Here is a 111,829-nt window from a genome sequence, read left to right on the forward strand (position 1 = left end):
AATAACGGGGCCAAAGGTTTCTTCCATCACCAGTTCAGAGCTGTGCGGTACATGATCGACAACAATCGGTGGCAGCAAAGCGCCTTGGCGGCCGGGATTGTAAAGCACCTTGGCACCTTGCTTTTCAGCCATGTAAACACGGTTCTCAAAAACCTCTGCGGCCTGCGCATGAACAACAGTTCCAAGATCGGTGTTGGGGTCCATCGGGTCGCCAAACCTGATTTTCTTGGCACGCTCCAGAACGAGCTCTACAAATTTATCTGCCACGCTTTCCTGACACAGGATACGTTTCACCGCAGTACAGCGCTGACCGGAGTTCTTGGTTGCCCCTGCGACCGCAAGATCAGCCGCCTTGGCCAGATCATCATCACTGAGGTCATTGCAGATTATGAACGGGTCGTTGCCGCCCAGTTCAAGTACCTGACGTTTGTATACGGCCTTACCCGCGATCATCTTGCCAACCGGAACACCACCAGTGAAGGTCACCAGTTCGATGTGTTCGTTGGTGATCATCTCGTCACCAATATCCTGTGGCCAGCCGGTCACGACCGACAGCATCTCTGGTGGCAACCCTGCCTCGTACAGGGCATCCGCGAGCCAGATCGCCGTCAGCGGCGTCAGTTCCGTTGGTTTCACAACCATACAATTGTTCGTCGCAATCGCTGGTGCGATCTTGTGACTGACCATGTTGAGCGGATGGTTGAACGGTGTGATCGCAGAGATCGCACGCAATGGCTCGCGCGTGGTGAATATCTTGCGTGCCTTGCCATGTGGCGTCAAATCGCACGAAAAAATCTCGCCATCATCATGAATGCACATCTGACCGGCCAGCGTGTAAACATCAAAGGCCCGCCCACATTCGTAAAGACTGTCGGAGATCGAAATTCCCAGTTCCGCCGTGATGATCGGCGCAAGCTCTGCCTTGCGTTCATCAATAATTTTGGCGACGTTCAGCAGGATTTTCTGGCGCTCATAGCGTGTGAGTGTCGGCTTGTAATTTGCCGCTATCTCAAACGCTTCGCGCGCATGTTCCGCTGTGCCGGCAGGGACAGAGCCGATCACCTCGTCCGTATAGGGGTAATGCACCTCTACACGGGCTTCGGTGTCAACTTTGCGTCCTGCAATCCGCATGGATTCATGGCGCATCTCGATAGGTGGTTTCCCCATAGTATTCTCCCTGAACCCTGAATTACTGCGCAGCGGCCATTGTGGCATAAAAGAACGCATCAAAATTGCGCAATTCGGGCGCGTTCCCCAGATCGATCTTGCGGTTCACGATGAAGGGAACGGTCTGTTCGTGCAATCCCCCGTGAGAGCGCAGCGGCTCTTTCAGCGCGGCAAGGTCATGACGATGCTCTGATGTGCCAATGGTCACGTTCTCGCCAGAGGTCAGAACAATATCACCGATCCGGTCTGCAGGCAGTTCAAAGCGCGCGCAGGCCTCTTCACGGCCAAGGACCGTTTCGATCCCGTCGATCTTTGCCAGACGGTCGATGATATCCTGACGATCAGCTCCTTCTGGCAGATACGCCGTTGCAAAAGAGCCAAGCGCGCCGTGGTGCACCACATAGGGGTCGGTGATCGGCAAGATCACCCGCGCCGCCGCTTCGCCCAACCATTCGTCAAGCACGTCCTGCACGTAGATCACATTAGGCGAGCCATCTGCATGATGCTTTGGCTTCATGCCGTGATCCCCAGTGATGACGATCGCGGCGCCCAGCGCATCAAGCTGGCCAAGATATTTGTCGAACATTTCGTAAAAATCGTTCGCCTCTTTCACGCCCGGTGCATATTTGTGCTGCACAAAATCAGTGGTGGTCAGATACATGACATCCGGCTTCCATTCTTCCAGAAGCTTCACACCGGCCGCAAAAACGAATTCGGACAGACCTGCAGAGTAAACCTCTGGCACCGACATCCCGAGCCAGGCGCTCGCGTTGTCAATACCGTGTTCTGCTGCTGTTGCGACGTCAGATTTTTCAGCTGAGAAACAGATCGCCCGGTCCTGGTCGAATTCAAGCCCGGCGCCCAATAGCGCACGCAGCTTGTCCTTTGCCGTGACGACCGCCACCTTGGCGCCCGCATCATAAAATTGCTTGAAGACCGTTGGCGCGCGCAGGAAGCGCACGTCGTTCATCATCACCTCTTCCCCGGTTTCCGTGTCATAGAGGAAGTTACCGCAAATCCCGTGCACTGCCGGTGGGCGACCCGTCGCGATCGAAAGGTTGTTCGGGTTTGTGAATGACGGGATCACCGAATGCGCCAGCCGCACCGTTCCGGTTTCCTTGATCCGTGCAAGATGCGGCATCAGCCCCGCCTTGATTGCCTCATCAAGATAGGCCGGTTCACAGCCATCAAGGCAAATTGCAATGGCGCAGGTCTTCGGAGTCGCGTAAACGCGCTCGTTTGCAACAACCGGGGTTTGAATTGTCATTTTTATTTCCTCTTAGAAATTCAGGCGGCCAGCTTGGCGCGTTCAATCAGGGCTATTTCGGGGGGCGAGGCATCTGCCACGCCCATTTCGACAAGGGCTTCTTTCGCAGCGCGTACAACATTTCGCATGACGTGTTCATCCATCTGCCCGATACATCCGATACGAAAGCTGTCAACGACAGTAAGCTTGCCGGGGTAAATGATGAACCCTTTGTCCTTCATCAGTTCATAGAACCGGGTGAATTCAAACCGTTCGTCTGCCGGGCAAAAGAACGTCACGATGATTGGCGACAACCAACGGTCTTTCAGCAGTGTCTCAAAGCCAAGGTCGCGCATACCTGCAACCACAACGTCGCGGTTTCGGGTGTATCTTGCACCGCGTGCAGCAACCCCGCCCTCTTCTTTGTGCGCGCGAAGCGCAACCAGAAAGGCCGCTACAACATGCGTCGGTGGCGTAAAACGCCATTGGCCGGTCTTGTTCATATGCGCCCATTGTGCATGCACATCGAGGCTGAGTGAATGACTGTTGCCTTTCGCAGCCTCAAGCGAATCCTTACAGGCAATGATAAAACCAAAGCCCGGCACACCTTCGATGCATTTGTTTGCCGAGGAAACCATCGCCTCATAGCGCACCTCGTTGATATCAAGGTCAACCGCGCCAAAGGCGCTCATACTGTCGACTAGTAACTTACGACCAGCTGCCTCTACCGCGTCCGAAATCTCTTTGACCGGATTCAGGATGCCAGAGCTTGTTTCACAGTGAATGGCAAGCACATGCGTGATATCCGGGTCAGTTGCGAGAATTGCCGCGACCTCGTCACCGCGTGGCGGCATGTAGTCGCCCTTGTCAACAAAGCTCAATCCACGTTCTAAATACTTAACAGTTTCCGCAGCCCGTTTGCCGTAGGCCCCGTTGGCCAAGACAAGAACCTTTCCGGATTTAGGAACAAATGACCCAATCATCGCCTCAACCGCGAAAGAACCACTGCCCTGCATCGGAACACAGTCCAGAACACCCTCGGTATCGCCTGTAAGCGCCAGCAAGCCCTCGCGCAACTCGACGGTCATAGCGCGGAACTCACCGTCCCAAGACCCCCAGTCGCGCAACATTGCCTCTTTGACAGCATAAGATGTTGTAAGGGGCCCTGGCGTCAGCAAGAATGGTTCGCCCAACCTTGGGGATTCCAGCCTCCCGGCGTTCATTTCATTTTGACTCTGAGGTTTGGACATTGACCAGATCCTTCTCGCATAAACGTCCGCGTTAGCGGCACATTGAAACGAGAGCGTATATTTGTAAAATCGTTATTTTAGATTGTCACATCGATTTTACTTTGAAAGTTTCAAGCCAGAATTGCCAGTTTCCGAAAACAGCAAAATCACCGCATATCAAGTTCGCCAATATAAAATTTCATTGCATACAACCACGATAAAATCGATATATCGAAGAAATGTATTAATTTTTCAAATGTCAGGAAAAGACATGCGGTATGTTCAGCTACGGGCCTTTCACCACGTCGCCATCCACGGCGGGTTCTCCCGCGCGGCGGACGCCCTGTTTCTGACGCAACCGGCTATCTCGGATCAGGTGCGCAAACTGGAAGAGGAATACGACATCCTGCTTTTTAACAGGAAAAAGAAACAAATCACTGTTACCGAACAGGGTGAGCGTCTTCTTGAGATCACGAAAAGGATGTTTGAAAACGAGGCCCAGGCGCGCGAACTTTTGTCAGAAAATAGGGCGTTCAGTTCTGGCACGCTCAGAATAATTGTTGATTCAGCCAGTCACGTCCTCGCAACGATCGCGAAATTCCGGGAAAAATTCCCGCTGATCAAAATCGAAATCAAAACCGGCAATTCGGAAGATGTGATTGAATCGCTCTATGCTTATCAGTCCGACATTGGCGTTTTGGGGGCCGCGCCCAGAAACTCTGAAATCGATGTTGTTTCATTGGGGGAAAGCCGGATCATTGCCTTCACCGCAAATTCCAACCCACTTTCCAGCCATAAATCTTTAACACTCGGCCAACTCTCTGCAATGCCGCTCGTTCTGAGAGAGACCGGATCAAAGACACGCCAAAAGCTGGAAGCTGCCGCATCAAAAAACAGTGTGAAACTTGTTGCCGCGATAGAAGCAGAGGGGCGCGAGGCAGTTCAGGAAATCGTCGCATCGGGCGCCGGCATCGGCTTTGTCTCAGAGAAGGAATTCAGCCATGACGACAGGCTTGTTCCGATCCAGATCAAAGGTAGCCCGATCCTGATGGAAGAATCGGTGGTCTGCCTCAGGGAACGCAATGGCGGCAAGCTGATCAAAGCTTTCACAGCCATGGTCCAACAAACCGCCGCTGACGATGGTATCACGACTTAAGGCTTCAAGTTCCCCAAGATTGTCGGCAACCTCAGCCCCTTCTCGCGGGCACAGTCAATTGCGTCTTCGTACCCTGCATCCGCGTGGCGCCAAACACCGCTGGCCGGATCATTCCACAGGACACGTTCCAGCCGTTTTGCAGCCTCGTCCGTTCCATCCGCACAAATCACCACGCCTGCATGCTGGCTAAAACCCATGCCAACACCTCCCCCGTGGTGCAAGCTGACCCATGTTGCACCTGAAGCGGTATTCACCAAAGCGTTCAGAAGCGGCCAGTCCGAGACAGCGTCAGAGCCATCTTTCATCGATTCCGTTTCGCGGTTGGGTGATGCAACTGATCCGCTGTCCAGATGATCGCGGCCAATAACAACAGGTGCGCTCAACTCTCCGGTCTTTACCATCTCGTTAAATGCCAGACCAAGGCGATGTCTGTCGCCAAGACCAACCCAGCAAATGCGCGCTGGCAAACCCTGAAATGCAATCCGGTCCCGCGCCATATCCAGCCAGTTATGCAAATGCGCGTCATCCGGCATCAGCTCTTTGACTTTTTGATCGGTCTTGTAGATGTCCTCGGGGTCGCCAGACAGGGCCACCCAGCGGAACGGCCCAACGCCCCGGCAAAACAGCGGGCGAATATAGGCAGGCACAAAGCCGGGAAAGGAAAAAGCTGTCTCAAGCCCTTCTTCCAGCGCCATCTGGCGGATGTTGTTACCATAGTCGACCGTTGGCACACCATCATTGTGGAAGCTCACCATCGCTTCGACCTGGACCCGCATGGACGCGCGCGCAGCTTTCTCAACCGCTTTTGGGTCGCTTTCGCGTTTTTCGATCCACTGGCCCATGGTCCAGCCCTGTGGCAGGTAGCCGTTGATCGGGTCATGTGCGCTGGTCTGGTCGGTTACGATGTCGGGCCGAACACCTCTTTTGTAAAGTTCGGGGAACACATCGGCGGCATTGCCAAGTAGGCCAACAGATTTGGCCTCGCCCGCTTTTGTCCAGCGGTCAATCATTTCAAGCGCTTCATCCAGACTATCGGTCTTTTCGTCCACATATTTTGTACGCAGACGAAAATCTATGCTGTCCGGATTACATTCCACAGCCAGACAGCAGGCCCCTGCCATCACGGCGGCCAAGGGCTGTGCTCCGCCCATGCCGCCCAGACCACCCGTCAATATCCATTTGCCCGTCAAATCGCCGCCATAGTGCTGGCGCCCGGCTTCGGCAAAAGTTTCATATGTGCCCTGAACGATGCCTTGCGAGCCGATGTATATCCACGACCCTGCGGTCATCTGGCCGTACATCATAAGGCCCTTTTTATCGAGCTCATTGAAATGATCCCAGTTCGCCCAATGCGGAACGAGGTTCGAGTTCGCAATCAACACACGTGGCGCGTCAGGGTGGGTTTTAACAACGGCGACGGGACGGCCTGATTGAACGACCAAAGTTTCATCGGCTTCCAGATCCTTCAGAGTGGCAATGATCCGGTCGAAATCACCCCAGCTTCGGGCGGCGCGGCCGATGCCACCGTAGACCACGAGTTCATGCGGGTTTTCGGCAACATCCGGGTGCAGGTTGTTCATCAGCATCCGCATCGGTGCCTCGGTCAGCCAGCTTTTTGCGGTGATCTCGGTCCCTGTTGGCGGATAGATGTCACGGGTGTTCTTGCGGTCGAGCATGTTGTTCTCCTTCAAGCGTTCAGTTCGGGCAAATCCAGCCCGGCTGCCACGATGATTGTGCCATCCGCAACGAGGGACGCTGCGATTTCAAGATCAGGGGCAAGGTAGCGATCCTCTGCCAGCGCTGCGCTGTCCTGGCGAAGCCGGTCGATCACTCTCTGCAATGGTGCAGAGGTCTTAAGCGGTGCACGGAACTCAACACCTTGTGCGCCGCAAAGCAGCTCTACCCCCAGGATCGCATTCAGGTTCTTAACCATCCGCATCAAGCGCCGCGCACCATGGGCCGCCATGGAAACATGGTCTTCCTGATTTGCACTGGTCGGCGTGCTGTCTGTTACACAGGGGTTCGCCAGATGTTTATTTTCGCTCATAAGCGCCGCTGTCGTAACCTCGGCAATCATGAAACCGGAATTCAACCCCGGATCGGGCGTCAGGAACGGCGGCAGATCATGACTAAGTGTCGGGTCCACCATCAACGCAATGCGCCTCTGTGCAATTGCACCAATTTCAGAAACCGCCAGCGCAATCATATCTGCCGCAAAACCAACGGGTTCTGCATGGAAGTTGCCACCGGAAACGATCAACCCGGCTTGTGACAGAACAAGGGGGTTGTCCGTCGCTGCATTCGCCTCAATCTCAAGCGTGACAGCGGCCTGACGCAAAACATCCATCGCGGCACCAGTCACCTGTGGCTGACAGCGAATACAGTAAGGGTCCTGCACACGGGTGTCGCCTTCGCGGTGGCTTTCCCGGATTTCAGAGTCGGCCAGCAAGGCGCGCATCGTTTCAGCCGCAATGATCTGGCCCCTGTGCCCACGCAGGGCATGGATTTCAGGCTGCAATGGTGCGGTAGAGCCCATGATCGCATCGGTCGAAATTGACGAGGTGATCAGCGCAGACCCCGCCGCGCGCCATGCCTCAAACAACCCCGACAGCGCAAAAGCTGTTGAAAACTGCGTTCCGTTAATAAAGGCCAAGCCTTCTTTTGGACCAAGTGCAATTGGGCTTAACCCGGCTTTTGCAAGCGCCTTGGCCCCCGGCATCGTTTCGCCCTGATATTCCGCGACACCCTCGCCAATAACGACAGCCGTCATATGAGCAAGTGGGGCTAAATCACCCGATGCCCCGACAGAACCCTGAGCCGGAATAACAGGCGTCACGCCCTTCGCCAGCATGTCCTGCAACAGTTCGATCAGCGACCAGCGCACACCGGACGCGCCGCGCCCAAGTGACATCAGCTTCAAAGCCATCATCAAGCGCGTGTGGCGACGTGAAATCGGCTCTCCCACGCCACAGCAATGGCTGAGGATCAAATTGCGTTGCAGCGTCGCCGTGTCTGCTTTTTCAATTTTCATGCTGGCAAGTTTGCCGAACCCCGTGTTCACGCCATAAACCGGCTCGTCTCCTGCCGCAGCGGCAGCGATCGCATGCGCGGCATGTTCGACGACATCGCGACAGGATGGATCAAGCACGACACTGGCCTCTTGCCAATAAATCGTGCCAAGCTGCGCAAGCGTGACAGCCCCGGGCGTTAACTTAAGCGTCTTCAATTTTTCCTCCGAAAATACGGGTGTGAAGCGGGTTGAACCCGATCCGGTAGGCAAGCTCTGCAGGGTGTATAACATCCCAGACAGCAAAGTCGGCACGCGAGCCCGGCGTAAGTGTGCCCTGTTGATCCAGACCAAGCGCCAAGGCTGCGTTGCGCGTTGCGCCAGCCAGTGCTTCCTCAGGTGTCAGGCGGAACAACGTGCAGGCCATGTTCATCGTCAACAACAACGATGTAAGCGGCGAAGATCCGGGGTTCGCATCCGTCGCCAGCGCCATTGGGATGTTGTGCTTGCGCAATAGATCAATGGGTGGCACTTGCGTTTCCCGCAGGGTGTAAAAAGCGCCTGGCAATATCACCGCGACGGTCCCGGCACTGGCCATGGCGGCAACGCCATCTTGATCCAGATACTCGATATGGTCTGCGGACAGCGCGCCGTAAGACGCCGCCAGCTTTGCGCCACCTAGGTTTGAAAGTTGCTCTGCGTGAAGTTTGACGGGCAATCCCAGTTCTTTAGCCACATCAAAAACCCGCGCAATCTGAGTTGTGTCAAAGGCTATGCCTTCGCAAAACCCATCGACGGCATCAACCAAACCTTGAGCGTGCGCGGCTTTCAGGGCCGGAATGCAGACATCGTCGATGTAGGCGTCTGCCCTGCCCTTGAATTCTGGTGGAACCGCGTGTGCGCCCAGAAATGTCGTATGCACGGACATCGGGCGTTCATCTGCAATGCGGCGTGCAACACGCAACATCTTAAGCTCTGTGTCTTGATCAAGCCCGTAGCCTGACTTGATTTCAATAACCGCAACACCTTCCGCGATAAGCGCATCAACACGCCTTAGGGCATCAGAGAGCAGGTCATCCTCGCTCGTCGTACGCGTCGCCTTAACTGTTGAGACAATTCCGCCACCCGCACGGGCAATTTCCTCGTAGCTTGCCCCTTCCAGACGCATTTCAAATTCACGTGCGCGGTTCCCACCGGACACCAGATGTGTGTGGCAGTCGATCAACGCTGGCGTTACCAGGCGGCCTTCAAGATCATGTGTTTCGGAGAGGCCATATTGCGGTGGCAGGTCGGCGCGCGCACCGACCCAAACGATTTTTTCCTGCTCCATGACAATGGCAGCATCTTCTATCAAGCCATACGGCACATCCGCAGCTATCATCGTTGCGATGGTGGTATTGATCAGCAGTGTCGGACGATCAGTCATGCGATTCTCGAGCGATTCAGGGATTGCTTTTGATTTATGTATACGTCTATATCTTTTATGTCTAGACAAATGGAAAAAGCTATGACTGCAATTTTCGCTCAACGCGCGTATCTTGGACAGGGCTGGGCCCAGAATGTCAGGCTCACGCTGTCCGACCAGTCAATCGAGACGATCGAAAAAGATGCTGTTCAGTCACCGAACGATATTGTCGTCAAAACGTTGCTCCCTGCGCTTGCCAATCTGCACAGTCACAGCTTTCAGCGCGCCATGGCCGGGATGACTGAATTCCGCGCCGCAGGACGGGACAGTTTCTGGACCTGGCGAGACCTGATGTATCGCTTTTTGGATCGGCTGACACCTGATCAGATCGAAGATATCGCAGCGCTTGTATTCATGGAGATGCAAGAGGCGGGATATGCCTCTGTCGGGGAGTTTCACTATGTTCACCACCAACCCGGCGGCACTCCATATGATGATCTTGCAGAGCTTTCGAAGCGCATTTTTACAGCAGCAAACCAAACAGGTATTGGCCTCACCCATCTGCCGGTTTTCTATTCTTACGGTGGCGCTGGGAAAAAACCGCTTTCTGGTGGCCAGCTACGGTTTGGCAATGATGTGGAACGCTTCAATCGTCTCGTAGAAGAGGCCCAACGCGCCCTCGTGGGCCTTCCGGCAGATGCCAGAGTTGGCATTGCCCCGCATTCGCTCCGCGCGACTTCGCCCGAAGACCTGACACAAGTTATTGCGGCCCACAAGGATGGCCCGGTTCATATCCATATTTCCGAACAGCCCAAAGAAGTTGAAGAAATAGAGGGCTGGCTTGGTGCGCGCCCGGTTGAATGGCTTCTGAAAAACGCGCCAGTGGATGATCGCTGGTGCCTGATCCATGCAACCCATATGACTGAAACTGAGACTTCAAACATGGCAAAGTCGGGTGCTGTTGCGGGATTGTGCCCCATCACTGAATCCAACTTGGGCGACGGCCCTTTTAACGGTGTCGCCTACCTGAATGCCGGCGGGGCGTTTGGGCTCGGATCAGACTCAAATGTACGAATTTCACTGACGGAAGAACTACGAACGCTGGAATACTCTCAACGCCTGCGAGATCTTGCGCGGAACGTTCTTGTCGTTGGTGAAGGCAGCGTTGGCGAAACGCTTTATCTTGGCGCTGCACGTGGCGGGGCGCAGGCGCTTGGCCGCAATGCGGGTGTGATTGCAGAGGGGCGATTGGCTGATTTGCTGGCACTAGACAGTGACGCCCCCGCCCTGTGCACCTTGACTGATGCGCAAATTTTTGACGGGCTTGCCTTTGCCGCCAGCGACGCAGTTGTAACCGACCTATGGTCAGCGGGCCGCCACATGGTTCGGCAAGGGCAGCATATCGGCAGAGATGATATCGTATCGCGGTATCGCAAGGCGATTACAGTCTTGCTTGCACAAGGTTAGCTGCGCTTTTGAAGCATCACGAGCAATGCACAGGCGTTTTCGGAAATTATTGCACGGTTTGGATTAGTGTCGAAAAAGGCAGCATCGCCCGGCGCAACGCACTGGCCTTCGATCTGCATTTCACCAGCAATGCAATAGAGTACAAATTGACCACAAGCTTCGAAATCAGATGGAAAGTCATCGCTAGATCGTAGAACAGCAACGGAAATCCTGACCTTAGCTTCATCAAATATAGCATTGAAATTTAATATTTTTTCCCCGATAAGTCGCCCCTCTACCGGCAATGCACCAGAAAACCGCACCGGTGTTAATGGCAAAGCATTGATTGTGCCATCCGCATGGACAAGGTCTAGCCCGGCCCCGTCAATGACCGTCAAAATCCGCGTGAGGCCCGGAAAACTGGAAAACGGCCCATCCGAGGCGACCTCGGCAACGCTCAGCCGCCAGACGAGCCCAAGAGAGTCTTCTTCCTTCTCGATCTCATGAGTGAGACCACCGCCATTCTTCCAGCGCGAGGTACGAAACTGGTCTGAAGAAACGATCCGCATCATCTTGTCATTTCTGTTAACTTTTATTTTGCTGCACATAATGTATATATGCGCATACATAATAAGGAAATAGCGTTTCATGTCATTGAGCGACAAAGTCAGTTTCCGCGATATCAAAGCCCAGATTCTTGCGCGTATCCGTGACCGCGTCTGGGCCCCCGGCGCAATCATGCCGGGCGAAGTTGAACTGTCGCATGAGTTTGGCTGCGCCCGCGCCACAGTAAACCGCGCGATGCGAGAGCTGGCTGACGAAGGCTTCATTGACCGCAGGCGTAAAACCGGAACCCGGGTAAATGCAAACCCCATTCGCCAGGCGAAATTTGAAATTCCTTTGGTACGGGTCGAAATCGAAGCTTCGGGGGCTGCTTACCGTTACGCGCTTGTGAGCTGCGAAAGCCCCCCTACACCTGACTGGCTGCGCGCACGGTTAGGGCTTGGACCCGACGATAAGGTGTTGCACTTGCAATGCATGCACTACGCGGACAACGCCCCCTTTCAGTTTGAAGATCGCTGGATCAATAAAGCAACGGTTCCTGACATTGATTGTTCTGATTTTGAAACCTTAAGCCCGAATGAATGGCTGGTGAACCAAGTTCCCTTTACTGAAGCGGAAATCAGCTTTTCTGCAACAGCAGCAAACGAAAGCAACGCAGATCTGCTGGCCCTACCGGTTGGGGAGCCCGTGTTTACCGCAGAACGCATCACCTGGCTTAAAACCCGCCCTATTACGTTTGCACGTATGTTTTTTGGTCGTGGTTATCGGATGACAACGCGGTTCTAAAGCGCGCGCTTGCCGCTTCCGCGCCTCTGGCTGTGGCAAAAATTCATCACCTGAATATTTGGCGCAAATTTACCGCGACAAGCAGATTGAGACCTGCCACCACTTGGCATACGGCAGCCACGCAATGAGTTGCTCAAAATAAAACCGAGGCAGATACCAGCGCAAAAAATGCTGGGAAAGGTACAGGTCAATGGCACAGGTTCAACCGCCAGAGACGCAATCGAACACCCCCCCAAATTCACCGGAAACAGGATATTCGCCATCAACCCCGGCCAATGTTCCGACTTCCTCGCAAACGCCGCATGAATCAGCGGCTGAGCGAAAAGCGGATACCCCGGTGAAAACCATCCGGATCACGGATTGGGCCAGTATCTGAAACGACGTTGCACCCGGTGTTGGGGCATGTAAGCTCTGCGCTTATGAAAACGCCTGTTTCCAGTATCCGAAACCTTGGCCCCGCCATGGAAACCGCCTGTGCGCGCGCCGGAATCGACTCTGCTGAAATGCTGCGCGCGCTTGGCGCCGATGAAACCTATAGCCGCCTGCTGAAATCCGGAACCCGCCCGCATTTCATTGGCTACTACGTGCTTGTCATGGCGCTTCAGAACCGCCCCTGGAACGACTGTAAGGGACGCGAGAAGGAAGCACTGCGCAAACGTTTTGACAAAATAAAGGCAGAGAGTTTTGACAAGGGGCTGTCAGACCTTGAGACAGCGCTGGATGCGATTGGCGTTGTTGAGCGAAGGTAAAAATAGGACTTGCTCTTACACCATGTCTGCCCATTCCTTAACTGAATCAAGAAGTGAGAAACTGCAACTTCCGATCCGCCTGAATTATTTTAGAAAGATCAATGCTCACGCCCCAATGCCCGTGCCCTCACGGGCGGGCACCGCCCCAACCGGCCCCACGGGGTGGGCGCTTCTCGCCCTTTCCTTGGTTCGGGCTCAGCTACGCTGTAAATCCCAATCTTATAGCGCCTTACGTGGTCGTGACGAGCCGATAACCACAGTCACAATCATCAAGGTCGATCAGTCGTGAGTAACGCTGCTCCCATGCACCGCTTTCCAGATCAGCCTCAAGTCTTCCTAATGCCTCCGAAACGTCGCCCATCGCCCAAAATGGCGACATAGCTGCCCTAACTTTGGGGTCAAGATAGGCTGCGGGCCGCCGCCAATAGGCGCTCAGGAAACCATCTGTACAATCATGCGGAATTGGAACGGGTGAAATCCCTACTGGCCCGAGCGACTGCTCGTATTCAGCCATTCTCGGCATTTGCCCCTCGTCCAGCGTCACGAGTTCCGGGATGTAATCTGCAAGCCAAAACCCACGAAACGAAGGATCAAATGTAAGAATAACGATCTTGCCTCGCGTCACCCGGCGCATTTCCCTAAGGCCCTTCTCTTTGTCCAGCCAATGGTGAACCGTCAGGATCGCCATCGACGCATCAAAGGAATTGTCGTCAAACGGTAGGTCTTCTGCATAGCCCTGAATAACCGTAGCCGCCGAGACGGGACGCTGCCTTATCATTTCCTTCGAAGGCTCGATCGCAGTCACCTGCCTGTCCGCAGGCTCGTATGACCCCGCACCAGCCCCGACATTCAAGATGGTTTTCGCAGGCCCCAAGGCCTTTCCGATCACCTGTTCAATCCGGGTGTCGGGCTTTCGCAGATCAGAGTAGTTCAGGCCGATTTTGTCATAGGTGGCATTCATATCGCCCAGTACCACGCGGAGTCGTTTCTGTCAGGACCCTGTTCGCTTTGGCCGGGCTTCAACCGATCGACGCAACACATGCACAGACCTTCTGCGATTCATGTGCCAGACTTAAACAACCGAGTGCGCCACAGAGGTTGCACTGCGGCCCTGCATCCTGTTTTGATACCGCAACACCCTCGGTTGCGTGTTATATGCGGCTATGAATCTCCGGTTCTTGAAGGAAGCTGGCATGTCGAATGGTCCATTGAACGGGATCCGTATTCTTGAAGTTGAAGCGATCGGACCCGGCCCCTTCGCCGCTATGATGCTCGCGGATCTCGGCGCTGATGTGATTGTCGTGCATCGACCGCGTACCGGGCCATTGCCTGGCCTGAAAGACAAGCCTCTCACCGATCGCGGCAAACGCTCGATCCTGCTCGATCTGAAGTCGGAGGCGGACCGGGAAACCTTCCTGCGCCTTGCGGCGCGCGCCGATGGACTGATCGAGGGTTTTCGACCGGGTGTTATGGAGCGACTGGGCCTTGGCCCTAAAGAGTGCCAAAAGGTCAATCCCCGGCTTGTCTACGGTCGGATGACCGGTTGGGGTCAGGATGGGCCACAAGCCCCCCTCGCCGGGCATGACCTGAATTATTTGGCCCTTGCCGGGGCGCTCTGGTCGGCGGCATTACCACACGAACGCCCGTCTGTTCCGCCAACCCTTCTTGGCGATATCGGCGGTGGGGCACTCTATCTCGTAACCGGCATGCTGGCCGGGTTTCTGGCTGCTGAGCGCAGTGGCAGTGGCACGGTTGTGGATGCCGCGATCTTTGACGGGGCGGCCCATTTGCAAAACCTGTTGCTTTCCGTAGACGGGTCAACTGCAGGCGGGCCTCCTGCCCGATCAAACCCTTTAGTCGGCGCCCACTGGTCACGCACCTATCGCTGCGCCGATGATCGGTTCGTGAGTGTCCAATGTCTCGAACCAAAGTTCTACCTGACTTTTCTGGAGCGGATGGGGCTGGAAGACGACGCGGATTTTCTAGCCAATCAGTTTACTCCAGCGGCGTGGCCCCGGCTGGCTGACCAGCTTTCAGCGCGGTTTGCAGAACACCCTTTGCACTATTGGGAAGCGTTGTTCCAAGAAACAGACGCCTGCGTGGCACCCGTTCTTTCACCTGAAGAATCCTTTTGGACTCCGCACAATCACGCGCGCCAGACATGGCATAAAACTGAGGATGGTTTGCAGGCGGTGGCGGCCCCGCGTTTTTCAGGTTGGCCAGTATCATCACCCCCGCCCGTTCCAGATCGTGGTCAGCACTCCGCTGAAATCATGGCTGAGCTTGCGTCGGAATTCGCAGAGGTCTCGCAGAAGAAATCTTGAGCGTACTCCGCTCACCAACACCACTGATGAACGTTCGTAAAACTCACAGGTCAGACTTGGGACCACGACGTACCGAACGGGTGCTGATATAGGTGTCTAACGTAAGCAAACCCGTGCGCCGCACGGACAGAGCCGAGCCGCCCCCACGAGGCGGCCGGGCTCAAAATAAAAACGGGCCGCCCAATCTGGCGACCCGCTCAATCTTAAGTTCTGAGTTCTATTAGCCGACGAGTTCAAGGCCCGAGAAGAAGTAAGCGATTTCAACAGCCGCGGTTTCCGGCGCGTCCGAGCCGTGGACCGAGTTTTCGCCGATAGACAGCGCGTATTCCTTGCGGATCGTGCCATCAGCCGCTTCTGCCGGGTTTGTTGCGCCCATGACTTCGCGGTTTTTCGCGATTGCGTCTTCGCCTTCGAGAACCTGAACAACGATCGGCTCAGAGCTCATGAATTCGCAAAGTTCATCGTAGAACGGGCGCTCTTTGTGAACTTCATAAAACACGCCAGCCTGCGCTTTGGTCAGGTGGATGCGTTTGGACGCCACGATACGCATGCCTGCGGCCTCGAATTTCGCGGCGATGGCACCGGTCAGGTTGCGTTTGGTTGCATCGGGTTTGATGATCGAAAAGGTGCGTTGGATCGCCATGTCAGTCTCTCTTTGCTTGCTGTCAGCCCGGCCCCTGCCCAGCTGTGAAATTTGCGGCCCTGCTAACACGCGTAGGAACGCTTGAAAAGCTGTGATTGACGCCAAGGCGCGGTTGATGCACACCGCGCGCATGTTGCGTATTACTGATCTGAACTATTCCGTTGAAGGCCGCCCTCTGTTTGAGGGTGCTTTTGCGACGATTCCCACAGGCCACAAGGTTGGCCTGATCGGCCGCAATGGCGCTGGGAAAACCACGCTGTTCAAATTGATCCGCGGTGAAATACCGCTTGAAGGAGGCACAGTCACAATGCCGGCTCGCGCGCGCATAGGCGGTGTTGCGCAAGAGGTACCCTCAAACGAGGTTTCACTGATCGATACGGTGCTGGCTGCTGATACGGAACGCGCCAATCTTTTGGAAGAAGCCGAGACAGCAACTGACCCGTCCCGCATTGCCGAGGTACAGACCCGACTGGCCGATATTGATGCATGGTCGGCCGAGGCGCGTGCAGGCGCCATTTTGCGCGGGCTTGGGTTTGACCACGCAGACCAGCAAAAACCATGTTCCGCCTATTCCGGCGGTTGGCGGATGCGTGTGGCCCTTGCAGCTGTGCTGTTTTCTGCGCCCGACTATCTGCTGCTTGACGAGCCAACCAACTATCTGGACCTTGAAGGCGCGCTTTGGCTTGAAAACTACCTGTCGAAATACCCGCATACTGTTCTGATCATCAGCCACGACCGAGAGTTGCTGAACCGTGCTGTTGGCGCGATCCTGCATCTCGAAAACAAGACACTGACCTATTATTCCGGCCCCTATGACCAGTTTGCCCGCCAGCGCGCCGAGCAACGCGCGGTTCAGGCCGCGCAGGCCAAAAAGCAAGACCTGCGTCGCGCCCATTTGCAAAGCTTCGTTGACCGTTTCAAGGCCAAAGCCTCAAAAGCAAAACAAGCTCAGTCGCGCGTTAAAATGCTCGAGAAAATGCAGCCGATCACAGCGCCTGAAGATCAGGCGCGCACGGTTTTCAGCTTTCCAGAGCCGGAAGAGCTTTCACCACCCATCATTTCGACCGAAGGCGTATCGGTCGGCTATGGCGATACAGTCGTTCTGCGGAACATGGATTTACGCATTGATCAGGACGATCGGATCGCTTTACTTGGTAAGAATGGAGAGGGAAAATCCACTCTTGCCAAGTTGTTATCGAACAGACTTAAACCAATGGGCGGGCGAATGACGACGTCCAACAAGTTGCGCGTCGGCTTTTTCGCGCAACACCAGGTCGAGGAATTATACATCGACGAAACGCCAATTCAGCACCTCGTGCGCGAACGCCCCAATGAAGGGCAGGCAAAGATACGGGCACGCCTTGCAAGTTTTGGATTGGGCGCTGATCAGGCTGAAACACCCGTGGGCCGCTTGTCCGGGGGACAAAAGGCACGGCTGTCACTCTTGCTTGCCACCCTTCCCGCGCCACATCTGCTGATTCTCGATGAGCCGACCAACCACCTTGATATCGAAAGCCGCGAAGCGCTGGTGAACGCGCTGACGGCTTATTCAGGTGCGGTGATCCTCGTCAGTCACGACATGCATCTTCTTAGCCTCGTTGCAGACAGGCTTTGGCTCGTCAAAGGCGGCACAGTCAAACCTTACGATGACGATCTTCCGTCTTATCGCAAGATGCTATTGTCGCGCGACACGCCAACCAAACCCGCAAAAGCAAAGCCCGCACCGGTAAAAGCATCACGCGATACGTTGCAATCCTTGCGCGCCGAGGTGCGTAAATGCGAGGAACGGCTGGAAAAACTAAACGAGATGGGTGAAAAACTGGCAAAGAAACTCGCAGATCCAGCGATCTATGAACCCGAGCGAATCGCTGAATCGGCCGTCTGGCAAAAGAAATACGCAGAGGTGCGGGACGCACAGGAACGCGCCGAAAATTTGTGGCTAAAAGCGCAAAGTAAGCTAGAAAAAGCAGAGACTTAGACGTGGAAGTTGCAGCACTCCTTACGGCTTTCATAACGCTGATTGTGGTGATAGACCCTATTGGTCTTGCTCCTTTGTTTGTTGCATTGACGCAAGGGATGACAACGGCTGAACGCCGTGCCATAGCGTTACGCGCCTGCTTAATCTCTGTCGGTCTATTGACCCTGTTTGGATTGTTTGGCGAAGCGGTTCTTGGATTTGCCGGAATTTCGCTATCTGCTTTCCGGATTGCTGGCGGTATCCTCTTGTTTCTTACCGCCCTTGATATGTTGTTTGAACGGCGCACGCAGCGGCGGCGTGGGCAGGCCTCTCGTGCCAACGACCCATCGGTCTTTCCCCTTGCTACCCCTTTGATCAGTGGCCCTGGCGCAATTGCGTCAATGATTTTGCTGACAGGACAGGCCGGTGGTGAATGGAGCGGTATCCTTGCCATTCATCTGGTAATGATTGCGGTAATCACTGTCGTTTTGATGTTCTTTTTAGCTGCCGGTCTGCTGGAGCGTTTGCTAGGAGAAACCGGCATCAACGTTGTTACACGTTTGTTGGGCATGCTGTTGGCCGCACTTTCGGTACAATTTGTGATCGACGGATTGCGGTCTGTTGGTGTCATTGCGGGCTGAGGTTCCTATATAGGATTTGAAAGGAACCAACATGCCGGGCGATTCACTTGCGCAAATCATTTATCTTGTCCTTCTGGGAACGGCCGTTGTTGGTTGGTTCATAGCGTCAAACCGCAATTCTTTGGGAAAAACAGCCCAGCACGCGACAATCTGGGGGCTGATATTTATCGGTGTCGTCGCAGCAGTAGGTCTTTGGGGCGATATCCGCGACGATATCCTGCCGCAGCAAAGTTACATCAATGAAGGGGCAACTATTGAAGTTCCAAGGTCCCCTGACGGTCACTTTTACCTCACGCTTCAAATCAAGGGGCAGCCGGTTCGATTTACGGTGGACACTGGCGCAACTTACATCGTCTTGTCACCGGATGACGCGCGCCGAATTGGAATCAACCCTGAAACGCTCGCGTATTTGGGGCAAGCCGAAACCGCAAATGGAACGGTACGAACCGCCCGCGTGAAACTGGACAACGTTCTTTTGGGACCGATCATTGAAGATAACATCCCCGCCTACGTGAACGAGGCGGATATGGATAGCTCGCTTCTTGGGATGTCCTATCTCAACCGTTTTGAGCGTATCGAAATTGCCAATGGCAAACTGGTCTTAACCCGCTAGCGTTCTGCCTTTTTCGTCCAGCTACCGTTATCCTGCGCCCAGTACTGGGCGCTGCATCCGGCATCTGTCAGGGTTTTCCACTGTGCCCGAGCCTTATCAACTGCGTCCGTGTCGTTACCGTCGAACAGAATGCAGACCCGTTCCATCGCAGTCACTACCTCTGGCTCTACATCGGCCCCATCGACTGACATGAGACAGCTTGCGCCATTCTGAAAATCATCATTTGTTGTCAACAAGATAGGCTGATCTGCATCGTATGTTCCACCCGCAAGACCATGCGCGAGAAACGCATCGCCCGCGCCAAGCCAGAGACGCTGATCAAGCCAGATCATTCGCTCTGCTGAACACCCAAGAACAGCGCACCGCCAGCCCGCCTGATCTGCCTTGCCCAAGAGCATGGCCAGAGTATGTTCAAGCGGACTTTCGGTTAAGTGGTAAAAGAACGCAGCGCCCATCAGCGCTCAAACATGTCGTGGATCATACGGTCAAGTGACATGACCCCCCAGCCTGTCGCGCCTTTGGGTGCAAAACTGGTTTCCGCCGCAACACTTGCGACCCCTGCAATATCAAGGTGAATCCAGGGCATGTCTTCCTTCACGAACCTTTGCAGGAACTGCGCCGCAGTGATCGAACCCGCAGGCCTCCCGCCAACGTTTTTCATATCGGCAATCCGCGATTTGATCTGTTTGTCATAGGCTTTGCCCAGTGGCATGCGCCATGCGCCTTCGCCTTCAGCTTTAGCTGCTTTCAGAAACGCGTTGCACAGCGCGTCATCATTGGAAAATACACCCGCATTTTCGTGCCCTAGGCCGATGATGATCGCACCCGTCAGTGTTGCAAGATCAATCATCCCTGATGGCTTAAACCGTTCCTGCGCGTACCAGAGGACATCTGCCAGAACCAAACGCCCTTCAGCGTCCGTGTTGATGATTTCAACAGTGTCGCCCTTCATTGACTTCACAACATCGCCGGGGCGTGTTGCTTTGCCGTCGGGCATATTTTCAACCAGCCCGACAAGACCAACGACATTTGCCTTGGCTTTGCGCAGCGCCAAGGTGCGCATCACACCAGACACGACGCCTGCACCGCCCATGTCCATAGTCATGTCTTCCATGCCAGCGCCCGGTTTCAGGGAAATGCCACCAGTATCAAAAACAACGCCCTTCCCGACCAAAGCAAAAGGCGCGTCACCTTTTTTGCCGCCGTTCCATTGCATGACCACAACTTTTGTCGGGCTTTCACTTCCTTGTCCGACAGAAAGCAGGGTGCGCATCCCAAGTTTTTCAAGCGCGTCTTCTTCCAGAATCTCAACGTCGAGCCCCAATTCCTGCATCGCGGCTAGACGCGCTGCAAAATCATCTGTTGTCAGAACGTTAGCGGGTTCATTTACCAGATCACGAGTGAAAAACACACCCTCCGCAACGGCCGCCTTCGGCGCGGACTCTGCTGCAACCTCCTCGGGTTTGGACAGCATGATTGTTATGTCGCCGTTTTTTTCTTCTTCATCCGATTTATGGTCAGAAAAATCGTACCCCCGTAGCGCAAGGCCAAGCGAAAGTTCAGCGGATTTGGCAAGGTTACCCGCCAGAACCAACAAGGGGTTTTTGCCTTTGGATTTGGCAATCGCTGATCCGGCTTTGCGTGCATCCTCGACCGTTGGGCGACGGTCAAGACGCGTTACAATAACAGCTTCTGCAGCTAACCCTGCAGGAAACGCAAGTTCACGATTGTCCCCGGCCTTCATTTTAGCGAAGCCCGGGTTTTCAACCATCCGTTGCAGTGCACCCTTTGTCAGGCGATTCACCCGCCGCGCCGTCTGATCCATGCGACCGTCAGCGCCAAGAAATACCGCAATGCGGCCTTTCCAATCGGAAATTACGTCCAAGTCTACATCTTTAAAATGGATCACAGCAGGGGTTGTCATGTATGGTCTCCGTAAGCAGGGTTTTGCTATACCTAGTCGCTGGTTGCATTATTGACCAGATAGCAGTTTTCCCCGCCAGCCAAATCCGCTAGGTTGCGCTGAAACGGGACTAAGGGGGATGAGATTGGCCAGATTCGACAGATACATGCTGTCGCAATTGATGGTGCTTTTCGGTTTTTTTTCGCTTGTTCTTGTGATGGTCTACTGGATTAACCGCGCCGTTGTTTTGTTTGACCAACTTATTGCTGACGGACAGTCCGCAACGGTGTTTTTAGAGTTCACCGCGCTCACGCTGCCGCGCGTGGTTCGGGTTGTTTTGCCTATTTCCGCTTTTGCTGCCTCGGTCTACGTAACAAACCGCCTTTCGACGGAAAGTGAATTGGTTGTTATGCAATCCTCCGGTTACAGCGGGTATCGCCTCGCGCGTCCTGTGTTGTTCTTCGGTATCGTCGTTGCGCTCATGATGTCTGTTCTCATGCATTTTCTTGTTCCCTCGTCGCTTCGGGCCTTGCACGAAAGACGTGCCGAGATTTCGCAAAACGTCACGGCACGGTTTTTGAAGGAAGGCATGTTTTTGCACCCCGCCGACGGCATCACGTTTTATATCCGTGAGATCAGCCCGGCCGGGGAATTGCGTCACATTTTCCTATCTGATGTCCGCAACGCAGACTCTCCCGTAACCTATACTGCAAAACGCGCCTTGTTGGTGCGTGATCCGTCCGGGCCAAAACTTTTGATGTTTGACGGTCTTGCACAAAATTTCACACCTGACAGCCAGCGTTTAGCAACGACGAGTTTTGCGGATTTCGCATATGACATTGGATCTTTGATTGAGGAAAAATCAACGACATCAAGCAACCCGGAGCTCTTGTCGACGTATCAGCTTTTAAACGCGTCCGACGAATTCCTGGAAAGCATCGGGATAAGACGCGCACATTTTTTATACGAAGCACATTTCAGATTTGCCCAACCTCTTCTTGCGATTGTCACGGCGCTTGTTGGCTTCTCCTGTTTGATGCTTGGTGGCTTTAACCGATTTGGATTTTGGCGACAAATCGTCGGCGCTATCGTATTATTGATCTTTATAAAAACCTTAGACAACGCCTTGAACGAAATCGCGCAAAATAACGAAAACTATTGGTTCTTGGTTTACGTTTCTGTCCTAACCGGAATCTTGATCTCTTATCTAATGCTCTGGATTTCCAGCAAACCGATGCTCTTCAAGCGACGACGCAAGGTGACTGCATGACTTTGCATCTTTATTTTGCGCGGCGTTTTTTAAGTGCTTTTGCCAGCATTTTCGCAATTTTTGCGATCATCATGTTTTTGCTTGATATGGTCGAACAACTTCGGAAATTTGATAGCGAAGTCATCGGATTCACTGAGATCGTTTCACTGTCAGCCCTGAATGTGCCCCAGTCGATCTACCAGATTTTACCGCTAATTGTAATTCTGGCTACTTTGACTCTGTTTCTTGGGTTGGCCCGAAGCAGCGAAATGGTTGTTACACGCGCTGCCGGCAGATCAGCCCTTCGGGCGCTGGTGCCACCAGTTCTGGTGGCCCTTCTGATCGGGGTGCTGGCGGTTGCCGCGCTCAACCCTATCGTTGCCGCGACAACAAAAGAATATGAGGCCCGCGTCAACCGATACACAAACAACGAGGCAGTCCTTTCGATTTCGCAGGAAGGTTTGTGGTTGCGCCAGGGCGGCTCCGAGGGCCAGACGGTGATACGTGCTTCGCATGCGAATCTGGACGGAACGCGGCTGCTGGACACGACCTTCATGACATTCTCGAATGATGGCACAGCAATTCGTCGGATTGAGGCCCGCACGGCCTCGCTTACCTCTGGCGCGTGGGAACTGATCGACGCCAAAGAATGGCGGCTACACAACAGTGACAATCCGGAACGCGACGCAATTTTCCATGAAAACCTGAACCTTCCGTCCGAACTGACACGCGACCAAATTCGCGACAGCTTTGGAACGCCTGACACGATCCCGATCTGGGATTTACCAGCTTTCATAGAAAGCCTTGACCGGGCCGGATTTTCGGCAAGCAGGCACAAGGTTTGGCTCCAAATGGAGCTTGCGCTTCCCCTACTGCTTGTTGCGATGGTCATGGTAGGAGCTTGTTTTACCCTGCGCCACACGCGCTTTGGCCACACGGGGACGATGGTGTTAGGTGCTATCCTGTCTGGGTTTACCTTGTTTTTCATCCGAAACTTCGCCCAGGTTCTGGGTGAAAGCGGACAAATACCCGGAATTGTCGCCGCCTGGAGCCCACCCGTTGCGGCAATATGTTTGTCTCTGGCGCTTTTATTGCATCTGGAGGATGGCTGATGTCGCGCGTTCTCTGTATTTTATTTGCCCTTCTGGTGTTGCCTGTGTCCGCTCGGGCTCAGGACGCAGCGAGCCTTATTGCCGACAACCTGCAAATTCTCGGAAGTTCAACGATCGTCGCGGAAGGCAATGTCGAGATCTTTTTTCGGGGGTCTCACCTTAAGGCACGTCGCATCACCTATGACAGAGCCGGAGAGCATCTTGAAATAGAGGGACCCGTCACGCTGATCGAAGGGGATTCGATTATCGTTCTTGCAGACAGCGCCAGCCTTGACGCTGACTTAAGAAACGGCGTTATGCGCGGTGCGCGAATGGTGCTTGACCAGCAATTGCAACTCGCCGCAGCCGAAATGACCAGAGTGGGCGGGCGCTATACCCAGCTATACAAAACCGTCGCTTCAAGCTGCCAGGTTTGTGCAAACAACCCGGTTCCCCTTTGGCAAATTCGTGCAGAACGCATTATACATGATCAGGAAGAACGGCAGCTCTATTTTGACAATGCGCAATTTCGCGTAATGAACATTCCGGTAATGTATCTACCACGCCTCAGGTTGCCCGATCCGACATTGGAACGTGCCACCGGTTTTCTCACACCGTCGCTCAGATCTACATCACAACTTGGGTTTGGCCTTAAGATCCCTTACTTCATCGCGATAGGCGACGACAAAGATATCACGATAACGCCCTATTTTTCCTCCAGCACTAAAACGCTTGAGTTGCGTTACAGGCAGGCGTTCAGAACCGGAACGATAGACTTTGAAGGGGCTTTTTCGCGGGATGATATTTTGCGCGACCAGGACCGCTGGTATCTATTTGGCGAAGGCAGCTTTAACTTACCGCGTGATTACAAGCTTAATTTTGATATCGAAACCACAAGCGATTCATCTTATCTGCTCGACTATGGCTATTCTGATACGGACCGGCTGGACAGCGCAATAGAACTGTCCCGCACACGGCGGGACCAGTTTTTTAGTGCCGGGCTTGTCTTCTATGAAACGCTGCGAACAACTGAAAGTAACAGTACGATCCCATCTCTGGTATCCGACATATTCTACCAACGCAGGTTTGAACCTGCTTTCATCGGCGGCGATGCTGATCTCAGGTTTCAAACGCATAGCCACAGTCGCCGCTCGAGCATTCCGGGCAATCTTGGGCGGGACGTGACACGCGCCAGTGCTGGCCTAGACTGGCGTAAGGACTGGATTTTGAGAAACGGAATGGTCGCAGCCGTACTAACCGAAGCGAACCTCGATTTCTACGATGTTTCACAGGGTGCGCCCGGTGAAGAAGATGGTTTGTTTCATACCATTACACTGGGTTCAGAGTTACGCTGGCCGTGGGCCATGACCAGCCCCGAGGGTGCTTCGCACATCGTTGAGCCTGTGGTGCAGTTGCTCTGGACGAATGAAAACATTCCGAATTTACCAAACGAAGACAGCACATTGCTGGAATTTGACGAAGGCAATCTGTTTGCGTTGACCCGCTATCCCGGCACAGATGCTTACGAGCGGGGATTTCGCGTAAATGTTGGCGGGTCATGGACGCGCTTTGACCCTTCAGGCTGGTCCCTTGGGCTGACGGCGGGTCGCATCTTCCGGGCCGAGGATTTGGGGCAGTTCACGGCTGGCTCCGGCCTCACAGGCAGCACCTCTGACTGGTTGGCCGCGATACAGCTCAAACTGCAAAACAACCTGTCTCTTACAAACAGGGCATTGTTTGATGACACCTTTGATTTCACGCGAAACGAAACCCGCGTGTCCTGGCGCAATGATCGGCTGTCGCTTGCCTCGACCTATGTTTGGTTAACCGCAGCACCCGCAGAAATCCGCCCGCGTACATCTGAATGGATTTTCGATTCTTCCTACCGCTTCGATGATCGCTGGACCGGGAAAACCGATTGGCGTTACGATTTTGTCGAAAAACAGGCATCACGAGCAGGTGTGGGCCTGGAATACCAGAGCGAGTGCGTAAAGATTGATCTTTCCCTCTCGCGTCGCTTTACGTCCTCGACTATTGTGACCCCAGCAACAGACTTCGGTCTGACGATATCGCTCAGTGGTTTTGGGGTTGGCGGCAGTGACCGCAATCTTGCCCGAAGCTGCACCAGTTAAGGAAAGAGCAAACGAACATGAGAAGCTTTAAACCGACGCGTCTGATTTTGGCCTGTGTCTCGATTTTGATGCTCAGCTTGCCAGTATCGGCGCAAAGTAAATTCGCGCCCGCTGTTGTGGTCAATGACAAGGTCGTAACAAACTTTGAAGTCGAGCAGCGGGTCAAGCTGCTTCAGCTTCTGAGACAGCCAGGTAACCTCGAAGAAGAAGCCTTGAACGGGCTGATTGATGACCGTCTAAGGCTTCAGACAGCTGGCCAGCTAGGGATATCCGTTCCAGAAGAAGACATCGAAGCAGGAATGGAAGAGTTTGTTTCCCGCGCAGATTTGACGGTTGAGCAATTTGGCCAGCTCCTTGCAGGCAACGGTATTGAAATGCAGACGTTCCGTGACTTTGTGATCGCCGGTCTGGCCTGGCGAAGTGTTATCAGGGAACGATTCACACAACGCGTGAACATCACTGAATCAGAAATTGACCGCGCGATTGCCTTGTCGTCAAATCAAAGCGGCGTTCGCGTATTGCTTTCCGAAATCATCTTGCCGGCCCCTCCCGGACAAGAAGCATCGGCCAGACGCCGTGCGGAACAAATAAGCCAGATGACATCGCTTGGTGCGTTTTCCTCTGCCGCGCAGTCAAGCTCTGCCTCAGCCTCGCGCGGACGTGGTGGCCGGATCGACTGGATGCCAATTGGCAACCTTCCCGCGCCAATTCGCGCACAGATTCTCACGCTTAGCCCGGGCGAAGTGACGGACCCGATTGAAATTCCAAACGCGATTGCGCTTTTTCAGCTCCGCGCTATCGAAGAAACCGACACACCCGATGAGCAGGCGATATCGGTTGAGTATGCCACCTATTTCATAGCCGGAGGGCAAACCGAAAAAGCCCAGAGTCAGGCAACAAACATCCGAAACCAGATCGACACCTGTGATGATCTTTACGGAATTGCCAAAGGCCAGCCAGAAGAACGCCTTCAACGCGAAACACTACCAGTTGCAGAAGTTCCACAGGATATAGCGCTGGAACTTGCAAAGCTGGATGATAACGAAGTTTCAACTGCCTTGACCCGCTCTAACGGGCAAACATTGATGCTCCTGATGCTTTGTGGACGCGTTACCGAACAAACCGTCGACGTTTCGAGGGAAGATATACGTGCGCGCCTGACAAACCAGCGATTCAGCTCTTATGCGGATGGCTTGCTGGCGGATTTGCGGGCCGAAGCTTTCATCTCATACCCATGACGACACTACCAATTGCGCTAAGCTGTGGGGAGCCGGCGGGTATCGGTCCGGAGCTTGCAGTGCTGGCGTGGTCTGAACTTAAGGAAACACTGCCATTCTTTCTTATCGGGGACCCGGCGCATCTGCCACCAGGGACCCCGATCACAGAAATCGCGACCCCGAAAGATGCAGTTTTGGCTTCAGCGGATACGCTACCTATACTGGTTCACCGGTTCGCCGCACCAGCAACACCCGGCGTTCCTGCACCTGAAAACGCAAAAGGCGTGATAGACGTGATCGCACGAGGTGTCGAACTGGTCACATCCGGTGCAGCTTCGGCGCTCTGCACCAACCCTATTCACAAGAAAGCGCTGAAAGATGGTGCGGAATTTGCCTATCCGGGGCACACAGAATACCTCGCCGCGCTGACCGGGGTTGACCGTGTGGTGATGATGTTGGCAGGACCAGACCTTAAAGTCGTCCCAGTCACTATTCACATCGCATTATTGGAAGTGCCAAAGGCGCTGACGGCCGAGCTTCTTACAGAAACGCTGAAGATTACACATGCCGGTTTGATACGTGATTTTGGCATTGATGCCCCTCGTATCGCCGTTGCTGGCCTCAACCCTCACGCAGGCGAAGGCGGCACCATGGGGACAGAGGACAGCGACCTTATCGCCCCGGTGCTCGAAACACTGCGTGCTCAAGGGATGCGCATCATAGGCCCCCTGCCCGCAGATACGATGTTTCATGCCAGAGCGCGAAGCAGTTATGATGTAGCTGTGTGCATGTACCATGATCAGGCGCTGATCCCGATCAAGACGCTTGATTTCGACAGAGGCGTGAATGTGACGCTGGGATTGCCTTTTGTGCGCACCTCGCCCGACCACGGAACAGCCTTTGACATTGCGGGTAAAGGCATTGCCAAACCCGACAGTCTGATCGAGGCTTTGAAGCTTGCGGACAAAATGGCCAAGACCAGAGAATGAGCAAGATAGACTCTCTTCCTTCGCTTCGCGAAGTGATCAACACCCACGGCCTTGTAGCGAAAAAATCTCTGGGACAGAACTTCCTGCTCGACCTCAACCTTACGGCCAAGATCGCGCGACAAGCCGGAGATCTTGCGGGGTGCGACGTTCTGGAAGTTGGCCCCGGTCCGGGTGGCCTGACCCGGGGGCTGCTCGCGGAAGGGGCACGGCGCGTTCTTGCCGTTGAAAAAGACCCTCGGTGCATGGCAGCACTGGCAGAAATTGCCGACGCTTACCCGGGCCGACTTGAGGTTATCAATGCGGATGCGCTGGACATTGACATACGCGCGCATCTCACGCCACCAATCCGTGTTGTTTCAAACCTGCCATACAACGTCGGGACAGAACTTTTGATCCGTTGGCTTACGCCTGCCAGTTGGCCACCCTTCTGGGAAAGCCTGACCCTGATGTTTCAGAAAGAGGTCGCCCAGCGGATTACGGCGCAACCCGGCAGCAAGGCCTACGGTCGGCTTGGCATTCTTGCGCAATGGCGCACTGAGGCGCGGATTGTCATGTCGCTACCGCCCGAAGCCTTTACCCCTCCGCCAAAAGTTCATTCTGCGGTGGTTCATCTGAAACGCCGTGAAGAGCCGCTTTTTCCAGCGGACGAGAAAATCCTCAATCGGATTGTTGCGGCCGGGTTTAACCAGCGGCGCAAAATGCTGCGCGCGTCGCTGAAATCCATTGCCCCTGATATGGAAGACCGGATGGTTTCGGTTGGGATTAAGCCGACCGATCGGGCAGAGCAAATCTCGATCGAAGGGTTCTGCGCTCTGGCCCGTACTTTCACTTAAAGATTGAGTCATCTCAGCAGTTCCAGTTGATCTGCTGTGGGCACAAAACCGACATGAGTTGAAAACAGAGAATGCTCTGCGGGAAATCCGTTGCAGACAGAAAACGATTTGTCGGCCACCTATTCTGAAACGTTAACTTCCAGTGCAGACCAGCTTTCCTCTACTGGGTGCAGCAGCATCGTCGCGGTGTACCGTGTCCGAAGCATTGCACCGAACGCGTTCTGCGCATCGACGTAGGCAACAATTTGATACCTGCAGTCGCCCAGCGCGCGCGTGCTAATTTCAGTGGCCCATGGGAACTCTGCCGTCGAAGGGGCGCGGAGCTGGCGCTTAACGAATTCTTGGCTCATAACATAGGCCGTGATTTCGTTCTTGTTGCCGCATTCCTCTGCGCGCGTTGCCGCTGCCTCTGCTTGGGCTTTGGCTCTAGCTTCTTGTTGTTTCTGGGCCTCTTCTTCCGCGATCCGGGCGACTTCAACCACATGACGCTCTGGATCGATTACCTTCAATTCAGAAAGCCAGCGATCCTGATCAAAGTCTTCAAGCGCAGCAAGATAGGCGGTCTGGTCTGTGACCTTTAGTTCAGCAAACTGTGCCTCTCGCTGATCCGTGACGATCCCATGCGCGCCGATCGTCACGGGAATGCCGACAAACAAAATCAGTGCAAAATTGACTCCGCGATTGCCAAGCCACAGCTTCGGTATTGGCTTTAGCAAAGCGATTCCTGGTAGGATGAGAAATGCAATAGCGACGTAAAACGCGATCTGGGGTGACGCCACTGCCAGAATTGTCGTGCCAATGAATATTCCAAGGATGATCCCGGCGCTCTTAAGAAATGCGATCACGCTTTAGTACCTCAACCGTAGCTGTTTCGGTTCAGGATCAGGGCTTGGTGTGGCATCATCAGGGCAACAACACGACTGAGACGTGAATTTTGCTGTTCAACGACAAGCGTCAATACCATGCCATACAGAACAAGAACGGCTAAACTTTGATCGCTAGAAGCTCAAACCGGGCCAACACGATTGACTTACAGGCCGTAAGAAAACCCATACACTTCCGCGTATGGGTCTTTGACTTTTGATTACTCAGCAGCTTCGGGCGCTTCGGGTGTATCTGGCATGCCCCCGGATGGTTCTTCTTTCACAGCCTCCGGTGCTGCATCAGCCTTTGGCTTTTCTGCCTTTGGCACGCGTGGTTTACGTGGCCGTTTGAGTTTTGGCTTGGGCTCTGACGCGGACGCGGACTCTGGTGTTTCGACCAAATCACTCTCAGCGGGTGTTTGCATCATCGGGATAGGCGGCATCATGTCAGGCTGCGGCGCCTCTGCGGGGTCAACCCTGCGCTCCTGACGTCGGGGCTGTCTACGCTCCCTCGGCTGGTTGTCTCCTTGGCCTTCTGAAGGCTGTGGAGGGCGGGCATCAGATGTTTGTGCCTGCACGGATTCGTTGCGTTCTGCACGCTCCGCTTCGCGCTGGCTGTTCTGCTGCTCGCGCTGCGCTTCCTGCTCCAGCCGTCTGGCTTCCGCCTCGCGCTGTGCTTCGCCAAGCAGACGGGTATAATGCTCTGCGTGTTGCTGAAAACTTTCAGCCGCAACCCTGTCATTACTCAGCTGCGCATCACGCGTGAGCTGTTGATATTTGTCAATAATCTGCTGCGGAGTGCCGCGGACTTTGCCCTCTGGACCCGAACTGTCAAAGACTCGGTTCAGGTTGTTTCCAGTATTGCGATTGCGGTTCGGTTTGCCCCGCGTACGTTGTTTTGTTGATCTCATAATTTACTTCGTATCCAGCCTTGGTGTGGCATTCGCTGTTACCTCTACCGCGCATTATGCGTGGGGCTAACCAACCGGGTTCGGGCGATGTTCTGGCTTACTGACAAGGGGGACCGCGCTATGCATCCGCCGCCTCGTACATGACTGAGTAAACACGAGCCAAGGGACATGACAAGCAGAATCTAACGTTCAGATGCATTTTGCGTGCTTTTTTGCCACCCTGCGCGCCAGTTTTACACTATTTTCATATAACACGGCAGCTGACCACACGATCATGGCCATTCAAATCCCTTCTAACCACTATATCACGGAATCCCGCCTTTTCAAAAATGGCACTAACGGGCAATGCCTGTTCAAAGCCAATCTCGACGATTAACCGCCCCCCTTGCTTCAGAAACCCAGCAGCCTCCCTTGCGATAACACGATACGCAGAAAGACCATCTCCACCCGGCGACAACGCCTCGAACGGCTCCCACTCGCGCACCTCGGGCTCCAGTGCGTCCATTTCATCCTCGGTAATGTAAGGCGGATTAGACACTATAAGATCATAGGTTCCTGAAACATTGGAGAACCAATCAGATTGCCGAAACTCTGAAACATCTTCCAGACCAAGCGATTCTGCATTGCCGCGTGCAACATCAAGGGCTGCCTCGGAGATATCGACTCCAACACCAGAAGTGCCCGTTTTTTCGGCCAGCAAGGTAAGCAAAATACATCCGCTACCGGTTCCCAGATCGAGAACCCGCTGAAATGGCCGCTCCAATGCACAATCGATCAGCGTTTCGGTATCTGGTCTTGGATCAAGCACATCGGATGTTACCCGAAAGGCCCGGCCATAGAACTCTCGCTCCCCCACAATTTGCGAGACAGGCTGGCGCGCAATCCGGCGCTCTATAACTTCCAGAAATTTACCAGCCACTTCGTTGGAAGGGTGCCCGTCCATTGCCAGCACCAAACGGTCAACCGAAACGCCAAGCACAAACGCAAGCAGGCGTCGGGCGTCACGTTGCGGATCAGGAACACCCGCGATTGTTAGTGTTGTTGTCGCGCGGCGTAAAAGAAGAGTGAAAGCTCCGCCCGAATCCGCAGAATCAGACTCTGACGCCGCCATCTCAGGTCTCCATTTCCGCAAGCATTGTCGCCTGATCATCCGATGTCAGCGCTTCGATCACTTCAGTCAGATCGCCCTGCATGACCTGTTCCAGCTTGTAGAGCGTCAGATTGATGCGGTGATCGGTCATTCGGCCTTGTGGAAAGTTATAGGTCCGGATGCGCTCGGACCGGTCCCCGGAACCAACCTGGCTTTTGCGGCTTGCAGACCGTTCATCGTGCAGTTTTTGCCGCTCGAGATCGTAAAGCCGCGTTTTAAGAACCTGCATCGCGATCTCGCGGTTGCGGTGCTGGGATTTTTCGGAACTGGTGACAACAATCCCGCTTGGGATATGGGTGATCCGAACTGCGGAGTCCGTTGTATTCACATGCTGCCCACCCGCACCTGAGGCGCGCATGGTATCAATTCGGATATCGTTTGCATCGACGTGAATATCAACGTCTTCCGCCTCTGGCAAAACAGCGACCGTCGCTGCAGACGTGTGGATCCGGCCACCTGATTCCGTTTCCGGCACCCTTTGCACCCTATGCACACCGCTTTCGTACTTAAGCTTGGCAAAAACGCCAGCTCCCTGAACATGGGCGACAACATCCTTGATCCCGCCGAGTTCTGTTTCGCTTTGTTCAAGAATGTCGAACCGCCAGCCCTGGTTTTCGGCGTAACGCTGATACATGCGCAGCAAGTCCCCCGCAAAAAGCGCGGCTTCCTCGCCCCCGGTGCCGGGCCGAATTTCAATCATCGCCGGGCGCGCGTCTGCTGCGTCTTTGGGAAGCAGGCTTAGCTGAAGCGCTTTTTCAATTTTCGGAAGCTTTACCTTAAGCTCTTCCAGCTCTTCTTCTGCCAGTTCTTTCATTTCCGGATCAGACAGCATTGATTCTACCGCCTCGACATCGTCGAGCAATGACCGGTAATCCGTTATCTGCTCGACCACCGGCTTCAAATCGGAATATTCGCGGGAAAGCGTCACAATTTCATCACCAGAAGCACCCTGCGCCATTTTGGCCTCAAGGAATTCAAAGCGTTCGGTGATCTGAATCAGTTTTTCTAAGGGAACCATGTCTTCCCAATCTCTCATCAGCGTGACTTGGTCAAGAGGTGCAATTATGCTAACTTTGCACACATGATACGTACGACTCTTTTATTAACGGTCCTTACAGGATCAATTTTGACAGGCCCAGCGTTCGCGGATGTCTCGATGGGCGGCAAAACGATAGACTGCTACTGTACAGACAAGACGGGCTCTCGGGTAGAGTTGGGCGAAGAAATTTGCCTTGTCGTTGGCGGGCGGGCGTTTATGGCGCGCTGCGAAATGTCACTCAACAACCCGATGTGGCGTGAAACAGGGCAATCCTGCATTTCGTCCAGCCTTTCAAAGCCGCTCCAGAGCTTTGACCCAGCCCTCGACACGGGCGGCATTCACTCCCAAATCTGACCGTCCGAAGCGCAGCCTGCCAAAAATAACAACTCGGCTCCCATCCTCAGTGGGCTCGGCATATATTGTCGTGTAGTCTGGAAAACCAAAAACTGCTGACCGGGTTATGTAGGTGACTTGCCCCGATTGTATCGAGCCAGCGAAGCGATGCGTTCGCGCCGTGTCTAAAACAACGCTTTCAATCTTTGAAAGTGTTTCTGTGGGCGTCAAACCCACCCAGTCAGCTTGATACGTTACCGAACCACGCTCAACATTCCAGTTTTGCCCGCATGGCAACGGGTAATTTGAGCCTGACAGAGTGTGCCAGTCTTCAGCCGAACCCGGCGCAAGCCGTAAATAGGCCAGTACCAATATGAGAAGACCCAGAAATATTTTTACAAAAACTGTCAAATCACTGCCCCAGCGTGACTGTCATACTGACCGGTTCGATTGACCTTTGAGCAGGTCGCAATCCGATATTTCAGGCCTCTACCAGAGGCTGGGCTTTTTCAACCAATCGCGCGAAAAAGCTTGCGCCGTGCGGGGATGCCTCGTCATTGAAGTTATACGCAGGGTGGTGCAGGCCTGCCGCATCGCCCTGCCCTAAGAACAGATAGGCACCCGGGCGTTTTTCAAGCATATAGGCAAAATCTTCTGCCCCCATTTCGCGGGGGGCGTCTGGGTTTACGCCAGCTTCACCTGCTATTTCCCGGGCGACGTCCGCAGCGAACGCTGCTTTTTCTGCGTTGTTGACGGTTGCGGGATAGCCGCGAATATAATCCAGCCGGGCCTCAACATTATATGCCGCTGCCTGTCCTGCGACGATCTCTTTAAGACGATCTTCGACCATGTCCTGAACATCTTTTTCAAACGTGCGGACCGTACCGCAGATGTAAGCGTCCTCCGGTATGATATTGTCTGCGGTACCGGTATGAATTTGCGTGACGGAAACCACCAGATCCTGCAATGCGTAATGATTGCGACTTACGATTGTCTGGATGGCGCTGACCATGCCAACAGCCGCGACAATCGGATCTTTCGTATCCTGCGGATAGGCACCATGGCCTCCGTCGCCCTTGATAAATATTTCAAAGGTATCAACCGCAGCCATGATCGGACCCGGCGTCGTGTAAAACTGCCCGACAGGCACACCCGGCACATTGTGAAGCGCGTAGACCTGATTAATGCCAAAACGCTCAAGCATCCCCTCTTCGACCATGACGCCAGCGCCGCCGCCGCCCTCTTCAGCGGGTTGAAAGATCAGCGCGACCCGTCCGGAAAACCGGCGCGTTTCCGCCAGATACCGTGCGGCCCCCAGCAACATGGTGGTATGCCCATCGTGGCCGCATGCATGCATCTTTCCGTCAACGGTAGAGCTATAGTCGAGCCCCGTTGTTTCCTGCATTGGCAGCGCGTCCATATCTGCCCGCAGGCCTATGGTGTCACCATCACCCTGTCCGTTGATAATTGCGACAACGCCGGATGTTGCAATTCCTTCGTGGATTTCATCGACCCCAAATTCCTTCAATCTCTCGACTACGAAGGCAGCTGTTTCGTGGCAATCAAACTGAAGTTCAGGGTGCATATGCAGATGCCGCCGCCATGTTTTCATGTCTTCGGCGTAGTCAGCAATACGATTGACGACAGGCATGGTGGACTCCTCTGGTGTCATCTGAATAATTGCACAGAGCCTTTCTCAAACCCCGGGAAGATGCAATGACCAAAGACAGCGACGCGCTTGTGAACGACCCAGACGGGGGCCTTCCGCGGCTATTGGAAATCATGCGCCGCCTGCGGGACCCGGATACCGGGTGCCCCTGGGATGTTGAGCAGGATTTCACGTCTATCGCACCCTATACCATTGAAGAAGCTTACGAAGTTTCAGATGCGATAGAGCGTCAGGACTGGGCAGAGCTTGAAGGAGAGCTTGGTGATCTGCTGCTTCAGACCGTTTATCATACACAAATGGGTGAAGAAGTCGGCCTGTTCAGTTTTGACAGCGTCACAAAAACCATTTCAGACAAAATGGTAGCACGGCACCCGCATGTTTTCGGAACGGAAAGCCGCGAAAAATCTGCGGAACAACAAACCCATGACTGGGAAAAGTTGAAGGCCGAAGAGCGAGCGAAAAAGGCCGAAAAAGGCACCCTAGATGGTGTCGCAACCGGGCTTCCCGCCCTGATGCGGGCCGTTAAGTTGCAAAAACGCGCAGCCCGCGTTGGCTTTGACTGGCCGTCAACGGATCAGGTGCTTGATAAGATAGTTGAAGAAGCAGGTGAACTGACCGAGGCGCGGGAAACCCTGTCGCAGACCGAGATTGAGGAGGAATTTGGCGATCTTCTGTTTGTTATGGCCAATCTTGCGCGTCACCTGAAAATTGACCCAGAGGTTGCCCTGCGTGCAGCCAATGCAAAGTTCACCCACCGGTTTGAGCGGGTTGAGGCGAAATTGGCCCGGATGGGAAAAACACCCGCGCAGTCAAATTTGGAAGAAATGGATGCGCTGTGGGATGAAGCAAAGCTGGATATGAAAAAATTACCATAGTATTTTAATCAGGTATTGACCTGAGTTATTTAGTCGGCTTTATATCGCGTCAAAACCAACGATGGAAAGTTACATGTTTACCATATTCCGCCCCACCTTTTTTGCTACTGCTTGTCTGGCGCTGGCGACCCCCGCAATCGCACAAGAAGTGAATATTTATTCGTATCGTCAGCCAGAGCTTATTCAGCCGCTGACGAATGCGTTTACCGAAGAAACAGGTATCGCCGTTAATATCGTCCATCTTGAAAAAGGTATGGTGGAACGCCTGCAGGCCGAAGGAAAACGGTCACCTGCTGACCTGGTTTTCACCGTCGATATTTCGCGCCTCAATTCAATCGTTGAAGCCGGGCTAACACAACCTGTCACCTCGGACCTTCTGAACCAGAATGTGCCAGCGCAATACCGCGACCCGGATGGTAACTGGTATGGGCTGACGACACGCGCGCGTATCGTCTATGCCTCACGCGACCGGGTCGCTGATGGCGAGGTTACAACATACGAAGACCTGACGGATCCGAAATGGCAGGGCCGTATCTGCACGCGGTCGGGCACCAGCGCCTATAACGTCGCCCTGACCGCGGCTTTCATGCATCACCACGGTGAAGAAGGCGCACGCGCGTGGCTTGAAGGTGTCAAAGCAAACCTTGCCCGCGCACCACAAGGCAACGACAGGGCGCAGGTAAAGGCCATTTGGGCAGGTGAATGCGATATTGCCATCGGCAACACCTACTATATGGGCAAGATGCTGAACGACGAAGAGCAGCGTGCCTGGGCTGACAGCGTGCGCATCGTCTTTCCAACCTTCGAAAACAGCGGCACCCATGTAAACGTTTCCGGTGTTGCAATGACCGCATCCGCGCCAAACCATGACGAAGCACTGAAACTGATGGAATTCCTGACGTCGCCGGAAGCACAGGAAATCTATGCAGCGAAAAACTTTGAATATCCAATCGCAGAGGGAACCGAGCCAGACGCGCTGGTGAAAAGCTGGGGCGATTTCACAGCCGACGACGTGAATCTTATGGTTCTCGCCCGTCTTCGCGGTGACGCGCTAAGGCTGACCGAAGAGGTGGATTTTGACGCTGGCAACTAAGCCCGCATCCTTTTCACCACAATGTAAAAATTTGCCCTGCCGGTTTCCGCCGGTGGGGGTTCTCTTTCATGCTATCCGCTGGACAATCAGAAAGTGAATCGTCAGTGTCACCGCTCGAACACCAAGGCGCAGGCATGTCCCAGACGAAACGCAAGATCATCATCGATACGGACCCTGGTCAGGATGACGCGGTTGCAATTCTGCTGGCGCTTGCAAGTCCCGATGAAATTGAAGTGCTTGGCATTACAGCCGTTGCCGGGAATGTGCCGCTTACGCTTACTGAAAAGAACGCTCGTATCGTGTGTGAACTGGCGGGCATGCCACTAACACGCGTGTTTGCGGGGTGCGATTCACCGCTCAAACGTTCCTTGGTGACCGCTGAACATGTTCATGGGAAAACCGGTCTGGACGGGCCAGTTTTGCCCGACCCAATCATGCCGCTTCAAGATCAACATGCGGTCGATTTCATTATAGAAACTCTGAGATCAGAACCTGCTGGCAGCATTACACTTTGCCCCCTTGGCCCGCTGACCAACATCGCGACAGCATTTAAGAACGCGCCGGATACTATTGAAAAGGTTTGCGAAATCGTCTTGATGGGTGGTGCCTATTTCGAGGTTGGGAATATTACCCCCACTGCCGAATTCAACATTTACGTTGACCCAGAGGCCGCCGATATCGTGTTTCGCGCCGGTGTACCTATTGTAGTGATGCCGCTTGACGTGACGCATAAGGCACTGGTCACACCCGAGCGTAACAACGCGTTTCGCGCGATTGGCAACAAGGTCGGTATTGCGGTTGCCGAAATGACAGAGTTCTTCGAGCGATATGACAAAGAAAAATACGGCAGCATAGGTGCGCCGTTGCATGACCCCTGCGTCACCGCCTATCTGATCAGGCCAGAAATCTTCTCTGGCCGTCATATCAACGTCGAGATAGAAACCTCGTCCCCCCTGACAATGGGAATGACGGTTGCAGACTGGTGGCGGGTTACGAACCGACCTGCGAATGCAACTTTTATCAAAGAGATAGACACAGACGCGTTTTTTGCCCTGCTGACAGAAAGGCTGGCCCGACTATGAGCATGCTGCACCTCGCAGAGCCGAGTGACATGGACAAGCTTTTACCGCTCGTAGAGCGCTACCATGCCTTTGAAAACATTCAGACAACCGAAGCAGAGCGGCGCGCAGCCCTTGAAGTGTTGTTTTCGGGCGAAGTTCAGGCGGCGATCTGGCTGATTGGCCCGCGCCGTGCACCTGTTGGTTATATTGCGATCAGCTTCGGTTTTTCCATCGAACTGGGCGGTCGCGATGCCTTTGTTGACGAGTTTTATATCCGCGAAAGCGTGCGTGGCCGGGGCATGGGTGGCCAGACCATGTCGACTGTCGTCCCAATGCTACGGGAAATGGGTGTCAAAGCCTTGCATATGGAAGTTGATCACGAGAACACCGGGGCAACGAAATTCTACAAGAAAGCCGGGTTTGAGGCGCGCTCAAAATATTTCCTTATGACGCGCACCCTGTAAATGCAACTAGAAAGCACGGTTGACTTCGACAGCGCCCCACTGCTCGCTCAGACCTTTTAGAATATCATAGCGGCTCACCTGCCCGACAAGCCTGCCATCGCTAAGAACCGGAAATCTTCTGTACTGGCTCTTCAAAAAGGCTTCAGCCGCCTTTACAAGATCTAGGCCAGAGTCCAGCGTTTCAGGTTGCGTGCTCATATAGTCGGCAACCGTTCCTCCCCAATCCTGATAGTAAGCAGCATTCAATGCAGCTTTAAGGCAGTCCTTCTTTGATAGGATGCCAACCAGATTGCCTGCCTGATCAACGACGGGTGCGCCCGAAATCTTAGCGTCTATCAAAACATTCATAGCTCGGGTGATCTCGGTATCAGGTGTAAAGGTAATCAGGTTAGTAGCCATGTAGTCTCTAATCAGTGGAACCTTTGTCATGTGCGCTCCTCCGACGTGGCTGTTCGTGTGCATCCTGCGCATTTGATGGATTTTGTGCAGCCTGCCGTTCCACAGGTCCGCTGCACTGGTTGGCGACCGAAGAGAAGCCCAATGGAAAACACAGCGATCGAAAACGCTACGATAACAAATACCAAAACAAAAACAGACATTCCTGTGCTCCTACAGAACCATATACCGGGCGAAACGCTCAGACATAGCTTCTACAATCTTCGTGCCTTCTCGCAGTTGGAAAAGGACTGGCAAATTCATTCTTTCGGCCAGTTCAAGGCCGCGTTCCGCCCCCATTACAACCAACGCTGTTGCCAGCGCATCCGCTTGCAAACCGGACTCTGCAATGACCGAAACAGAGCCGACGTTGTTCGCGACAGGGCGCGCTGTGTGCGTGTCGATAATATGACTGAAAGCTATATTCGTTTCGGAACCACCGTTGATCGCATTACCCGATGTGGCGAGCGCCATTCCATTCAGTCTGACCAGGCACCGAAGTGAAGGCACCTTGCTGTCTGGCGTCTCGATCCCGACATGCCAGCTACGCCCATCCGGATGGTGGCCACGCGCCAGCACTTCGCCACCCACTTCCAGAAGAAATGACCGAATGCCCAGCACTTCAACCGCCTGTGCCATCCGGTCGATCGCATAGCCTTTGGCGATACCACACAGGTCAATAGTTGCATCGGGCAGGATCTTGCGAAGCCCCTGCCCTTCAAGAGCTATGGATCTGTAATTAGCTACAACAGCACCATTAATTGGGCCGAATCCGTATCGCCGAACCAGCGGGCCGACAGTGGGATCAAAAGCACCATCTGTCAGGCGTGCAATGCGAAGACTTTCAGCAATCACATGATGTGTAGGTTCGGAAAGCGGAATCCGTTGCCCGTCGGTTGACTGATTCAGGCGGCTCAATTCTGACGAGGCTATGTAAGGCGACATCGATGCGCCAGCTACATCAACAACTTCCATAATCGCAGCCCGTACATCCCGGGTATCTGTGCCTGGTGGCAGACTGGCCCGCCACCAACTTCCGAAGGCAGAGCCACCGATTGTCTGCGTGCGGCCCGCAAAGCCTGGCAAAGCAGAGCTTAAGAATGCACCACCAGTCATCATCATTAACGTTCTGCGATTAACCGTCATTCTCTAGCCTCCAAAATCGTCATTGAAGATGCTGTCGGGTTCCACGCCAATCTCTCCGAGCATGGACATGACAGCCCGGATCATCAGCGGCGGGCCACAGAGATAATACTCGCACTCTTCCGGGGCTTCGTGGTCTTTGAGATAGCGTTCATACGCCACGTCATGAATGAACCCAATCGGCCCATCCCATTCGTCGCTGGGTTTTGCGTCAGACAGGGCGGCTGTCCATTTGAAATTGTTATGTTTTTCCTGCAACTCATTGAGCTCGTTTTCGTAGAAAAGCTCGATCCGGCTGCGTGCTCCGTACCAGAACGATATTTTGCGACTGGTGCCAACCCTTTCGAGTTGATCGAACAAAATTGCACGCAATGGCGCCATACCTACACCGCCACCGATAAAGATCATCTCTCTGCCGGTATCTCTGGCACCAAAACTGCCATAAGGACCAGCGACCTTTAGACTTTCGCCTTTCCGCAAGTTGAACAGGTATGATGAAACAACACCCGGTGGTGCGTTTTCAACGGACGGCGGCGGCAGCGCCAGGCGCACATTCAAAACGATCTTGCCCTTATCGCCTGGTCTGTTCGCAATAGAATAGGCGCGTGAAACAGCCGTCTTGTTGCGCGAAACTAACCCTCTGAGGGCAGAGCCCGACCAGATCTCTTCGAACGTTTCCGAAATATCAAAATCGGCAAACCGAATATCATAAGGGGGCGCGGTCACCTGAACAAACGAACCCGCGCGCAAATTGGGAGTCGCACCAGACGGAAGGTCCAGAACGATCTCGCGAATGAACGGCGTCATCATGCGGACGGACGCAACACTGCATTCCCAGGATTCGGTTCCAAGCAGATCGTTGGGAACACGCACCTCCATGTCTTCTCGGACAACAACCTGACAGGCAAGCCGAACATGGTTCCGCATTTCGGCTCTGCCGAGTTTCGCACGCTCTGTTGGCAAAACCTGACCACCGCCAACAGGGACCGCTACACGGCAGAGGCCGCAGGTGCCGGCACCCGCACAGGCGGACGGAACCAGAACACTAGCATCGTTCAGAACCTCGAGCAGTTTTTGCCCGGTTTGAGCCGTGAATTTTTTATCCTCATTTACAGTAACTGTTACCGCGACCTTTCTTGAAAGCATTGCTTTGACTGTCAGAATGCTCAGAACCAATACCATAACGATCAGGGTGAACAGGGCTATGCCCGCCAGAATGCTGTTCATGGCGCACCCCCAGCGGCAAAGGCCGAAAACCCAAGTGACATCAGCCCGGTTACGACGAATGCCATGCCCAGCCCCTGCAGGCCGGCTGGGATGTCACTGTATTTTAACCGTTCGCGGATCGCAGCAAAGGTCACGATAGCGAGCGCCCAACCAATTCCGCTGCCAAAGCCATACACGACGCTTTCGCCAAAGGAATACTGACGCTCGACCATAAACAGGCTTCCGCCAAGGATCGCGCAGTTCACTGTCACCAACGGAAGATAAATCCCCAAGGCATAGTAAAGAGCCGGAACAAAGCGATTGAGCAGCATTTCCAGAATCTGGACCATGGCGGCAATCACAGCGATGAAGCTGAGAAGCTTCAGAAAGCTAAGATCAATCTCGGGCAGTCCTGCCCATGCCCAGGCCCCTTCGACCAAAAGCCCCTGATAAATCAGATGGTTCAAAGGCACCGAAATCGCCTGAACCACTATCATAGCGATACCAAGGCCAAATGCGGTTTCAAATTTCTGCGACACTGCCAAAAAAGTGCAGATACCCAGAAAGAAGGACAGCGCCAGATTCTGTTCAAAGATTGATGACAGGAAAAGATCGCTCATGATTGCGCCGTTTCATCATGACTAAGAATTCGGAATTCGGGAGTTTCGGCCTGCTCGGGCCTCAAGCTCCGAATGACCCAGACAAGAAAGCCGACAATGAAGAATGCGCTCGGGGCCAGTAACATCACGTGCATGGGCCGGAACCAGCCACCATTTTCCACCAACGGCAGAATTTCATACCCCAGCAGCGTGCCGACCCCAAACAATTCCCGGATGGTCCCGACTGTCAAAAGAATGATGCTGTACCCCAGCCCGTTCCCCAGCGCGTCAAGTACGCTTGGCCACACCGGGTTTCTCCGGGCAAATGCTTCGGCCCGGCCAAGGACCAGGCAATTGGTCACGATCAGCCCAACAAAGATCGAAAGACGTTTGCTCATCTCAAAGGCAAAGGCCTTTAGAAAAAGGTCCATCACAATCACCAGCGACGCAATAATGGTGATCTGGACAATCAACCGAATTGCCGTTGGCATGTGGTGACGAATGGCGCTGATCATCGCGCTAGAGAGCACAAGCACGACCGTCAGTGCTGCAGACATCGTAAGCGCAGTAGAAACCGACGTTGTAACCGCAAGTGCAGAGCATATCCCAAGAATGTGCAGCGTGATGGGGTTGGCTTTTATCAGGGGGTCGGTGAGATGCGCATATGCCTGCTTCATAATCTGATCTCCCCGGCTTGAATGCGCTTTAGGAATGGTCCGAAACCAAAGTCTCCCAACCAAAAGTGCAGCATATTGGAAACCCCGTTACCGGTTCGTGTCGCTCCTGAAATACCGTCAACCTCAAAGCGGCCTTGCCCGCTGCCACGTACAACGGAAATTCGAATATCCCCGTTCTCATCAGCCAGTGTCTTGCCGGGCCAAAGGGCCTGCCAGTCAGGCTCCGTGATACGCGCCCCGACACCGGGTGTTTCGCCCTGTTCATAGAACGACAGTCCTGCGATCGTGTTCGCATCTGCTTCGAGTGCAAGAAATGCATAGAGCATCGACTGATAGCCAACGCCGCGCACCGGAAAGACGATCAATTCCAAGGCCTGATCCCGACGAAGAATATAGACCGGGGCGAAATTCGCCCGCTGTCTGATACCGGCAGTATCAGAGTCGCGTGGCAATGAGAGACTTTGGTTCGGATCGCGCGCAGCTTCGCGCTGGTTGTAACTTGTCGGATCAATATCTTTCGCAAAGGTGCCGCTGGATAGATCAACAATCCGAACATCAAAATCGTCTATCTTAAGCTCGCTCAGTATATCGGACATGACGGACAGGGACGCGACCATCTCTTCCATACGCGCCTGCCGTTCGCGATCAAGATTCTGCTGGTAAAATGGCGTCAGTGTAACAGCAGCGACTGACACAATGACCGAGGCCACGAATGTTATCAGGAACGCGAACACCAAGGTCTTGCCAAGATCGTCATTTGGGAGTGCGAGAAAGCGTTTCCAGAGGCGGATTGGGTTGAAATCAGCCATTCCGACGACTCCGCATAAAAACGTTGATTTCGACCACAATTCTGTCGATCAAGGGGGCAAAGATGCTTCCCAGGAAAATTGCCATGATCAGCGGCTGGACCTCATTGGCCGCACCGCCCGACCCTGTGAAAACACAGACCAGAAAACCGGACAGTATACCGTTTGCCCATCGCCCACTGTTGGTACAGGCTGAAGTTGCTGGATCGCATGCCAGAAAAATCACAATGAAAAGAAAATACCCTTGAGTGAGGCTGCCAAGGTCAATCACGGCCCCGAAAAGGGAACTGGTGGCAATCAGCGACACGACAAAGCCCGCAAGCATGCGCCACGACACCAGCCGCGAGACTATCAGGAAAACCGCGCCAGGAATGCTGGCATAAGTTAACCAGTCTGCGGGGCTCGAGAAGGTGATCGTCGGGTATGCAAAGATAATAAACGCCAGGGCGACCACGACCGGATTTAGAAAACTGAACCCCCTGCCTCCGAACACCAGCTCACCTAAGATGATTCCAAAGGACAATCCCAGAACCGCCGGAAAAAGTGGCGCGTCGCCACCAGCGATAACCACGAATATCACGGCGCTGACAAGCACACCCCTGCGCTGGGGAATCTTCCGCCGAGCAACAAAAAGAGCTTGCCAACCCACCACCGTGATCACCGAAAGTACCAAAGCCGGAAAAAGTGCGCCGCCGTTTTCCCAAAGTGTGGCAACCAATGGCGGGATCAGGCAAAACAGCGTTGCCCAGGTTGCGCGCTCGTAAGACCAGAAGCCACGCATGTAAGGCGCGTTACTGCCTGAAGACACCGAAAAGGGCCGATAGAGGTTCATTGCGGCAGCCCCTCTAGATCGACGAGCGCGCGGCGCAGCAGTGCGCCATAATCCGCGCCACTGGTACACAGAGTGGACAAAAGTGCCACGTCCTCTTCCAACAGATCTTTCACACCTAGACGATGCGCTGTTTCCCAATCGCCAACACTTAGGGCGCGCATCAGCGGGACAGGCAGGATACTCCGAGGCAACGTGCCTTCGAAGGTCTCGTTCGGAAGCACGGGCATTGGCATGTTCCGGTTTCCGTGCTGAGAGTACGGGCTCTGTTGATCCCGGGAATTGGCAGGCATCAGGCAAACCTGAACATGCCGGTGGCCTAAAAAGGTCGCGGGCCTGCCTGACAAGACTGACCCGGAAAAAACAATCAATTCACCATCCAGGGCTTCTCCGACCAACATGTCCTGCAGGTTGGCGCATCGCCGCGTTCGCAAGAGCCGGGGATTGCGCGCCATCGGGCCGGCAAGGGCGACAATCTGGTCAGGCGACAGTTGCCCATTCTGAAACAGGTGGCCGATAGCAATGACGTCCTGATAACCGATCTGCCACACCCGCTGTCCGCCAAGCCTGAGCCGCTCAAGATGCACGCCCGGAAGTCCCGCAGGGTGCTTGCCCCGAAACTCGGCAATACGAATGTTTTTACGTTCAGTCTCAATGATCGGCGACCCTGCAGCCTGACAGATGATCACCGGTTCATCCACCAGCGACGCCAGTTTTTCCAATCCAAGCGCGAATTCCGCTTGGGCAGATTGAACAATCACCGTTGGGTCCGCCGCCAAGGGGTTTGTATCTATGGCAGTCACCAAAATTGCCTCTGCCGCCGCGCTTGAGTTTGGAACATTGCCGAACGGGCGCGTCGTGAGTGTCGTCCATAGGCCAGATTTGAGCAAAACCTCACGAACATCGCCGGATGTGTCGAATGTGACAGTTTTTTTTCCGTCACACTGTATCTCGATCTTTTCAAATCGGCTCCGACGGCTTCGGTCAATGTGCGAAACAACTCCCGCTACAGGAGAGGTGAACATCACCTCCGGATCATTCCGGTCGCAAAACAAGGGTTGGCCGATGGCGACTCTTTGTTCCGGCTGAACCAGCAACTTAGGCCGTATGCCCCGCAAGTCGCCGCCGCTCAAAGCAACCGACGATATTTCAGCGCCGTCCTCAATACTTTGCTTGGGGTTTCCTTTGATACGTAAGTCCAGACCACCCCGGATGGTAAATTTCATCTTATGCCTCTTGATCGCGTCGCAGCGCACTAAAACACCGAGAGGAGCCTGCAAAACAGCTTTCCAACCATTTCCAATGATTAGTTGAAAGGCAATCACACTGTGATGATCTGAATCAATTGTCCGAAAGCCGGTAAAATTCGATATCGCGGTCGACAAGACGCCTGAGGAAAGGAATTTCACGCGATCTTAGACCGCACACCTGTAAACCAGCCGCATATTCGCCTATCTCTGGGTCAGGAGAAACGCGCAATGCCCATTACGATCCCTTTTGACAATAGCTACGCACGGCTGCCTGACAGTTTTTTTGCGCATCAGCGACCAATGCCCGTTATTGCGCCTGACCTGATTGCAGTAAACCAGCGGTTGGCGCTGGAACTTGGCATCGATCCCGACATGCTCGGATCTTTGGAAGGGATTGCCGTGTTGGCGGGTAACGCGCTGGCAGCCGGGTCAGAACCGATTGCCCAGGCCTACGCGGGCCATCAGTTTGGAAATTTTGTTCCTCAGCTTGGTGACGGCCGTGCAGTTCTGCTGGGTGAGGTTATTGATCAGAACGGCATACGCCGCGATATCCAGCTAAAGGGCTCTGGCCCCACCCCCTTCAGCCGTAATGGCGATGGGCGCGCATGGCTTGGCCCGGTGTTGCGGGAATATATCGTTTCCGAAGCCATGCATGCTATGGGTATCCCAACGACCCGTGCACTTGCTGCTGTATCTACCGGACAGAAGGTGCAGCGCGAATCTGCCCTGCCCGGCGCTGTGCTCACGCGTGTTGCATCCAGCCATATCCGAGTTGGTACATTCCAATATTTTGCGGCACGTCAAAATACCGAAGCCTTGCAAGTGCTGACCGATTACGCAATTGCCCGCCACTATCCCGAAGCGGAAGGCGCACTTGGCTTGCTGCAGGCAGCAATCGTACGTCAGGCAAAGCTGATCGCGCAGTGGATGAGTGTCGGATTTATACATGGTGTGATGAACACCGACAATTGCCACATCGCCGGGGAAACGATCGACTATGGGCCATGTGCGTTCATGGACCGATATCATCCGGAGACAGTTTTCAGTTCAATCGACCAGCGCGGCCGATACGCCTATCAAAACCAGCCAGACATTGCCGTCTGGAACCTTGCGCAGCTTGCCACAAGCCTTTTACCACTAATGGGGGGCGACAAAGATGTGGCCATTGAAAAGGCCACTGAAGCTGTACATCGCTTTGCTGATTTATTTCAATCCGAATGGCTAAACTTGTTTCGTGCCAAGATCGGGTTGCGAAGTGCCGAGGAAGGTGATGCAGCGCTCATTGGCGATTTGCTGGCACGCATGACCGCAGGGGACGCCGATTTTTCCAATTGTTTCCGCGCACTTGGTACCGCTAAGGCCCGTGATCAGTTTTCTAACCCCGCAGCCTTTGATCAGTGGGCACCTGCATGGGCCGCGCGGCGCGTGCGCGACGGCAGCACCGAAGAAGAACAGGCTACACTGATGGAAAGAACAAATCCTGCCGTCATACCCCGCAATCACCGGATTGAAGAGGCAATACAAGCAGGTGTTGCAGGTGACTTTGCCCCCTTTGAACGGCTCAATCGGGTATTGTCCAACCCCTATTCCGAGCAACAGAAAGAAGCGGACCTGACCCGGCCGCCACAGCCAGAAGAAGAGGTTCTGCAAACCTTTTGCGGTACCTAATTTTCGTCTGATTTTGAAAAGAAACGTCGGTTCTTGCTGATAAATTCCTTTATCATGCTTGGCAATCCAAGACGCGAGCGCCCTTTGAGATAGGCCACGCCCGCGCTTGCGCCAAAAAGCGCACCAGCCATATCGACAATCAGATCCCACATAGTATCGGTAAGGCCCGATTTTTGCATGTTCAGACCAAATATCTGATCCATTGAGAATTCAAAAATCTCCCACACCATGCCGATCATGACAGCAAAACAGAATCCGAAAAAAGCGATGGCCCACGGTGGCGCGGCGTAACGGTCGCCCTCGAACAACATAAAAACAAAGACAAATCCGATCAGTCCAAACCCAACAGCAGACCCGCCGTGCAAAGCGATATCCCACCACCAGTATCGTTCATAAAAATCGTAAGCCTCACCCAGAAAGATCGTGCCAAAGATGAACACAACAATGGCCGCAAAAAATGAAACCGGAAGGTGAATTTTAAACCAGCGGGCAAACAAAGCGGGCACCATTGACATAAGCAGTGTTGCGATTGCCAGAAAGCTAAGGGACCAGTTTGCATTGAACAGAGAAATCGCAAACGAAAGCAGCAAAGCCGCCCAAATGACGTAAACGACATAGGACTGCCCTTTTAAACCACCACCATCAAAGACACGCATCTTCCCTACCAAATTGCCAATTCGTACTTATGTTTAAGGTATGAAGCTTCGTGTCGCCAGTTACAACATTCGCAAATGCATCGGCCTAGACCGAAAACGCCGTCCGTTGCGCATAGCTAATGTTATCAACAAGATTGAGGCAGACGTCATTGTGCTGCAAGAGGCAGACAAACGGCTTGGGGTTCGACCAGCCGCTTTACCGCACGCAATTGTTGCGCAAGAAACGGATTACACAGTCGTCGAACTTTCGCAAAATGATGTTTCGCTTGGCTGGCACGGAAACGCGATACTGCTGCGTAAGGAATTCAGCCTTGAAAGCTTTAGCCGGATTAAACTGCCCGGGTTTGAGCCACGTGGTGCTGTATTGGCAGAGATTGCGGGCGCAAGCGGCATGTTCAGAATTATCGGCACCCACCTTGGGTTGGCGCGTCGCCACCGCCGCCGTCAGTTGACAGAGCTGCAGGAAAACCTGGCGGTCCGGAAGGATATGCCAACCATACTGCTCGGAGATTTCAACGAATGGTCAAAATCCCGCGGCATGGAGCCCTTGGAAGGTCACTTTGAGGTCCATTCACCGGGGCGCAGCTTTCATGCGGCCCGCCCTATCGCTGCACTTGACCGGATCGCACTAAATCCTCTGGTGGAATTGCGTGATGCTGGCGTCGTTGAAACACTGCAATCGCGCATTGCATCTGACCATCTACCCGTCTGGGCGGATGTCACACTCCGCGCACACGCCTCGGCCGATTGATCAGAAAAATACCGATCGCGACCAGTAGAATCGCGCCAATCGTTGCGAGTCCAATCTCTTCGTCCAAAATCGCCCAGCCGAAAAACACGCCAAAGATCGGCGACAGGAAAGAAAAAGACGCAACACCTGACGCCGGGTAGATCGTCATCAGCCAAAACCACGACACGAAGCCAATGGTCACCACCACCACAGTTTGAAACAAAAGCCCGACCAGGTGAATCGGCATCAAATCCCGCACGAGCGGGCCAAAGAACGGCGCAAGCAAAGTCAATATTATGCCCGAGACCGCGACCTGATAGAAAAGCTGCATCTCGGGGCTGGTTTCTGAAATCGGCGTCACGCGCACGCAAAGCGCAATTCCGGCCCAGCCGATGGCCGCCAGAACGGCAAAGACATCGCCAATCAGGCTCGCCTGCCCACCCTGATCGCCCCGGTCAAGAATCGCGATAGCGACACCGGTAAATGCCAATGCAACACCCAGTGCCTTCTTTCGGTTCATTCGGTCCCCCGGCAGAAAAAAATGCGCCGCCAGACTAAGCCATATCGGCATGGAGTAATAAAGAATGGTGGTCCGGCTGACCGACGAATAATCGAGAGCAAGAAAAAGGCAGAAAAACTCTGCTGTGAAAATCAGCCCGACAAAGAGCCCTGCAACAAAGATACGGCGTGAAAAATCAAACGACTTGCCCCTGAACCTCATCCAGAGCCAAACGCAAAACAGCGCGCCAAGCGAACGTACCCCGGCAAAAAATACGGGTTGCAGGCCACCGTTTACCAGCTTGATAATGACCTGATTAAAGCCCGACAAAAGTGCGAATCCCGTAAGGGCAATGACACCAAAAGCATCAATTTTGTCTTTGCGATCCATGAATTACCCCGAAACCTTGCCTGCGCCACACAATCCCCGCGAAATCATTGTGTCAAGCAGTTCCCGCGTCGCGTGGTCCGTGCTAGGAGAGGGTCAAAGAAAGAGACACACAATGAGCCTGCTACAGATCACCTCCCTTTTGATAGTTATGGCCGGCGCGTTCGGCACGATTAACTATTTGTTTTTAAAACTTCCGAGCTCGATCGGCATTCTTATCGTGGCGCTTTTCGCCTCTTTTGGAGTGATGTTGGCTGATTTGATTGTCCCGTCGCTGCAAATGGCGGACCAAGTTCGTGAAGTGGTGAAAGGCATCGACTTTTCCGACGCACTTCTAGAAGGCATGCTTGGCCTGCTGCTTTTTGCGGGTGCACTACATGTCCGGCTGTCTGATTTGCGCGAACAGTGGAAGGTCGTTTTTCTGATGGCCACAATTGGTGTTGGCCTGTCGACCGCCATTGTGGGGTTTGGGTTTAGCTGGATAACAGGCATGCCGCTGCTTATTGCATTGGTTTTTGGCGCGCTTGTCTCGCCGACTGATCCCGTTGCGGTTTTGGGTGTGCTGCGCGAAGCGAACCTTGCGAAAACGCTGGAAACCAAAATCGCCGGAGAGTCGTTGTTCAACGATGGCGTTGGCTATGTGGTCTTTCTTGTACTTGTCGGGCTTGCCTTTCCAGGTGATGACGCACATGGGTCAGGCGCTGTCTGGGCAGTTAAACTTTTCCTGCAGGAAGCCCTGGGTGGTGCTGTGCTCGGGGCTGTTCTGGGCTGGCTTGTGTTTCGGGTCATGCGCCGGATCGACGACTATTCACTGGAAGTTCTGATTACGCTGGGCCTTGCTTTCGGGGGCTACCAGCTGGCTGTGTGGTTGCATGTTTCTGCACCAATCATGGCAGTGGTTGCTGGCCTGTTCATTGGTGACGTCGGTATGAAACATGGAATGACCGAAGAAACCCGCGGCTATGTTGAGGCGTTCTGGAAACTGATCGATGAAATCCTGAATGCCGTGCTTTTCCTTATGATCGGATTTGAAGTTTTTGCGGTTGCTTTCACGTCGGACGCTCTTCTTGCAGGTGGTTTGGCAGTTCTGCTGGCACTGTTTGCACGGCTTGCTGCGGTTGCTGTTCCCGTGTTCCTGCTCAAACCATTCCGCAATTTTTCACGCGGCGTCATTCCGATCATGACGTGGGGCGGGTTGAAAGGCGGCATTTCGGTCGCCCTTGCGCTCAGCCTGCCTGACAGTGAATGGAAACCCCTTATCCTGACGGCAACCTATGTCATTGTCCTGTTCTCTATCATCGTTCAGGGGCTTACCGTCGCACGTGTCGCAAGCAAATTAGGACGTGAGCCGGAGTTGGTTTGATGGCGGATGAAACGCACTTTGCAAAAGACATCACCCCGATATGTGCATTTGATGTCATGCCTGACGGTCGGGCGATCCCTGCCCCTGACACCCTGCCCACCGCAAGCGAACAGGCGGCGTATCGCTGGCTGCATTTTGACCTGAATGATCCTAACCTTAAAAACTGGGTCGGAACGCATGTCAGCCCGATTGCCGGTGCCGCACTTCTGCAATCTGAAACACGTCCAAGATGTGACATCCATGAAGACGGAATAATACTTAACCTGCGTGTCGTAAACGCGAACCCCGGCCAAGATGCAGATGACATGGTTTCGCTTCGCCTTTGGGTCAGCAAAAACCTGATCATCAGCGCACGCATCCGAAAAGTTTTCGCCGTTGATGATCTTCGACAAGCCGCTGAAACTGGCGCGGCCCCGGGTACCGTTTCCGGGTTTTTGAACCAACTTACCGAGGCCATAACCGCCCGAATTGAAAAGACAACTGTCGAACTCGGCGATGCCACTGACCAATTGGAGGACGAGGCCGAAGACAGTACGCAAAATGACTCACCGACCTTAGCGCAACTTCGAAAAAGCGTCATAAAATTCCGCCGCTATATAGGACCTCAGCGCGAAGCGATGTGGGCGATGGTCGAAACCGAGACTGGTATTTTCAACAAAGCAGCCCGCCTGCGACTGCGTGAAACCGCGAACCGTGTGACGCGAAGTGTAGAGGAACTGGATTCAATTCGTGATCGGCTCACGGTTTTGCAGGACCACCTAGCAACTCAGCATGCGTCGCTTCAGGCAAGGAACAGCCATGTTCTTTCTATTGTTGCGGCGATCTTTCTGCCACTTGGCTTTCTAACCGGGTTGTTTGGCGTAAATGTCGCCGGGATGCCGGGCATTGATTGGCCCTACGCTTTCGCGGCATTGACCGGCGGAACATTGGTTCTTGGAATTCTGGTTTACGCCGTTCTGAAACAGCTAAAATGGTTCTAGCTGAATCTGCAACACGCAAAGAAACTTCATCAAAACAGTGGAAACCCGCTTCTCAATCGCTTAAACCCCGCCCCAAGACGAGATGAGGCCGGGCATGACAGATACAATCATTTCCAGATGCGAGGCGAAAGGCCTGCGTATGACGGGGCAGCGCCGCGTGATTGCGGATGTTCTGCATGAAGCCAATGATCATCCTGATGTCGAAGAGCTGTTTAACCGCGCCTCGGCACGGGACCCGAAAATCTCGATTGCGACAGTTTACCGGACAGTGAAACTGTTTGAAGAGGCCGATATTCTGGAAAAGCATGAATTTGGCGATGGTCGCGCACGATACGAAGACGCCGAACGTGACCATCACGACCACCTGATTGATATGAATTCCGGCGAAGTCATTGAATTTGTAGATCGTGAAATTGAAGCTCTTCAGGAGAAAATAGCCCAGAAACTGGGGTACAAACTGAAGGGACACCGGTTGGAACTTTACGGAGTTCCCCTGACCAAGAAGGACTGACATGAGCACCATTATCGATATTATCGGCCGCGAGATTCTCGACAGCCGGGGCAACCCCACTGTCGAAGTTGACGTTATTCTGGAAAGCGGTGCAATGGGCCGCGCTATGGTGCCATCTGGCGCATCAACTGGCGCATATGAAGCTGTTGAAAAACGTGATGGCGACAAGAAGCGCTATCTTGGCAAAGGTGTTTTGGCGGCCGTTGAGTCAGTAAATGGCGAAATCGCAGACACATTGATCGGCTTTGATGCAACCGAACAGGTTGCGATCGATATGGCACTGCTTGAACTGGACGGAACAGCAAACAAATCCCGCCTTGGGGCCAACGCGATACTTGGCGTTTCCTTGGCGGTCGCGCATGCGGCAGCCGAGTTCACTGAACAACCGCTCTATCGCTATATCGGCGGCACATCGGCACGCACCCTGCCGGTTCCTATGATGAACATTATCAATGGTGGCGAGCACGCCGACAACCCCATCGACATTCAGGAATTCATGATCATGCCGGTGTCGGCCACATCGATCCGCGATGCAATCCGGGTGGGTGCTGAAATATTCCACACCCTGAAAAAAGAGCTCTCAGCAGCAGGCCATAACACCGGAATTGGTGACGAAGGTGGTTTTGCACCGAACCTGTCTTCAACGCGTGACGCGCTCGATTTTGTACTCATAGCGATTGAAAAAGCAGGCTACAAACCGGGCGACGATGTTTATCTGGCACTGGATTGTGCGGCAACCGAATACTTTAAGAACGGCAAGTATGAGCTTAAAGGAGAAGGCAAATCCCTGACATCAGCTGAAAATGTCGCCTATCTTAAAGCGCTGGTTGACGACTACCCGATCATCAGCATCGAAGACGGATGCAGTGAAGACGACTGGGACGGCTGGAAAATGCTGACAGACGCGCTTGGCGACCGTATTCAGCTGGTCGGTGACGACCTGTTTGTGACCAGCCCCGAACGGCTCGCGCAGGGCATTGAAAAGGGTAGCGCGAACTCTCTGCTGGTCAAAGTGAACCAGATTGGCACGCTGACCGAAACGCTTGCTGCTGTTGATATGGCGCACCGTGCGCGCTTTACCTGCGTGATGTCCCACCGGTCTGGCGAAACTGAAGACGCCACAATCGCCGACCTTGCGGTTGCAACGAATTGTGGACAGATCAAAACAGGTTCGCTGTCACGCTCTGACCGGCTGGCTAAGTACAATCAGCTGATCCGGATCGAAGAGATGCTGGGCGACACGGCAGTTTACGCTGGACGCAGCATTTTGAAATAATCGCTGTTCTTTAAAACGCTCCTCTGCGCTTCATGTGACGGAGGAGTTACTTGAATTGCGCTTCTACGAGCCAAATTCGCGGTCAATAATCCGCTGAAGTTCATGCAAAGTCACCGCTGACTTTGGGCGTTCGCGTCGGGGTTCCCGGTAAGACGAGTCGAACGGAAGGCAGCGATAGTCACAAATCTGCCGCGCAATCTGTTTCTTGAAATCAATGAACCAAAGCCGCCCGCCCGGCGTTGCAACATAGCCGTTGTGCCGATTTGCAAAATCCCCTTCCACGTCTTGCGCAGAGGGGTATTCGTTCAGGCTGTTCGGATCATAGGCGGCGTGCGTGTGATAAGACGAGAAAATCACGTAGTCGCCGTCGGGGCGAACCGGCATGCAACTATGCGTTCCGCCTTTTGAGGCGCGTGTTGCTGCGATCTGGCCGCGTCCATCATAGTAAAGAAAGCCACAAAACTCGCGGTCTATCTCTACTGATCTTTGATTAAGTGTTTGGAAAATTTCCAAAACAAACTGGTGTTCAGTTGCGTAGCGTGCGTCATGGGCGAGTTTACCGGCATTTTTAGCATCGGTCGGCACCGCAAACATCAAAACAGCGAAAACCGCAATTGTGGACCGCCAGATACTACAAGCTCGTTTCATTTTCTCTCCGCCTCTGCGCCGATAATAACGAGCAGAAACACATTAGGCAAAGCGACTTGAGCAAATTTTTAGATTTAGAAATTCTTCGAAGGCGTCTTTGATAAGGCTCGCTTGCCTGTTGGTTTGCTCAGTATCCCGCCCCCAATCGAAGCACGAACACCCGTGGTGGTTTCACAAGAGGTTGTCATTCCTTTGGCCACCCGAACAGCAAGATAGGCAAATGCCTGCGCTTCAAGCATGTCGCCGTTAAAACCAGCATCTTCGACCGGAGCAACCGGGCACTCCATCAGCAAGGACAGCATCGTCATCAAAGTAGGGTTCTTGCGCCCTCCTCCGGTGACCAGAACGCCCTGCGGCAGCCTTGGGCAATGTTCTAACGCCTTCGCAGCGGATGCGGCTGCTATCGCTGTCAGCGTCGCTGCTGCATCGGCGTCTTCCAGTATAGCGACTTCATCCAGCAGATCCGAAAAATCATTTCTATCCAGTGACTTGGGTGGAACCCGGTAGAAATAGGAATGCTGTAAAAAGGACTCTACGATGTCTTCATCGACGTCACCTTCTGCTGCAAGTTCGCCATCTTTGTCAAAATACTCATGGCGTCGCTGCCACATCAAATCGTTGATCGGCGCGTTTGCAGGGCCAGTGTCAAAGGCAAGCAACGCGCCATCCTCGTCCGGGCGGGATTTGGCTGGATCAACCCAGGTTAGGTTCCCGATCCCACCAAGGTTCAGAAAGGCGATCGGGGCGTCAATTTCCATCAGCTTTGCGCAGGCAAAATGAAAGAACGGCGCGAGCGGTGCACCCTCGCCGCCCATTTCAACATCGGTTGTGCGAAAGTCCCAGACGACTGGCGTTTGCAATACCTCTGCCAGCACCCGTCCGTCACCCGCCTGATGCGTTCCCATGCCGCGTGGGTCATGCGCAAGCGTCTGACCGTGAAAGCCAATCAGCTCTGCGTCACCAAACTCCGACAGCAACGTCGCGTGTACGGTTTCGATCACTTCGGCGGCTTCTTCGACGCCTTCATCTCCTGGCCATCGTCCGAGAGCCGCCGCAATCACTTCTCGCTCTGCCTCGGAATAAGGCCGGTAGCCCGTTTCACCGAATTCGAGTATCTGCACCCCGTCGGTCTGCAGCAACGCCGCATCAACGCCATCGAGCGATGTGCCCGACATCGCGCCAAGCGCCCAGACGGCATCAGATTTCAACATCGGCTTCCCCTTTTTGTGTGACCCCGATATACCGCAAGTCGCAACGCAAACCATGGACAAAAAATTGATGACTTACCATGCTAAATCCGACTTCATGCGTGTGATGATTGAGCGCGGCTTTCTGGCCGACTGCACAGACTATCAGGCACTTGACGAAGCTTTGGTCAAAGGTGTGGTACCTGCTTATATCGGCTTTGATGCCACGGCCAAGTCTTTGCATGTCGGCAGCCTTATTCAGATCATGATGCTGCGCTGGCTGCAAAAGACCGGACATAAACCCATCGTGCTGATGGGCGGCGGGACAACCAAAGTTGGGGACCCGAGCTTTCGCGCCGATGAACGCCCGCTGCTGACCCCTGCCGAGATTGACGCCAATATCGCAGGAATAAAAGCCGTCTTCACGAAATACGTCAGCTTTGGTGATACACCAACCGATGCAATTATGGTCAACAACGCCGAATGGCTCGACGCGTTGAACTACCTTGATTTCCTGCGCGACATCGGGCGGCATTTTTCAGTAAACCGGATGCTGAGCTTTGAAAGCGTGAAATCGCGGCTTGACCGGGAACAAAGCCTGTCGTTCCTCGAATTCAACTACATGATCCTGCAGGCCTATGACTTTCTGGAGCTTAACCGCCGCTACGGTTGCCTGCTTCAAATGGGCGGCTCAGACCAATGGGGAAACATCGTTAACGGGATCGATCTGACCCGGCGTGTTCTTGACAACGAAATTTACGGCCTGACATCGCCCCTGCTGACCACATCAGATGGCAAGAAGATGGGCAAAAGCCAGGACGGTGCCGTCTGGTTGAACCCGGAAATGCGCAGCCCTTATGAGTTCTGGCAATTCTGGCGCAACACAACGGACGCCGATGTAGGCCGGTTTCTGAAGCTATATACGGAGCTTCCTATTGAAGAATGCGAACGACTGGGCAGCCTTGAAGGGTCTGACATTAACGCAGCCAAGATCCGCCTCGCCAACGAGGTCACAACCTTGGCACATGGGGCAGATGCCGCGAAAGCAGCCGAGGCCACAGCCCACGAAGTCTTTGAAAAAGGTGGTGTTGGGGACGACCTACCGACTTTAGATTTAACTGCGGCTGATATCGGCGATGGAATTTCTGTGGTGCAGTTGATCGTGCGTTCAGGGCTTGCGAAGTCTGGCAAAGAAGCAAAGCGGCTGATCATGGAGAGCGGCGCAAAGATGAATGATGATCCGTTAACCGACGCTGGTTTGATTCTGACAACAAGCGATCTGATCAATCCGATCAAGTTGTCAGCTGGCAAAAAACGCCACGCGTTGGTCACACTAAAAGCCTAAGTGCAAAAAAAACACCGCAAGTAAATCTTGCGGTGTTTTCAATTTCTTAGCGCTCTCATACCAACAGATGAACCGTCAGATCAAACAAAGATCAGAACGTTTCCATGTAAAGAACGGCATCACAGGACGACCCGTCAAAGGTGCCGATCCAGACGTCATAAATGCCATCTGCGGCGGGGCGCGTCAGGCGAATCTTGGGGTCAGCATTTCCGTTATCATCATCGTCGAAATACCAGTTGCCCGAGGCAGTATTAATCAAAAGCGTTGCGTCACAATTACTGACCACGCGGAATTCCAACTGAAAACCGCTTCGTCCGCGCACTGTCATCGAAAAATCAGGTGCAGTTGTGACATATCCGGGCATTGCCCCTCTGAAATTGCGCGCCTTAATACGACAGGCTGCCAGATTGTTGTTGCCGCCGGCAACAACCCGGAAACCCTGTGGGCTATAAAGCTGTTGCGCCGTAAGATCGTATCTTTCGTTTCCCCAAAGTTGAAAATCAGGACAGGCATTTGCAACGCCAGCCCATACCCAAACCATAAGTGCTATTAATCCAAATCTCATTTATCTATCCCTTTTTTGCTCACCCCATTATTCAACAGATTAGGGTTGAATTCGGGCGCAAGTCAAACTTTCGTGAGGCCAAAGTATGTAATCCGACCTATCGGCGAGCCGAAAAAAAGAGGACCACTGCTGAAAAGGTCAGTTAGGAAGCATCCAGTTTCCGTCTGGGAAGAAGGCGTGAAACGCAAAGGCGAACATCACATCATGTGGCACATCACGGCCCGACGCATCGCGAACACGGATTGTTCCGACGTCACGGCCAGCATTAATTTCGCGGCTATCAAGCGCCGAAGCCTGCCCTGAGGCCCAGCTGATCACCAACCCCGCTTCCCTGACTTCTGCTTCATCGCGCAATCTTTGAACAGTCCAGGCACGTTCGCCAACACGCACAACGCGCGCTAAAGGTGGCACATCATGAGGGGGCACTTCGCCTGAATAAAGAAACGGGCGGGAGGAGCTATCGTAACTGACATAGGGGTTCTGACCGTAGGGCCTGCGCCAGTCGGGTTCATCCATGACCAAACCATCCGGATGGCGTTCTTTGAACTCGGCCCAGCTTTCCATCCAGGACGGAAGCTGAGTCAGTGTGTCACCCGTGTGATGGCCAACAATTCCTGTTCCAACGGCCTGTTGCCACCAACTTTCAGTTTCGCGGTCAAACATGACCATGTCGGAATTTCGAAGCTTGCCCGAGACACCAAATGTGCGCAGCGCGCCATTCACCCGACGGTCAAAAACCATTCCGGAATTGCACAGCGGGCAAAATGTAACGGCAACAGGCACGTCGCCGATCACATCATTCACGATCTCATGCCAAGTCAGATACCGGATCGGATAAGCGCGCGCGGTTTGGCCGCTGATCTCAAAACTGATGACCGGTTCACGGTCCCCGATCCGGGTTTCGGATGAAGCCGCAATAAATTTCGGGTCAGAAAGCGCCGGAATACCGTCCTTGGATGGCCCGCCTGACATGATCTCGCGCCAGCTTTCGACCGTTGTTCGTTCAAAGTCGGTGTTCGGCCATTCATTTCGCCAGAATTCAGGGCTCGCATTTGCTATTGTTGCAAACACGCACAACACGATAGCGGCAAAAAGCTGGATCAAACGCATGAAGGTCTCCCCTTTTAGCTTTCAAGGGTGACAGAGAGGGGGCTATACGGCTAGCCCCGCTCACGCGAGTTTGATGTTTCGCTACTTAACAACTGTTACATGCGCCATCTGGTCCGGATCAAGAACAGCGCCGTTGTGTTGGGATGAACCCTTTTTAATCGCATCGACCACATCCATGCCTTCGATAACACGGCCAACAACTGTATATTGGCCGTTCAGATGTGTTGCCGGTTCAAACATGATGAAAAACTGGCTGTTCGCAGAATCCGGGCTGGCAGAACGTGCCATCCCGACAACGCCGCGCTGAAATGGCACGTCCGAGAATTCGGCAGGAATGTTTGGCCGGGAAGACCCTCCCATACCCGCACGAACAGTATCGCCACCTATTTTGCCAAATTCGACATCACCCGTCTGCGCCATGAAACCTTCAATAACCCTGTGGAAAATAACACCATCATATGCGCCTTCTTCCGCCAGAGCCGTGATCTGTTCAACGTGCAACGGGGCGACATTTGGTAATAGGTCAATGGTAATACTGCCATTGGTGGTTCCCGAAACTTCAATCACGAGATTTGGGCCTTCTGTATCCTCAAATGAAACAGATGCAGATTGCGCGTTGCTCTGCCCTAGAAAGAGGTAGGCGGCCAGACCGGCCGCCCCCATAATTGCAAGAGCGCCTGTGATCAGACTGCTGTCACGCATCGGCGGCAACCTTCACGCTGACCATGCGGTCGGGATTCATTGGCGGCTCACCTTTCTGAATCGCGTCAACATGTTCCATTCCGCTGAGAACACGACCGTAAACAGTGTACTGGCCATTCAGGAAATGGTTGTCGCTAAAGTTGATGAAGAATTGTGAATTTGCTGAATCCGGGCTGGCAGACCGTGCGGCACCCAGCGTGCCCCGGTCATGTGGCAATTTTGAAAATTCTGCGGGCAGGTTTGGAAGATCGGACCCCCCGGTTCCCGCGGAACGGATATTGAAATCTTTCTCCATATTTCCATTTTTCACATCACCCGTTTGCGCCATGAACCCATCGATCACCCGGTGAAAGGCAACATTGTCATAAGCGCCTGAGCGGGCCAGTTCTTTCATCCGCTCGGCGTGCTTTGGCGCAACATCTGACAGCAGTTCGATAGTTACGGTGCCATCTTTAAGTTCCATCAGGATCGTGTTTTCTGGGTCTTTAATCTCGGCCATTGGGCGCTCCTTGTTTCCTTGGTTGGCGCAGACCCTAAAGGGCAACACCCCCAAGGAAAAGCAGAAACCGCTGCTGCGCTGTTGACCTGCGCGGTCTGATCGGGTGTTAAGGAGCAAATTTCTGCCGAAGGACACGACATGACCTGGAAAACACTTGATGACATGGACCTGACGGGGAAAACCGTCCTGACACGCGTTGATATCAATGTCCCGATGGAAAACGGGGTCGTGACCGACAGCACAAGAATCGACCGGATCGTACCGACGGTTCAGGAGATTATTAAGCGTGGCGGCAAACCTGTTTTGCTTGCGCATTTCGGCCGTCCCAAGGGCGTAGTCGTGCCAGAGATGTCCTTAAAACATGTTGTCCCTGCATTGACACAAGCAATGGGTGTTCCCGTGAGTTTTGCAGAAGATTGCATCGGACTGCCAGCTAAAAAGGCTGTTGCGGCACTGCGTGCGGGTGAAGTTTTACTTCTTGAAAACACGCGGTTCCACGAAGCGGAAACGAAAAATGACCGCGCCTTTGCGGCATCACTGGCTGCACTGGGCGACATCTATTGCAACGATGCATTTTCGGCAGCGCACCGCGCACATGGCTCGACCGAAGGAATTGCACAATTGCTGCCCTCATGCGCAGGACGGCTGATGCAGGCAGAACTTGAGGCACTGGAAGCGGCTCTCAGCAAACCCTCCCGCCCCGTCGTTGCCGTTGTTGGTGGCGCTAAGGTTTCGTCAAAACTCGATCTTCTGGGCAATCTTGTAGAAAAAGTAGAATTCCTGATTATTGGCGGCGGTATGGCAAATACTTTTCTCGCCGCAAAAGGACTAAATGTTGGAACATCTCTTTGCGAGCGCGACCTTGCAGAGACAGCTCGGGAGATTATGACCAAGGCTAAAAACAGTGGTTGCGAGGTTGTCCTGCCGAAGGACATCGTAGTCGCGCAGGAATTTAAAGAGAATGCACCGCATGCGATTCTAGCCGTCGAAGACTGCCCAGACGTCGGGATGATCCTCGATGCCGGTCCGGAATCGACCAAGGCAATCATCAACGTATTCGAGCATTGCAGTACGCTGATCTGGAATGGCCCACTTGGTGCCTTTGAAATTGCGCCGTTCGACACAGCAACCAATGCGGCCGCTGCGAAAGCGGCCGAGCTTACCAGAGCCGGTTCTCTAATTTCAGTCGCAGGGGGTGGTGATACTGTTGCCGCGCTGAACAAATCTGACGCTGCAAAAGGCTTTTCCTACATCTCGACTGCGGGTGGCGCTTTTCTTGAATGGATGGAGGGAAAAACCCTTCCAGGTGTTGCGGCACTTGACGCCTGAAACGACTGTTAGCGCGAGCATAATTGAAACCCACGCTCCGCTCGCTTAGAAGCGGGGGACGGGGACGTTCCCCAACAGAGTATTTTTTTAGGCGAGGTTGCACATGCCAAATCAGGAACAACTGAATCAAATTCGCAAAGGCAAAGGCTTCGTCGCCGCGCTGGACCAGAGCGGTGGCTCTACTCCCAAGGCGCTGCGTCTTTATGGGATCAATGAAGATGCCTATTCCAGCGATGCCGAGATGTTTGACCTGATGCACGCGATGCGCAAGCGGATCGCTAAAGCCCCAGCCTTCACCGGAGACAAGATTGTCGGAGCGATCCTTTTTGAAATGACGATGGATCGCGAAATTGACGGCAAACCGACCGCCACATACATGTGGGAAGACCGCTACGTCGTACCCTTTCTGAAGGTCGACAAAGGGCTAAACGAAGAAGAAAACGGCGTTCAGTTGATGAAACCGATGCCCGAGCTTGATGCCTTGCTGAAACGTGCAGTGGATGCCGGAATCTTTGGCACAAAAATGCGTTCAGTCATCAATGCTGCTAACCGCGAGGGGATAAAAGCGATTGTCGCCCAGCAGTTCAATATCGGCAAACAAATCCTGAAGCATGGGCTGATCCCGATAATTGAACCCGAAGTTAACATCACAATCACGGACAAAGCCGAAGCCGAGGAGATGCTGCTTGCCGAACTCACGGCGCAATTGGACGCCCTGCCCGATGGCCAGGAAGTCATGCTTAAACTGACTCTTCCGGAAACCGCAAACCAGTATAAATCGCTTGTCGATCATCCACGCATTCTGCGGATTGTTGCGCTGTCTGGCGGGTATTCGCGTGACGAGGCAAACGACCGCCTTTCGCAAAATGCTGGTGTGATCGCCAGTTTCTCTCGCGCGTTGACCGAGGGTCTGTCAGCAAATCAGAGCGATGAAGACTTCAATGCAACCATCGCTGCAACGATAAATTCGATCTACGAGGCATCGATCGCAGGGTAACAAATCACGCACTCCTTACGAAAGGCGGTTCAATTGAGCCGCCTTTTTCAATGTCTGGGCTCGTTTGGGGATTCACAAAGCGAATCACTTGTGGCATTGTGCTCAAACCCACCCATAAAGAGGTGGGACGAGGCAGATAGAATGACCGCAGTCCTGAAACGCCCAACGCTTGGTGCCATTGCTTACTTTGCAGTGTGCTTTTTGCTTGGCGCTTATTTCACTTTCGCTGCTGTGCAGGGTGACTACGGGCTTTTTCAACGCGTCAGAATTGAAGCTGAAACCAAAGTGCTGCGTCAGGAACTTGCCGCGTATACAGACAGCGTAACGCGCATGGAAAACAAAACGCGCCGTCTTTCAGATAGCTATCTTGACCTCGACCTTCTTGATCAGCAGGTGCGCGAAGTTCTAGGTATGGTGCGCACTGACGAAATCGTCATACAGTAGCACCCAAAGCTCTCAGAAATCCGATGCGACATTTTCTTGCTCGCCCAGAGTGGCGGAATGCGTTATAGAATAGTTTAATGCTAAACTATTTAAGTCAATGCCGGGAGATTCACCTATGGCTGTAAGAAAAACATCAAAGAAACCAAATGTTTCGAAGGATGAACTGCTCGCCTTTTACCGCGAAATGCTTTTGATAAGACGATTCGAAGAAAAGGCGGGCCAGCTTTACGGCATGGGGCTTATCGGTGGTTTTTGCCATCTGTACATCGGGCAAGAGGCAATTGTTGTTGGGCTGGAAGCGGCTGCAGATGAGGGTGACAAGCGCATCACTTCCTATCGCGATCATGGCCATATGCTCGCGTGTGGGATGGATCCGAAAGGCGTAATGGCAGAGCTGACAGGCCGTTCAGGCGGCTACAGCGGCGGCAAAGGCGGCTCGATGCACATGTTCTCGAAAGAGAAACACTTTTATGGTGGTCACGGCATCGTTGGCGCTCAGGTTCCGCTTGGTGCGGGTCTTGCCTTCGCAGACAAATACCTCGGCAACGATCGTGTTTCATTTGCCTATTTCGGTGATGGCGCGGCCAATCAGGGCCAGATCTACGAAACGTTCAATATGGCGTCCCTCTGGAAGCTCCCCGTAATCTTTGTAATCGAGAACAACCAATATGCGATGGGCACATCATTGCAGCGCGCATCGTCGTCTCCTGAACTTTGGACGCGCGGCGCTGCTTTCGGCATTCCAGGAGAATCTGTCGACGGAATGGATGTTCTGGCGGTGAAAGAGGCTGGCGAAAAAGCGATCGCTCACTGCCGGGCTGGCAAGGGGCCTTACATTCTGGAGATGAAAACCTACCGCTACCGCGGCCACTCTATGTCTGATCCCGCGAAATACAGAACGCGCGACGAAGTTCAGAAGGTGCGCGACGAACGGGACGCGATTGAGCATGTAAGAGAGCTTTTGCTGCAAGGCAAACATGCAACTGAAGAGGACCTGAAAGCAATTGATAAGGACATCAAAGTTATCGTGAATGAAGCCGCTGAATTTGCCAAGGAAAGCCCCGAGCCCGCGCTCGAGGAACTTTGGACTGACATCTACGCTGAAGCCTGAGGAGACACGTATTATGGCAACAGAAATTCTTATGCCCGCACTGTCCCCCACCATGGAGGAGGGCACCTTGGCTAAATGGTTGGTCAAGGAAGGCGATGAAATCACCTCCGGCATGATCATGGCCGAAATTGAAACCGACAAAGCGACGATGGAGTTTGAAGCCGTTGACGAAGGTACAATGGGCAAAATCCTGATCGCCGAAGGAACGGATGGCGTAAAGGTAAACACCCCAATCGCCGTGCTTCTGGAAGAAGGTGAAGATGCAAGCGCCGTTCCTGATAGCGCCCCTGCGTCTACCCCGGCGCCGGCAGAGGCGGTAGCCTCGGCCCCTGCGCCTGCGCAGGCCAAAGCCCCGGTCCCAATTGTCGACGCTCCGCCTGCTGAAGACGAAATTCCCGCAGGCACTGAAATGAAATCAACCACAGTCCGCGAAGCGCTTCGCGACGCCATGGCCGAAGAAATGCGCCGAGATGATACCGTCTATCTCATGGGTGAAGAAGTAGCTGAATATCAAGGCGCCTATAAGGTCAGTCAAGGTATGCTCGAAGAATTCGGTACCCGACGCGTTATTGACACTCCGATTACCGAGCATGGATTTGCTGGTATCGCGACAGGTTCTTCTTTTGCGGGGCTCAGACCGATTGTCGAATTCATGACCTTCAACTTTGCTATGCAAGCCATTGATCACATCATCAATTCGGCAGCGAAAACACTCTATATGTCCGGGGGGCAAATGGGCGCGCCAATCGTGTTTCGGGGTACGAATGGTGCCGCAGCTCGCGTTGGCGCGCAGCACAGCCATGACTATGCATCTTGGTATGCACAAGTTCCTGGTCTTAAAGTCGTGATGCCCTATTCGGCAGCCGACGCAAAGGGACTTTTAAAATCTGCGATCCGCGACCCTAACCCGGTCGTTTTCCTGGAAAATGAAATTCTTTACGGGCGAAGCTTTGATGTCCCCGTTATGGAAGATTTCACAATTCCTTTCGGCAAAGCAAAGATCTGGCGCGAAGGTAGCGATGTCACAATCGTAAGCTTTGGCATTGGAATGCAATATGCGTTGGAGGCCGCTGACAAGCTTGCAGAAGACGGGATCAGCGCAGAAGTTGTCGACCTGCGCACCCTTCGTCCAATGGACACCGACACTGTTGTTCGGTCCGTGATGAAAACAAACCGCTGTGTCACGGTTGAAGAGGGCTTTCCTGTCTGCTCCATCGGTGGGCATATTTCCTCAGTACTTATGCAGCAGGCCTTTGACTATCTTGATGCGCCTGTCATCAACTGCACAGGCAAAGATGTCCCGATGCCCTACGCGGCCAACCTTGAAAAACACGCACTTTTGACAACCGCCGACGTTATCGGCGCAGTCAAATCTGTAACCTACCGCTGAGGAGAAACGTGATGCCAACAGAAATTCTGATGCCCGCGCTTTCCCCAACAATGGAAGAAGGCACATTGGCGAAATGGCTGGTAAAGGAAGGAGACGAAGTCTCTTCCGGTGACCTGCTTGCTGAAATTGAAACTGACAAAGCGACGATGGAATTCGAAGCCGTAGATGAAGGAATCATCGGAAAAATTCTGGTTGCAGAAGGCTCTGCAAATGTAGCGGTCAATACACCAATCGCTGTTTTGCTGGAGGACGGTGAATCTGCAGATGGCATTGGTGCAACAGCCGCACCTGCTGCTTCAGCTCCATCTCAGGAACCTGCAGCCACAACAGCAGAACCAGCGAGTTCTGCTCCGTCTGCGCCTGCTCCGGCAGCGCCGCTTGCCGCTACGGGTGAACGCATTTTTGCTTCTCCGCTTGCGCGTCGTATCGCTGCAGGCAAAGGTTTGGATTTAAGTCAGATCTCTGGTTCAGGGCCGCATGGCCGCATCGTAAAATCTGATGTGGAATCCGCCGAAGCGTCTCCGAAAACAACCACCGCTTCTGCGGCTTCTTCAACCGCTCCTGCAGCAGCCGCTGCCGCTCGTTCTTACGCACCTACAGGCATGGCAACGGAAACGGTTCTGAAAATGTACGCAGACCGCGAATACGAAGAGCTGCCTCTCGACGGAATGCGCAAAACAATCGCCGCGCGACTTTCAGAGGCAAAGCAAACAATACCGCATTTCTATCTTCGCAGAGACATCAAACTCGATGCCCTGCTAAAATTCCGCGCAGACCTGAACGCGCAGTTGGCGGATCGGAATATAAAACTTTCCGTGAACGATTTCATAATCAAGGCCTGCGCCTTGGCCCTACAGCAAGTGCCTGCTGCCAACGCAGTGTGGGCGGGCGACAGAGTTCTGCAACTTAAACCTTCCGACGTTGCAGTTGCGGTCGCTATCGAAGGTGGGCTGTTCACCCCTGTCCTAAGGGACGCTGAAATGAAATCTCTTTCAGCACTTTCGGCACAAATGAAAGATCTTGCAGTCAGAGCCCGTGAACGCAAGCTTGCGCCACATGAGTATCAGGGTGGCAGTTTTGCTATTTCCAATCTGGGGATGTTTGGCATCGACAATTTCGATGCGGTGATTAATCCCCCCCACGGGGCAATCCTAGCGGTCGGTGCCGGGGTCAAAAAGCCAGTGGTTGGAAAAGACGGCGAACTGGCGGTCGCGACAGTGATGTCTGTAACACTTTCGGTCGATCATAGGGTGATTGATGGCGCTCTTGGCGCAAAATTACTGAATGCAATTCTCGAAAACCTCGAGAACCCGATTGCAATGCTCGCCTAGAAAAAATCAAATAGAGAAAGAGTAAGGCGCGATGCTAATCGCGCCTTTTTCTTATCCAGCGCTTTCGTTCAGCAACTGATCCATTGTCACGGCTGGTTGTGCACAACCCGCTTCGCCAACGATTTTCGCAGGAACACCGGCAACGGTTTTGCATGGCGGAACTTCCTGCAGAACAACAGAACCCGCCGCGATCCGCGAACAGCGACCGACCTTGATGTTACCCAGCACTTTCGCCCCGGCACCAATCAACACACCGTTGGCTATCTTGGGGTGCCGATCTTCATCTTCTTTCCCGGTCCCGCCAAGCGTGACGGAGTGGAGCATCGAAACATTGTCACCAACAACTGCTGTTTCACCGATTACAATCGAATGCGCGTGGTCAATCATAATGCCGCGCCCAATCTTCGCACCGGGATGTATATCAACGCCAAACGCTTCTGAAATCCGCATCTGAATGAAATAGGCCATATCCCGACGCCCCTGCTGCCACAGCCAGTGACCAACGCGATACGCCTGAACAGCCTGAAATCCCTTGAAGAACATCATGGGTTGCAACAGACGATGACATGCTGGGTCACGGTCAAGAACTGCCATTAGGTCTGCGCGCGCAGCTTGCGACAGTTCTGGGTCATCACCAAAGGCTTCGTCCGCAATTTCACGTAATATCTGCTCAGACATTTCGTTTGAGGTAAGCTTTTGGGACATCCTGTAAGAAAGCGCTCTTTCGATCGTCGCATGATGCAAGATACCTGCATGTATCACGCCACCAAGCAAAGGTTCGTCCCGAATGGCCTCTTCAGCCTCGCGACAAATCCGTTCCCAGACAGGGTCTACTTGCGCCAGTTTTTTTCGTGTTTCAGCCATCAGACTTTCCTCTTTTGCGTAGCCGTCATACACAGATAGGTTAAAATACCCAAGCGCAAAGACCTAATATCAGGAATTCACAAAATGAATGAGTCCTTGCAAGAACAGTTCCGGGCGATGTTAACACATTCTCTTGCAGAATTAGAGCAAGAAGACGAACTGGGAAAATCCGGGCAGAAAACGGTCGAATTAGACCAGCAGTCTGTTGGCCGGCTAAGCCGGATGGATGCTTTGCAACAGCAGGCAATGTCCAAAGCCACGCAAGTACGCCGCAGTCAAATGAAATCAAGGATTCTGACAGCCTTGGCCCGAATGGATGCCGATGAATACGGCTTTTGCTTATCCTGCGGCGAGGAAATAGCCCAAAAGCGGCTCGAACTTGATCCAACACATGCGACATGTATCAGTTGTGCCTCTCGTTAAAGGCTGCTTTTTCCTGCCGCCAATTCACAAGCGAAGTAAAAACCAAGGCCATGCAACTACAATAGTCGATGTCATCCAAAAACGGCTCGATTGCTTTGGGGTATCGTTCAACCGCGCCGCTTAAGCTTCCATTGCCCCAGCGCTGGTGCAGCTTGCCGGTTCTTATACGATATGCATCAGCGGCAGAAGCTTGCGTCAATGCCTGATGGACAGCAGTCGGCCGATCTTTATCTTTCAGTTTCAGCAATGTACGGGCAATAGCCGTTACATCGCCAAATAAAACAGGTCGCATTCTTCGGTTCCCAAAAATTGCACACAAAGACTTTAAAACAAATCCTCCAAGATCAAGCTTGAAGTGAGATGACAGCAAAAGGCCCGGGCCCAAATCGGTCCGACAATTGAGCTACGTGAATTTCAAATGCGCCGCTTATCCCGTCTGATAGCCGGAGAGACTGAGCGTAATTCCAGTTAGGAAAAACAACCTGAGTCTCACGCACGACGTTTCCACCTGCTCGAACCCGAATAAGATAGCTTTCAGCCCCCTCTCCAACCGGGACATCAAGCGAAGACCAATTATCCCCATCAAACCGGGTGCGTCGAACCCATTGAACCTGCAGCGCGCCAGAAGGGTCATACTCCGCACGAAGATGCACCGGGCTATAGGGACGAAGCCCTACCCCCCTAAAAGCATGAACCAGATGAACATAGGACGGATCATCATAGCCTCGGCTAGCGGGGCCAATACGATAGTGCCGCGCAAGGTCCCGCGTGGAAGAAGCAAGCTCAACTTGCTTTGGAACACCGTCAAGCAAGACAAATATGCTGCCGACAGGCCATGCGGTCGGAAGCAGGGCATCCGTCCCGAATTGCCCGCGCAAACGACCCGAAAGATCATAGGTATCTGCTTCAATAAGTTCAGCTTTTTCAAACTGGAACATTTCCCAGTTGTCAGAAGACCCGTCACCAATTGCCGCGAAATTTGCCCCGTTCAGAATATCGAGCCAGTTGGCCGAGGACAGAGCCCCACTACTTAGCCTGACTCGCAACGGGCCACCCTGATCTTTCAAACCTGACCTTGCCCAATCCAGCGATGTCAGAGTTTCACCAATCGTTGCAGAACCAAGGATCAGGCTGTTCAGGGTGTAACCGCTATCGCTCGTTGAACTGTAAACTCCGACCGAACCGGGCCACGGCGTGGCGGTTACAGCAAGATAGGGCGCATGTGGCGTTTCGCTATCTGCCGCCAATGGTAAATCCATAAACACAGGATACGCAGGAACAGCTGGTGTAAACGGCCGCACAACAGGGCTTTCGTCTATTGAATCACCTGACTGATAAACTCCTGGGTCGACCCGTACGGCTTCAACAATCTGGACCCCCGATTGTTCAATGTGATCTATCCGAAATTTGGCACCATCTGCCTCCCCCGGGAGCTGCACAACATCGCCTGCCCCGATTGAAAGCGCAGAAGGTGGGAGCGCAAAGCGAATCCCATCTCTCGCGACCCGGGACTCCGCAAGCCAACGTTGCGCAATTGCGCGTCCCTCAGCTTGCGTCAGAGCAATCGGTAACTCCGATTGAGAAACGCCATATGTGGTTTCGTCGGGAAATATAGCCTCGGTTGCACGAACAGCGTAATCGCCATCTGCCTCCACAAAGTTAAGTCGTACACGTCCGGCAACTTCGGCTGATGGCGCGCGCGACACTTGAACTCGCTGGTTTTGTTCGTCTGTCACCGCCAGCAAGTCTGGATCAAGCAGTGTTTCTGCATGACCGTCACGTGATCTAAAAAACAAAGTCCCCTCGCGCTCTACCGCGTCAAACCCATAGGCCAACATCAAGGGTTGCAAGGCAGAGCGCGCGTTCCCCGCGCCATCTGCCTCATATCCACGCACGTAACCAAATAGTTCTGAAACATCAAAAGTCTTAACTCCCGAGCGAATGCAGATTTCGGAAACGACCGACGCTAGTGAACGCGCAGCGGTACGCCCGTTTATCCAGTGACCGCGGGCATAGTTTTCGCCGTCGCCCCATAAATCCAGATTGTTCGGAAAGTAAGGATATGGCCGCGCATCCCACGCCCAGACATGCGCGCGCGAAAGGTCCAACATCTGCACACCAAACTCATCAGATACCGGGTTATTTTCTGATTTCCTCCAAAACCGATACATCGCACTCAGGTATTGCATCTGGATAAGCTCGTCTCGCCTTCCATCTGAGAAATACGGCAAGCCTGATTCAGACGATTTCGGATCGACAAATTTGTTGGGCTGGTTGGACCCTTTATCAACTGCAGCACATCCAAACTCAGTAAACCAGATGGGCTTTGACCCGGGTGTCCAGTTCGTCGGGGTTGCAGCACGAACACCACCAAAGCGTTCATAATGTTCGTTAGACCACCAACTTTTCAGATCTTTGTAGCGAAAGACCCAAGGCTCGCCGTAGGCACCGTCTGTGATCTCTGTTCGGATCTGTGCATCGCGCGCTTCTGGTGAATGGTAAAACCAATCAAACCCCTCACCCCCGGCAACATTCTCCTCAAGATACTCCAGATTGTAGACAGCACCCCATTTCGCATCCAGGTGCTCTGAACCGTCACGCCAGTCGGACAAGGGCATGTAGTTGTCTATCCCGATAAAATCTATGTTGGGGTCCGCCCAAAGTGGGTCGAGATGGAAAAATACATCACCCGAACCATCCTGTGGATGATAGCCAAAATATTCAGACCAATCTGCGGCATAACCGATCTTCGTTTCCGGCCCCAGAATTGAACGCACATCTGATACAAGTTGCCGAAGGGCCTGAACCACAGGAAAGCTGTTAGAGACCCCTCGAATCTGTGTAAGACCGCGCAACTCCGAGCCGATGCAAAAGGCATCGACACCGCCTGACACCGCGCAGAGATGCGCATAGTGAAGGACAAACCGACGATAGCTCCATTCTTTGAGACCAGTATAATGTACAACTGATTCATTCACGACAAAGTCCTGGGGAGTTACGGTTCCGAAAAAGGCGGAAACCTCATCTTCAGCGGCTGTCGTTCCATCCGGAGACCCCACCCGTCCCGGCGCAACAGACAGCGTCAACCTTCCACGCCAGGGCAAAACAGGTTGATCAGCATCGCCACTCCAAGGATCTGACAATCCGTTTTCTTCCAACTGCTCCATAAGAGTAAACGGATAAAAAACAACCTTTTGATCGATAGAGTTAAGGTGTTTAATGGCTTCAACATCCGATTTGTCTGTCGGGGTGCCACCATAAACAGGCCTTTCATTGCGTGTTGGAAGGGCCTTCGCTGTCGCGCGCATTACCGAAGACACCCGCCAAGGCATTCCCGTACTATCTTGTACTTTTTGCTCTACTTTGGGCTGTATACTGCAGGTGCCGCAGCGCAAATCGTCACCAAACCAGGACACAACCAAAGAAACTGAAACGCAATTCGGCAATTCCTCTTCCAGCGCCTCTACCGATGATAGAAAATCTGTTTTTCCCGTTGGTGAATTCACGTTAACGGACCGATTTTTACCCATCCCTAGCGTAAAATGTACGGGTGTTGTCGCTAACGCGTATTCACCTGTTCCCGGCACCATTGCCACACCGCGCACGCTGTTTCGCATCTCTAGATCAGTGTCCTCGGTCCAGTCCTGCGAGGGGCGTAACACCTCGAAGGTAAACATCGGCAGCCGGTTGCCAAACTGCTCCAAGGCTAGGTCTTCCATCACGACATAGGCGATTCCACGGTACGCCGGTGCGTTACCAGCGCCTTCGACGGCTTCAATCTTTGGGTCGGGCATCTGGTCTTCGCTGCCCGAGTAAACACGTAAGTTAAGGTCATCACGTAGAAGTTCGATACCATCTGCCCATATCCGGCCCACTCGTGAAATTTCCCCCTCGCATAACGCAATCGCAAGGCTCACGGAGTAAGAAAACGTCGTCGTCTTTGGTTTCGGGGGGCCGCCCTTACCTCCACCCGCTGTCGTGGATGACTCAAGAAATCGGGTTGCCCAAATCACTTGGCCAGCAACACGCATTCGGCCATTTAATTGCGCAACCGGTACCCCTTCACTGGCGCCTGTAAGCCGGAACCGCTCGATCCTGCCCGTTTCAACCGCCGCTGAACCGGCACCAAGAAGCGTCTGATCCAGCGCACGCCCTAAACTTGCACCAACCGCCCTGCCGATCACTGCTGTCGACATTCCTAGTACTTCGCCGCCAATTCCAGATCCGATTGCAGCGCCAACTGATCCTAAAACGATGGTTGCCATTTATTACCCTCCCTGGGAAATTCGAAACGTGCTGCAATTCGGCGAAGCCACGGCTTGCTCAACGGGCTCTCGACAACACCGTGCCCGGTGTAGGCATGAATAAAACTTGGCGCGTCACCGACACGCCCCTGTAGTCCCAAGTGCTTTGCCACAGATTGATTTCGCATTCGAAACAGCAGGACATCGCCCGGCGTGGCCATATTTCTTGGTTTTTCGTGCAAATGCCGTCTTGCTGCCTGCCAGAGCTGTTCTTCGCCTTGAGGTTCAGACCAGTCAGGCGTGTAGAAGGGAACACTTTCCGGTTCTTCGCCATAAAGGCTGCGCCAGATTCCGCGTAAAAGTCCAAGACAATCTGTTCCTGCATTTTTGGTTGCCATCTGGTGCAAATAGGGCGTTCCGATCCAATCGCGCGCCTGTGCAACAATGTAATTTTCAAACGTGCTCATCGGGTCAGACTTTCACCTGTGTTCAAACCGGCTCGTTGTGGGTAGCTGGCCAGCCAATCGTCACCTGGAATGTCAGGAAAACCGCGAAAATTCAGAAAGTTATTGAATTTTAACCTGCAAGTTTTAGCACGCTTGTCACATCCAGCCTCAAGACGGATCAGATCACCTTCAGCAATCGGTGCACGAAGCGCATCCCACAGCTCAACGCTTCGACTTTCTCCGGTAAGACGGTCATTTTTGATCAGCCCGACGAGCCCCGTTGCGTCGCCTGACAATACGCTTAGGCGCCCTCTTTCAAACCACTGGTGTTCAAATCCATTCATCTTGGCAAATGTAAAAATCCGCTGATCTTCAACAGTTTCCACCTGTAATTCAGCCTGATATCCCGGGACATCGAAACTGAATTTACAACGTGAATCCCCAAGCACCGCAGAACAAGGTTTTTGATAGATCCGCCCTTGAGGCTGGTTCAGCGCTTCGGTGAGACCACGCAATTCCGCGTTAAAACTGCCGGAACTGTACGAAATCTCGCCAATAGAGCCATTGAACAGCATCAACCTTTGCGACGTGTCAGTCCAATTTACCAACCAAGACCGTACATTCGCACCATTAAAACGGCCTGCCTGAATATCTGCCTCAGTAACTGCAGTGTCACTCAATACGCCCAATGCCTCACTGTTATCTACAGCCAGCCCTGTCGTTTGCTGCAACGCCATAGATGTCAGGCCAGAATTTGCTTTGAAGACAACCCCGTCAAACCAAAGGTCCAGATCGTGATCTGTAAAACCAAATTCGCGTCCATCGTTGCGCAGCACAGCCCAACAGCGACAGAGGTTCGTATGACCGGTGTCTAGATGCGCCTGAAGCTCTTTTGAAACTGCCATCAGACCCGAACCTCTATCACCGGAACATTCGGCACGTCGCCCGCCTGAAAGCTGGCTACCGACGTCTGGATGCGATCCGTGTCGAACCGCACGGGTACATCAAATTCGTACCCAGCCGTAATCTGCACGCCAATATCAGGAGGGTGATTGAAATGAATAATGCCCGTGGTGCTATCGATCGAATAATCAATCGCCTCTTGCAGCGGGTCACCCTGCACGCCGACTTTCACTGTTCCCAAAACCGGCTTTTTTATCGGGCGGGCATAAGCCGCCTCGCCCGACTGGTAAGTTTTCGTGATCTGAAAAGATGAAGTCAGCCCGTCACCCGTGCCAACAATCTGATCTTCAAAGGTTATTTCTTTAGAGGATGGGCAGGACTTGAAATCTGACCAGTCTTTCCAACGAAACCCATAGAGCTGCCCACGTCTTGCCTCAAAGAACGCGATCAGTGTTTCAACGTCGTCCAGAGACCGCATTCCCAAGCCCGCGTCATAGCGACGCCGCGAATGCGCCCACGGTGTATTGCGTTCTTCAAACCCATTCGCCAGCGTTACAATTTCGGTACGCCGTTCCGGCCCGCCGACAGAGCCAAAGCTCAAGCTGGCGGGAAATCTCACATCGTGAAATCCCATCGTATTTCCTTTTGAGGTTGTTCAGGCTCAGGTGGCTAGTTTCCGCCACCGCCAGAAGGTGCGGCTGCCTTTAACGGTTGCGCTGACCCCGGCTAAGAACCCGACCCATCTGTGCTGCGATCTGGCTGTTACTACGGTGAAAGCCTTCGACATCAGGCGTTGAAATATTCATCACAACATTCACCGCGCGCCCTGACCCTTCCGCGCGCACCCCGAGCTGACCATCAGAACCACGTGTGAGAGGCATGATGACCTCTGGCCCGGCTTCGCCCATTAAACCAAAACCGCCACGCATGGGAAACATTGTTGGGCCGCCCACGACGCCGCCACTTGCAAAGGGTGTCACACGCCCCTGAGCGAAACTGCCACCGTTTGCAAACTGAAAAAAACTCGGGAATATCTTACTCAGTCCATTCGCGAGTAAATCCCCAGCCCCCTCTGTCACCGGGCCCAATGCAATGGAATAGGCAGAGTCGACCATAGACTTGGCAATGGTTCTAAGGGCATCAGACAATTTATCGCCATCAAAAACCAAACCGTCGATTGCACTTTTCAGACCACTCCTGATACTGCCTGAAAGCGTCCTGACATCGCGGGAAGCTTCGGCTAACGTTCCGTTCATCTGTGCAACATTATTGTTAAATTCCGTGGTGACTGCTGATGCACTACCGAGTGTGTTCTCAAGTTCCTCTGCACTCTGCTCCAGCGCTTGCATACCAATGCCGTCATAATCGCTCATTCGTTTTTTCTCCGTCTTTATCGGGAAAGGCGCGGGCCAGTTCGTCCAATCGAGCACGACTTAAGGGCGCGGTCCTTGCGTCGCGACCCAAAAGCAAGATGAGCTCTGCCGGTGTCAGCCGCCAGAACTGATCAGGGCGTAGCCCAGCCCCGCGCATTCCCGCCTGCATCAATGCGGGCCAATCAAACCGCATCAGTTTTGCGTCACATCCGGCAAAGCAAATGCCCGCACGAGCAATTGCGCGGCTACGCGTGCCGCTTCAAGTGGCCCACCGGAAATGTCGGCCTCCAGCAGATCAGCCGCTGATCCTTTCCATCCTCCACCGCGAAGTCCCGCAACAACAACCGCCAACACGTCGCGCGTACTGAATCTCTGCGCTTCAAACCGTTCAACAAGCTCAATCAGCGTTTCAGTTTTCAGCGCTGCCTCCAACTCTGCCAAAGCACCGAGTGACAATTTGCAGATACGCGCTTCGCCATTCAGTGTCAGCGCAACTTCTCCGGCCCATGGGTTTTCCATCAGATTGCCGTGAAGCTCAGGATACCAGCTGACGCCAGCGCAAGCTCATAGTTTGCTTCACCGTTATGGCTGCCGGAGTATTCGATAGACGTAATCTGGAACGCCCCTTCGATCACACCAAAATCAGGCACAATCACCTGAAAATTGGGCGTTTCCCCATCAAAGAAAATCTGGCGTGCACGCTCGTCCGTGCCTGCGTCTTTAAAGATACCGGAACCAGATACCGAAGCCGATTTGACACCAGCCCCGGCAAGCAATTCTCGCCAGCCCCCCTGGCTTTCAAGGCTAGTTACATCGACAGTTTCTGCGTTCAGGCTGATACGCGTCGCGCGCAAGCCCGCAATTGTGCTGAAAAGCCCATCTCCCGTTAGATCAAGCTTAATCAGTAGGTCTTTGCCATTTTGGGCAACCATAGCCAACTCTCCTATTTTTTAAATCAGTCGTCTTCCACGCGTGCCTGGAAGTTCAGGTCAATGCGCCGGGTTTCACCGGTACCAACCCGGCGGGCGGTTGCCCGGTCAAAGCGAAAATAAACCAGACTGCCGCGCGTCAGTGTAAAATCGGCATCCACCAAAGCATCTGAAACCGCGGCCGCTACGGATTTGGCAGTCTGAAACCCGGCCGAATCCGTCACCACGCTCACGGTCACGAAGTGCAACGCACCCATGCCGGTGTTGTCGGATTTATCGCGAACGTCTTCAGGTCCCAGGCTTACATATGTCGTCGGAACTGTCCCCGGCGGAACAGTGTCAAAAATCGCATTTCCCACCAACCCGGTCAATTCCGCATCTGCAATCAGTTTTTGGTAGACGGCTGATTGCAACGCCGCCGAAACACCATAGCTCACGATGCCACCTCCTCTCTGGTAAAACAGATCAGATAGCGCCCATCCAGATCACGTTCTGTAACAGCCAGAATGCGGAACACGCGGCTTCCTTCAATAAAACGTTGATCCGGTTTCGGGCGTGACGGGGCACCATCTGGCGCGCCCCGAACCGTGATCCGGTAGGGCACCGAAGACAGGGTCAGCAACTGGTCAGCACTCTCACTGCCCGAGCCGGGCTCCAACTCGGCCCAGAGTGTGCCCAGTGAGGACCACGTCTTGGTAAACCCTCCCGCTCCGTCAGCGATTTGCAAAGCTTCCTGCAGTTCCAGTTTTCGATTAAGGCGAACAGCCATTACCGTAACCCTCCACCCAGAATTCGCACTGTGCGATATGGGGCAATCAGGGATGTCACACCAAACGGCATGACCCCGCCGTTTTGTTCCGCTTCATGCCGATGCTCGTAATAGTGGTTCGCCAGCAACAAATCAGCCTGACTGATATCAGCAGGCATTTCAATCCAGTCCGAGCCAAAGCCAGCGACGAAACTTACTTCTGCCAGCCCCCCCACGGGGATCGCTGGCAAGCAAGCACCGGTCGCAACCAACCGCGGGCGGTGTGTATCTTTTTGCAAAGCATATTTTGCCGGATCGACAGCGGTTTCAGCACTGACCCGATCAAAGGTTTTTACACCTATGATCGACTGTACAGGTGCCACCGGCAGCGCCTGATACGCAGCTTCGCGCCACCCTGTGAGTGACCACAGAAAATCCCGCGATATCAGGATTTTCCCGGTGCGGGCTTCTATCGCTGAAATGGAAGCGCGCAATACCTGTTCCAGTATGCCATCCTGAACAGGGTCATCCGCGAACCCAGTACCCAACCACAAGTGATCTCTGAACATTGCGACAGGCAGCACCGCGGTTGGTACTGATGTCTGCTCGATTAACATCATGGACGTTCTCCAAAATCAGTGCTCCGTCCCTTGGTAAACAACGCTCTTCACGCGTTATAGTGGGATTGCAGGCCCGCACCTCCACGTCGCTCGAACGGAGGAAGGCAGCTAGACAACATGGAATCGTTGGCACGGGCCCGCTGGAGAGCCCGGATGGGCACTCTCTTTGCGGCAGCGTCTTAGCTCAGCGCAAATTTCAAAACCTTGATTGCTGCAAAGTCGCTGACATCGCCACCAACCCGCTTGGTTGCATAGAACAAAACATGCGGCTTGGCGGAAAACGGATCGCGCAAAACTCTCAGGTCAGGGCGTTCTGCAATTGTGTAACCCGCGTTGAAATCACCAAAGGCGATCGCTGTGGTACCTGAACCAATGTCCGGCATGTCTTCAGCGATCAGTACGGCATACCCCATAAGGCGCGCTGGTTCGCCCGCCGCCAGACCGTCCGACCACAGGAACCGGCCATCGGCATCTTTCATCTTCCTCACAGCGCCCGCCGTTTTGGAATTCATAACGAAGGTCGCATTTGCACGATATTCAGCCCCCAGCGCATAGACGAGATCAACAATCGCATCTGCAGGGTTTACGCCGCTAAAATCTCCGTCCACACCCGTCGCGATGTAACCGATATTGTTCCAGCCCCAGCTACTCTCGGCCACCACAGGATGAGTTAAGAAACCAGTTGGTTTATCAATGCCGTCGCCGTTCACAAAGGCCGCTGCCTCGGATCTTGCGAATTTGTCAGCGATGCGACCAGCAAGCCAACCTTCAACATCAAACGCCGCATCATCCAACAACCGTTGGCTTGCTTTTGGCATCGCCGAAAGCTCGTGCAACGGAATGGTAATCCGGTCGAACTGTGGTGTTCCTGTTTCCGCAGTTGCGCCAGTTTCAGTGGCCCAGCCGGCCCCCAAATCCGTGTGATCCACCAGGACATCATATGATGTCGCCTCGACATTCACGAGGTTTGCAACCGATCGCAAAGAAGACGCGGCATAAAGAACGCTCTTGATCGATTCAGCTGTTTGGGGGTCAACCAGATATCCGCCGTCAGCCGCCACATTTGACGCAAGTGCTTTGCCTTCCAGCTCAAGACCGCGCAGGGCGTCATCGTCGCCTGAGCGCAAATATGCGTTAAACGCTTTCTGATGCGGTGCCTCTGCATCGGCAGCTGCGGAAAGGGCTGGGCGCCCATAAGTCATTGTTTTTCGTTCAAACATGGTTAGTCTTTCATTCTTTTGTTGAAGCTTGGAATTTATGTCGTTCATAAGGCCCGCCAGCGCAGCCGTAACATCTGCAGTTGGTGACAAGCCTTTAGGCACAGCCTCTGCGGCCCGAGCCTTGTTCTCGGTTGTTTTCATCAAAGATTTCCTGATTTTTAGGTTTAGAAAGGCCCGCGCGTGTCGCAGGCCAGCATCAGGCGGGCATCGTTAATCGTCTCCACCAGATCGTTCAGCAGATCAACCTCGGGCTCCTCGCCCTTCGTTCCGACCCGTGCTTCGGAAAGCATCGGGAATGTGACCAAAGAAACCTCCCAAAGCTCCAGTTCCGTCAAGCGCCTCAGGCCCTTGGCGTCTTTTGTTGCTTTCAACGTGCGATACCCGATCGACAATCCGTCAATTGCACCGGCTTCAACCAGTGCGGCGGCTTCGCGGCCCTTGGCAATCTCGGTAAGCAATCGCCCTTTCACGTAAAGGCCACGCTCATCCTCACGCACGTCTTCCCAAACTCCAATCGGTTGTGCCGGGTCATGTTGCCAAAGCATTTTTATGGCGCGTCCCTTTTGGGCCAGCCCCTGCAACGACTTTGCATAGGCCCCCTTTTCAACTACATCCCCGCCTTGATCGAGCTTGCCAAAAAGGGACCCGTACCCTTCAATAACCGCGCCATCTGACACGCTTACGCCCTCTTGAAACCGGCAAAACTTGGTCTCAAGCCCAAAGCCATATTTCGTTGATATCATGTCTTTTTCACCTCTTTTACCTTACTTAGGGGCTGTATCAATCAACGAGGCTATGCCCTGAGACAAAATCACCCCAACCACGCCATACACCATCAGCCAAAGCCGCTTTTCCAGGCGCTCAATCAATGTCTCTATTCGCCCTAACCGCTGATACATCGTGTCAAACTGAAGCTTCGCGATCCGCTCATTTGCCTCGATCCGGGCAGAAGCCGCATCAAAACTCTCGTAGAGAAACCGTGAGCCGCCGGTTTGTGCTTTTCCGTCGCTCATTCCCCCTCCGCAAGCTTCGCCAAACCAAGTATCGCGCGTTTTTCCGCATCCGTTAGGAAAGAGGTTTCACTGATCCGTCGCCATTGCTGGTCGCGTTCCATTGACAACGCCGGCACTTGATCAAGATCGGGCTTAAGGACAAGCTGTTCACCCGTAAACCGCGATAGCCAGTCAGACACACTGACTGCAACACGGGTCGCCAGCGGCACGACAGTTAACCGGTAAAAAGCGCGGTTCGCTTCCTGATAATTGGCATAGGTCGCGTCGCCAGTCAGACCCAGCAACATCGGCGGAACGCCAAACGCAACAGCAATCTCGCGTGCGGCCGCCTCTTTGGTTTTCTGGAACTCCATGTCCGACGGTGAAAACCCCATCGGCTTCCAATCAAGACCGCCTTCCAGCAACATGGGCCGCCCGGCGTTTGCCGCGCCCTGATGGTAGCTCGCCATCTCGTTCTGAAGCCTGTCATATTGGTCAGACGTGAGGGACGCCTGCCCCTCCGCCCCCTTGTAAACAATGGCACCTGACGGGCGCGCCGCATTGTCAAGCAGCGCTTTGGACCAGCGTGAAGCCGCATTATGCACGTCAATCGCGCTTGCCGCCGCCTGCATCGGCGACAAACCATAGTGATCATCCTGTGGATGAAAACTTTTAACGTGGCAAACGGGCGGCGCAGCCCCGGTCATGTCAAACCGGTGTTTACGCCCGCCCACAGCATATTCATAGGCGACCGGCCAGCCATCTGCCCCCGGCACCAATTGCATTCGGTCAGACCGCAGCACATGTAGTTCCAGCGGCTTTCCGGTCTCTCCAACGATTGCCTCCAGATACCCGTTTCCTGAAAGCAACAAATGACCGTAAAGCGCTTCAAACAGCTCTGCGCGTCCCTGCGCCAGATTTGGGTTCTGTATCAGATCCATCACCGGATGCGTCTCATAGCGCCGTTCACGATCCTGTAAAACCAAAGGCAGCGCCGCCGCTGCCTCCGCAATCAGCCTGACGGAACGAAAACCAACCGGGTTCCCTGTGAAACCCGTCCGTGTCAGTGAAACCGTGTCTCTCGGACTCCAGGCCACCCGCCCAGCGCTATGATAAGCAATCACAGGCCCTGCGGACGACGCCTTTTGTTCCGGGGTTTTCACCACATTGCGGCGGAAAAAATCAAATGCCATTATTGGCTACTCCTCTTTGTCCTTCGGGCATGACTTTGACAACGCCACAGCGTTTTTCTTCACCATCACCAGTTTCCATAAATATCCCCGCCGGAGGCTCCGGCAGCCCTGCAAACGAAACGGTCTAAAGTGTGCGCAGCCTCGGCCTGCGCCACTTCGCCGCCGGAACCAGCAACAAGTCATGAAGCGCCCAGACAAGCGCATCTACCCTGTCCGGGCTGCCACGTCCTTCAAATCCGCGCTGGGTCATCCGGCACATCTGATCTTCAAGTTCCGCCAGGTCCCTTAAGTGACGCACCCTGCCCTGTTCATAAAGCGCCGCTACCGGCTCTGCCCGCACGGCTTTGCCACGGGTGGCCCGAACGGCTTTGTAAGGCACCATAGGGTCGATCTGCCGGACAACCGTTTCAACAAGGTCACCCCCCTGATTGACTTCGGCAACCAACCGCTCTGCACCAAATTCTTCCATCGCGGATATTGCTGCCTGCGCCCATTGAGTGGGCGACGAGGCTTTCAGAGATGCGTCCTTTAGCACCACCGCGTGCCAATCCTGCGGCGGTCCCTGCGTCACCGCGCCAACAACTATGATGCCGCATTCATCAGACCCGGCATGACCCGTTACAGGTGGGTCAACCGCGACCACAATCCGGTCAAGAGCCGGCGCTTCGCTAAGACGCGCTGCCTCAAGCCCTGCAGATGTCCAGAGCGCCCCTTCGGCGTCCTCCAGCAACACCCCGTCCAGCTCCTGCCGCCCCAACCGCGTACCCGCATAGCGGGCGCGCACTTCTTCAAGGAAGGAGGCCGCGAGATAGGCGCGGTTTGCCTCGGTTGGGGCGCGGGTAGTAACGGTCGACAGATTGTCCAGAATAGCCTTTAGGACCGCTAAGTTTTTCGGCGTTGTGGTCACGCATTGCCGCGGGCATTCGCCAAGCCGCAAGGCAAATTGCAGCATGTCCCAGGCGTCTTCGGCTTTCTTCCATTTTGCAAGCTCATCGACCCAGGCCGCGTCAAACTGTGGCCCGCGCAGGCTTTCCGGCTCATGAGCAGAATAGACCTGCGCCACCGCGCCGTTTGGCCATAAAAGCCGTTTGCGTGTTGCCTGCCATTCCGGGCGTCGGTCAGGGGGTGAACAGGCCAATATCCCGCTTTCACCAAAGATCATGACCTCGCGCACCTGATCAAATGTTTCGCCAACAAGCGCCACCCGCGCAGAACGCCCTGCATCAAGCGGCTTGTCGCCTTCAACTTCTCGTCTGACCCATTCGGCGCCTGCGCGAGTTTTTCCAGCCCCACGCCCGCCCATAATGACCCAGGTTCGCCAGTCTCCTTCCGGCGGCAACTGGTGTTCCAGCGCCCAGAACTCAAACAAATAGGGAAGCGCCAATAACGCTCCCCTGCCAAGATCATTCAAAAAATGCTCCTGTACCTCTTGCGGTTCTGAGCAGAGCCATTCTGCGCCCAATCTCATCGCGTGCGCTGCCGAAGTCGATGGCATAGTCATGCACAACTCCTGCCTTTTTTCTGCGATGTTCCTCAAGTCGTTCCCTTTCTTTCAGGGCAAGCACAAGCAATGCTGACGCATCCCGGACAACGCGTTGTGCATCTCCCGGGGCATCAAAATCGCCCGCTTCCCATTTGTTGATCAATCCATTCAGCTTGCCGACAGCGCGCTAAAAATGTTCCTGAGTCACCGAAAGCATCCGCTCCGAAGACGCGTCTTCCCCATCATTGGGCGTGATCAATGTCATAAAGTCTGTAACCTGCCTCTCATGCACTCCGCACGAGCGAAACAGAAAAACGGCCTCCGGGTCACCCCGCGGCCGCTTGCCCACTTCTTCTAGCTTGATTTAATGTATACTTCAGGGAGTTCTGTGAGTCAAGATTAAACTCTTAGGTTGTGTTTCTAGGAGAGTACGCGCACGGCAACAACTTGTTAAGAAAAACAGGTATGTATTTATTTATGAAAGAAATTTTATCCTGGCCTACATTGGGGCAATGACCCACACATCACTCGTTCAACAAACGATGCGATTCACCAGATAACCTTAAGTCTAGCAAAAATTAACTACAGATACAGACAAAACGCGTGGTAAGCTCACCATTATAAGGGCGGGCCTGTGTCCCGCATGACCTTATACAAGGCCATGACATGCTCTTCTTCATAACCTGCCTCAATCGCCCTATCGAAGAAGCTGCCAACATGGTCAGGAAACTCCGTGTTTATCCGTGCATCACGCGCTTGCTGCCGAAGAAGTTCAAGCGATGCTTGCCATACCTTGAGCGTCGCGGTGTTCTGGTCGAAGGTACCATCTCGTATAGTGCCAGCGTGATGTTGAATCTGCTCATCATCCGGGAATAGAGAAGTAAACTTATCCAACCCGACAGCCTCTGACTGACACAAATTCGCGGCGTGAATAATACCCATGAACCTACCAAAACGTGTTGATAGCCATGCTAGGTCTAATGTCGAAGCTGCTGCGACATTCTCTCCAAGATACTCGATCTTCTCGCCAAGGCCGCCTATCAGCTTTTCCACTTTCTTATAGGTTTCCGCTTTCCCGGAGATCAGCAACTGCCCATTTTCAGTTCCCAAATCGTTTGGCCCACAAAGAATTGCACCATCCAGATACTCAGCCTGATGACTAGAAAGCCAGCTTTCAGATTCTCTTGCTTCCTTTGGCAAGCATGTACTGAGCTGAACGAAAATTCGTCCGCTAAGACGCTGTGCAACCTGATTAGATCTAAGGATTGCACGCGTGGCATCGTGGTGATCTATACAGATAATCGTAACCGGACTTGCCAGCACAGCTTGATCAACGTCATGCGCGCCGACAACTCTGCCGCCTACCAAGGGTTTCATTTTACTGGCCGAGCGGTTCCAAATAGTCAAATTGTAACCTGATTGCTGGAATGTTTTCACCAGCGCCGATCCCATCAGTCCAAGTCCAATGATCGTTACATCACTCATGATTACTGCCCCCCAGTGGTATAGTGGTACCCTAACAGAGTTTGGTCAACTTCCACCGGTTCCAAACAACTATCAGCAACTGGTTGTCGTGGACCCAATAAGCTAACCAAACCTCGTTGCGTCCACATAGCAAGCCTCCACCATCTAGCCGTGTCGCGGCGGCTTTACCTTCTTCAGGTTGCTCAATTGTTGCTGCGTTCCGCCTCGATTGCGCGCCATTTCGCGACGTTCTCATTGTGCTCTGCCAACGTTTTGGCAAACGCATGTCCACCCGATCCATCCGCGACAAAGAACAGATAGTCTGTCTCCTCCGGATTGAGCGCAGCCTCTATGCTGGCCTTTCCGGGGTTTGCAATTGGTGTCGGTGGAAGCGCGTCGATCAGGTAAGTGTTCCAAGGAGTTTCGCGCCGCAGTTCACTTTGGCGCAGGCCACGCCCCAACGATCCCTGACCCAGGGTAATTCCGTAAATCACCGTCGGGTCAGTTTGTAGCCGAATACCCTGACGCAACCGATTCACAAAGACCGAGGCAACCTGCCCGCGTTCCTCTGGTACGCCTGTTTCCTTTTCGACAATCGACGCCATAATCAATGCTTCTTCGATTGTCTCATAGGGAAGGTCCGCTGCGCGGTTGCGCCAGGCTTCTTCCAGAATCGCTTTCTGAGCCTCGGTCATTTGCGTGATCAGCGCGCTGCGCACCGTTCCGGACGCAACCTCGTAACTGTCCGGTGCCAATGTGCCCTCGACCGGAACCCCGGCAACTTCACCATCCAGAAAATCCGCCGCTTTCAACCCTTCGGTGATCTGCCAGCTTGTGGCACCTTCCGCCAATGTTACGCGGAAACGTACATCCGGATCATCACGCACCTCAGTATAATCTGTAGGAACCGCATCCTCTGCCGGATCAAACGACACACGAACAACATAGCGGTTGGTTTCCGGATCAAGCTCGCTCACAACAACCTGATTGCGCAAAATGCCAATCCTGAAATTTACCTCTGTGCCACAGGTTGACCGCCCGCTTCCGGTAATGATTGCGTTGATTTCCGCCATGGAAATCCCTTCACGCAGCAGAAAACTACCTGCTTTTAGTGATCTCGCGCTGTCCGAGTACTCAGCACCGATCTTAAAGATCGTTTCATTGCTGATTGCACCCTCTTCATTCAATTGCCTTGCAACCGAGGGGATCTTGGAGCCGCTTTCGACCCTAAGGCAAATCGCATCTGCCAGTGGTCCGGGTTGCGTGTACTGGTTCTTGGCCCATAAAATCACACCGCCCGCCACAAAAACGATCAGCACCAGCATCGTCAACGCGTTAGAGGCAAAATGACGCCACATCAGTCAGCGACCCTGCCAACCACCAACGAGGCGTTGGTGCCGCCAAATCCGAAAGAGTTTGAAAGTGCAATGTTGATTTCGCGTTTCACGGCTTTCAACGGCGCAAGGTCAAGTTTTGGTTCAACTTCTGGGTTGTTTAAATTCAACGTCGGTGGTGCGATCTGATCCCGGATCGCAAGCATGCAAAAAATTGCTTCAATCGCTCCCGCAGCGCCCAAAAGGTGCCCTGTGGCTGACTTGGTTGAAGACATCGTCGCTTTTGCAGCCGAATTCCCCATCAAACGCTCTACAGCGCCCAGTTCGATGGTGTCCGCCATGGTCGATGTGCCATGCGCGTTGATATAGTCAATATCACCGGGGCTTACATTGGCACGCGCAAGCGCTGCTTTCATCGAACGATAGCCGCCGTTTCCGTCAGAGGACGGTGCGGTAATGTGATACGCGTCACCCGACAAACCATACCCAAGAACCTCGGCGTAAATTTTTGCACCACGCGCCTTGGCGTGCTCATATTCTTCGAGGACAACAATGCCGGCACCTTCGCCCATAACAAAACCATCACGGTCACTGTCATAAGGTCGGCTGGCTGATTTTGGGTCATCCGCAAATTTGGTGGAAAGCGCTTTGCAGGCGTTGAAACCGGCAATGCCAATCTCGCTGATCGGGCTTTCAGCGCCGCCGGCGACCATCACATCCGCGTCCCCCCACTGAATGAGACGGGCTGCATCACCGATTGCATGCGCGCCCGTAGAACAGGCCGTCACAACTGCATGGTTTGGCCCTTTAAAACCAAAACGAATTGAGACCTGACCACCAACCAGATTGATCAGCGCGCTTGGAATAAAGAAGGGCGAAACCCGTCGTGGTCCCTTTTCGTTCAGCAAGATCGCAGTGTCGGCAATTGCGCTCAGCCCACCGATGCCAGATCCAATCATAACACCCGTGCGTTCACGGCTTGCTTCGTCCTGGGGCTGCCAGCCCGCGTCTTCAACCGCCTGAACAGCCGCTGCCATGCCGTAAAGGATGAAATCATCGACTTTACGCTGTTCTTTCGGCTCCATATATTTGTCCGGATTGAACGTATGGTTGTCGCCATTGCCACGCGGAATTTCACAAGCATATTTCGTCGCGACGCGCGCCGAATCAAAACGTGTGATTAACCCCGCCCCCGACTCGCCGTCCAGAAGACGGCGCCAGGTTGCTTCCACGCCATCGGCCAATGGCGTGACAATTCCCATTCCAGTTACAACGACTCGACGCATGCCTTAGTCCCTCTTCTGTCCCGAAGTTCCAGAACGGATACCGCACCTTGGGTAAGAGGGGCAAGCCAAAGCTCTCAGAAGTTGTGGTTTCCTGCCGTCAGATAAATTCCGCAACGCTCTCAACCTCTGATCGCGCGGCTGCCAAAGCCTCTTCGAGGCTTAGCGTTTTGCGGAACAGAGCGCGACTTACAATAGCGCCAGCAACGTTGCCAGCATATTTCAAGCGCGAAACGTCATCAGCAACGCGTACAAGCCCGTTGGCGATAACAGGCGTGCGTGTCCGTCCAACCAACGCCGAGACCAGGCTAAGAGAGGCTTCAGTGTCTTCAACATCTGCATCAATATCTGTGATAATAATCGCGGCAAAAGGGACGCCATCAAATTCTTCAAGAAACGCAGCAGGTTCAAAGGCGCTGGACGTTTTCCAGCCTTCCGTCATCACTTTGCCCTGCCAGACGTCGACAGCCAGTACGATCTGGTCCGGATAGAGCCGCGCCAGTCTTTTGACGAGAACCGGGTCAAGCGCGGCAAGCGTGCCAATGACAACGCGTCCGGCACCCTTCTCGATCCATCCACTAACTTGTTCTTGCGTACGAATGCCTCCGGCAATCTGCACCGGAATCCCGGCTGTCAGAATGATTTCCGCAATCAAATCTTCGTTACAATCATCCCCGACGATTGCATCGAAATCTGTTATTTGCATCCATTCTGCGCCCGCCACCGCAAATTCACGCGCTTTTTCGACCGGATCTACATGCCAAATCATTGGCTCATCCAGACGACCACGGTTCAGGCTCACACAGCGGCCTTTTTGTAGTTCTATTGTTGGATAGATAATCATAAGATCCTCCTCACGTCGAACGACGTTCAAAAGCCCTTACCTGGCAATCTACACGCTCAGGCAACTTGGCGTTTCGATCTAACTCTTCCTTTATTAGCTCCCTTGAGGCGTGTTCTGTCAATCGTCAGATCACCTTTCTGGGTATGCTATCGTAAATTTGATGGATCAAGTTTCGATCTTGAGGCCGTCTATAGAGACACGCAAACAAACAACATGGTCTAAAACGACGAACGGCGCCCCAAAAGGGACGCCGTCATCAATTTTGGTTGCTTAAATAAGCTTAGGAAGCTTCGGTGATGAACTTCGTCGCATCGCCAAAAGTCTGAATGGTCTCGGCTGCGTCATCCGGAATCTCGATGCCGAACTCTTCCTCAAACGCCATAACCAATTCAACGGTGTCAAGGCTGTCTGCGCCAAGGTCGTCAATGAAGGAAGCGTTTTCGACGACTTTTCCTTCTTCCACACCGAGGTGCTCAACGACGATTTTCTTAACGCGATCTGCGATGTCGCTCATTTTATTTCCTCACAGTTTTCGGGTCTGGCCCGATTTTCTCTTGACCTTCCGGCCGCTCATGTCCCGATGCGCGGGACTGCCTGACGTTCAGAACGTCCAGCAAAATCTTCGCCGCCTATAGCATACTGATGCGCCAAGGCAAACGCTTTCGAAGCCCAAAAGGGTTGCTACAACATGGCCATACCACCGTTCACATGCAAGGTCGTTCCTGTGACATACCCTGCTTCGGCGCTGGAAAGGTATAGAACTGCGGCCGCGATTTCACCCGCTTCCCCCATGCGCCCGGCAGGGACATTCGTCAATATCCCGGTTTTCTGATCGTCCGTCAGTTTTTCTGTCATCGCCGTCGTTATGAACCCCGGCGCAACACAGTTGACGGTGATTCCCCGACTCGCGACTTCGTAAGCGATGGATTTTGACATTCCCACCATGCCTGCCTTTGAGGCTGCATAATTCGCCTGCCCCGGGTTGCCGGTTGCGCCGACAACTGAACTGATATTCACAATCCGTCCCCAACGCGCTTTCATCATTCCACGCATCACGCCGCGGCACAGGCGCATCGTTGATGTCAGGTTCACCTCCAACACACTCGACCATTCCTCATCCGACATACGCATGAAGATATTGTCACGTGTGATGCCCGCGTTATTGACCAGTACATCAACACTTCCCATCGCCTCAGCCGCTTGTTTGGGGAGCGTAGTCACAGCTTCGGCGTCGCTCAGATTGCAGGGCAAAACATGTGCACGCTCTCCAAGCTCTGCGGCCAAAGCCTCAAGCGGGTCAACACGCGTACCGGACAGAGCAACCGTGGCACCCGCTTCGTGCAGCGCCGCCGCAATTGCGCCGCCTATCCCGCCGGATGCTCCGGTGACCAACGCGTTCTTCCCCGTCAAATCAAACATATACCTGTCCCTCTTTCTAAATTTGGCAACTGCCCTCAAAGGCCTGCTGCGTCACTTTTGTTAATTCGCATTGCCCAACGCCTTCGCGTGCAAATACGTGCTTAGGTTTTTAAAGCTTCAATCACTGCGGACACGTCTTCCGGTGTTCCGATTGCACGCGTTGCGACAGATCTGTCGATACGCCGGATCATTCCGGACAAGGCCTTGCCTGCACCGATTTCCCATATTTCGCTCACGCCCTGATCCGCCATCCATTGTACGGACTCGCGCCAGCGCACGGACCCGGTAACCTGTTGAACCAGCAAATCGCTTATCTCTGACGCATCGCTCACTGCTGCAGCTCTAACGTTCGCCACAACCGGCACAGCAGGTGCCAAAACCTCGACACCTGCAAGCGCTTCTTCCATTGCGCGAGCAGCGGGTTCCATGAGGGCGCAATGGAAAGGGGCAGACACCGGCAGCAAAACGGCGCGTTTAGCACCGCGAGATTTCGCAATCTCCAGCGCGCGCTCGACCGCCTTTTTGTGGCCTGACACAACAACCTGACCAGGATCATTGTCATTTGCAGCCTGGCAGACCTGTCCTTGTGCCGCCTCAGAGGCCACTTCGGTCGCTGTAGCAAAATCCAGCCCAAGGAGTGCCGCCATGGCACCGACGCCGACAGGCACGGCCTGTTGCATCGCCTGCCCACGGATGCGAAGCAAGCGCGCCGTATCCGCAACGCTGATGGCTCCAACGGCTGCCAAGGCAGAATATTCACCCAGCGAATGCCCCGCCACATAAGACGCTGACGCTGTTGTAACGCCTTCGGCCTCAAGCGCGCGCATTGCCGCCAATGAGGTCGCCATCAGTGCAGGTTGTGCATTTTCCGTCAGCGTTAGCGAATCTTGGTCGCCTTCCCAGATCAGCGCGCTCAGTTTTTCCCCAAGGGCCTCGTCCACCTCGTCAAAAATGGCCTTCGCTGCCGGGTATGCCTCGGCAAGGGCACGACCCATCCCTATCGTTTGGGCGCCTTGACCCGGAAAAACAAATGCACGGCTCATGATGTCTCCTCGTGATATTTAGGTTTTTCTAGCAGATACCGCGCGCAAAGCCATGCTGCAATCAATTGGCTGCATTCTTGCAGAGGGAATGTGCGTCAAAGGCGTTGAAAAAACCGCTCGACCCGCCCAATGTGCTGCGACACATCCGGAGACTTTTATGGCCCTTCAGAATACATCCACACGCTTTGGCGCCGTCACCAAAATTTTTCACTGGTTGACCGCCCTTCTTATACTGACACTTATTCCGCTCGGAATTATCGCACATGGCGCACCTTTTTCGACCGGAGAAGAGATTGCTTTTAAAGCGCTTTTGTTTTCAATCCATAAAACGCTGGGTGTTACCGCATTTTTTGTTGCCTTGACCCGTATCCTCTGGGCGTTAACGCAGCCCAAACCGCGCCTGCTGAACGCAGATCACAAGGCTGAAGCGTTTCTTGCTGAAACAATTCACTGGCTGCTTTACTCTGCCCTGCTGCTGGTACCCCTGACGGGCTGGATCCATCATGCCGCCACAACAGGGTTTGCGCCAATCTGGTGGCCGTTTGGTCAGGAACTGCCGTTTGTTCCAAAAGACACGCATCTTGCGCATCTGTTCGCTTCGCTTCACTTTAGCTTTGAGCGGGTTCTGGCTTTCTCTGTGCTGTTGCATATCGCAGGCGCGGTCAAACACCATTTGATAGATAAAGACGCGACATTGCGCCGGATGCTGCCTGGTCAGCCGCCACTACCTGCACTATTGCCAGACCATAAAAACCGCCTGCCCATCCTTGGGGCAGTTGCTGTATATGCGTTCGCCCTGACAGTCGGCGCGTTTCTCTGGTATTTCCCAGGTCTTGAAACGGTAGAGGTCACCCCGACCACCGAATTGGAGGAATCCTCAGGAAACTGGAAAGTAAGCGAGGGAACATTAAGCCTGACGATCAAACAATTCGGAAGCGATGTTACCGGCGAATTCGGCGAATGGTCAGCGGACATTACGTTTGACGATACACCGGGGCTTCAAAACCCGGGATCAGTAAAAGTTACGGTTAACACTACGAGTTTATCCCTCGGCTCTGTCACGGATCAGGCCATGGGCCCAGATTTCTTCGATGTGCAAAACCACCCGCAGGCGGTCTTTTTGGCCAAAATTTTTCCGGTTCCTGACGGGTATGTCGCAGAGGGCACGCTGACACTGAAAGGGATTGAAGTTCCGATCACACTGCCCTTCTCGCTTCGCATCGAAGAAGACGCTGTACGAATGAATGCGAACACGACGCTGCAACGGCTTGATTTTGGGATTGGCAGCAACATGCCCGATGAATCTTCGCTTGGCTTTTCGGTTGGAGTGTCGATCGAACTGAATGCCTTGCGCAACGACTAAGGTACATAAAAAGGCCGCCGGATTTACCGGCGGCCAATCTTTTTCAACGATGTTTTCAGCTTACTCTGCTTTGCCGACTTCGATAGAAATCATGACTTCTACTTCGTCGCTTACAAACGGCGCAAACTTGCCAAGGCCAAAATCGCTCCGCAGCAAGGTTGTTGTGCCGTCAAAACCAGCCCAGTCCTTGTTGGCCATCGGGTGCATTCCCGCCTGATTAAGTTTTGCATCAAGAACAACAGGTTTTGTCACGCCATTCAGCGTCAGGTCACCTGTGATCAGCGCGGTATTTTCACCTGTTACTTCAATTCCGGTTGATTCAAAGCTGATCATTTCTTCTGCGCTAGCATCAAAAAAATCTGGTGTCATGAAATGGTCAAAGCGGGCCTGCCAACCTGTCAGCATTGACGAAAGAGGCATCGAAACTGAAACAGTTGAATTTGCAGGCTCATCCTTGTCAAACACGACAACACCTTCAAAACCCGAGAACATCCCGTAAGTTGTCGAATAGCCGAGGTGGTTGTAGGAAAATACGATTTGGCTGTGGCCACCATCCAACATATATTTTTCGGCTGAGCCAACGCCAGCATTCGCAATTGTTGAGATACCAGCAAAAGCAGCGGCGAGTAATGCAGTTTTCATGTGATGTCGTCCCTAAACAAAAAAGATATCTTTTCTTTTCCACTCAAAGGAACTGTGCGCAATTCACTATACTGTCACATTATATGTTCAAATTTGAACAGTTCCCGGGCTACTGCCCCATTGCAAGAGCTGCAGCCTTACCAACGCCAGCAGCAGTCTGCCGCTCATTTCTGGTCGTTTTATGCATACCGGGCCGCGGCGTTACACCTTTGATATCTTTACTCAAACGGCTCTGGATTTCCAAAAGCTCAGTTTCCAGCGCTTCGACACTTTCAACTGTTTGTTCATCGTCAGAGATCTGCAAAACCAATGTTGCCCGTTTTTCATCATCTTGCTGGCGAACCACGAAAATGTTACCAACCTGGTCAAAGGAGTGTCTAGCAATTTGGGTGGTCTGACCCTTTTTACTCCGCAAAACTTCACGAAATTCACCTTTGTTCAGGTCGACCTGCAGCTCATATTTCTGACTTGTCGTACCATACCAAAGCGCCAAAACGCCAAGTGCGCACAGAATAACGGTCATTCCCAATTTAAGGACGGCAACGTCGCTTCCCATAAAGGAACCAGGTAAGACCCAAAGACCCAAAGCCGCTACAACAGCACATAACCCAACGAAACCGACCAGCGCTTGTGTAATAATCTCTGACGATTTCTGCCTTGTCTTATCTCGCAGAATGTAACCCCAATAGGTTTCGTCGACATTCAGGCTGCGTGAATGGGCTTCTTTGGCAACGTCGGTTGGATTGCTGTTAATTTGCATTTTCCAGGTCTCCTGATCTATCCAGGTCTTATTCCTGCGCGTCTAACAGGGCAAAAATTAGGCACCCTTGCATCAATTTCACGACCGTCTTATAAGGCCGCTTCCTTCCGCAATTTTCGGAACCAGTGCAGCCTCTCGTGAGTGGGTCGTGGAAGGGTTCAGTCCCCGCTCTTTGAAGTGCGCTTAAAATGAATGGAATACACATGCCGCTCTATGAGCATGTCTTTATCTCGCGTCAGGATATATCCAGCACGCAAGCCGAAGGTCTTATCGAACATTTTGGAACCGTATTGGCGGACAATGGCGGAAACGTTGTTGACCACGAATATTGGGGCGTCAAAACGATGGCCTACAAGATTAACAAAAACCGCAAAGGTCACTTTGCCTTCCTGCGCACCGATGCACCCGCACCGGCCATTCAGGAAATGGAACGCCTTATGCGACTGCATGATGATGTGATGCGCGTTCTGACCATAAAGGTTGATGAGCATAAAGAAGGCCCATCCGTGCAAATGCAAAAACGTGATGATCGCGGCGACCGCGGTGATCGTGGAGATCGCGGCTCACGCCGTTAATCTTGCAGATTAGGAAAGGACCATAAACCATGGCATCTAAACCATTTTTCCGTCGTCGCAAGGTTTGCCCCTTCTCAGGTGATAATGCCCCTGCGATCGATTACAAAGACACCCGCCTGCTGCAGCGCTACATCTCTGAGCGCGGCAAAATTGTTCCATCGCGCATCACGGCCGTATCCGCGAAAAAGCAACGCGAACTGGCACGCGCCATCAAACGCGCTCGCTTTCTCGCCTTGCTGCCCTACGCTGTGAAGTAAGGAGAAAGCACAATGCAAGTAATCCTTCTTGAACGCGTCGCAAAGCTTGGCCAGATGGGCGAAGTGGTAGCAGTCAAAGACGGCTACGCACGCAACTTCCTGTTGCCTCAGGGCAAAGCGCTTCGTGCATCTCAAGCGAACATTGCTTCGTTTGAAGCGCGCAAAGCGCAGCTTGAGACCGAAAACCTCGAAACCAAAACAGAAGCCGAAGCGATGGCTGCAAAGCTGAACGGTCAGCAATTCATCGTGATTCGTTCTGCGTCTGATTCTGGTTCGCTCTATGGCTCTGTCACAACACGTGACGCAGCTGACGCAGCAACCGAGAACGGTTTCACCGTGAATCGCAAGCAGATCATCCTGATCGCCCCAATTAAAGAATTGGGCATACATGATGTGACCGTCCACCTTCATCCGGAAGTTGATGCAACCATCAGCCTCAACGTCGCGCGTTCGGCTGAAGAAGCTGACCTGCAGGCTGCTGGAAAATCCATCCGGGAACTGGCTGCTGAAGAAGAAGCGGAAGCAGAATTCGAAATCTCCGAACTTTTCGATGATATCGGTTCCGCTGCTCTGGAAGACGATATCGGCACTGACAAAGCAGAAGCAGAGCCTGAGGAAGAAGCAAAAGCAGAGTCTGACGAAGACTGATCTGCAATTCATCCAGAAATTTAATGCCGCGTGGACACTTCACGCGGCATTTTTTATGTCGTTTTCGCTGTGTCCTTACTGCCATCTTTGTTAACGAAAAGTTAACAATTGCAGAGCACCATCTGGCTGATCAGCAACTAATCGCTTATCGTTGCGTAAAAATTATTGAAGCGATCAGCAGATGCGTCTTTCAAAATCACTTCTTTCCGCTTTGGTGCTTTCCGTTGCAATTGGGGTTTCGTTAAATGAAGCAAATGCCACAGAACGTCAATTCAGTTTTGGCTTGATCAGCACACCTGATGCATCTCACGACATTGGCGGGTTTAATTCTAACGGTGGATTTAGCAACGTCGATGATAGAAACGCATCCGTAAACGGGCTTTACATCGCATACGGCGCCAAAGATTTGTTTCGGTTGGGTACTTTACCAATTACCGTCGAAGCCGAAATAGCGGTGACCAACAGCGATGTCGTCACCAACAGCTTCCCCGGAGCACCCGGTCCAGTTTTGTTTTTCTACAATACACACATAAATTCCCAGCGCCTTGCAGCCAATCTTTGGACGCCGATATGGAGCCAATCTGACTGGATGTTAGAAGGTGGTACAGGTCTTGGTGTCCAGGCCCTGAATATTCGTGTTTCTGATGGCGTCGTTACCGGTAATAGCAGTGACTACGTCCTCTACGGTATGCTAGGGCTTAGAATGTCAAAGGAAATAACGGAGTCTTCGGGCCTCGAACTTGGACTCCGCTACAGCGATACTGGTACGGCCAACATTCCTTTGGACGGTGGGGCATCAGGCAATTACGAATACAGTCAAAGCGGCCTGTCAGTGCTGCTGGGCTGGCGTCTGGATATGTAATCAAACCCTCGTTACAATCGACTGAAGTTCAGAAACGGGTAAAGTATTGAAACCACTCAGCAATGTGCTTCGATGCTTTGGTTTTCGTCACAGCGTTATGTTTTGCCGAACAACAGTCTTAAGGGTTTCGAAATGGCCAATCCTGCTTCAAGTACGCTTACGCCCAAAAACATTGTTTCCTTTCTGGAAGACATATTTGAGCGTCGAGGGGGTGAAGAATACCTGGGTGAACCTGTCACGATGGCAGAGCACATGCTGCAGGGTGCGCATTTCGCGGAACAAGCCGGTGAGCCTGAAATCATTGTCATAGCAGCGCTGCTGCATGACATCGGCCATTTCACAAGCGAATTTGGTACCTTTTCGATGGATGACACCAAAGATCGGCTGCACGAAGAAGCCGGTGCAGACGTGTTAGAGCAGTTTTTCCCAACGCTGGTAACCGACTGCGTCCGCTATCACGTTGCCGCAAAACGCTACCTTTGCGCTGTAAAGCCGGAATACTTCAACCGGCTCTCAGAAGCCTCTGTTCATTCTTTGAACCTTCAGGGTGGGCCTATGAACGCCGAAGAAGTCGCGATCTTTGAGCAAAACCCGAACCTGAAAGAAATCATTAAAGTTCGCTACTATGATGAGGCAGGCAAACGCGCTGACTATAAAACCCAGCCTTTTTCCTACTATGCACCGATGGTTCAGCGTGTTGTTGATCAACACTGCGAGCGCAGTTATTAGGTGAACTTATTCACTTTAGTATCTGTTATTTAAAGTAAAAAAACCACCAGACTCATCCGCTCTTAGAATTTTAGAAATTCTAAAACGTCGCCTTCCATAACCTTTTCAGCATCCGCCGGGATAAGGGCAAGCCCATCAGCCGCGCAAAGCAAAGCGACACGCGCTGAATATGAAGGCGATAGCACCTCAGCAATTTCGGTACCGTTTGCATCATATCCCACCAGCTTGGCTGGCCGAAACTCGCAACGCCCCGGTCTGCGATTTGTAGTGAACCCGGCTTTTACCGTGGTTTTACGCGGCGCAATTTTCGCTGCTCCGGCTCGCTTCGCCAATATAGGCGCACCAATCACATGCCATGTCACAAAGGCTGAAACCGGGTTGCCGGGCAGACCAACATAGATTGCGTCGCCCATTGTTCCAATCGCTACGGGTTTTCCGGGCTTCATGGCAACACGCATTGCATGAATATTGCCACCAGCGGCACGGAATACTGCTGGCATATGGTCTTCGTCACCAACAGACACACCGCCGGTTGAAATAACCATATCCGCGTTTTCCGCTGCCTTGATCAGCGTTTTGGTCAGGCTTTCAGGGCTATCCTCGACAGTTCCAAGGTCAACAAGTTCGATCCAGGGTTTGTTGAGTGCGGCGAGCAGCATATAACGGTTAGAATTCCAGATCTGACCCGGGCCAAGGTCCTCACCGGGTGCTTTCAACTCTGATCCCGTGCAGAATATCGCAACACGAAGCTTGCGTCGCAAAGTTACATTTCCGTGCCCGGACGCCGCCAATGCGCAGGCCTCACGCGAAGTAATTTCAGTTCCGGCCGGAAGGATTGCACCGCCTTTTGGCATGTCCTCGCCCAACAATCGTATGTTTTGGCCCGGCTCAGGTCTGCTTTTTAAGGTAATTTCTGCGCCGATACGTTCAACGTATTCCTGCATCACGACGGCATCCATATCAGACGGCACGGGTGCGCCTGTAAATATCCGCACGGCAGACCCTTTGGGCGCACCGGTACAACCCGGGTCACCCGCTGCAATCCGCCCCGAAACTGGTAAAGTCCACGACCCGCCCCCCGCAAGATCAGCAGTCCGCAATGCATAGCCATCCATCGCTGAATTGTTGAAAGGTGGCAATGGCACAGGAGACACGGCTGCCTCTGCCGTAATGCGGCCCATCGCCTTCGCAAGTGGAACCGTTTCGGTCTCTGCCACAGGTTCGGCAAGTGCAAGCCCGGTTTCCAGAGCCATATTCACAGGAATGAGTTTTCCAGAAAGTTCCGGATCATCACATCCACATCCTACTGGTTTTGTTTTTGCAAGATTTATCATGCCGTTATCCCGTTATTCGATATATGTTCAGCGCGCACGGTACAATCAAGATCGCGCAGCAAACCGTCCTTCAGACCGTAGATCAACCCGTGCACAGACACGTCCTTACTTTGTCGCCACGCGCGTTTAAGAATTGGGGTACTGGCGACACGCCCCACCCCATCAATGACGTTCAATTCGGCCAGGCGTTCCAGCCGCATTTGAGGCCGACGTATCTGGTTCAGAGCCACTTCATAGGTCACGGCAAGCCTGCGTATTGGCTCTAACCAGTGATCTGCCAACCCGTGGGGCATATCCTCGCAAGCGGCCTTAACACCGCCACATCCATAGTGACCGCATACAATAACTTCACGGATGTTGAGCGCGTCCACCGCAAACTCCAGTGCAGAAAGGAAATTCATGTCGGTTGAATGCACAACATTTGCGACATTGCGGTGTACGAACACCTCTCCCGGATCCAACCCCGCAACCACATTGGCAGGCACACGGCTATCAGAACAGCCAATCCAGAAAAACTCTGGTGATTGATGCGTGGAAAGGCGCTTGAAATAACCGGGCTGGTTCGCGTGAATGGTGCTCGACCAATTGATATTACGTTTTAAGAGATCATCAAGCATCTGGCTCATCCGGTATCAGGCAAAGACCGCGGCGCGCCGCAATTCTAAGGGCGAGTGTTTTACGATCAGTCTCTGTCAGGCGCGCACGTGCCAGCGGCAGGATAATCGCGTTTTCTACAATCAGATGCCGACGCTCATGGTCTGCAAAAGCGTGCAGCCTCGCTGCCTCAGCCTTTGTAAGATGTGTTTTCCCAGCACTGACGGCTTCCAGAACAACGGCTGCACTTTCTGCTAAAGCTTTGCCTGCCTCGTGATCTCCATCCAGCCGGAACAGCGTTTTTTCCAGTTCATCTTCCGGGTGCGCGCGGCGGCGCAAAAGAAGAAAAAGATCTTCTTCTTCGTCCAGCATATGAAGCGGGAGTTCGTCCCGCGTATGGGCCAGAATTTTGCGCGCAAGGTCCGAATCTGCCGGTTCCTGCGTTGCCAGCCTGTCAATGTCTGCGCAAACAACGCGCTGTCGCATGTGTTCTTCAACAAAGAATTCGATGGGGTCGGCCGCAATACGGATGTCGATGCGGTCTTCACCCGACCCCCTTATTCCATGCGGCCCTTGTTCCATCGGTCCTCTCTGACGTCAGGCCGCTATGTGAAGGTCTAGACCTGTCACATCAGCACCCTGCAGTAACTCCTCAACGTAGCGCTGCGCAGCTTTCGCCCATGCCATTTTTTCATACGCTTCGGCAATTTGAACACGCACAACCTCAAAAGGCAGAACAGCACCCGGGGCTTTGGCATCAAGCCGGATGATATGCACGCCATAGCGTGTCAGAACCGGCGTTGAGGCAATTTGCCCCTCATCCAGAGATAAAAGCGCCGCTTCGAATTCAGGCACGGTGTCACCGCTGGCAATCTGACCAAGCTGACCACCATCTCCGCGCGACGGGCAATCACTGTTGTCTTTCGCGATACGCGCAAACTGATTGGGAGCTCCCTTCAGAATTTCCAGCGTAGCCTTCGCTTTATTCATTGCCTTGTCAGTGGCTTCGGTATCGTTTGGATCAACTGCAAACAAGATATGTGCCGGCTCGAACAAAGACGGTGCACAAAACCGATCAGGCGCCTTGTCATATGTCGCGCGAAGAACGTCGTCGCTGGCGGCTTCCGGCGTGATCGCGTCTTCCAAGACAGCCCTGATCTGGGCTTCTTCGTCGGTTTCAAACTTGCCTTTCGCAACTTCGCGGGGATCAGGTTTCAAACCCTGATCACGCGCTTTTTGCAACAGCAATTCACGTATCACCAGCGCCCGGGCCGCCTTGCGCCACGCGAGCCCCGGTTTGCCTTGTGGGGCTTCGTGGTTCTGTGCCTCTGCCGCAATATCTGCGGCAGAGATTGGTGTACCATTCACGGCGACATCCGCCATTAAGGGCTTTGCCATTATTTTGACCCCTCTTTACGACGCGACCGTACAATCTGATAACCCGGACGCGTGATATAGCGCAGCGGAACAGACAGCATGTGAACCAGCCGTGTGAACGGAAACAGCAGGAAGATCGTCAGCCCAAGGAACAGGTGTATCTTAAAGATCAGCGCGGCTTCCGAGATATAGCTGGCCGCCTGCCCGTCAAAGGTGAAAATCCCCAAGGCCCAGGCCATAAACGTTGTCATTTCATGACCATCCAGATGCTGAAGCGAGATAAAGATCGTACCGAGCCCAAGAACCAACTGGATCAGCAGAAGCGCAAGGATTGCGATATCTGCAAAGCTCGATGTTTTGCGAATACGCGGATCGGTCCAGCGGCGGTGAAACAGCATCAAGCCACCCACCAGCGCCATAATACCCGCGATCCCACCAGCAACAACGGCCAGTACTTGCTTGAAGCCGTGTCCAATACCCAGCGCATCGAACACCTGAATAGGTGTCAGCAACCCGACAAGGTGACCGAAAAAGATGATCAGAACACCCACATGAAACAGGGTCGAGCCGATCACCAGTTGTTTACGCCGCAGCAATTGTGACGAGGACGTTTTCCAGGTGAACGGATCACGCTCATACCTTGCGATGGACCCCAGGATCAGAACCGTAAGGGCGATGTAGGGATAAATGCCAAACAGAAACTCATGCATATCCTGTCTCCTTATTCTGCCGCCGTGGGCGGCGCGTTACGTGGGGTATCCATCTGGGCAAGCATGTCGCGCACTTGCGGACATCCTGCGTTGGGATCGGGGCCAAAAGTGACCTCACTTTCCTCCCAGACCGCATCAAGCGCTTCCAGATCATTCGGATCATCATCCGGCGTCTCAAGCAGTTCTGCGACAGCTGCTGTATCAACCTTTTCACCGGACAGATGTACCAGCGCTTCCATTGCAACAGCATAGCTGCTTTCACGACGTGTCAGCCGCGTATGAAGCGCCTTCAGGATATGGGCCGTATCTGCCAGTATATCCTTGCCCTCGCTGATTGGGCGCGCAGACAGGAACTCCAGCAAAACAGGCAGATGATCCGGCAATTCAGTGGTGGCAGGTTCAAACCCTGCCGCCCTGTAGGTTTCTACCAGATCAACCATCGCGCCACCCCGGTCACGGCTTTCACCGTGGACATGCTCAAACAGGTTGAGGCTGAGTGTGCGCGAGCGGTCAAACAGCTCCACGTACCGCTCCTGCGCGACGTAGATGTCTGCAGTGGCAATTTCATCCATCAGGCGATCAAGGTCGGCAATCAGATCAGAGGACAGCAAGCCCTCTGACGTCAGGGCCGCCATGATCTCTTGTTTGGCTGATTGCAACTCTTCTGTCGGATAGCTCAGAAGGGCTGACATCGCTTTGTATGTCATAATCATCAGAATGCCTCCGACGGAAGGGTAAGGGTCTTTTTCTTCTTCTTGCCACCAAACAGGCTGCCTTGGCTGATACCCGGTGAACATCCATTGCCATCGGTAAAGCCACAGCCACCGCGAATATCGTAAGCCTCTTCCACGGTTTCGCGGTGTGTGGTCGGGATCACGAACCGGTCTTCGTAGTTCGCGATCGCCATGATTTTGTACATGTCTTCGATCACACGACCCGACATGCCGACACGGGCTGCAACACCTTCGTCGATCACACCGTCCACCGTTTTCGCACGCATATAGGCACGCATGGCAAGCATCCGCTCTAGCGCATGAACCACAGGTTCCTCGTCACCTGCTGTCAGCATGTTGGCAAGGTAACGAACCGGAATGCGCAGAGAGCGGACATCCGGCATATCACCGTCATGGCCAATTTGCCCTGCTTCAGCAGCGTTCTGAATTGGTGAAAGCGGCGGAATATACCAGACCATTGGCAAGGTGCGGTACTCCGGGTGCAGTGGGAAAGCGATCTTCCAGTCCATCGCCATCTTGTAGACTGGTGAAACCTTAGCGCTTTCAATCCAGTCGCCAGGAATACCCTGCTCCAGCGCCATGCGCTGAACTTCGGGATCATGCGGATCAAGGAACATATCAAGCTGCGCCTGATAAAGGTCCTTGTCATTTGGCGTATTGGCCGCTTCTTCGATCTTGTCGGCGTCATAAAGCAGAACACCCAGATAGCGGATGCGACCGACACAGGTTTCCGAACAGACAGTCGGATTGCCACTTTCGATCCGCGGATAGCAGAAGGTGCATTTTTCCGATTTTCCAGTGTCCCAGTTGTAGTAAATCTTCTTGTAAGGACAGCCCGACACACACATCCGCCAGCCACGGCATTTTTCCTGATCAATCAGAACAATGCCGTCTTCTTCGCGCTTGTAGATCGCGCCCGATGGGCAGGATGCCGCGCAAGCCGGGTTGATGCAGTGCTCACAAAGCCGTGGCAGATACATCATGAAGGTGTTTTCATACTCGCCGTAGATTTCTTTCTGAATACCCTCAAAGTTCGTGTCAGCAGACCGCTTGGAGAATTCACCACCAAGAATTTCTTCCCAGTTCGGTCCCCATTCAATCTTTTCCATCCGCTCGCCGGTGATCTTTGATCTTGGGCGTGCCGTTGGAAAGGCCGTCATTTCCGGGGCTGATTTCAAATGGTCATAGTCGAAATCAAACGGCTCGTAGTAGTCGTCGATTTCCGGCAAGTCCGGGTTGGCGAAAATATTCGCCAGAATCCGCCATTTTGACCCCTGCTTGGGTTGCAGTTTGCCGCGTTTTGTCCGCTCCCAGCCGCCATTCCATTTGTTCTGGTCTTCCCAGTTTTTTGGATAGCCAATACCGGGTTTGGTTTCGACGTTATTGAACCAGGCGTATTCAACGCCATCGCGGCTCGTCCAGACGTTTTTACAAGTGACCGAGCAGGTATGACACCCGATGCATTTGTCCAGGTTCAGAACCATTCCGATTTGTGCACGAATTCTCATTCTGCTGCCTCCACGTTGGTTGCCGGCGTGTCGAGCCAGTCAACTTTTGTCATCTTGCGAACAATCACAAACTCATCACGGTTGGATCCGACCGTTCCGTAGTAGTTGAACCCGTAAGACTGCTGGGCATAGCCACCAATCATATGTGTAGGTTTCAACGTTGCGCGGGTGACCGAGTTGTGAATACCGCCCCGGTTTCCGGTCCTTTCAGACCCCGGTGTATTCACGATTTTTTCCTGCGCATGATACATGAAGATCGTACCTTCCTTCATGCGCTGGCTGACAACAGCCCGCGCCGTCAAGGCACCGTTTGCATTGTAAACTTCGACCCAGTCATTGTCGACCAGACCAGCAGTCTTCGCATCGACCTCGCTAAGCCAGACAACAGGGCCACCCCGGTTCAATGTTAGCATCAACAGGTTGTCTGAATACGTGCTGTGAATGCCCCATTTCTGGTGCGGGGTGATGAAGTTCAGCACAACATGCGGCTTACCTTCGTCCGTGTTGATTTCAGAGTTGATTGTCTTCATGTCGACAGGAGGACGATAGGCACAGAACCCTTCACCAAAGGCCCGCATCCACAGGTGATCCTGATAAAGCTGCTGACGGCCTGTCAGCGTGCGCCATGGGATCAGCTCGTGCACATTGGTATAGCCGGCGTTGTAGCAAACGCTCTCGCTCTCAATACCGGACCATGTGGGCGAACTGATGATCTTGCGCGGCTGCGCTGCCAGATCGCGGAAGCGGATTTTCTCGTCTTCCTTGGGCAATGCCAGATGCGCGTGTTCGCGACCTGTTGCTTTGGACAGCTCTTCCCACGCTTTTACCGCAACTTCGCCGTTGGTTTCCGGCGCAAGCATCAGGATCATCTCGCAGGCATCAATAGCCGTTTCAAGAACAGGCATCCCTTTCGAGATTCCTTCGTCCAGCACAACGCCGTTCAGGTCACGCAGATGCTGCACTTCGGGCTCGGTGTTCCAGGTGATGCCCTTGCCGCCATTCCCGAGCTTGTCGAGAAGTGGGCCGATTGCTGTGAACTTTTTGTAAAGGTTCGGGTAATCCCGTTCGACCGCAATATAGTTTGGAGCGGTCTTACCGGGGATCAGATCACATTCGCCTTTCTTCCAATCCAACACCTGATCCTGCGCAATCTCTGCAGGTGTGTCATGCAGAATTGGCAGTGCCACGATATCGGTTTCAGTCCCCAGAATTTCCGGGGCGACTTCTGAAAACTTCTTGGCAATCGTCTTGAAGATATCCCAGTCCGACCGGCTTTCGTACGCCGGATCAACCGCAGCTTGCAGCGGGTGAATGAACGGGTGCATGTCTGATGTGTTCAGATCATTCTTTTCGTACCAGCTGGCCGTTGGCAAAACGATGTCCGAGTAGACACAGGTCGTGCTCATGCGGAAGTCGATTGTTACAAGAAGGTCGAGTTTGCCTTTCGGCGCGTCTTCATGCCACTTCGCCTCTTTCGGCATCACGCCGCCTTCTTCGCCGAGGTCCTTGCCCAACACACCGTGTTGGGTGCCTAGAAGATGCTTGAGGAAATACTCGTGACCTTTGCCGGAAGACCCAAGCAGGTTCGAGCGCCAGACAAACAGGTTACGCGGCCAGTTTTCCGGTGCATCCGGGTCTTCACAGGACATCTGCAAATCGCCAGATTTCAGCTGCTCCGCAACGTATGCCGGAATTTCCTTGCCAGCCTTTTTCGCAGCGTTCGCAACATCCAGAGGATTGGTTTTGAGCTGCGGTGCTGACGGCAACCAGCCCATCCGCTCGGCGCGAATGTTGTAGTCGATCAGGCTGATGTCCCAATCACCCTCAGGTGCGGTGGGTGACAGGATTTCACTTGCCGAGATTTGCTCGTAGCGCCACTGATCCGTGTGCGCATACCAGGCGCTGGTTGAATTCATGTGCCGCGGCGGCCGTGACCAATCTAGGGCAAAGGCCAATGGCTGCCAGCCGGTTTGCGGACGCAGTTTTTCCTGCCCCACGTAGTGGCTCCAGCCTCCTCCTGACTGGCCGACACATCCGCACATCACCAACATGTTGATGATACCGCGGTAATTCATATCCATGTGATACCAGTGGTTCAGACCGGCACCGAGGATGACCATGGATTTCCCTTTGGTCTTTTCTGCATTGAGCGCGAATTCACGCGCGACTGTTTCGATCTTGTCGGCAGAGACGCCAGTGATCTTTTCAGCCCATGCAGGGGTGTAGGGAATGTCTTGTGAGTATTTGCTTGCGACCCAATCCCCGCCAAGACCACGATCAAGACCGTAGTTTGCGCAGAACAGGTCAAACACGGTCGCAACAAGGATTTCCTTCTTGCCGGACTTGATGCGCTTAACCGGAAGGTTCTTTGTCAGAACATCCGGATGTTCGCATTTCACGAAGTTCTCGGATGCTTCACCACCGAAATATGGGAAATCAACGCCCATAATATCGTCATGGTCTTCGTCCAGAATGAACGACATTTTCAGATCGGTGTCTTTTCCCTTGGCGCGTTCTTCAAGGTTCCATTCGCCGTCTTCGCCCCAACGGTAGCCAACGGTGCCATTGGGTGAAACCAGACCACCTGATTTTTCATCCCAGGCAACGGTTTTCCATTCGGGGTTATTCTTTTCACCGAGCTTGCCGTGCAGATCGTCGGCACGCAAGAACCGGCCCGGTACAAGTTTGCCGTCTTTTTCGTCGAGCTTCACCAGCATCGGGAAGTCGCTGTATTTACGGGTGTACTCTTCAAAATACTCGGCTTGCCGGTCAATGTGGAACTCGCGCAGAATGACGTGGCCCATGGCCATCGCCAACGCACTGTCTGTTCCTTGTTTTGGAGCGAGCCAGATGTCGCCAAATTTTGCGGCTTCTGAATAATCCGGACAGATGACAGCGGATTTCGTGCCGCGATAGCGGGCCTCTGTATAGAAGTGCGCGTCAGGTGTTCGGGTTTGCGGAACATTACTGCCCCAGAGCAACAGGAAGCCCGCATTGTACCAATCGGCACTTTCAGGCACGTCAGTCTGCTCACCCCATGTCATCGGGCTGGCAGGTGGAAGATCGCAGTACCAGTCATAAAACGACATGCATACACCACCCAGCAAGCTGAGGTAGCGGCTGCCTGCCGCGTAGCTGACCATCGACATCGCAGGGATCGGAGAGAAGCCAAAGACGCGGTCGGGACCATAGGTTTTAGTGGTATAAGCGTTTGCAGCAGCGATGATTTCGGTTGATTCATCCCATGTCGCGCGCACAAAGCCGCCCTTACCGCGGGTCTGAACATAGCTTGCCCGCAAGACCGGATCTTCCTGCAACGCTTTCCATGCTGCAACCGGGCTCATGGTTTTACGCATTTTACGCCATGCGCGCATCAGCTTGCCGCGTACCAGCGGGTTTTTTACCCGGTTGGCAGAGTAAAGATACCAGCTATAGCTTGCTCCACGGGCGCACCCACGCGGTTCGTGGTTCGGCAGATCGGGCCTTGTGCGCGGATAATCCGTTTGCTGGGTTTCCCAGGTCACGATGCCGGATTTCACATAAATCTTCCATGAACACGAACCGGTGCAGTTCACCCCGTGGGTGGAACGCACGATCTTGTCGTGCCGCCAGCGGTTTCTGTAGGTGTCTTCCCAATCGCGGTTCTCACGCGTGGTCTGGCCGTGGCCATTGGAAAACTTGTCCAGTTCTTTTGACTGAAAGAAGTTCAGGCGGTCGAGCAGATGGCTCATCTTTTCTCTCCTAGCTGCTGCTTACATGCCCCCTGCGACTTGCGCAGGGGGCAGGCTTGTTCTTGGATCAGGGGTTTTTCACGTAGGCGCCTGGGCGCAAGTAAAACCACCAGTTGATCAGGATGCAGACCCCATAGAAAATCGCGAAACCATAGAGCGCGTATTCAGGGGTTGCGGCTTTGATTTGTTCACCAAACACTTTTGGGATGATGAAGGCGCCATAGGCGGCCACAGCGGATGTCCAGCCAAGGACAGGGCCAGCCTGTTCTTTGTTGAAAACCACCGCGATGGTGCGGAAGGTCGACCCGTTGCCAATACCGGTAGCCGCAAACAGGATCAGAAAGAGCACCATGAATGGGAAGAAGTATTGCTCGGGTGTTGCCGAAACATAGGCTTGCTTAAGGAAGTAAGCCACACCCAGTGCCGAAGCCACCATGATGATCGAGATCCATTGTGTAACGCGTGCGCCACCCAGTTTGTCAGCAATCATCCCACCTACAGGACGGATCAAGGCGCCAATGAATGGGCCCATCCAGGCGTACATCAACGCAGATGGCCCGTTCGGGTTGGCAATGTTATGCGTCAGCACACCGTCAACTTCGAGGTGCTGGAAGCCAAAGACAACTTTGATCGCCAGCGCGAAAGTTGCTGCGTAACCGATGAACGACCCAAAGGTCATCGTGTAGATCACGGTCATGGCCCAGGTGTGCTTGTTGCCAAAGATCTTGTACTGACGTGTCAGGTTCTGTCCGACTTGTCCGGGGATCAGTTTCAGCAAAATCACGGTCAGCGCAATAACGATTGGCAACACGATCCATTTGGAAACCATGAAGCCAGAACCGCCCACATTCTCTGGCAACATCAACCAAAGACCAAAGGCTGCTGTTACGAACCCGACAAGCAACATTCCAGAGATCGTACCAAATGCCCCGATTGGGTTTGGTATTTCAGGTGAAACATGTTCGTCCCGGATGTTGTTCATGCCAAACCAGCCAAGGAAGGCCAGTGGAACAAGCGCAAGCAACCAGACGAAACCAGCGTTCTGGATATACGTCACCGTCCCTGCCGGGATTTTCCCGATCAGGGTTCCGGAGGTGTTCACCAACTCACGACCATCACCACCAAACAGACCGAATGTCATCACCAGTGGGATAACGATCTGCATCGTAGTCACACCAAAGTTGCCAAGACCCGCGTTCATGCCCAGCGCATACCCCTGAATTTTCTTGGGAAAGAAGAACGAGATATTCGACATCGAGGACGCGAAGTTACCGCCACCGATACCGCTAAGAAATGCCAGAGCCTGGAATTTCCAGAGTGGCGTGTTTGGATCCTGAAGCGCGAATCCTGCGCCAATCGCAGGAAGCATCAAAAGTGCTGTCGTAAAGAAGATTGTGTTACGCCCGCCTGCGATGCGGATAAAGAAGGTTGACGGAATACGAAGCGTTGCCCCCGTCAGACCCGCAATAGCGGCCAGGGTGAACAACTGTGATTTTTCGAATGCAAAGCCAAGGTTGATCATCTGAACAGTGATGATCCCCCAGTAAAGCCAGACGGCAAAGCCGCAGAGCAAACTGGGGATGGATATCCAGAGATTGCGGTTTGCAATCGCCTTACCAGTTGATGCCCAATAAGCCTCGTCATCTGGTGTGTAGTTTCTCAGATCTTGTCCCAAGGTCAGATCCTCCGATATTTGGGATTGTAGCGGGCCGTTTCACCGGCCCGCCGATTACTTGAAAATCAAGTGTTAGCGTGTGGAACATCCGACAGATGTGTGTGTTCACGCAGTTCAGGATGTCTTTCGCGATCCATCTTGCGAATAGCGAGATGCATCCAGATCGTACTGACCGCGACGATTATGAACATCAGCATGAAGACAGCTGACCACACGTGGAATACGTCCAGCAGGATGCCGAAAGAGATGGGCAGGATAAAACCGCCGAGCCCCCCGATCATGCCGACAAGACCGCCAACAGCGCCAACGTTATGCGGGAAGTAAACCGGAATGTGTTTGTAAACGGCTGCCTTACCAAGGCTCATGACAAAGCCAAGAACCACTGTCAGGAAGACAAAAACATAAAGTGGAATGCCGAAGCTGAATTCAATGAGCCGCTCAGAGCCGTCTTCGTAGGGAATACCTTCAACCACATAGGTGGTTTCCGGGTAGCTCATGATGAACAACACAACCAGGGACACGATGAATGTCAGATACATAACAAAGCGTGCACCCCAGACATCCGACATCCAGCCTCCAAGCGCCCGGAAAACCGAACCCGGCAGCGAATACATCCCGGCAAACACGCCTGCTGATGTCAAGGCGACGCCATATGCACCGACGTAGTAGCGTGGCAGGAATGAAGCGAACGCAACGAATGCACCGAAAACAAAGAAGTAGTAGGTCGCAAAACGCCAAACCTGAATATCTTTCAGAGGTTCGAGTTGTTTAATCGCTGATACGGGTTTTTCACCTGTTTTCTTTTGGTGAGCCCGCACAGGGTCTTCCTTGGCGAAGATGTAAAAGGCGATTGCCATGATAACGAGAACCACAGCGTAAATACGCGCGGTATCTTCCCATCCAACGGCAACAACCAGAAATGGTGCTGCAAAGTTGGTAACTGCGGCCCCCACGTTACCAGCACCAAAGATGCCGAGTGCCGTTCCCTGACGCTCTGCTTCGAACCAGCGAGAGACATAGGCAATACCGATGATGAATGACCCACCGGCCAGACCAAGCCCCAGCGCGATCATCAGAAAGACAGCGTAAGTCTGAACTGATGCCAACAACCAGACCGAAACCGCCGTAATCAACATTTGAAGCGGCAGCATGATGCGCCCGCCAAACTGGTCGGTCCAGACGCCCAGAAAAATCCGGCTCAACGAACCGGTAAGAACAGGTGTCGCAACCAGCAACCCAAACTGAGTTTCCGTCAGTCCCAGGTCTTGTTTAATTTTCACACCGATGATCGAAAAGATCGTCCAGACCGCAAAACAAACGGTAAACGCCAAAGTACTGAGACCGAGCGCACGATACTGGTTACCACGGGTAACACCCTCGATATTATGCATGTTCCATACCTCCGATATTTTTGCAGCCGACAAGCCATGATAGTCCTTCCATCATGCCGCTTTGAGGGTGCAGTTCCTGGCGCACAACAGCCATTGCGGGGACTGTGCCAAGCCAAACAGAAAAACAGGAAAGGAACGCAAAGCCATCAATGTGGAACGTTCTGATCTGATCCATTCTCGCGTTGAAGAAATTTCGTAAAAGGCTTGTTGCCTTATTTTGGATTTCCATATCCCCATTCCCTTACCAAGAAGACCACCCTTTTTTTGCCATAAGCGCGACACAGGCGGTTCTTCATTGCGGGGAAGATGAAAGGGTTTCGGAATTCGGAAGTTGACCTAGATCAACAAATGGCCTGATGGGTTGTGAAACAAGGTGGTGTTGAGAAAATGTATGTCACACCGGAAATTTTTGTTTATTGTCGAGTTCGTAAATGGAAATATCGGCTTGACAAATTTCGCAATTGTAATTGATTAATGTCAAACCACAGATAGGGGCGACTCAGAAGATGCGACCAGAAGAACAGCCGGTAATTCGGTCATTGCCCTTGTTTCAACAAATGACGGAAGATAATTTCGACCGCCTGATGCGTGGCGCATATGTGCAATCCTTCCCGCCGCAAGTTGAACTCATCACGGAAGGCGACCCCTGCGATTTCCTGCACATTGTTGTCGACGGAGAGGTTGAGCTGGTGGCCACGTGGTGCGGTCGTGAGACGACCATGGGCATCGTGCGCCCCGTCTCGACTTTCATTCTCGCCGCCGCGGTAAAGGACGCGGTGTGCCTGATGTCGGCCCGTACACTTGAAAAGACCCGCCTCGTTCTGCTTCCTGCAATTGATGTGCGTGAAGTCTTCGAAATCGACAACGGGTTTTCCCGCGCAGTTGTGACAGAGCTGGCAGTGGCCTATCGAGGCGTTATTCGTAACACCAAGAACCTGAAGCTACGTAGTTCTTTAGAGCGGCTGGCGAATTATCTTCTCAGCCAAAAGAATCTGGCTGGTGGTGCAAAGTCTTTTGAACTTGTGATGGAAAAAAGGCGGCTTGCGTCCTTGTTAGGTATGACACCAGAAAACCTGTCACGTGCCATAAAGGCGCTGCGCCCCTACGGTGTCAAAGTTGACGGAAACTGTATTGAAATCGTAGATTCCAGCGATCTCGAAAGGTTGGCAAAACCAACGCATTTGATTGATGGCAACGGCATATAGATTAGGATGCACACCTGGGTGCCGTAGGTTATCCTAAATCGCGTCCGGGTTTGTGGTAGCATCACGCCTTATTTCTGAGAACGGCGGAGCTATATCGTGATCGTAAATATTCATGACAAATATCGCCTGACACACGTAATAAACATGCGCGGTGTCTTTACCCCGCTGGGTGTTTCTAGATCGTCAATCGGTGTCAGCAATGCTGTTGCTCATGCTCTCGCAGAGCATTTTGTGATTGACGAGCTTCAGCAAATCGCGAGCCGTAAGATCGCCGAATTCGCAGGGGCCGAGGCGGCAACTGTCACCCACTGCACCGCGTCCGGCGTAACATTATCTGTGGCTGCAGCCATGACCGGAATATCACCTCAACGAATAGCAGCCCTGCCCGACAGCACCGGAATGCAGAGCCGTGTGGTCCTGCCAAAAAGCCACAGCGTGAACTACGGGCACCCGATCGAACAAGCAATCCGGCTGGCCGGGGCGACACCGGTTTTTGCCGGCGCCAAGGATCAGTGCACAGTGACAGAACTCGGGCAAACGGTTGCTCACGAAGACACCTGTTGTCTTTTGTTAGTTTCCTCTCGTCTCGTTTCAGGCGAACCGTTAGATTTCGCAAGCGCGGTGAGCCTCGCTCATAAAAAAGGTATTCCAGTGATAATCGACGGCGCAGCACAGGATAGGCGTATCAAAGAGCTGCTTGCCACGAACGCCGATATTGTTCTGGTCAGTGCCCAAAAATACCTTGCAGGCCCAACAGCTGGACTTGTCCTCGGAAGCGCCTCTTTGGTCGCGGCTGTTCGTGCGCAGGAAAAGGGCATAGGGCGTGGAATGAAGGCTTCTAAAGAAGCGATCATTGGCGCACTCGCTGCTTGCGAAGAAAGAAGCGCAGAAGACGCCCCTGCCTGGGCAGAGATGCAGGCGCAAAAACTGCCCGGCTTCATTGAACGCGCAAATGCGTTTCACGGCGTTAACGCGTTTACGGTGCCGGATCAGACTGGCCTGCCGTTTGAGCGCGTGCACCTAAGAATTGATCCCGACACCGCGAAAATGACTGCATCGCAGCTCGTAGCGGCCCTAAAAGAAGGCACACCTTCAATCTGGGTCATGGACCAGCGTGCGGCCGAAGGCGAGATTGCATTTGAACTCGTGCAATCAACGCCTGATGAAATTGAGACTGTGCTGGAACGCTTGTCTGACCTTCTCTCGAAGCAATAATGCCCTTGGCAATGCCAATATGCTCAATCAAATTTGCGCAGGCGCCTTAGCAACGACGACGTATCCCAGCGCCCGCCACCCATTTTCTGAACGTCTTTGTAAAACTGATCGACCAAAGCCGTTACAGGCAGGCTCGCACCATTTTCGTCCGCTGTGCTGAGACAGATGCCCAGATCTTTGCGCATCCAATCAACTGCGAAGCCATGCTCAAAGTGATCGTCCAGCATGGTTTCATAGCGGTTTGACATCTGCCAGCTACCCGCTGCGCCCTGGCTAATCACCTCAACCACAGCGCGCCCATCAAGGCCGGATTTTTCGGCAAAATGAAGCGCTTCGGACAAGCCCTGCACCAACCCTGCAATGGCAATCTGGTTGCACATCTTGGTCATTTGCCCGGCACCGCTGTCACCGATCCGCCGACAAATGCGGGAATAGGCCTGAATGATCGGCTCCGCCCGGTTGTAGGTTTCCTGAACACCGCCGCACATGACGGATAGCACCCCGTTTTCAGCACCGGCCTGCCCACCTGAAACTGGCGCATCGACAAACCCAACGCCCTTATCCTCGGACGCCGCAAAAAGCTCGCGTGTCACCGCGGCCGAAACTGTGGTGTGATCAACAAACACACTCCCCGCTTCCATCCCGGAAAACGCACCGTTTTCGCCAGAGCAAACTGTGCGCAGGTCATCGTCGTTGCCAACGCAGCACATCACGAATTCTGCACCCTTTGCAGCTTCGGCCGGTGTCGCGCCCATTGCGCCGCCATGTTCTTTGACCCATGCCTCGGCCTTTGCTGCAGTTCTGTTAAAGACAGTAACCTCATGCCCCGCAGTCTGAAGATGCCCGGCCATCGGATAGCCCATCACACCAAGTCCCAAAAATGCTACTTTCGCCATTGTATTCCCTTTCTGACAAACGCCATCGGCGTTTGGTTAGTAATTATGAACTAAATCCTGAGGCAGCCCCGGCACCCATTCAAAGTTGGTCTTTTGGAGTCTTCCCTGCAAAAAATGCATCAAGATTATCCAACGCGCGAAAACCCATTGCGTCACGTGTTCTGGTGGTTGCACTACCTATGTGGGGCAGCATGAAAATGTTTTTGTACGCCGCAAAGGCTGGGTTACCACCCGGCTCTACCGCGAAACAATCAAGCCCTACTGCCGAAAGTTTACCGCTTTTCAGAGCTTCAAGAAGTGCCACCTCATCAACCAGAGCACCGCGCGCCGTGTTCACAACAACCGCACCATCTGGCAACAGCGCAAAGCGGTCTGCGTTCATCAAACCTGTCGTCTCCGATGTTGCCGGGCAATGAAGCGATAGAAAATCAGCAACGCTTAGCAGGCCCTCGATCGTTTCGTGAAAGATTGCACCCTGTTCCTTGTCTTCTGACAATCTGGAGCGGTTGTAATAGTGAATCTCCATATCAAAGCCAAGCGCCTTGCGCGCAAAGGCCTGCCCCACACGTCCCATCCCAATAATGCCAAGCCGCGCGCCGGTTGTTTGTTTGCCCACCATGAAAGACGGGCTCCAGAAATCCCAGTTACCGGAACGCACCAGATCGTCACCTTCTACCGCATGGCGCGCAGCTCCCAACATAAGAAGCATAGCGATCTCAGCAGTCGCATCTGACAGGACGTCAGGTGTATTCGTAATCGTGATTCCACGGGCTTTCAGCGCGGGCAGGTCACAATGGTCCACCCCGACAGAGTGGTTGGCGATAATCTTGAGCCGCGGATCAAGACGTGCCGCAACCTCGGCGCTGAAAAGTTCTGAGTGGCAGGGGATGATTGCATCGACCTTCGCGCTCATTCCGACAATATCATCGGCCGAACTTAGCGTATCATCGGTATTGACGATGACATCATAGTCACGCGCGGCACGTTCTAGCGTGGCGTCAGACAGACGACGGGAAATCCAGACAACGGGCTTGGTCATAGCTTACTTTCGGCGCACGCATTCATCCCAGAAATCATAAAGCGCCATACTCAGCACCGCGATCACGATAACAGTGAAAGGCAAGCCACCCCAGAATCCGGCAAAACCGGTGGAAATCGAATGGGCCAGCCCGATGATAAAGGTAAACATCAGTGCGGTCCCGAATAAGCCGACAAATAATTTTGTTCCGTTTGACATGTCTAATTCCTCCGGTTTCAGGCTTCGGCCTTCAATTCATTCAACACCCAATTCGCGGTGCGCAGCAAGCGGTCATCTTCTTC

Annotated in this window: 118 protein-coding genes (2 of these 118 only partly in view); 42 read left to right on the top strand and 76 right to left on the bottom strand. The window is 53.5% G+C overall.

Going from position 1 to position 111,829, the window contains the following annotated elements; genetic code table 11:
* The 3 genes in view from phnY to MWU63_RS04655 are tightly spaced (at most 22 nt apart) and all read right to left on the bottom strand, a layout consistent with a single transcriptional unit that may run on beyond the window.
* Positions 1 to 1,167, bottom strand: the 5' portion of a protein-coding gene (gene phnY / locus MWU63_RS04645) for a phosphonoacetaldehyde dehydrogenase (protein ID WP_213888211.1). Its footprint begins 285 nt before the window's first position; 1,167 of the gene's 1,452 nt are visible here — the first part of the coding sequence; the start codon lies at positions 1,165 to 1,167; the stop codon falls past the left edge of the window.
* A gap of 22 nt (positions 1,168 to 1,189) precedes the next feature.
* A complete protein-coding gene (gene phnA, locus MWU63_RS04650) occupies positions 1,190 to 2,434 on the bottom strand; it encodes a phosphonoacetate hydrolase (RefSeq protein WP_247077090.1) in 1,245 nt (414 codons plus the stop codon).
* A gap of 20 nt (positions 2,435 to 2,454) precedes the next feature.
* Positions 2,455 to 3,663, bottom strand: coding sequence for a 2-aminoethylphosphonate--pyruvate transaminase (locus tag MWU63_RS04655; RefSeq protein WP_246531640.1), 1,209 nt, complete (start codon positions 3,661 to 3,663; stop codon positions 2,455 to 2,457).
* A gap of 250 nt (positions 3,664 to 3,913) precedes the next feature.
* On the opposite strand from MWU63_RS04655, the gene MWU63_RS04660 reads away from it, so the two are divergent.
* A complete protein-coding gene (locus tag MWU63_RS04660) occupies positions 3,914 to 4,798 on the top strand; it encodes a LysR substrate-binding domain-containing protein (RefSeq protein ID WP_213888213.1) in 885 nt (294 codons plus the stop codon).
* Here MWU63_RS04660 and hutU read toward each other — a convergent pair.
* The 3 genes from hutU to hutI are packed head-to-tail and all read right to left on the bottom strand — an operon-like array spanning position 4,795 to position 9,186.
* The gene (gene hutU, locus MWU63_RS04665) at positions 4,795 to 6,474 is read right to left on the bottom strand and encodes a urocanate hydratase (protein WP_213888214.1); all 1,680 of its coding nucleotides are present in this window, start codon (positions 6,472 to 6,474) and stop codon (positions 4,795 to 4,797) included. The two genes, MWU63_RS04660 and hutU, sit on opposite strands and share 4 nt — an antisense overlap.
* Before the next feature lie 11 nt (positions 6,475 to 6,485).
* Positions 6,486 to 8,024: a histidine ammonia-lyase gene (gene hutH / locus MWU63_RS04670; RefSeq protein WP_247077092.1), complete on the bottom strand. Its 1,539-nt coding sequence runs from the start codon at positions 8,022 to 8,024 to the stop codon at positions 6,486 to 6,488.
* Entirely contained in the window at positions 8,011 to 9,186 is a 1,176-nt protein-coding gene (gene hutI, locus MWU63_RS04675) for an imidazolonepropionase (protein WP_246531654.1), read from the bottom strand. The genes hutH and hutI overlap by 14 nt, the downstream gene beginning before the upstream one ends.
* Before the next feature lie 126 nt (positions 9,187 to 9,312).
* Between hutI and MWU63_RS04680 the strand changes: the two genes are divergently transcribed.
* Entirely contained in the window at positions 9,313 to 10,677 is a 1,365-nt protein-coding gene (locus tag MWU63_RS04680) for a formimidoylglutamate deiminase (RefSeq protein ID WP_247077094.1), read from the top strand.
* Here MWU63_RS04680 and MWU63_RS04685 read toward each other — a convergent pair.
* Entirely contained in the window at positions 10,674 to 11,228 is a 555-nt protein-coding gene (locus tag MWU63_RS04685) for a HutD family protein (protein ID WP_247077096.1), read from the bottom strand. The two genes, MWU63_RS04680 and MWU63_RS04685, sit on opposite strands and share 4 nt — an antisense overlap.
* A 76-nt stretch (positions 11,229 to 11,304) precedes the next feature.
* Here MWU63_RS04685 and MWU63_RS04690 point away from each other — a divergent pair, with 76 nt between their 5' ends.
* The 3 genes from MWU63_RS04690 to MWU63_RS04700 all read left to right on the top strand — a co-directional run bounded on the left by MWU63_RS04690 (position 11,305) and on the right by MWU63_RS04700 (position 12,755).
* Positions 11,305 to 12,006, top strand: a complete 702-nt coding sequence (locus tag MWU63_RS04690; RefSeq protein ID WP_213888219.1) for a GntR family transcriptional regulator — start codon at positions 11,305 to 11,307, stop codon at positions 12,004 to 12,006.
* 190 nt (positions 12,007 to 12,196) lie between these two features.
* Positions 12,197 to 12,382, top strand: coding sequence for a hypothetical protein (locus MWU63_RS04695; protein WP_213888220.1), 186 nt, complete (start codon positions 12,197 to 12,199; stop codon positions 12,380 to 12,382).
* A 43-nt stretch (positions 12,383 to 12,425) separates the two neighbouring features.
* The gene (locus MWU63_RS04700; protein ID WP_213888221.1) at positions 12,426 to 12,755 is read left to right on the top strand and encodes a TfoX/Sxy family protein; all 330 of its coding nucleotides are present in this window, start codon (positions 12,426 to 12,428) and stop codon (positions 12,753 to 12,755) included.
* A gap of 229 nt (positions 12,756 to 12,984) precedes the next feature.
* Here MWU63_RS04700 and MWU63_RS04705 read toward each other — a convergent pair whose 3' ends face one another.
* Positions 12,985 to 13,716, bottom strand: coding sequence for a class I SAM-dependent methyltransferase (locus tag MWU63_RS04705; RefSeq protein WP_247077098.1), 732 nt, complete (start codon positions 13,714 to 13,716; stop codon positions 12,985 to 12,987).
* Positions 13,717 to 13,948: 232 nt separating this feature from the next.
* Between MWU63_RS04705 and MWU63_RS04710 the strand changes: the two genes are divergently transcribed.
* On the top strand, positions 13,949 to 15,079 hold the full coding sequence (locus MWU63_RS04710) for a CaiB/BaiF CoA-transferase family protein (protein WP_247077100.1): 1,131 nt from the start codon (positions 13,949 to 13,951) through the stop codon (positions 15,077 to 15,079).
* Between the two features lie 220 nt (positions 15,080 to 15,299).
* Here MWU63_RS04710 and ndk read toward each other — a convergent pair whose 3' ends face one another.
* Entirely contained in the window at positions 15,300 to 15,722 is a 423-nt protein-coding gene (gene ndk / locus MWU63_RS04715; RefSeq protein WP_247077102.1) for a nucleoside-diphosphate kinase, read from the bottom strand.
* Between the two features lie 130 nt (positions 15,723 to 15,852).
* On the opposite strand from ndk, the gene MWU63_RS04720 reads away from it, so the two are divergent.
* The 3 genes from MWU63_RS04720 to MWU63_RS04730 are packed head-to-tail and all read left to right on the top strand — an operon-like array spanning position 15,853 to position 18,933.
* Positions 15,853 to 17,700, top strand: a complete 1,848-nt coding sequence (locus MWU63_RS04720; protein ID WP_213888454.1) for an ABC-F family ATP-binding cassette domain-containing protein — start codon at positions 15,853 to 15,855, stop codon at positions 17,698 to 17,700.
* Between the two features lie 2 nt (positions 17,701 to 17,702).
* A complete protein-coding gene (locus MWU63_RS04725) occupies positions 17,703 to 18,320 on the top strand; it encodes a MarC family protein (RefSeq protein ID WP_213888224.1) in 618 nt (205 codons plus the stop codon).
* Positions 18,321 to 18,351: 31 nt separating this feature from the next.
* Positions 18,352 to 18,933 carry a TIGR02281 family clan AA aspartic protease gene (locus MWU63_RS04730; RefSeq protein ID WP_213888225.1) on the top strand — a complete coding sequence of 194 codons (582 nt, stop codon included), beginning with the start codon at positions 18,352 to 18,354 and terminating at the stop codon, positions 18,931 to 18,933.
* Here the strand turns inward: MWU63_RS04730 and MWU63_RS04735 are convergent.
* Both MWU63_RS04735 and MWU63_RS04740 read right to left on the bottom strand, forming a co-directional pair.
* Positions 18,930 to 19,388: a DNA polymerase III subunit chi gene (locus MWU63_RS04735; RefSeq protein ID WP_213888226.1), complete on the bottom strand. Its 459-nt coding sequence runs from the start codon at positions 19,386 to 19,388 to the stop codon at positions 18,930 to 18,932. The genes MWU63_RS04730 and MWU63_RS04735 overlap by 4 nt on opposite strands.
* On the bottom strand, positions 19,388 to 20,857 hold the full coding sequence (locus MWU63_RS04740; protein WP_213888227.1) for a leucyl aminopeptidase: 1,470 nt from the start codon (positions 20,855 to 20,857) through the stop codon (positions 19,388 to 19,390). The genes MWU63_RS04735 and MWU63_RS04740 overlap by 1 nt, the downstream gene beginning before the upstream one ends.
* 124 nt (positions 20,858 to 20,981) lie before the next feature.
* Between MWU63_RS04740 and lptF the strand changes: the two genes are divergently transcribed.
* Genes lptF through rsmA form a run of 6 tightly spaced genes read left to right on the top strand, consistent with a single transcriptional unit; the run spans position 20,982 to position 28,347 of the window.
* On the top strand, positions 20,982 to 22,106 hold the full coding sequence (gene lptF / locus MWU63_RS04745; protein ID WP_213888228.1) for an LPS export ABC transporter permease LptF: 1,125 nt from the start codon (positions 20,982 to 20,984) through the stop codon (positions 22,104 to 22,106).
* Positions 22,103 to 23,197, top strand: a complete 1,095-nt coding sequence (gene lptG / locus MWU63_RS04750) for an LPS export ABC transporter permease LptG (RefSeq protein WP_213888229.1) — start codon at positions 22,103 to 22,105, stop codon at positions 23,195 to 23,197. The genes lptF and lptG overlap by 4 nt, the downstream gene beginning before the upstream one ends.
* Positions 23,197 to 25,308, top strand: a complete 2,112-nt coding sequence (gene lptD / locus MWU63_RS04755; protein WP_247077104.1) for an LPS assembly protein LptD — start codon at positions 23,197 to 23,199, stop codon at positions 25,306 to 25,308. Before lptG ends, lptD begins: the two co-directional genes overlap by 1 nt.
* A gap of 17 nt (positions 25,309 to 25,325) precedes the next feature.
* Positions 25,326 to 26,546 (top strand): peptidylprolyl isomerase, encoded by a 1,221-nt coding sequence (locus MWU63_RS04760; protein WP_213888231.1) that lies wholly within the window; start codon positions 25,326 to 25,328, stop codon positions 26,544 to 26,546.
* The gene (gene pdxA, locus MWU63_RS04765) at positions 26,543 to 27,514 is read left to right on the top strand and encodes a 4-hydroxythreonine-4-phosphate dehydrogenase PdxA (RefSeq protein ID WP_213888232.1); all 972 of its coding nucleotides are present in this window, start codon (positions 26,543 to 26,545) and stop codon (positions 27,512 to 27,514) included. Before MWU63_RS04760 ends, pdxA begins: the two co-directional genes overlap by 4 nt.
* Positions 27,511 to 28,347: a 16S rRNA (adenine(1518)-N(6)/adenine(1519)-N(6))-dimethyltransferase RsmA gene (gene rsmA / locus MWU63_RS04770; protein ID WP_213888233.1), complete on the top strand. Its 837-nt coding sequence runs from the start codon at positions 27,511 to 27,513 to the stop codon at positions 28,345 to 28,347. The genes pdxA and rsmA overlap by 4 nt, the downstream gene beginning before the upstream one ends.
* 119 nt (positions 28,348 to 28,466) lie before the next feature.
* On the opposite strand, the gene MWU63_RS04775 is transcribed toward rsmA, so the two are convergent.
* The 4 genes from MWU63_RS04775 to prfA form a co-directional block, all read right to left on the bottom strand.
* A complete protein-coding gene (locus MWU63_RS04775) occupies positions 28,467 to 29,192 on the bottom strand; it encodes a hypothetical protein (protein ID WP_213888234.1) in 726 nt (241 codons plus the stop codon).
* Between the two features lie 239 nt (positions 29,193 to 29,431).
* A complete protein-coding gene (locus tag MWU63_RS04780; protein ID WP_213888235.1) occupies positions 29,432 to 30,121 on the bottom strand; it encodes a DUF4167 domain-containing protein in 690 nt (229 codons plus the stop codon).
* Between the two features lie 244 nt (positions 30,122 to 30,365).
* Positions 30,366 to 31,232 carry a peptide chain release factor N(5)-glutamine methyltransferase gene (prmC, locus tag MWU63_RS04785; RefSeq protein WP_213888236.1) on the bottom strand — a complete coding sequence of 289 codons (867 nt, stop codon included), beginning with the start codon at positions 31,230 to 31,232 and terminating at the stop codon, positions 30,366 to 30,368.
* 1 nt (position 31,233) lies between these two features.
* Positions 31,234 to 32,289 carry a peptide chain release factor 1 gene (prfA, locus tag MWU63_RS04790; RefSeq protein WP_213888455.1) on the bottom strand — a complete coding sequence of 352 codons (1,056 nt, stop codon included), beginning with the start codon at positions 32,287 to 32,289 and terminating at the stop codon, positions 31,234 to 31,236.
* 138 nt (positions 32,290 to 32,427) lie between these two features.
* On the opposite strand from prfA, the gene MWU63_RS04795 reads away from it, so the two are divergent.
* The gene (locus MWU63_RS04795; protein WP_246531656.1) at positions 32,428 to 32,664 is read left to right on the top strand and encodes a hypothetical protein; all 237 of its coding nucleotides are present in this window, start codon (positions 32,428 to 32,430) and stop codon (positions 32,662 to 32,664) included.
* Here MWU63_RS04795 and MWU63_RS04800 read toward each other — a convergent pair.
* The gene (locus tag MWU63_RS04800) at positions 32,602 to 33,054 is read right to left on the bottom strand and encodes a DUF1499 domain-containing protein (RefSeq protein ID WP_213888237.1); all 453 of its coding nucleotides are present in this window, start codon (positions 33,052 to 33,054) and stop codon (positions 32,602 to 32,604) included. The genes MWU63_RS04795 and MWU63_RS04800 overlap by 63 nt on opposite strands.
* Positions 33,055 to 33,124: 70 nt before the next feature.
* The gene (locus MWU63_RS04805; protein ID WP_213888238.1) at positions 33,125 to 34,294 is read right to left on the bottom strand and encodes a M20 aminoacylase family protein; all 1,170 of its coding nucleotides are present in this window, start codon (positions 34,292 to 34,294) and stop codon (positions 33,125 to 33,127) included.
* A gap of 65 nt (positions 34,295 to 34,359) precedes the next feature.
* On the opposite strand from MWU63_RS04805, the gene mazG reads away from it, so the two are divergent.
* The 4 genes from mazG to MWU63_RS04825 all read left to right on the top strand — a co-directional run bounded on the left by mazG (position 34,360) and on the right by MWU63_RS04825 (position 37,805).
* On the top strand, positions 34,360 to 35,187 hold the full coding sequence (gene mazG / locus MWU63_RS04810; RefSeq protein ID WP_247077105.1) for a nucleoside triphosphate pyrophosphohydrolase: 828 nt from the start codon (positions 34,360 to 34,362) through the stop codon (positions 35,185 to 35,187).
* A gap of 73 nt (positions 35,188 to 35,260) precedes the next feature.
* Positions 35,261 to 36,280 (top strand): Fe(3+) ABC transporter substrate-binding protein, encoded by a 1,020-nt coding sequence (locus tag MWU63_RS04815; protein ID WP_247077108.1) that lies wholly within the window; start codon positions 35,261 to 35,263, stop codon positions 36,278 to 36,280.
* A gap of 134 nt (positions 36,281 to 36,414) precedes the next feature.
* Entirely contained in the window at positions 36,415 to 37,362 is a 948-nt protein-coding gene (locus tag MWU63_RS04820; protein ID WP_213888241.1) for a nucleoside hydrolase, read from the top strand.
* A complete protein-coding gene (locus MWU63_RS04825) occupies positions 37,359 to 37,805 on the top strand; it encodes a GNAT family N-acetyltransferase (RefSeq protein WP_213888242.1) in 447 nt (148 codons plus the stop codon). Before MWU63_RS04820 ends, MWU63_RS04825 begins: the two co-directional genes overlap by 4 nt.
* Positions 37,806 to 37,811: 6 nt before the next feature.
* Here MWU63_RS04825 and MWU63_RS04830 read toward each other — a convergent pair whose 3' ends face one another.
* From MWU63_RS04830 to MWU63_RS04865, 8 genes are all read right to left on the bottom strand, one after another.
* Positions 37,812 to 38,234 (bottom strand): CBS domain-containing protein, encoded by a 423-nt coding sequence (locus tag MWU63_RS04830; protein WP_213888243.1) that lies wholly within the window; start codon positions 38,232 to 38,234, stop codon positions 37,812 to 37,814.
* A gap of 180 nt (positions 38,235 to 38,414) precedes the next feature.
* Complete coding sequence (locus tag MWU63_RS04835; protein ID WP_213888244.1) at positions 38,415 to 39,386, bottom strand: FAD:protein FMN transferase; 972 nt, start codon at positions 39,384 to 39,386, stop codon at positions 38,415 to 38,417.
* 3 nt (positions 39,387 to 39,389) lie between these two features.
* A complete protein-coding gene (gene nqrF / locus MWU63_RS04840; protein ID WP_213888245.1) occupies positions 39,390 to 40,610 on the bottom strand; it encodes an NADH:ubiquinone reductase (Na(+)-transporting) subunit F in 1,221 nt (406 codons plus the stop codon).
* Positions 40,607 to 41,209, bottom strand: a complete 603-nt coding sequence (nqrE, locus tag MWU63_RS04845; protein WP_213888246.1) for an NADH:ubiquinone reductase (Na(+)-transporting) subunit E — start codon at positions 41,207 to 41,209, stop codon at positions 40,607 to 40,609. Before nqrE ends, nqrF begins: the two co-directional genes overlap by 4 nt.
* The gene (locus MWU63_RS04850) at positions 41,206 to 41,865 is read right to left on the bottom strand and encodes an NADH:ubiquinone reductase (Na(+)-transporting) subunit D (protein ID WP_213888247.1); all 660 of its coding nucleotides are present in this window, start codon (positions 41,863 to 41,865) and stop codon (positions 41,206 to 41,208) included. Before MWU63_RS04850 ends, nqrE begins: the two co-directional genes overlap by 4 nt.
* Complete coding sequence (locus MWU63_RS04855; RefSeq protein ID WP_213888248.1) at positions 41,862 to 42,674, bottom strand: Na(+)-translocating NADH-quinone reductase subunit C; 813 nt, start codon at positions 42,672 to 42,674, stop codon at positions 41,862 to 41,864. The genes MWU63_RS04850 and MWU63_RS04855 overlap by 4 nt, the downstream gene beginning before the upstream one ends.
* Positions 42,667 to 43,503 (bottom strand): RnfABCDGE type electron transport complex subunit D, encoded by an 837-nt coding sequence (locus MWU63_RS04860; RefSeq protein WP_213888249.1) that lies wholly within the window; start codon positions 43,501 to 43,503, stop codon positions 42,667 to 42,669. The genes MWU63_RS04855 and MWU63_RS04860 overlap by 8 nt, the downstream gene beginning before the upstream one ends.
* A complete protein-coding gene (locus MWU63_RS04865; RefSeq protein ID WP_247077110.1) occupies positions 43,500 to 44,726 on the bottom strand; it encodes a hypothetical protein in 1,227 nt (408 codons plus the stop codon). Before MWU63_RS04865 ends, MWU63_RS04860 begins: the two co-directional genes overlap by 4 nt.
* Positions 44,727 to 44,978: 252 nt before the next feature.
* On the opposite strand from MWU63_RS04865, the gene MWU63_RS04870 reads away from it, so the two are divergent.
* Positions 44,979 to 46,418: a protein adenylyltransferase SelO gene (locus MWU63_RS04870; protein WP_247077112.1), complete on the top strand. Its 1,440-nt coding sequence runs from the start codon at positions 44,979 to 44,981 to the stop codon at positions 46,416 to 46,418.
* Here MWU63_RS04870 and MWU63_RS04875 read toward each other — a convergent pair.
* Complete coding sequence (locus MWU63_RS04875; protein ID WP_213888252.1) at positions 46,415 to 47,074, bottom strand: hypothetical protein; 660 nt, start codon at positions 47,072 to 47,074, stop codon at positions 46,415 to 46,417. The two genes, MWU63_RS04870 and MWU63_RS04875, sit on opposite strands and share 4 nt — an antisense overlap.
* A gap of 40 nt (positions 47,075 to 47,114) precedes the next feature.
* On the opposite strand from MWU63_RS04875, the gene MWU63_RS04880 reads away from it, so the two are divergent.
* The gene (locus tag MWU63_RS04880) at positions 47,115 to 47,825 is read left to right on the top strand and encodes an endonuclease/exonuclease/phosphatase family protein (protein ID WP_247077114.1); all 711 of its coding nucleotides are present in this window, start codon (positions 47,115 to 47,117) and stop codon (positions 47,823 to 47,825) included.
* Here MWU63_RS04880 and MWU63_RS04885 read toward each other — a convergent pair.
* Positions 47,794 to 48,693: a DMT family transporter gene (locus MWU63_RS04885; RefSeq protein WP_213888254.1), complete on the bottom strand. Its 900-nt coding sequence runs from the start codon at positions 48,691 to 48,693 to the stop codon at positions 47,794 to 47,796. The genes MWU63_RS04880 and MWU63_RS04885 overlap by 32 nt on opposite strands.
* 112 nt (positions 48,694 to 48,805) lie before the next feature.
* Here MWU63_RS04885 and MWU63_RS04890 point away from each other — a divergent pair, with 112 nt between their 5' ends.
* The 4 genes from MWU63_RS04890 (at position 48,806) to eno (ending at position 52,820) form a co-directional block, all read left to right on the top strand.
* A complete protein-coding gene (locus tag MWU63_RS04890; protein ID WP_213888255.1) occupies positions 48,806 to 50,053 on the top strand; it encodes a sodium:proton antiporter in 1,248 nt (415 codons plus the stop codon).
* Entirely contained in the window at positions 50,053 to 51,033 is a 981-nt protein-coding gene (locus MWU63_RS04895; RefSeq protein ID WP_213888256.1) for a zinc transporter ZntB, read from the top strand. Before MWU63_RS04890 ends, MWU63_RS04895 begins: the two co-directional genes overlap by 1 nt.
* A 94-nt stretch (positions 51,034 to 51,127) precedes the next feature.
* The gene (locus MWU63_RS04900) at positions 51,128 to 51,544 is read left to right on the top strand and encodes a Fur family transcriptional regulator (RefSeq protein ID WP_213888257.1); all 417 of its coding nucleotides are present in this window, start codon (positions 51,128 to 51,130) and stop codon (positions 51,542 to 51,544) included.
* A 1-nt stretch (position 51,545) separates the two neighbouring features.
* Positions 51,546 to 52,820, top strand: coding sequence for a phosphopyruvate hydratase (gene eno, locus MWU63_RS04905; RefSeq protein WP_213888258.1), 1,275 nt, complete (start codon positions 51,546 to 51,548; stop codon positions 52,818 to 52,820).
* 63 nt (positions 52,821 to 52,883) lie between these two features.
* Here eno and MWU63_RS04910 read toward each other — a convergent pair whose 3' ends face one another.
* Together MWU63_RS04910 and MWU63_RS04915 are read right to left on the bottom strand one after the other, a co-directional pair.
* Complete coding sequence (locus MWU63_RS04910) at positions 52,884 to 53,468, bottom strand: DUF4329 domain-containing protein (RefSeq protein ID WP_213888259.1); 585 nt, start codon at positions 53,466 to 53,468, stop codon at positions 52,884 to 52,886.
* Between the two features lie 74 nt (positions 53,469 to 53,542).
* Positions 53,543 to 54,679, bottom strand: a complete 1,137-nt coding sequence (locus MWU63_RS04915; protein ID WP_247077116.1) for an anhydro-N-acetylmuramic acid kinase — start codon at positions 54,677 to 54,679, stop codon at positions 53,543 to 53,545.
* 67 nt (positions 54,680 to 54,746) lie between these two features.
* Between MWU63_RS04915 and tyrS the strand changes: the two genes are divergently transcribed.
* Positions 54,747 to 56,000 carry a tyrosine--tRNA ligase gene (tyrS, locus tag MWU63_RS04920; protein ID WP_213888261.1) on the top strand — a complete coding sequence of 418 codons (1,254 nt, stop codon included), beginning with the start codon at positions 54,747 to 54,749 and terminating at the stop codon, positions 55,998 to 56,000.
* Between the two features lie 91 nt (positions 56,001 to 56,091).
* On the opposite strand, the gene MWU63_RS04925 is transcribed toward tyrS, so the two are convergent.
* From MWU63_RS04925 to MWU63_RS04940, 4 genes are all read right to left on the bottom strand, one after another.
* Positions 56,092 to 56,565 carry a hypothetical protein gene (locus MWU63_RS04925; RefSeq protein ID WP_213888262.1) on the bottom strand — a complete coding sequence of 158 codons (474 nt, stop codon included), beginning with the start codon at positions 56,563 to 56,565 and terminating at the stop codon, positions 56,092 to 56,094.
* 138 nt (positions 56,566 to 56,703) lie between these two features.
* On the bottom strand, positions 56,704 to 57,675 hold the full coding sequence (locus MWU63_RS04930) for a DUF3179 domain-containing protein (protein ID WP_213888263.1): 972 nt from the start codon (positions 57,673 to 57,675) through the stop codon (positions 56,704 to 56,706).
* An 81-nt stretch (positions 57,676 to 57,756) separates the two neighbouring features.
* Positions 57,757 to 58,338, bottom strand: coding sequence for a peptidylprolyl isomerase (locus tag MWU63_RS04935; protein WP_213888456.1), 582 nt, complete (start codon positions 58,336 to 58,338; stop codon positions 57,757 to 57,759).
* 31 nt (positions 58,339 to 58,369) lie between these two features.
* Complete coding sequence (locus MWU63_RS04940) at positions 58,370 to 58,876, bottom strand: peptidylprolyl isomerase (protein ID WP_213888264.1); 507 nt, start codon at positions 58,874 to 58,876, stop codon at positions 58,370 to 58,372.
* 138 nt (positions 58,877 to 59,014) lie between these two features.
* On the opposite strand from MWU63_RS04940, the gene MWU63_RS04945 reads away from it, so the two are divergent.
* From MWU63_RS04945 to MWU63_RS04970, 6 genes are all read left to right on the top strand, one after another.
* A complete protein-coding gene (locus MWU63_RS04945; protein ID WP_247077118.1) occupies positions 59,015 to 60,205 on the top strand; it encodes a phosphoglycerate kinase in 1,191 nt (396 codons plus the stop codon).
* A gap of 103 nt (positions 60,206 to 60,308) precedes the next feature.
* Positions 60,309 to 61,202 (top strand): fructose bisphosphate aldolase, encoded by an 894-nt coding sequence (locus MWU63_RS04950; protein ID WP_213888266.1) that lies wholly within the window; start codon positions 60,309 to 60,311, stop codon positions 61,200 to 61,202.
* Between the two features lie 141 nt (positions 61,203 to 61,343).
* Positions 61,344 to 61,646, top strand: coding sequence for a septum formation initiator family protein (locus MWU63_RS04955; RefSeq protein WP_213888267.1), 303 nt, complete (start codon positions 61,344 to 61,346; stop codon positions 61,644 to 61,646).
* Positions 61,647 to 61,761: 115 nt separating this feature from the next.
* Positions 61,762 to 62,757, top strand: coding sequence for a pyruvate dehydrogenase (acetyl-transferring) E1 component subunit alpha (gene pdhA, locus MWU63_RS04960; RefSeq protein WP_213888268.1), 996 nt, complete (start codon positions 61,762 to 61,764; stop codon positions 62,755 to 62,757).
* Positions 62,758 to 62,770: 13 nt separating this feature from the next.
* Positions 62,771 to 64,147 carry a pyruvate dehydrogenase complex E1 component subunit beta gene (locus MWU63_RS04965; protein ID WP_213888269.1) on the top strand — a complete coding sequence of 459 codons (1,377 nt, stop codon included), beginning with the start codon at positions 62,771 to 62,773 and terminating at the stop codon, positions 64,145 to 64,147.
* Positions 64,148 to 64,158: 11 nt separating this feature from the next.
* Positions 64,159 to 65,478, top strand: a complete 1,320-nt coding sequence (locus tag MWU63_RS04970) for a pyruvate dehydrogenase complex dihydrolipoamide acetyltransferase (RefSeq protein WP_213888270.1) — start codon at positions 64,159 to 64,161, stop codon at positions 65,476 to 65,478.
* A gap of 51 nt (positions 65,479 to 65,529) precedes the next feature.
* Here the strand turns inward: MWU63_RS04970 and cysE are convergent, their stop codons facing one another.
* Positions 65,530 to 66,342, bottom strand: coding sequence for a serine O-acetyltransferase (gene cysE / locus MWU63_RS04975; protein WP_213888271.1), 813 nt, complete (start codon positions 66,340 to 66,342; stop codon positions 65,530 to 65,532).
* Between the two features lie 84 nt (positions 66,343 to 66,426).
* On the opposite strand from cysE, the gene MWU63_RS04980 reads away from it, so the two are divergent.
* Entirely contained in the window at positions 66,427 to 66,765 is a 339-nt protein-coding gene (locus MWU63_RS04980) for a TraR/DksA C4-type zinc finger protein (protein WP_213888272.1), read from the top strand.
* Here the strand turns inward: MWU63_RS04980 and MWU63_RS04985 are convergent.
* The 25 genes from MWU63_RS04985 to fabD form a co-directional block, all read right to left on the bottom strand.
* Entirely contained in the window at positions 66,746 to 67,057 is a 312-nt protein-coding gene (locus MWU63_RS04985) for a hypothetical protein (protein ID WP_213888273.1), read from the bottom strand. The two genes, MWU63_RS04980 and MWU63_RS04985, sit on opposite strands and share 20 nt — an antisense overlap.
* A 52-nt stretch (positions 67,058 to 67,109) precedes the next feature.
* Complete coding sequence (locus tag MWU63_RS04990) at positions 67,110 to 71,030, bottom strand: glycoside hydrolase/phage tail family protein (protein WP_247077120.1); 3,921 nt, start codon at positions 71,028 to 71,030, stop codon at positions 67,110 to 67,112.
* Positions 71,012 to 71,476, bottom strand: coding sequence for an NlpC/P60 family protein (locus tag MWU63_RS04995; protein ID WP_247077122.1), 465 nt, complete (start codon positions 71,474 to 71,476; stop codon positions 71,012 to 71,014). Before MWU63_RS04995 ends, MWU63_RS04990 begins: the two co-directional genes overlap by 19 nt.
* Entirely contained in the window at positions 71,473 to 72,360 is an 888-nt protein-coding gene (locus MWU63_RS05000; protein WP_247077124.1) for a DUF2163 domain-containing protein, read from the bottom strand. Before MWU63_RS05000 ends, MWU63_RS04995 begins: the two co-directional genes overlap by 4 nt.
* Complete coding sequence (locus tag MWU63_RS05005; protein WP_247077126.1) at positions 72,360 to 72,992, bottom strand: DUF2460 domain-containing protein; 633 nt, start codon at positions 72,990 to 72,992, stop codon at positions 72,360 to 72,362. The genes MWU63_RS05000 and MWU63_RS05005 overlap by 1 nt, the downstream gene beginning before the upstream one ends.
* A gap of 70 nt (positions 72,993 to 73,062) precedes the next feature.
* Entirely contained in the window at positions 73,063 to 73,731 is a 669-nt protein-coding gene (locus MWU63_RS05010; protein ID WP_247077133.1) for a phage tail tape measure protein, read from the bottom strand.
* Positions 73,718 to 73,927, bottom strand: coding sequence for a rcc01693 family protein (locus MWU63_RS05015; RefSeq protein WP_247077252.1), 210 nt, complete (start codon positions 73,925 to 73,927; stop codon positions 73,718 to 73,720). The genes MWU63_RS05010 and MWU63_RS05015 overlap by 14 nt, the downstream gene beginning before the upstream one ends.
* Positions 73,924 to 74,250, bottom strand: a complete 327-nt coding sequence (locus MWU63_RS05020) for a gene transfer agent family protein (protein ID WP_247077135.1) — start codon at positions 74,248 to 74,250, stop codon at positions 73,924 to 73,926. Before MWU63_RS05020 ends, MWU63_RS05015 begins: the two co-directional genes overlap by 4 nt.
* Positions 74,250 to 74,663 carry a phage major tail protein, TP901-1 family gene (locus MWU63_RS05025; RefSeq protein WP_247077137.1) on the bottom strand — a complete coding sequence of 138 codons (414 nt, stop codon included), beginning with the start codon at positions 74,661 to 74,663 and terminating at the stop codon, positions 74,250 to 74,252. The genes MWU63_RS05020 and MWU63_RS05025 overlap by 1 nt, the downstream gene beginning before the upstream one ends.
* A gap of 23 nt (positions 74,664 to 74,686) precedes the next feature.
* The gene (locus MWU63_RS05030) at positions 74,687 to 75,097 is read right to left on the bottom strand and encodes a DUF3168 domain-containing protein (protein ID WP_247077139.1); all 411 of its coding nucleotides are present in this window, start codon (positions 75,095 to 75,097) and stop codon (positions 74,687 to 74,689) included.
* Complete coding sequence (locus MWU63_RS05035) at positions 75,094 to 75,429, bottom strand: head-tail adaptor protein (RefSeq protein ID WP_247077141.1); 336 nt, start codon at positions 75,427 to 75,429, stop codon at positions 75,094 to 75,096. The genes MWU63_RS05030 and MWU63_RS05035 overlap by 4 nt, the downstream gene beginning before the upstream one ends.
* Positions 75,429 to 76,028 (bottom strand): head-tail connector protein, encoded by a 600-nt coding sequence (locus MWU63_RS05040; protein WP_247077146.1) that lies wholly within the window; start codon positions 76,026 to 76,028, stop codon positions 75,429 to 75,431. The genes MWU63_RS05035 and MWU63_RS05040 overlap by 1 nt, the downstream gene beginning before the upstream one ends.
* Before the next feature lie 179 nt (positions 76,029 to 76,207).
* A complete protein-coding gene (locus MWU63_RS05045) occupies positions 76,208 to 77,389 on the bottom strand; it encodes a phage major capsid protein (RefSeq protein WP_247077148.1) in 1,182 nt (393 codons plus the stop codon).
* Positions 77,390 to 77,412: 23 nt separating this feature from the next.
* Positions 77,413 to 77,991 carry an HK97 family phage prohead protease gene (locus MWU63_RS05050; protein ID WP_247077155.1) on the bottom strand — a complete coding sequence of 193 codons (579 nt, stop codon included), beginning with the start codon at positions 77,989 to 77,991 and terminating at the stop codon, positions 77,413 to 77,415.
* Between the two features lie 21 nt (positions 77,992 to 78,012).
* Complete coding sequence (locus tag MWU63_RS05055) at positions 78,013 to 78,261, bottom strand: hypothetical protein (RefSeq protein WP_213888275.1); 249 nt, start codon at positions 78,259 to 78,261, stop codon at positions 78,013 to 78,015.
* A complete protein-coding gene (locus MWU63_RS05060) occupies positions 78,258 to 79,433 on the bottom strand; it encodes a phage portal protein (RefSeq protein ID WP_247077157.1) in 1,176 nt (391 codons plus the stop codon). The genes MWU63_RS05055 and MWU63_RS05060 overlap by 4 nt, the downstream gene beginning before the upstream one ends.
* 124 nt (positions 79,434 to 79,557) lie before the next feature.
* Entirely contained in the window at positions 79,558 to 80,901 is a 1,344-nt protein-coding gene (locus MWU63_RS05065; protein WP_213888457.1) for a terminase family protein, read from the bottom strand.
* Positions 80,837 to 81,079 (bottom strand): hypothetical protein, encoded by a 243-nt coding sequence (locus MWU63_RS05070; RefSeq protein WP_213888473.1) that lies wholly within the window; start codon positions 81,077 to 81,079, stop codon positions 80,837 to 80,839. Before MWU63_RS05070 ends, MWU63_RS05065 begins: the two co-directional genes overlap by 65 nt.
* 455 nt (positions 81,080 to 81,534) lie before the next feature.
* Positions 81,535 to 82,401 (bottom strand): NAD(P)-binding domain-containing protein, encoded by an 867-nt coding sequence (locus tag MWU63_RS05075; RefSeq protein WP_213888277.1) that lies wholly within the window; start codon positions 82,399 to 82,401, stop codon positions 81,535 to 81,537.
* 182 nt (positions 82,402 to 82,583) lie between these two features.
* On the bottom strand, positions 82,584 to 83,738 hold the full coding sequence (gene mltG, locus MWU63_RS05080; protein ID WP_247077166.1) for an endolytic transglycosylase MltG: 1,155 nt from the start codon (positions 83,736 to 83,738) through the stop codon (positions 82,584 to 82,586).
* A complete protein-coding gene (gene fabF, locus MWU63_RS05085) occupies positions 83,738 to 85,000 on the bottom strand; it encodes a beta-ketoacyl-ACP synthase II (RefSeq protein WP_213888279.1) in 1,263 nt (420 codons plus the stop codon). Before fabF ends, mltG begins: the two co-directional genes overlap by 1 nt.
* Positions 85,001 to 85,097: 97 nt before the next feature.
* A complete protein-coding gene (locus MWU63_RS05090; protein ID WP_213888280.1) occupies positions 85,098 to 85,841 on the bottom strand; it encodes a 1-(5-phosphoribosyl)-5-[(5-phosphoribosylamino)methylideneamino] imidazole-4-carboxamide isomerase in 744 nt (247 codons plus the stop codon).
* Positions 85,842 to 86,121: 280 nt separating this feature from the next.
* Positions 86,122 to 86,355: an acyl carrier protein gene (locus MWU63_RS05095; RefSeq protein WP_213888281.1), complete on the bottom strand. Its 234-nt coding sequence runs from the start codon at positions 86,353 to 86,355 to the stop codon at positions 86,122 to 86,124.
* 167 nt (positions 86,356 to 86,522) lie between these two features.
* Entirely contained in the window at positions 86,523 to 87,260 is a 738-nt protein-coding gene (gene fabG, locus MWU63_RS05100; protein ID WP_213888282.1) for a 3-oxoacyl-[acyl-carrier-protein] reductase, read from the bottom strand.
* A 101-nt stretch (positions 87,261 to 87,361) separates the two neighbouring features.
* Entirely contained in the window at positions 87,362 to 88,303 is a 942-nt protein-coding gene (gene fabD / locus MWU63_RS05105; protein ID WP_213888283.1) for an ACP S-malonyltransferase, read from the bottom strand.
* A 157-nt stretch (positions 88,304 to 88,460) separates the two neighbouring features.
* Between fabD and MWU63_RS05110 the strand changes: the two genes are divergently transcribed.
* Entirely contained in the window at positions 88,461 to 89,666 is a 1,206-nt protein-coding gene (locus MWU63_RS05110) for a cytochrome b/b6 domain-containing protein (protein ID WP_247077168.1), read from the top strand.
* Between the two features lie 60 nt (positions 89,667 to 89,726).
* Here MWU63_RS05110 and MWU63_RS05115 read toward each other — a convergent pair whose 3' ends face one another.
* Both MWU63_RS05115 and MWU63_RS05120 read right to left on the bottom strand, forming a co-directional pair.
* Positions 89,727 to 90,308, bottom strand: a complete 582-nt coding sequence (locus MWU63_RS05115) for a YceI family protein (protein WP_213888285.1) — start codon at positions 90,306 to 90,308, stop codon at positions 89,727 to 89,729.
* 109 nt (positions 90,309 to 90,417) lie between these two features.
* The gene (locus tag MWU63_RS05120; RefSeq protein ID WP_213888286.1) at positions 90,418 to 91,068 is read right to left on the bottom strand and encodes a hypothetical protein; all 651 of its coding nucleotides are present in this window, start codon (positions 91,066 to 91,068) and stop codon (positions 90,418 to 90,420) included.
* A 203-nt stretch (positions 91,069 to 91,271) separates the two neighbouring features.
* Here MWU63_RS05120 and rpsF point away from each other — a divergent pair, with 203 nt between their 5' ends.
* The 5 genes from rpsF to MWU63_RS05145 all read left to right on the top strand — a co-directional run bounded on the left by rpsF (position 91,272) and on the right by MWU63_RS05145 (position 94,139).
* Positions 91,272 to 91,643 (top strand): 30S ribosomal protein S6, encoded by a 372-nt coding sequence (gene rpsF, locus MWU63_RS05125; RefSeq protein WP_213888287.1) that lies wholly within the window; start codon positions 91,272 to 91,274, stop codon positions 91,641 to 91,643.
* Positions 91,644 to 91,672: 29 nt separating this feature from the next.
* Entirely contained in the window at positions 91,673 to 91,900 is a 228-nt protein-coding gene (rpsR, locus tag MWU63_RS05130; RefSeq protein ID WP_039018159.1) for a 30S ribosomal protein S18, read from the top strand.
* A 12-nt stretch (positions 91,901 to 91,912) separates the two neighbouring features.
* Positions 91,913 to 92,548 carry a 50S ribosomal protein L9 gene (gene rplI, locus MWU63_RS05135; protein WP_213888288.1) on the top strand — a complete coding sequence of 212 codons (636 nt, stop codon included), beginning with the start codon at positions 91,913 to 91,915 and terminating at the stop codon, positions 92,546 to 92,548.
* A gap of 181 nt (positions 92,549 to 92,729) precedes the next feature.
* Positions 92,730 to 93,410 carry a hypothetical protein gene (locus MWU63_RS05140; protein ID WP_213888289.1) on the top strand — a complete coding sequence of 227 codons (681 nt, stop codon included), beginning with the start codon at positions 92,730 to 92,732 and terminating at the stop codon, positions 93,408 to 93,410.
* Between the two features lie 132 nt (positions 93,411 to 93,542).
* Positions 93,543 to 94,139: an HD domain-containing protein gene (locus MWU63_RS05145; RefSeq protein ID WP_213888290.1), complete on the top strand. Its 597-nt coding sequence runs from the start codon at positions 93,543 to 93,545 to the stop codon at positions 94,137 to 94,139.
* A 62-nt stretch (positions 94,140 to 94,201) separates the two neighbouring features.
* Here MWU63_RS05145 and glp read toward each other — a convergent pair whose 3' ends face one another.
* The 11 genes from glp to MWU63_RS05200 all read right to left on the bottom strand — a co-directional run bounded on the left by glp (position 94,202) and on the right by MWU63_RS05200 (position 107,422).
* A complete protein-coding gene (gene glp / locus MWU63_RS05150; RefSeq protein WP_213888291.1) occupies positions 94,202 to 95,473 on the bottom strand; it encodes a gephyrin-like molybdotransferase Glp in 1,272 nt (423 codons plus the stop codon).
* Entirely contained in the window at positions 95,470 to 96,090 is a 621-nt protein-coding gene (locus MWU63_RS05155) for a carbonic anhydrase (protein WP_213888292.1), read from the bottom strand. Before MWU63_RS05155 ends, glp begins: the two co-directional genes overlap by 4 nt.
* Positions 96,083 to 96,649, bottom strand: coding sequence for a hemerythrin domain-containing protein (locus MWU63_RS05160; RefSeq protein WP_213888293.1), 567 nt, complete (start codon positions 96,647 to 96,649; stop codon positions 96,083 to 96,085). The genes MWU63_RS05155 and MWU63_RS05160 overlap by 8 nt, the downstream gene beginning before the upstream one ends.
* A 15-nt stretch (positions 96,650 to 96,664) precedes the next feature.
* Positions 96,665 to 97,465 carry a peptidylprolyl isomerase gene (locus MWU63_RS05165; RefSeq protein ID WP_213888294.1) on the bottom strand — a complete coding sequence of 267 codons (801 nt, stop codon included), beginning with the start codon at positions 97,463 to 97,465 and terminating at the stop codon, positions 96,665 to 96,667.
* Positions 97,465 to 98,154: a respiratory nitrate reductase subunit gamma gene (gene narI / locus MWU63_RS05170; RefSeq protein WP_213888295.1), complete on the bottom strand. Its 690-nt coding sequence runs from the start codon at positions 98,152 to 98,154 to the stop codon at positions 97,465 to 97,467. The genes MWU63_RS05165 and narI overlap by 1 nt, the downstream gene beginning before the upstream one ends.
* A gap of 11 nt (positions 98,155 to 98,165) precedes the next feature.
* Complete coding sequence (gene narJ, locus MWU63_RS05175; protein ID WP_213888296.1) at positions 98,166 to 98,867, bottom strand: nitrate reductase molybdenum cofactor assembly chaperone; 702 nt, start codon at positions 98,865 to 98,867, stop codon at positions 98,166 to 98,168.
* The gene (gene narH / locus MWU63_RS05180; RefSeq protein ID WP_213888297.1) at positions 98,867 to 100,396 is read right to left on the bottom strand and encodes a nitrate reductase subunit beta; all 1,530 of its coding nucleotides are present in this window, start codon (positions 100,394 to 100,396) and stop codon (positions 98,867 to 98,869) included. The genes narJ and narH overlap by 1 nt, the downstream gene beginning before the upstream one ends.
* Positions 100,393 to 104,127: a nitrate reductase subunit alpha gene (locus MWU63_RS05185; RefSeq protein WP_213888298.1), complete on the bottom strand. Its 3,735-nt coding sequence runs from the start codon at positions 104,125 to 104,127 to the stop codon at positions 100,393 to 100,395. Before MWU63_RS05185 ends, narH begins: the two co-directional genes overlap by 4 nt.
* Positions 104,128 to 104,194: 67 nt before the next feature.
* Positions 104,195 to 105,802, bottom strand: a complete 1,608-nt coding sequence (locus MWU63_RS05190) for an antiporter (protein WP_247077170.1) — start codon at positions 105,800 to 105,802, stop codon at positions 104,195 to 104,197.
* Between the two features lie 65 nt (positions 105,803 to 105,867).
* Positions 105,868 to 107,193 carry a nitrate/nitrite transporter gene (locus MWU63_RS05195; RefSeq protein WP_213888300.1) on the bottom strand — a complete coding sequence of 442 codons (1,326 nt, stop codon included), beginning with the start codon at positions 107,191 to 107,193 and terminating at the stop codon, positions 105,868 to 105,870.
* Complete coding sequence (locus MWU63_RS05200) at positions 107,186 to 107,422, bottom strand: hypothetical protein (RefSeq protein ID WP_213888301.1); 237 nt, start codon at positions 107,420 to 107,422, stop codon at positions 107,186 to 107,188. Before MWU63_RS05200 ends, MWU63_RS05195 begins: the two co-directional genes overlap by 8 nt.
* 277 nt (positions 107,423 to 107,699) lie before the next feature.
* Between MWU63_RS05200 and MWU63_RS05205 the strand changes: the two genes are divergently transcribed.
* Both MWU63_RS05205 and MWU63_RS05210 read left to right on the top strand, forming a co-directional pair.
* Complete coding sequence (locus tag MWU63_RS05205; protein WP_213888302.1) at positions 107,700 to 108,398, top strand: cyclic nucleotide-binding domain-containing protein; 699 nt, start codon at positions 107,700 to 107,702, stop codon at positions 108,396 to 108,398.
* Between the two features lie 96 nt (positions 108,399 to 108,494).
* A complete protein-coding gene (locus tag MWU63_RS05210; protein ID WP_247077172.1) occupies positions 108,495 to 109,613 on the top strand; it encodes an aminotransferase class V-fold PLP-dependent enzyme in 1,119 nt (372 codons plus the stop codon).
* 23 nt (positions 109,614 to 109,636) lie between these two features.
* Here the strand turns inward: MWU63_RS05210 and MWU63_RS05215 are convergent, their stop codons facing one another.
* From MWU63_RS05215 to MWU63_RS05230, 4 genes are all read right to left on the bottom strand, one after another.
* Positions 109,637 to 110,509, bottom strand: a complete 873-nt coding sequence (locus MWU63_RS05215; RefSeq protein ID WP_213888304.1) for an NAD(P)-dependent oxidoreductase — start codon at positions 110,507 to 110,509, stop codon at positions 109,637 to 109,639.
* Positions 110,510 to 110,588: 79 nt separating this feature from the next.
* Entirely contained in the window at positions 110,589 to 111,548 is a 960-nt protein-coding gene (locus tag MWU63_RS05220; RefSeq protein ID WP_213888305.1) for a D-glycerate dehydrogenase, read from the bottom strand.
* Positions 111,549 to 111,551: 3 nt separating this feature from the next.
* Entirely contained in the window at positions 111,552 to 111,746 is a 195-nt protein-coding gene (locus tag MWU63_RS05225; protein WP_213888306.1) for a hypothetical protein, read from the bottom strand.
* Positions 111,747 to 111,763: 17 nt separating this feature from the next.
* Positions 111,764 to 111,829: the 3' portion of an amidase gene (locus tag MWU63_RS05230; protein WP_213888307.1), read on the bottom strand. The gene runs 1,272 nt beyond the window's last position; only the last 66 of its 1,338 coding nucleotides appear in the window; the start codon falls outside the window, past its right edge; it ends in the stop codon at positions 111,764 to 111,766.

Origin of the sequence: Pseudohalocynthiibacter sp. F2068, assembly GCF_023015645.1 — a bacterium.
In the GTDB taxonomy this organism is placed as follows: domain Bacteria; phylum Pseudomonadota; class Alphaproteobacteria; order Rhodobacterales; family Rhodobacteraceae; genus Pseudohalocynthiibacter; species Pseudohalocynthiibacter aestuariivivens.

What these genes read in the sequence shown, in the direction of transcription:
- narH (WP_213888297.1), bottom strand. Translation starts at nt 100,396, where the DNA reads ATGAGAATTCGTGCACAAATCGGAATGGTTCTGAACCTGGACAAATGC.
- MWU63_RS04910 (WP_213888259.1), bottom strand. Translation starts at nt 53,468, where the DNA reads ATGAAACGAGCTTGTAGTATCTGGCGGTCCACAATTGCGGTTTTCGCT.
- MWU63_RS04795 (WP_246531656.1), top strand. Translation starts at nt 32,428, where the DNA reads ATGGGCGGCAAAACGATAGACTGCTACTGTACAGACAAGACGGGCTCT.
- MWU63_RS04835 (WP_213888244.1), bottom strand. Translation starts at nt 39,386, where the DNA reads ATGACGGTTAATCGCAGAACGTTAATGATGATGACTGGTGGTGCATTC.
- MWU63_RS04820 (WP_213888241.1), top strand. Translation starts at nt 36,415, where the DNA reads ATGTCCCAGACGAAACGCAAGATCATCATCGATACGGACCCTGGTCAG.
- rpsF (WP_213888287.1), top strand. Translation starts at nt 91,272, where the DNA reads ATGCCGCTCTATGAGCATGTCTTTATCTCGCGTCAGGATATATCCAGC.
- MWU63_RS04925 (WP_213888262.1), bottom strand. Translation starts at nt 56,565, where the DNA reads ATGAGATTTGGATTAATAGCACTTATGGTTTGGGTATGGGCTGGCGTT.
- MWU63_RS04735 (WP_213888226.1), bottom strand. Translation starts at nt 19,388, where the DNA reads ATGGGCGCTGCGTTCTTTTACCACTTAACCGAAAGTCCGCTTGAACAT.
- ndk (WP_247077102.1), bottom strand. Translation starts at nt 15,722, where the DNA reads ATGGCGATCCAACGCACCTTTTCGATCATCAAACCCGATGCAACCAAA.
- MWU63_RS05020 (WP_247077135.1), bottom strand. Translation starts at nt 74,250, where the DNA reads ATGGAAAACCCATGGGCCGGAGAAGTTGCGCTGACACTGAATGGCGAA.
- MWU63_RS04720 (WP_213888454.1), top strand. Translation starts at nt 15,853, where the DNA reads ATGTTGCGTATTACTGATCTGAACTATTCCGTTGAAGGCCGCCCTCTG.
- MWU63_RS05160 (WP_213888293.1), bottom strand. Translation starts at nt 96,649, where the DNA reads ATGGAACAAGGGCCGCATGGAATAAGGGGGTCGGGTGAAGACCGCATC.
- MWU63_RS04950 (WP_213888266.1), top strand. Translation starts at nt 60,309, where the DNA reads ATGCCAAATCAGGAACAACTGAATCAAATTCGCAAAGGCAAAGGCTTC.
- MWU63_RS04970 (WP_213888270.1), top strand. Translation starts at nt 64,159, where the DNA reads ATGCCAACAGAAATTCTGATGCCCGCGCTTTCCCCAACAATGGAAGAA.
- MWU63_RS04940 (WP_213888264.1), bottom strand. Translation starts at nt 58,876, where the DNA reads ATGGCCGAGATTAAAGACCCAGAAAACACGATCCTGATGGAACTTAAA.
- fabG (WP_213888282.1), bottom strand. Translation starts at nt 87,260, where the DNA reads ATGTTTGATTTGACGGGGAAGAACGCGTTGGTCACCGGAGCATCCGGC.
- MWU63_RS05195 (WP_213888300.1), bottom strand. Translation starts at nt 107,193, where the DNA reads ATGCATAATATCGAGGGTGTTACCCGTGGTAACCAGTATCGTGCGCTC.
- rplI (WP_213888288.1), top strand. Translation starts at nt 91,913, where the DNA reads ATGCAAGTAATCCTTCTTGAACGCGTCGCAAAGCTTGGCCAGATGGGC.
- MWU63_RS04695 (WP_213888220.1), top strand. Translation starts at nt 12,197, where the DNA reads ATGGCACAGGTTCAACCGCCAGAGACGCAATCGAACACCCCCCCAAAT.
- MWU63_RS05145 (WP_213888290.1), top strand. Translation starts at nt 93,543, where the DNA reads ATGGCCAATCCTGCTTCAAGTACGCTTACGCCCAAAAACATTGTTTCC.
- mltG (WP_247077166.1), bottom strand. Translation starts at nt 83,738, where the DNA reads ATGTGGCGTCATTTTGCCTCTAACGCGTTGACGATGCTGGTGCTGATC.
- rpsR (WP_039018159.1), top strand. Translation starts at nt 91,673, where the DNA reads ATGGCATCTAAACCATTTTTCCGTCGTCGCAAGGTTTGCCCCTTCTCA.
- MWU63_RS04780 (WP_213888235.1), bottom strand. Translation starts at nt 30,121, where the DNA reads ATGAGATCAACAAAACAACGTACGCGGGGCAAACCGAACCGCAATCGC.
- narJ (WP_213888296.1), bottom strand. Translation starts at nt 98,867, where the DNA reads ATGATTATGACATACAAAGCGATGTCAGCCCTTCTGAGCTATCCGACA.
- nqrF (WP_213888245.1), bottom strand. Translation starts at nt 40,610, where the DNA reads ATGAACAGCATTCTGGCGGGCATAGCCCTGTTCACCCTGATCGTTATG.
- pdxA (WP_213888232.1), top strand. Translation starts at nt 26,543, where the DNA reads ATGACGACACTACCAATTGCGCTAAGCTGTGGGGAGCCGGCGGGTATC.
- fabD (WP_213888283.1), bottom strand. Translation starts at nt 88,303, where the DNA reads ATGAGCCGTGCATTTGTTTTTCCGGGTCAAGGCGCCCAAACGATAGGG.
- MWU63_RS04995 (WP_247077122.1), bottom strand. Translation starts at nt 71,476, where the DNA reads ATGAGCACGTTTGAAAATTACATTGTTGCACAGGCGCGCGATTGGATC.
- MWU63_RS05055 (WP_213888275.1), bottom strand. Translation starts at nt 78,261, where the DNA reads ATGAGCGACGGAAAAGCACAAACCGGCGGCTCACGGTTTCTCTACGAG.
- MWU63_RS04880 (WP_247077114.1), top strand. Translation starts at nt 47,115, where the DNA reads ATGAAGCTTCGTGTCGCCAGTTACAACATTCGCAAATGCATCGGCCTA.
- MWU63_RS05075 (WP_213888277.1), bottom strand. Translation starts at nt 82,401, where the DNA reads ATGAGTGATGTAACGATCATTGGACTTGGACTGATGGGATCGGCGCTG.
- tyrS (WP_213888261.1), top strand. Translation starts at nt 54,747, where the DNA reads ATGACTTACCATGCTAAATCCGACTTCATGCGTGTGATGATTGAGCGC.
- MWU63_RS05095 (WP_213888281.1), bottom strand. Translation starts at nt 86,355, where the DNA reads ATGAGCGACATCGCAGATCGCGTTAAGAAAATCGTCGTTGAGCACCTC.
- MWU63_RS04900 (WP_213888257.1), top strand. Translation starts at nt 51,128, where the DNA reads ATGACAGATACAATCATTTCCAGATGCGAGGCGAAAGGCCTGCGTATG.
- MWU63_RS04685 (WP_247077096.1), bottom strand. Translation starts at nt 11,228, where the DNA reads ATGATGCGGATCGTTTCTTCAGACCAGTTTCGTACCTCGCGCTGGAAG.
- MWU63_RS05025 (WP_247077137.1), bottom strand. Translation starts at nt 74,663, where the DNA reads ATGGTTGCCCAAAATGGCAAAGACCTACTGATTAAGCTTGATCTAACG.
- MWU63_RS04730 (WP_213888225.1), top strand. Translation starts at nt 18,352, where the DNA reads ATGCCGGGCGATTCACTTGCGCAAATCATTTATCTTGTCCTTCTGGGA.
- MWU63_RS04955 (WP_213888267.1), top strand. Translation starts at nt 61,344, where the DNA reads ATGACCGCAGTCCTGAAACGCCCAACGCTTGGTGCCATTGCTTACTTT.
- hutI (WP_246531654.1), bottom strand. Translation starts at nt 9,186, where the DNA reads ATGATAGCTGCGGATGTGCCGTATGGCTTGATAGAAGATGCTGCCATT.
- MWU63_RS05050 (WP_247077155.1), bottom strand. Translation starts at nt 77,991, where the DNA reads ATGATATCAACGAAATATGGCTTTGGGCTTGAGACCAAGTTTTGCCGG.
- MWU63_RS04875 (WP_213888252.1), bottom strand. Translation starts at nt 47,074, where the DNA reads ATGCGTGTCTTTGATGGTGGTGGTTTAAAAGGGCAGTCCTATGTCGTT.
- MWU63_RS04690 (WP_213888219.1), top strand. Translation starts at nt 11,305, where the DNA reads ATGTCATTGAGCGACAAAGTCAGTTTCCGCGATATCAAAGCCCAGATT.
- MWU63_RS05005 (WP_247077126.1), bottom strand. Translation starts at nt 72,992, where the DNA reads ATGGGATTTCACGATGTGAGATTTCCCGCCAGCTTGAGCTTTGGCTCT.
- MWU63_RS04705 (WP_247077098.1), bottom strand. Translation starts at nt 13,716, where the DNA reads ATGAATGCCACCTATGACAAAATCGGCCTGAACTACTCTGATCTGCGA.
- pdhA (WP_213888268.1), top strand. Translation starts at nt 61,762, where the DNA reads ATGGCTGTAAGAAAAACATCAAAGAAACCAAATGTTTCGAAGGATGAA.
- MWU63_RS04935 (WP_213888456.1), bottom strand. Translation starts at nt 58,338, where the DNA reads ATGGGGGCGGCCGGTCTGGCCGCCTACCTCTTTCTAGGGCAGAGCAAC.
- MWU63_RS04945 (WP_247077118.1), top strand. Translation starts at nt 59,015, where the DNA reads ATGACCTGGAAAACACTTGATGACATGGACCTGACGGGGAAAACCGTC.
- MWU63_RS05040 (WP_247077146.1), bottom strand. Translation starts at nt 76,028, where the DNA reads ATGATGTTAATCGAGCAGACATCAGTACCAACCGCGGTGCTGCCTGTC.
- MWU63_RS04655 (WP_246531640.1), bottom strand. Translation starts at nt 3,663, where the DNA reads ATGTCCAAACCTCAGAGTCAAAATGAAATGAACGCCGGGAGGCTGGAA.
- MWU63_RS05185 (WP_213888298.1), bottom strand. Translation starts at nt 104,127, where the DNA reads ATGAGCCATCTGCTCGACCGCCTGAACTTCTTTCAGTCAAAAGAACTG.
- MWU63_RS04860 (WP_213888249.1), bottom strand. Translation starts at nt 43,503, where the DNA reads ATGAACCTCTATCGGCCCTTTTCGGTGTCTTCAGGCAGTAACGCGCCT.
- MWU63_RS04870 (WP_247077112.1), top strand. Translation starts at nt 44,979, where the DNA reads ATGCCCATTACGATCCCTTTTGACAATAGCTACGCACGGCTGCCTGAC.
- MWU63_RS05140 (WP_213888289.1), top strand. Translation starts at nt 92,730, where the DNA reads ATGCGTCTTTCAAAATCACTTCTTTCCGCTTTGGTGCTTTCCGTTGCA.
- MWU63_RS05045 (WP_247077148.1), bottom strand. Translation starts at nt 77,389, where the DNA reads ATGAAAACAACCGAGAACAAGGCTCGGGCCGCAGAGGCTGTGCCTAAA.
- MWU63_RS05010 (WP_247077133.1), bottom strand. Translation starts at nt 73,731, where the DNA reads ATGAGCGATTATGACGGCATTGGTATGCAAGCGCTGGAGCAGAGTGCA.
- cysE (WP_213888271.1), bottom strand. Translation starts at nt 66,342, where the DNA reads ATGGCTGAAACACGAAAAAAACTGGCGCAAGTAGACCCTGTCTGGGAA.
- MWU63_RS05200 (WP_213888301.1), bottom strand. Translation starts at nt 107,422, where the DNA reads ATGGAAATCCAAAATAAGGCAACAAGCCTTTTACGAAATTTCTTCAAC.
- MWU63_RS05165 (WP_213888294.1), bottom strand. Translation starts at nt 97,465, where the DNA reads ATGGCAAAGCCCTTAATGGCGGATGTCGCCGTGAATGGTACACCAATC.
- MWU63_RS04805 (WP_213888238.1), bottom strand. Translation starts at nt 34,294, where the DNA reads ATGCCTGTCGTCAATCGTATTGCTGACTACGCCGAAGACATGAAAACA.
- lptD (WP_247077104.1), top strand. Translation starts at nt 23,197, where the DNA reads ATGTCGCGCGTTCTCTGTATTTTATTTGCCCTTCTGGTGTTGCCTGTG.
- MWU63_RS05120 (WP_213888286.1), bottom strand. Translation starts at nt 91,068, where the DNA reads ATGCAAATTAACAGCAATCCAACCGACGTTGCCAAAGAAGCCCATTCA.
- MWU63_RS05000 (WP_247077124.1), bottom strand. Translation starts at nt 72,360, where the DNA reads ATGGCAGTTTCAAAAGAGCTTCAGGCGCATCTAGACACCGGTCATACG.
- MWU63_RS05115 (WP_213888285.1), bottom strand. Translation starts at nt 90,308, where the DNA reads ATGAAAACTGCATTACTCGCCGCTGCTTTTGCTGGTATCTCAACAATT.
- prmC (WP_213888236.1), bottom strand. Translation starts at nt 31,232, where the DNA reads ATGGCGGCGTCAGAGTCTGATTCTGCGGATTCGGGCGGAGCTTTCACT.
- MWU63_RS05220 (WP_213888305.1), bottom strand. Translation starts at nt 111,548, where the DNA reads ATGACCAAGCCCGTTGTCTGGATTTCCCGTCGTCTGTCTGACGCCACG.
- fabF (WP_213888279.1), bottom strand. Translation starts at nt 85,000, where the DNA reads ATGCGTCGAGTCGTTGTAACTGGAATGGGAATTGTCACGCCATTGGCC.
- MWU63_RS04855 (WP_213888248.1), bottom strand. Translation starts at nt 42,674, where the DNA reads ATGGCTGATTTCAACCCAATCCGCCTCTGGAAACGCTTTCTCGCACTC.
- MWU63_RS04915 (WP_247077116.1), bottom strand. Translation starts at nt 54,679, where the DNA reads ATGTTGAAATCTGATGCCGTCTGGGCGCTTGGCGCGATGTCGGGCACA.
- MWU63_RS04740 (WP_213888227.1), bottom strand. Translation starts at nt 20,857, where the DNA reads ATGACAACCCCTGCTGTGATCCATTTTAAAGATGTAGACTTGGACGTA.
- MWU63_RS04830 (WP_213888243.1), bottom strand. Translation starts at nt 38,234, where the DNA reads ATGACAAAGGTTCCACTGATTAGAGACTACATGGCTACTAACCTGATT.
- nqrE (WP_213888246.1), bottom strand. Translation starts at nt 41,209, where the DNA reads ATGAGCGATCTTTTCCTGTCATCAATCTTTGAACAGAATCTGGCGCTG.
- MWU63_RS04815 (WP_247077108.1), top strand. Translation starts at nt 35,261, where the DNA reads ATGTTTACCATATTCCGCCCCACCTTTTTTGCTACTGCTTGTCTGGCG.
- MWU63_RS05110 (WP_247077168.1), top strand. Translation starts at nt 88,461, where the DNA reads ATGGCCCTTCAGAATACATCCACACGCTTTGGCGCCGTCACCAAAATT.
- MWU63_RS04760 (WP_213888231.1), top strand. Translation starts at nt 25,326, where the DNA reads ATGAGAAGCTTTAAACCGACGCGTCTGATTTTGGCCTGTGTCTCGATT.
- narI (WP_213888295.1), bottom strand. Translation starts at nt 98,154, where the DNA reads ATGCATGAGTTTCTGTTTGGCATTTATCCCTACATCGCCCTTACGGTT.
- MWU63_RS05225 (WP_213888306.1), bottom strand. Translation starts at nt 111,746, where the DNA reads ATGTCAAACGGAACAAAATTATTTGTCGGCTTATTCGGGACCGCACTG.
- MWU63_RS04825 (WP_213888242.1), top strand. Translation starts at nt 37,359, where the DNA reads ATGAGCATGCTGCACCTCGCAGAGCCGAGTGACATGGACAAGCTTTTA.
- MWU63_RS04865 (WP_247077110.1), bottom strand. Translation starts at nt 44,726, where the DNA reads ATGAAATTTACCATCCGGGGTGGTCTGGACTTACGTATCAAAGGAAAC.
- MWU63_RS04980 (WP_213888272.1), top strand. Translation starts at nt 66,427, where the DNA reads ATGAATGAGTCCTTGCAAGAACAGTTCCGGGCGATGTTAACACATTCT.
- rsmA (WP_213888233.1), top strand. Translation starts at nt 27,511, where the DNA reads ATGAGCAAGATAGACTCTCTTCCTTCGCTTCGCGAAGTGATCAACACC.
- prfA (WP_213888455.1), bottom strand. Translation starts at nt 32,289, where the DNA reads ATGGTTCCCTTAGAAAAACTGATTCAGATCACCGAACGCTTTGAATTC.
- MWU63_RS04990 (WP_247077120.1), bottom strand. Translation starts at nt 71,030, where the DNA reads ATGGCAACCATCGTTTTAGGATCAGTTGGCGCTGCAATCGGATCTGGA.
- MWU63_RS04850 (WP_213888247.1), bottom strand. Translation starts at nt 41,865, where the DNA reads ATGAAGCAGGCATATGCGCATCTCACCGACCCCCTGATAAAAGCCAAC.
- MWU63_RS04890 (WP_213888255.1), top strand. Translation starts at nt 48,806, where the DNA reads ATGAGCCTGCTACAGATCACCTCCCTTTTGATAGTTATGGCCGGCGCG.
- mazG (WP_247077105.1), top strand. Translation starts at nt 34,360, where the DNA reads ATGACCAAAGACAGCGACGCGCTTGTGAACGACCCAGACGGGGGCCTT.
- MWU63_RS04985 (WP_213888273.1), bottom strand. Translation starts at nt 67,057, where the DNA reads ATGCGACCTGTTTTATTTGGCGATGTAACGGCTATTGCCCGTACATTG.
- MWU63_RS04895 (WP_213888256.1), top strand. Translation starts at nt 50,053, where the DNA reads ATGGCGGATGAAACGCACTTTGCAAAAGACATCACCCCGATATGTGCA.
- MWU63_RS04930 (WP_213888263.1), bottom strand. Translation starts at nt 57,675, where the DNA reads ATGCGTTTGATCCAGCTTTTTGCCGCTATCGTGTTGTGCGTGTTTGCA.
- MWU63_RS05035 (WP_247077141.1), bottom strand. Translation starts at nt 75,429, where the DNA reads ATGGCTGTTCGCCTTAATCGAAAACTGGAACTGCAGGAAGCTTTGCAA.
- MWU63_RS05215 (WP_213888304.1), bottom strand. Translation starts at nt 110,509, where the DNA reads ATGGCGAAAGTAGCATTTTTGGGACTTGGTGTGATGGGCTATCCGATG.
- MWU63_RS04680 (WP_247077094.1), top strand. Translation starts at nt 9,313, where the DNA reads ATGACTGCAATTTTCGCTCAACGCGCGTATCTTGGACAGGGCTGGGCC.
- glp (WP_213888291.1), bottom strand. Translation starts at nt 95,473, where the DNA reads ATGATAAATCTTGCAAAAACAAAACCAGTAGGATGTGGATGTGATGAT.
- MWU63_RS05205 (WP_213888302.1), top strand. Translation starts at nt 107,700, where the DNA reads ATGCGACCAGAAGAACAGCCGGTAATTCGGTCATTGCCCTTGTTTCAA.
- MWU63_RS05155 (WP_213888292.1), bottom strand. Translation starts at nt 96,090, where the DNA reads ATGCTTGATGATCTCTTAAAACGTAATATCAATTGGTCGAGCACCATT.
- MWU63_RS04710 (WP_247077100.1), top strand. Translation starts at nt 13,949, where the DNA reads ATGTCGAATGGTCCATTGAACGGGATCCGTATTCTTGAAGTTGAAGCG.
- MWU63_RS04885 (WP_213888254.1), bottom strand. Translation starts at nt 48,693, where the DNA reads ATGGATCGCAAAGACAAAATTGATGCTTTTGGTGTCATTGCCCTTACG.
- hutU (WP_213888214.1), bottom strand. Translation starts at nt 6,474, where the DNA reads ATGCTCGACCGCAAGAACACCCGTGACATCTATCCGCCAACAGGGACC.
- MWU63_RS04660 (WP_213888213.1), top strand. Translation starts at nt 3,914, where the DNA reads ATGCGGTATGTTCAGCTACGGGCCTTTCACCACGTCGCCATCCACGGC.
- phnA (WP_247077090.1), bottom strand. Translation starts at nt 2,434, where the DNA reads ATGACAATTCAAACCCCGGTTGTTGCAAACGAGCGCGTTTACGCGACT.
- MWU63_RS05060 (WP_247077157.1), bottom strand. Translation starts at nt 79,433, where the DNA reads ATGGCATTTGATTTTTTCCGCCGCAATGTGGTGAAAACCCCGGAACAA.
- MWU63_RS05090 (WP_213888280.1), bottom strand. Translation starts at nt 85,841, where the DNA reads ATGATTATCTATCCAACAATAGAACTACAAAAAGGCCGCTGTGTGAGC.
- MWU63_RS05065 (WP_213888457.1), bottom strand. Translation starts at nt 80,901, where the DNA reads ATGAGATTGGGCGCAGAATGGCTCTGCTCAGAACCGCAAGAGGTACAG.
- lptG (WP_213888229.1), top strand. Translation starts at nt 22,103, where the DNA reads ATGACTTTGCATCTTTATTTTGCGCGGCGTTTTTTAAGTGCTTTTGCC.
- MWU63_RS04965 (WP_213888269.1), top strand. Translation starts at nt 62,771, where the DNA reads ATGGCAACAGAAATTCTTATGCCCGCACTGTCCCCCACCATGGAGGAG.
- eno (WP_213888258.1), top strand. Translation starts at nt 51,546, where the DNA reads ATGAGCACCATTATCGATATTATCGGCCGCGAGATTCTCGACAGCCGG.
- MWU63_RS04700 (WP_213888221.1), top strand. Translation starts at nt 12,426, where the DNA reads ATGAAAACGCCTGTTTCCAGTATCCGAAACCTTGGCCCCGCCATGGAA.